The organism is Streptomyces paradoxus, assembly GCF_014202475.1.
GTDB classification, from domain to species: Bacteria; Actinomycetota; Actinomycetes; order Streptomycetales; family Streptomycetaceae; genus Streptomyces; species Streptomyces paradoxus.
Window position 1 is genome coordinate 115,344 of sequence record NZ_JACHGV010000012.1, and the last position, 86,675, is coordinate 202,018.

The window sequence follows — 86,675 nt, forward strand, 5'->3', positions numbered from 1 at the left end:
CCTCCCGGGCCCGGCGACGGCGGTCGCCCGTGCTCGCTCTCGGCGTACGCCGCCCGGGAACTTCACCGGGGCTTCGCACGCTTGCATACAGTGGCAGGACCGGCAGGAATCCGCGGTTGTGAAGACCGCTCCGCGATCGAAGGGACGTACATGCCCATGGGTCACACGGCCACAGCCCAGGCAGGCTCCGGGGGCCTGACAGCGACCGAGCACCGCCTGGCCAACGGCCTGCGCGTGGTGCTCTCCGAGGACCACCTGACCCCGGTCGCGGCGGTGTGCCTCTGGTACGACGTCGGCTCGCGCCACGAAGTCAAGGGGCGCACCGGCCTGGCTCACCTTTTCGAGCACTTGATGTTCCAGGGTTCCGCCCAGGTCAAGGGCAACGGCCACTTCGAGCTGGTCCAGGGCGCGGGCGGCTCGCTGAACGGCACGACCAGCTTCGAGCGGACCAACTACTTCGAGACCATGCCCGCCCACGAGCTGGAGCTCGCGCTCTGGCTGGAGGCCGACCGCATGGGCTCGCTGCTGGCCGCTCTCGACGACGAGTCGATGGAGAACCAGCGGGACGTCGTCAAGAACGAGCGCCGCCAGCGCTACGACAACGTTCCCTACGGCACCGCCTTCGAGAAGCTGACCGCCCTCGCCTACCCGGAGGGCCACCCCTACCACCACACCCCGATCGGCTCCATGGCCGACCTGGACGCGGCGACCCTGGAGGACGCGCGCGCGTTCTTCCGCACCTACTACGCGCCGAACAACGCCGTGCTCTCCGTGGTCGGCGACATCGACCCGGAGCAGACCCTCGCCTGGGTGGAGAAGTACTTCGGCTCCATCCCCGGTCACGACGGCAAGCCCGCCCCGCGCGACGGCTCGCTGCCGGAGACCATCGGCGAGCAGCTGCGCGAGGTCGTCGAGGAGGAGGTCCCGGCGCGCGCCCTGATGGCCGCCTACCGGCTGCCGCACGACGGCACGCGCGCGTGCGACGCGGCCGACCTGGCCCTCACTGTCCTCGGCGGCGGCGAGTCCTCCCGCCTCTACAACCGGCTGGTGCGGCGCGACCGTACGGCCGTGGCGGCCGGCTTCGGCCTGCTGCGGCTCGCCGGGGCGCCCTCCCTGGGCTGGCTGGACGTGAAGACGTCCGGTGACGTGGAGGTCCCGGTCATCGAGACCGCCATCGACGAGGAGCTCGCCCGGTTCGCCGAGGAGGGCCCCACGGCCGAGGAGATGGAGCGCGCCCAGGCCCAGCTGGAGCGCGAGTGGCTGGACCGGCTCGGCACGGTCGCCGGCCGCGCCGACGAACTGTGCCGGTACGCCGTGCTGTTCGGCGACCCGCAGCTCGCCCTGACCGCCGTCCAGCGTGTGCTGGAGATCACGGCGGAGGAGGTCCAGGAGGTCGCCAAGGCCCGCCTGCGGCCCGACAACCGCGCGGTGCTCGTCTATGAGCCGACCGCCCCCGAAGCCCCCGCCGACCAGGACGAGAACGAGGAGGCGGCCCGGTGACCGAGCTCGCCACGATGGACTTCCACCCCCGGCCGCAGTCGGGCGACGCCAAGCCCTGGGCCTTCCCCGCCCCCGAGCGCGGCACGCTCGACAACGGCCTGACGGTGCTGCGCTGCCACCGCCCCGGCCAGCAGGTCGTCGCCGTGGAGGTGCTGCTGGACGCCCCCCTGGACGCCGAGCCGGCCGGTCTCGACGGTGTGGCCACGATCATGGCCCGGGCCTTCTCCGAGGGCACCGACAAGCACTCCGCCGAGGAGTTCGCCGCCGAGCTGGAGCGCGCTGGCGCCACCCTCGACGCGCACGCCGACCACCCCGGCGTCCGGCTCAGCCTGGAGGTGCCGGCCTCCCGGCTCGCCAAGGGCCTGAACCTGATCGCCGACGCCCTCAGGGCGCCCGCGTTCGCCGACAGCGAGGTCGAGCGGCTGGTCAACAACCGCCTCGACGAGATCCCGCACGAACTGGCCAACCCCTCCCGCCGCGCCGCCAAGGAGCTCTCCAAGGAGCTGTTCCCGTCGGACGCCCGCATGTCGCGGCCCCGGCAGGGCACCGAGGAGACGGTCGCCGCGATCGACTCCGCGGCCGTCCGCGGCTTCTACGAGAAGCACGTCCGCCCCGCCACGGCCACCGCCGTGGTCGTCGGCGACCTCACCGGCATCGACCTCGACGCCCTGCTCGGGGACACCCTGGGCGCCTGGACGGGCTCCTCGGCCGAGCCGCGGCCCGTGCCGCCGGTGACCGCCGACGACACCGGACGGGTCGTCATCGTGGACCGCCCGGGTGCCGTCCAGACGCAGCTGCTGATCGGCCGGGTCGGCCCGGACCGGCACGACCGCGTGTGGCCCGCGCAGGTGCTCGGCACGTACTGCCTCGGCGGGACCCTCACCTCCCGCCTGGACCGCGTGCTGCGCGAGGAGAAGGGCTACACCTACGGCGTACGGGCGTTCGGCCAGGTCCTCAGGTCCGCCCCCGACGGCACGGGCGCCGCGATGCTCGCCATCAGCGGTTCCGTCGACACCCCCAACACCGGCCCCGCTCTGGAGGACCTCTGGACGGTGCTGCGCACCCTCGCCGCCGGGGGACTGACCGACGCCGAGCGGGACGTCGCCGTGCAGAACCTGGTCGGTGTGGCTCCGCTGAAGTACGAGACGGCCGCGGCGGTCGCGAGCACGCTGGCCGACCAGGTCGAGCAGCACCTGCCCGACGACTACCAGGCCACGCTGTACCGTCAGCTCGCCGCGACCGGCACCGTGGAGGCCACCGCGGCGGCCGTGAACGCCTTCCCCGTGGACCGTCTGGTGACCGTCCTCGTCGGCGACGCGGCGCAGATCAAGGCGCCCGTCGAGGCCCTGTGCATCGGCGAAGTCAGCGTCGTCGCCGCCGAGTAGCGGCAGGCGCGCGGAGGAGCCCTGGTTGTCTTCCAAGGCACCAGGGCTCCTTTATGCCCGAATTGGTACGGAGGTTGCCTGTCTGCCCTGTGGGATGCGCTACAAACACCTGGATTCGTTTGGGAATTGAAAGTGGCGCCGCTTAGCGTCGTCCGGGCTGTTCGTCAGGCAGTGCGCCGCACCCGCGGCACCGGACAGTCATCGCCGAGTCCCCGTACGGCGCGAGCCAGGGGAGCCGGGGACCCACCGCAGTCCCTGGGGTGAATCGGACGCCCGCGCGAGCCGCGAGGGAGTCCGTAGGAGACCTTCCTGCTCCGAACCCGTCAGCTAACCCGGTAGGCGAGAGGGAAGGAAAGGACCAGCCACCACATGGCGTTCACTCGCGCCACCGGGAAGCACCGTCGTCCCAGCAGGATCCAGCGCGGCACCGCCCGCGCGGCGGGCGTCGCGGCCCTCGCCACCACCGGCGTGATCGGCACCGTGGCGGCCCCCGCGGCCTTCGCCGCCGAGCCCAGCCCCGAGCAGACCGGCCTCACCCCGGTCGTCACCATGGGCGACACCGTGGCCCAGCAGATCGACGCCCAGGCCGTCGCGCAGCAGCAGGCCGCCGACGAGGCCGCCGCCAAGCAGAAGGCCGAGGAGGCCGCGCGCAAGCGGGCCGCCGAGATGGCCGAGAGGGCCAAGGAAGCGGCCGAGAAGGCCCGCGAGGCCAAGGAGCGCGCCGCCCGCGAGGCCGAGCGCAAGCGCCTCAACGCCTACGTGGCCCCGATCTCCGGCTCGTACGTCTCCACCAGCTACAAGGCCAGCAGCGGCCTGTGGTCCTCCGGCAGCCACACGGGTGTCGACTTCCACGCCGCCAGCGGCACCTCCGTCCACGCGGTCGGCGCGGGCACCGTCGTCGAGGCCGGCTGGGGCGGCTCGTACGGCAACCAGGTCGTGATCAAGATGAACGACGGGACGTACACCCAGTACGGCCACCTGTCCTCCACCGGCGTCTCGGTGGGCCAGCAGGTCACCCCCGGCCAGCAGATCGGCCTGTCCGGCGCGACCGGCAACGTCACCGGCCCGCACCTGCACTTCGAGGCCCGTACGAGCCCCGAGTACGGCTCGGACATCGACCCGGTCGCCTACCTCCGCTCGCACGGCGTGAACGTCTGACCGGACCCTCCGCGCTGTTCCCGAAGCCCCGGCTCCCCGAGCCGGGGCTTTCGCCGTTTACGGCGGCCGCCTGTCCAAAAAATATCCCCGGATTCCCGCTTGCCGTCGGAAATTCCGGCTCATTGCAATAGAGTCACGGAACGGGCGCCGCTCGCCGGCGTTTCACGGGGATTAAAGGGAGGTCGGTCATGCGTATTCCCGCGCACTCGGTGTGCACGGCCATCCGGGACGACATCGTCGCGGGTGTCCACGCACGCGGCAGCCGGCTCACCGAGGAACTTCTCGCGCGCCGCTACGGCGTCTCGCGGGTGCCCGTCCGGGAGGCACTGCGCACGCTGGAAGCCGAGGGTTTCGTGGTGACCCGCCGGCACGCGGGCGCCTGCGTCGCCGAACCCACCGAGCAGGAGGCCGGCGACCTGCTGGAGATGCGCCTGCTCCTGGAGCCGCTCGGTGCGGCCCGTGCGGCCCAGCGCCGCACCGAGGCGCATCTGAAGGTCCTGCGCGGCCTGGTCCGGCTGGGCCAGGAGCGGGCCCGCCGGGGCAACAGCGATGACCTGCGCTCCCTCGGCGGCTGGTTCCACGAAACACTCGCCCAGGCCTCCGGCAGCCCCGCACTGACCTCGATGCTCACCCAGCTCCGCCACAAGATCGCGTGGATGTACGCGGTGGACCCGCCGGCCAGCCCGGTGGAGTCCTGGACGGAGCACGGCGCGATCGTGGACGCGGTGGCGCGCGGGGACGGCGAGCGCGCGCGGGCGGTGACGGCGCTGCACGCCGAGCGCGCGACGGGCGCGCACCGCCTGCGTTTCGGCTCCGGCAGGGAGCCCGCCGACCGTGTGAGGAACTCGCAACATCCCGTAAACACGGCGAGCCTGCGGCATTAACACGGCGGCCGTATACAAAGAGCAGCCAATTCGTGAGGGCCTATTTACCCTGCCCGGAAACGGGGAATTCCAGAATTCCCGCCCCTGGTCGACAGAGAATGGCGAAGGGCTCGCCCGGTGAATTCGGACGAGCCCTCCGGTGTGCGCCGGATGATGGGCGCACGGGACATCAGACGGTCTCGGGCAGTTCCTCAAGACCCTCGGAGACCAGCTTGGCCAGCCGGTCCAGGGCGACGTCCGCGCCCTCGGCGTCGGAGGCGAGGACGATCTCCTCGCCACCCTGGGCGCCGAGGCCCAGGACGGCCAGCATCGAGGCCGCGTTGACGGGGTTGCCGTCAGCCTTGGCGATCGTCACCGGGACGCCTGCGGCCGTGGCGGCTCGGACGAAGATGGAGGCGGGGCGGGCGTGGAGACCCTCGGCCCAGCCGACGTTGACGCGGCGCTCAGCCATGTGTTGCTGCCCTTCGGTGTTCAGGGTTGTCTAGACCAGTTTCCCATATCGTGAAGCCCACCAGGAGCGGTCCTCGCGTTCCACTCCAGGGGTGCCGTCGGATCGCGGCCTCGACCCGACTGACGCCCTCCACAGACTGCCTCGCGCCGTTGTCAGGCGCTAGCCGTACTCTGGGGCCCATGCAGACCTCGCCGGACCGGCACGAGTATCCCGCCCACTGGGAAGCCGACGTGGTGCTGCGCGACGGGGGCACCGCGCGCATCCGGCCCATCACCGTTGATGACGCCGATCGCCTGGTCAGCTTCTACGAGCAGGTCTCCGACGAGTCGAAGTACTACCGCTTCTTCGCGCCGTACCCTCGCCTGTCCGCCAAGGACGTCCACCGCTTCACGCACCACGACTTTGTGGACCGGGTGGGACTCGCGGCCACGGTCGGCGGCGAGTTCATCGCCACCGTACGCTACGACCGGATCGGCGCGGACGGAACGCCCGCGTCCGCACCCGCCGACGAGGCCGAGGTCGCCTTCCTCGTGCAGGACGCCCATCAGGGCCGCGGGGTCGCCTCCGCCCTGCTGGAACACATCGGCGCCGTCGCCCGCGAGCGCGGCATCCGCCGCTTCGCCGCCGAGGTGCTGCCCGCGAACAACAAGATGATCAAGGTGTTCACGGACGCCGGCTACACCCAGAAGCGCAGCTTCGAGGACGGCGTGGTCCGTCTGGAGTTCGACCTGGAACCCACCGACCGCTCCCTCGCCGTGCAGTACGCGCGCGAGCACCGCGCCGAGGCGCGCTCCGTGCAGCGGCTGCTCGCCCCCGGTTCGGTCGCCGTCATCGGCGCCGGGCGCACGCCGGGCGGCGTAGGCCGCAGCGTCCTCGGCAACATCCGGGACGCCGGGTACAACGGCCGCCTCTACGCCGTGAACAAGGCCCTTCCCGAGGGGCAGAGGGAGCTCGACGGCGTGCCCGCGCACCGCTCGGTGCGGGACATCGACGGCCCGGTCGACCTCGCGGTCGTCGCCGTACCGGCCGAGCACGTTCCCGAGGTCGTCACCGAGTGCGGCGAGCACGGCGTGCAGGGGCTCGTCGTGGTCTCCGCCGGGTACGCCGAGAGCGGCCATGAGGGGCGCGAACGCCAGCGCGCCCTCGTGCGGCACGCGCGCACGTACGGCATGCGCATCATCGGCCCCAACGCCTTCGGCATCATCAACACCTCCCCGGAGGTACGGCTCAACGCCTCCCTCGCCCCCGAGGTGCCGCGCCCCGGCCGGATCGGCCTGTTCGCCCAGTCCGGCGCCATCGGCATCGCCCTGCTGTCCCGCCTGCACCGGCGCGGCGGCGGCGTGACGGGCGTGACCGGCGTCTCCACCTTCGTCTCCTCCGGCAACCGCGCCGACGTCTCCGGCAACGATGTCCTGCAGTACTGGTACGAGGATCCCGACACCGACGTCGTCCTCATGTACCTGGAGTCCATCGGCAATCCCCGCAAGTTCACCCGCCTCGCCCGCCGGACCGCCGCGGCCAAGCCCCTGGTCGTCGTCCAGGGCGCACGGCACGGCGCCGCACCCCAGGGGCACGCCGTACGGGCGACCCGCCTCCCGCACGCGACGGTGTCTGCGCTGCTGCGCCAGGCCGGCGTCATCCGCGTCGACACCATCACCGAGCTGGTGGACGCCGGGTTGCTGCTCGCCCGCCAGCCCCTGCCGCCCGGCCCCAGGGTGGCGATCCTGGGCAACTCGGAGTCGCTGGGCCTGCTCACGTACGACGCGTGCCTCGCCGAGGGCCTGCGGCCGCACCCCCCGCAGGACCTGACGACCGGCGCCTCCGCGGCGGACTTCCACGCCGCCCTGTCCCGCGCGCTCGCCGACGACCGGTGCGACGCCGTCGTCGTCACCGCCATACCGGCGGTGGGGGAGGGCTCGGTCGGTGACGCGGCCCTCGCGGAGGCCCTGCGCTCGGCCTCGGCGGCGGCCCCGGACAAGCCGGTCCTGGTGGTCCACGTGGAGCTCGGCGGTCTGGCGGAGGCCCTGTCGGCTGCGGCGAGCACGGCACCGCAGACCGGTTCGGGCAAAACTCCGCAAACAACTACCGATCCGGCATCGCCCGCCGAGTCGGGCGAGAAGTCGCAAGTCGTCGCCAGCTGGGCACCGGCCGAGGAGCGTATCCCCGTCGCAGAGCCCCCCGAAGGCGCCCACCTCATCCCCGCCTACCCCGCCGCCGAGCGTGCCGTCCGCGCCCTCGGACAGGCCGTCGCCTACGCGCAGTGGCGGCGCGAGGCCGCCGACCCCGGCAAGGTGCCCGAGTACGAGGACATCAACGAGAAGGGCGCCGCCGCGCTGATCGACGGCCTGCTCGCACGCGGGCAGGGACTCACCCTCGGCACGGACGAGACCTGCGACCTCCTCGGCCACTACGGCGTGCAGGTCCACCGCGCCCTGCCCGCCCCGACCCCCGACGCCGCCGCCGAAGCCGCCCGTACCCTCGGCTACCCCGTCGCCCTCAAGGCCACCGCCCCGCACCTCAGGCACCGCGCCGACCTGGGCGGCGTCCGTCTCGACCTTGCCGACGAGGAGCAACTGCGCCGGTCGTACGCGGAGTTGACCGAGCTGTTCGGCGCGCCGGAGGAGCTGCGGCCGGTGGTGCAGCGGATGGCACCGCGCGGTGTGGACGTCGTCGTCCGGGCCGTCATCGACCCCGCGGCCGGAGCCGTGCTCTCCTTCGGGCTCGCCGGGGCCGCCTCACAGCTGCTCGGGGACACGGCGCACCGGCTGATCCCGGTCACCGACCGGGAGGCGACCTCCCTGGTGCGCTCGATCCGCACCGCCCCTCTGCTGTTCGGCTGGCGCGGCTCCGCACCGGCGGACACCCGGGCCCTGGAGGAGCTGCTGCTGCGGGTGTCCCGGCTGGTCGACGACCACCCCGAGGTCGTAGCGGTCACCCTGGAGCCGGTCGTCGTCGCCTCGCACGGCCTGAGCGTCCTCGGCGCCTCCGTCCGCCTCGCGCCCCCGCCCGCCCGCGACGACCTCGGCCCGCGGACCCTCCCCGCCTACTGACAGGGGGCGACGTGTCCCTCGCAGTCAGTGGTCCCCCGTAGGATGGGCGTCATGGCCAAGACCAGTACGACGACCCAGGGGCTGCGGGCGGCGATCGAGCGCAGCGGCTACTACCCGGCCCTCGTGGCCGAGGCGGTGGAGGCCGCCGTGGGCGGTGAGCCCATGCGGTCGTACCTGGTCCACCAGGAGACGACGTTCGACCAGAACGAGGTGCGGCGGCACGTGACCGTGCTCGTCCTCACGGACAACCGCTTCATCGTCAGCCACACCGACGAGCAGGCCGCCGACAGCACCTCCCCGACGCCCTACGCCACGACGTCGACCGAGTCCGTGAAGATCGGCCGCATCTCGTCGATCGTGGTCAGCCGCGTCGTCGCAAACCCCGAGTCGTACAAGCCGGGCACCCTGCCCCGCGAGGTCGTCCTCACCATCGGCTGGGGCGCCGTCTCCCGCATCGACCTGGAGCCGGCCGCCTGCGGCGACCCCAACTGCGAGGCGGACCACGGCTACACCGGAAACTCGACGGCGGACGACCTCAGCCTGCGCGTCAGCGAGGCCGGGGACGGACCGGAGACCGTGCGTGAGGCGCTCGCGTTCGCGCAGGCCCTCTCCGAGGCGACCGCGGACACGACCCGCTGATGGCACAGCCCGAGACGGCCTGGGACTCCCACCCCGAACCGCTGACCGTCGCCTCCGCGCCCGTCCCCGAGTACGGCAGCGGATCGCTCGCCGACCTCCTGCCCACCCTGGCCGCCGGCCTGGGCGTCCCGGACATGAGCGCCGCGATCACCGAGCTGACCCCCGCCGACCGGAACTGCGTGTTCCTGATCGACGGCCTCGGCTGGGAGCAGCTGAGGGCGCACCCCGAGGACGCCCCCTTCATGACGTCCCTGCTCGCCACCTCCCGCGGTGGCACGGGGCGTCCGCTCACCGCCGGCTACCCGGCGACCACGGCGACCTCCCTCGCCTCCGTCGGCACCGGCCTGCCGCCCGGCGCGCACGGCCTGCCCGGCTACACCGTCCGCAACCCGGACACCGGCGAGCTGATGAACCAGCTGCGCTGGCAGCCGTGGACCCAGCCCGGCATCTGGCAGCCGTACCCCACGGTCTTCCAGCTGGCGCACGCGGCCGGGGTGCACGCCGCTCAGGTGTCGTCCCCGACCTTCCAGAACACCCCGCTGACCAGGGTCGCGCTCAGCGGCGGAACGTTCCTGGGGCGGCTGACCGGCGAGGACCGCATGGACCTGGCGGCCGAGCAACTGGCCGCGGGCGACCGCTCCCTGGTGTACACGTACTTCGCCGAGGTCGACGGCGCCGGTCACCGCTTCGGCGTCGACTCCGACGCCTGGCGCGGCCAGCTCATGTACGCCGACCGCCTGGTCCAGCGCCTGGCCGAGCAACTGCCGCCGCGCAGCGCCCTCTACATCACCGCCGACCACGGCATGATCGACGTGCCGTTCGACGAGCAGCACCGCATCGACTTCGACGAGGACTGGGAGCTGAGCGCCGGCGTCGCCCTGCTCGGCGGTGAAGGCCGCGCCCGCCACGTCTACGCGGTGCCCGGCGCGGCGGACGACGTCCTGACCTGCTGGCGCGAGGTGCTCGGCGAGCAGTTCTGGGTGGCCTCACGCGACGAGGCCATCGCGGCGGGCTGGTTCGGCCCGCAGATCGACGAACGGGTGTACGGCAGGATCGGTGACGTGGTCGCGGCCGCGCGGGACGACGTCCTCCTCATCGCCTCCGAGCGGGAGCCCAAGGAGTCGGCCATGGTCGGCAATCACGGTTCGATGACCCCCGCCGAGCAGCTGGTCCCCCTGCTCGAAGTACGCTCCTGACACAGCCCCACGCCGACCTCCACGCCGAAAGGTGCTCAACTCCACATGCCCGAGCTGGTGTTCTTCTGCGGAACCATGGACTGCGGGAAGTCGACGCTGGCTCTCCAGATCGAGCACAACCGTTCGGCGCGCGGCCTGCAGGGCATGATCTTCTCGCGCGACGACCGGGCCGGCGAGGGCAAGCTGTCCTCGCGCCTCGGCCTGGTGACGGACGCGGTGGAGGTCGGCGACGGGCAGGACCTCTACGGCTACCTCGTCGACCATCTCTCCCAGGGCGGCCGCGCCGACTACGTGATCGCCGACGAGGCGCAGTTCCTCGCACCGGAGCAGATAGACCAACTCGCGCGCGTGGTGGACGACCTGAGCCTCGACGTCTACGCCTTCGGCATCACGACCGACTTCCGCTCCAAGCTGTTCCCCGGCTCGCAGCGGCTGGTGGAGCTGGCCGACCGGGTCGAGGTGCTCCAGGTCGAGGCCCTGTGCTGGTGCGGAGCCCGCGCCACGCACAACGCCCGGACGATAGGCGGGGTGATGGTCGTCGAGGGCGCCCAGGTGGTCGTCGGCGACGTCACTCACTCCGCCGACGAGGTCGGGTACGAGGTGCTGTGCCGCCGTCACCACCGCCGCCGGATGACCGCGGCGACCTCCCACGCGGCGGCCCTGTCCCCGGACGTGCTGCCGGTGACGTCAGCCTGACCCGCGTCCGGCGCCGCGGCCGTCAGCCCCGCCGCTGCAGCAGCGCGAACCGCGCGCCTTCCGGATCCGCCACATGCGCCACCCGCCCGTGGGCGGTGTCGTGCACGGCCCTGAGGACCTGCCCGCCCAGGTGGACGACATGGTCCACGGCGTCGTCGGCGTCGGCGACCTGGAAGTACGTGACCCAGTGCGGCCCCCGGTCGCGGGGCAGCGCGTGCCCCACACCGTGGACGCCGGCGACGGGTTCGCCGCCGAGGTGCAGGGCCACATAGTCGAAGTCGGCGGAGACCACCGGCTCCTCCTCGTAGCCGAACACCGTCCGGTAGAACTTGGCGACGCTCGCCGACTCGAAGGTCAGCAGCTCGTTCCAGGCGGGCGTGCCGGGAACGCCCGAGACGGTGGTGCCCAGGTGCGCGGCGGCCTGCCAGATGCCGAAGACCGCGCCCGAGGGGTCGGAGCCGATCGCCAGGCGGCCCGCGTCGGCGGCGTCCAGCGGACCCACACCGATCGTCCCGCCGCGGCTGCGCACCGTCTCGGCCGTCAGATCCACGTTCTCCGAGGCGAAGTAGGGCGTCCACGCGATGGGCAGGTGGCGGTCCGGTGGCAGCCGGCCGAGGCCGGCCACCTCGCGCCCGTCGAGCAGCGCCCGCACGTACGGGCCGAGCTGCTGGGGGCCCGGCTGGAACTCCCAGCCGAACAGCGCACCGTAGAAGTCCTCGGTCGCGTCCAGGCCGTGCACCATCAGGCTCACCCAGCAGGGTGCGCCGGGCGCGTGCCGGGCTGGTGTGTCACCGTTCGGCCCGGCGGACCCCCGTGCGTCGGTCATCGTCACTCTCTTCTCGGCCTCGCGGTGGCCGTGCTCTCCGCAGCCTGGTGGGGCAGCCCTGTGGGGCGTCCCTTGTCCGGGGAGAATGCCCGATGTGCGGGCCTCGTCCCTCGCGGCGCGCTTGTCGGCAGGTGTCGTTCAGCTGTACAGCATGTGCTTGTTCCCGTACGCCGCGTGATCGCTCCGCTCCGGCCGAGCAGAGTAGCCGGACACGGACGGCTCGGCCACCCCCGTGCGCGAGGATGGGGAGCATGAACGCCATCATCTCCGCATCCGACCTCGCGAAGGACCTGGACAGCGACCCGCCGGTCCTGCTCGATGTCCGCTGGCAGCTCACCGCGGCCAAGGCGGCCGGCGAGCCGCCGTTCGACGGCCGCGCCGCGTACGAGGCAGGGCACCTGCCCGGGGCCGTCTACGTCGACCTGGACCGGGAGTTGGCCTCCGCGCCGGGCAAGGGCGGTCGGCATCCGCTGCCGGATCTCGCGCGCTTCGGTGCCGCGATGCGCGGGGCGGGCGTGTCGTCCGGCACACCGGTGGTCGTCTACGACGGCGGCCAGGGCTGGGCGGCGGCCCGGGCGTGGTGGCTGCTGCGCTGGACGGGTCACCCGGACGTGCGGGTCCTCGACGGCGGGTTGCCGTCCTGGGAGGGGCCGTTGGAGAAGTCCGTGCCGGCTCCCGCCGAGGGCGACTTCGTGCCCGAGCCGGGGGCGACGGGGCTGCTCGACGCGGATGCCGCCGCGGCTCTGGCGCGGTCGGGTGTGCTGCTGGACGCGCGGGCGGGGGAGCGGTACCGGGGCGAGGTGGAGCCGATCGACCCGGTGGCCGGGCACATCCCGGGCGCGGTGTCGGCGCCCACCACGGAGAACGTGGGGGCCGACGGGCGCTTCCTGCCCGCCGGGGAACTGCGGGCGCGGTTCGGGGCACTTGGCGTGCGGGAGGGTGCGCGGGTCGGCGTGTACTGCGGGTCGGGGGTCTCCGCCGCGCACGAGGTCCTGGCGCTGGCGGCCGCGGGCATTCCGGCCGAGCTGTACGTGGGGTCGTGGTCGGAGTGGTCCTCGGACCCGGACCGGCCGGTCGCCGTAGGGCCGGACCCGCAGTGACCTGACATGAGGTGAGGGCCGGGCCCGGAAGGCGCGGCCCTCGTCGTCCGACGGCGGCCCCGGTTACTCCTGCTTCTTGCGCCGCGTCCCGAAGACGATCTCGTCCCAGCTCGGGACGGCCGCTCTGCGGCCCGGGCGTACGCCGTCCGCCTCGGCCTGGCGGTCGGTGGCACCGATGAGCCGGTCGCGGTGGCTGCCCACGGACCGCGGCATGAGGACGTCGGCGTAGGCGGATCCGGCCGAGGCGGCGGGAGCCGGGGGCTCCTCCTCCTCGATCTCGGCGACGACGGGCTCCTCCTCGGGCTCCGCCGCCGGGGGCAGTTCCGGGACGACGAGGTCGCCCCGGAAGCTCGGCACCGCCTCCAGCAGGCTGGTCAGGGAATCCCGCTCGCCCGTCATCTCCTCGTCCGGCTCGGACGCCTGCGCGGGCAGGCTGGGCCGCTCGGGGCGGTCCAGCGGTCTGTCGCGCGGCAGCCGGGCGATCCGGGGGACGAACGGGAAGCTTGGCTCCGGGGCGGCCAGGTCGTCGGACTCGCCGATCAGGGAGCGCGCCTCGTCGTCGACGGCCTGGACGAGCCGCCGGGGCGGGTCGTACGTCCAGCTCGCGGAGTGGGGCTCTCCCGCGACGCGGTAGACCAGCAGGACTTCCCAGGTGCCGTCGTCGCGACGCCACGAGTCCCACTGGACGGTGTCCTTGTCGGCGCCGCGCAGCAGCAGCCGCTCCTGGACGGCCTCGCCCAGCGGGGGACCGGAGTTCTCGCCGGGGCGGCGGACCGGGGTCTTGCGGGCCCGCTCGGCCATGAAGGCACGCTCGGCGAGCACGGGGCCCTCGAAGCGGCGCACCCGGTCGACGGGGATGCCGGCCATCTGCGCGACCTCTTCCGCGGTCGCGCCCGCACGTATACGCGCCTGGATGTCGCGGGGGCGGAGGTGGCTCTCGACCTCGATCTCGATCTGGCCGAGGCGGGGACGGTCGCCGCGCACGGCGGCGCGCAGGCGTTCGTCGATCGGAAGCGTGTACTCCGTAGAGTCGGCAGCCTTCAGCACCAGCCGTGTGCCGTCATTCGAGACGGCCACGACACGCAGTTCGGGCATGGGGACCTCCCGGGTGGTGCCTGCCGACGTCACGTGCGTCGCTGCTTCCGCTAGTCGAGTGTGGCCTGCCCGGGTGCAGCCTGCCACAACCTTGCCGAGTTGCCCGGCGTGTCGGGCGCGGGCCCTGGATCGCCGTTATGGCACGGTTACCTATTCGCAACGCTAAGTGACGAACTTCATCACCCTGTGCAACTAGCCCCCTCCCGGCGGTCCTTAAGGCCCTGTACACCCAGATGGGAGACCGGACCCAGGGCTCGCAACAGTACTCCATTCGGGCCACGTGCGTGGATTGGCGCGCCGCCCAACTTCTGGCGAGGGGTGGGACTCGGAGGACCCTTTCCCCCGTTCGGCGATCTTGAACGTGGGGTACTTCACGTAATCACCTGAATCGGAACTAAGGGTTACGGAGAAGCCGCAGCGGATCGACGTGCTCAGGCGAGAGAGGCGACCCCACCCGAGCGCCGACGGGCGCGAAGACGCCGGGACACCACCCCCACTGCGTCGCCTACGCCCCCAGAACCCTCCGCAAGTAGTCGTTCTGGAACAGTCGATCGGGATCGAGCCGGTCCCGCAGCGCCGTGAACTCGCCGAAGCGCGGATACACCCGGGAGAAGTACTCGGCGTCCCGCGTGTGGACCTTGCCCCAGTGCGGGCGGCCCTCGTGGGCGGTGAAGATGCGCTCGGCCGAGGTGAAGTACCGCTGGTAGGGGGTGCCCTGGAACATGTGGACGGCGATGTACGCGCTGTCCCGGCCGGAGGCGGTGGACAGCGCGATGTCGTCGGCGGGGGCGGTGCGCACCTCGACGGGGAAGCTGACCCTGAGGCCGGAGCGGTCGACCATCGCCTTCAGCTCGCGCAGCGTCTCGACGACGGCCGCGCGCGGAACGGCGTACTCCATCTCCACGAAGCGCACCCGGCGCGGGGATGTGAAGACCTTGTAAGGGATGTCCGTGTAAGTCCGCGCGGACAGGGCCTTGCTGGAGATCTGGGCGATCGCGGGGATCGTGGCGGGCACCGCGCGGCCGACCCAGTTGGCCACCTGGAAGACGCCGTTGGAGAGGAACTCGTCCTCGAACCAGCTCTTGAGCTGCGGCACGGGCTTCTCCGGGCCCGCGCTGCGGTTGTTGCGCTTGGTGTTGGTGCTGCCGGTGTGCGGGAACCAGTAGAACTCGAAGTGCTCGTTCTCGGCCCAGAGTTCCTCGAAGTCGGAGAGGACCTTGTCGAACGGCATCGGCTCCTCGCGGGCCGTGAGCAGGAAGACCGGCTCGACGGCGAAGGTGATCGCGGTGACGATGCCCAGGGCGCCGAGGCCGATGCGGGCGGCGGCGAAGACCTCCGGGTTCTCCTTCTCGGAGCAGGTGAGGACGGAACCATCGGCGGTGACCAGCTCCAGGCCCTTGATCTGCGCGGCGATCGAGCCGGAGTCGCGGCCCGTGCCGTGCGTGCCGGTACTGGTGGCGCCGGAGACCGTCTGCTCCATGATGTCGCCCATGTTCGTGAGCGACAGACCCTCGCGGGCGAGAGCCATGCTGAGCCTCTTGAGCGGGGTGCCGGCCTCCACCGTGACCGTCATGTTCTCGCGGTCGACGTCGCGTATGCCGGTCAGCAGTTGAGGGCGGATCAACATGCCGTCCGTCGCGGCTATGGAGGTGAAGGAGTGCCCGGCGCCGACGGCCTTCACCTTCAGACCGTCCTCGGCGGCCCGCAGCACCGCGGCGGCCAGCTCATCGACCGAAGCAGGGGTGACCTCCCGCGCGGGACGGGCCGAGACGTTGCCGCCCCAGTTACGCCACGTGCCGTTCTTTCCGTTCGCTGTGCTGCTCAACGGAGCCTCCCCGACCCGGTGCCGGTCGCTTGAGCCGGCGGAACCCGAGGAAACCCACCGCGACCGCGACGGCCCCGGCCACCGCCGGAACCCCGTACCCGGCACGCGCCCCGGCCGCGTCGATCACCCAGCCGGCCGCGGAGGAGCCGAGTGCGACACCCGCCGCGAGCCCGGTGCTCACCCAGGTCATGCCCTCGGTGAGCTGCGCGCGTGGTACGTGCTCTTCGATGAGGGACATGGTCGTGATCATCGTCGGAGCGATGGACAGACCCGCAACGAACAGCGCCACGGCCAGAAACGGCAAGTTTCCGACCAGTAGGAGGGGGATCATACTCACGGCCATGGCACACACGCCCAGCAGCCACCGGCGTTCCGGCGGCCCGGCGAAGTGCAGCAGACCGTAGACCATGCCCGCCACACAGGAACCCGCCGCGTACACCGCGAGGACGACGCTGGCGGCTGCCTTGTGCCCCTGCTCCTCGGCGAAGGCCACGGTGACCACGTCGACCGCGCCGAAGATCGCTCCGGTCGCCACGAAGGTGGCCACCAGGACCTGAAGGCCCGGCGAGCGCATCGCCGTACCGCCGCCCCGCCGCTCGCGCGGGTGGGGTTCGGGCTCGGTGGCGCGCTGCGCGGTCAGCGAGAAGACGCCGGCCGCCAGGAAACAGGCGGCGAGCAGCGGACCGGCCTCCGGGAACCAGGCCGTGGACAGGCCGATGGAGATGATCGGCCCGAAGATGAAGCACACCTCGTCGATCACGGACTCGAAGGAATACGCGGTGTGCAGCTGCGGCGTCCCCCGGTACAGGGCGGCCCAGCGGGCCCGGATCATCGCGCCCACGCTCGGGACGCAGCCGATGCCCACGCACGCCGCGAACAGCACCCAGTCCGGCCACCCGTAGTGCGCCGCGCACAGCAGGAGGGCCGCCGCGGCCAGAGAGATCAGCGTCGCGGGGCGCAGCACGCGCCGCTGCCCGTACTGGTCGACCAGCCGCGACACCTGCGGTCCGGCCACCGCGGCGGACAGCGCGATGGTGGCCGACAGAGCGCCGGCCAGGCCGTACCTCCCGGTGAGCTGGGAGATCATCGTGACCACGCCGATGCCCATCATCGACAGCGGGATGCGACCGAGGAAACCCGCGACGGAGAAACCCTTGGAGCCGGGGGCTGCGAACAGGGCGCGGTAGGGGCTGGGCACGAGGTCTCCGAGGGCTCAGTAAGCTGCGAACGCAGTCGACACAGCTTACGCCTGGAATGCCCGGCCGAACCCGTTCGGCCCCGTCCGGATCCGGCCGCCGCGCGGGGGCCACCCGCCGTTTCCCGGCTGTCAGTGCCGGGTGGCAGGATCGACTCATGCCAGACGCGCGCGACGCCAGCCCCTACGACGCCCTGCTCCTGCTCTCGTTCGGCGGCCCGGAAGGCCCGGACGACGTGGTCCCGTTCCTGGAGAACGTGACGCGCGGGCGCGGCATCCCCAAGGAACGCCTCAAGGAAGTCGGGCAGCACTACTTCCTGTTCGGCGGGGTCAGCCCGATCAACGACCAGAACCGCGCCCTGCTGGACGCCCTGCGCAAGGACTTCGCCGGCCACGGCCTGGACCTGCCGGTCTACTGGGGCAACCGCAACTGGGCGCCGTACCTGACGGACACGCTGCGCGAGATGGTCCGCGACGGCCGCCGCCGCGTCCTGGTCCTCGCCACCAGCGCCTACGCCTCGTACTCGGGCTGCCGGCAGTACCGCGAGAACCTCGCCGACGCGCTCGCGGCTCTGGAGGCGGAAGGCCTGGAGCTGCCGAAGGTCGACAAGCTGCGGCACTACTTCAACCATCCCGGCTTCCTGGAGCCCATGATCGACGGGGTGCTCCAGTCCCTCGCCGAGCTTCCCGAGGACGTCCGGGACGGAGCGCACCTCGCCTTCTCGACGCACTCGATCCCGACGGCCTCCGCCGACACCTCCGGCCCCGTCGAGGAGCACGGCGACGGCGGCGCCTACGTGAAGCAGCACCTGGACGTGGCACAGCAGATCGCCGACGCCGTCCGGGAGCGCACCGGCGTCGACCACCCCTGGCAGCTCGTGTACCAGTCCCGCTCCGGCGCCCCGCACATCCCGTGGCTGGAGCCGGACATCTGCGACCACCTCGACGAGCGGCACGCGGCCGGCGTCCCGGCCGTCGTCATCGCCCCCATCGGCTTCGTCTCCGACCACATGGAGGTCCTGTACGACCTCGACACGGAGGCCAGGGCCAGGGCCGAGGAGCTCGGGCTGCCGATGCGGCGCTCGGCCACCGTCGGCGCCGATCCGAGGTTCGCCGCCGCGATCCGCGAACTGGTCCTGGAGCGCGCCGCCGCCGAGCGAGGGCAGGACGTCACGCCGTGCGCCCTGGGCGCCCTCGGGGCGAGCCACAACCTCTGTCCGGTCGGCTGCTGCCCGGCCCGCGCCCCCCGGCCCGCCGCCGCGGGCGCCGACAGCACCTACGCGTGAGGAGCCCCGTGACCGACCCCCTGCACACGGACCTGCTCGAACTCGCCCAGGAGGCCGCCCGCCGCGCCGGGGCGCTGCTGCGGGACGGACGCCCGGCCGACCTCGCCGTCGCAGCGACCAAGTCCAGCCCCATCGACGTCGTCACCGAGATGGACATCGCGGCGGAGAAGCTGATCACCGGCCTGATCGCCGAGCGCCGTCCGGACGACGGCGTCCTCGGCGAGGAGGGCGCCGCCACGGAGGGCACGAGCGGCGTCCGCTGGGTGATCGACCCGCTCGACGGCACGGTGAACTACCTGTACGGCCTGCCCACCTGGGCCGTCTCCATCGCCGCCGAGCAGGACGGCGAGACCGTCGTCGGCGTCGTCACGGCCCCGATGCGCGGCGAGACGTTCCACGCCGTGCGCGGCCGGGGTGCCTGGGCCACCGGCGCCTGGGACGGCGAGCGCGCGCTCGCCTGCCGCCCGGCGCCGCCCCTGGACCAGGCGCTGGTCTCCACGGGCTTCAACTACGTCGCCGACGTCCGGGCCCACCAGGCCGACGTTGCCCAGCGGCTGATCCCGTTGCTGCGCGACATCCGGCGGGGCGGCTCGGCCGCGGTCGACCTGTGCGACGTGGCCGCCGGACGCCTCGACGGCTACTACGAGCGCGGTCTGCACCCCTGGGACCTCGCGGCGGGGGACCTGATCGCCCGGGAGGCGGGCGCCCTGACCGGTGGACGCCCCGGAGAGCGCCCGTCGGGCGATCTGGCGGTGGCGGGGACCCCCGGCGTCTTCGAGCCCCTCCAGCGCCTCCTGGAGGACTTCGGAGCCTGGCACGACTGAGCGGGAGACAACGAAGCGGGCCCCGGCGCTGGATTCGCCGGGGCCCGCTTCGTACGGCCTGATCAGACGCTCGTCGCGACCTCCACACCGTGCTCGGCGGCGAGACGGCGCAGGTCGTCGAGCTCGCCCTGCTCCACATCGACGAGGAAGTCGTCGCCCTCGTCGCGAGCCCGGGACAGATCGGACTCGGTCGCCCTTATGCGCTGCAGAAGTCCTGCGGTGAATGCGTCCATGCTGCGCCCCCTCGTCCTGGGTCGTGGGTCGATGGCACGGGGGTGTGCCGTTCGGAAGGGACGATCACGCCGCATGTGGATGCCCAGCGCCGCTCGGCCGGGCGGCGACGGTGCCGGACACCCACGCCCGCCCTGCGGAAGCGGATTGATGCGCACCGCATGGTGGTGCGGCGCCAGCAGAGCGTGATCGTGGGATGTAAAGCCGTCCTCCCCAAGCTCCCTTCCGTGGAAACCTAACCGCAGGAGAAAATCTCGTATTCCCCCTCGGGTCACCGCCCTCTCACCCGCCTTACCTCCGACTTACGGCCGAAAAGGGCAGGATGGAGGGCAACACACCAAGACACCGTCGAAGACCCCTGCCCTCGTGCGCCCGGAGAAGGGCTACGCGGGTGGACATGAGGAAGGACCAGGAACGTGCGCGTACTCGTCGTCGAGGACGAGCAACTGCTCGCCGATGCGGTGGCCACCGGACTGCGCCGGGAGGCCATGGCCGTCGACGTCGTGTACGACGGCGCGGCCGCCCTGGAGCGCATCGGGGTCAACGACTACGACGTGGTCGTCCTCGACCGCGACCTGCCCCTCGTGCACGGAGACGACGTCTGCCGCAAGATCGTCGAACTGGGCATGCCCACGCGCGTACTGATGCTGACGGCCTCCGGCGACGTCAGCGACCGGGTCGAAGGGCTGGAGATCGGCGCCGACGACTACCTGCCCAAGCCGTTCGCGTTCAGTGAGCTCATCGCGCGCGTGCGCGCCCTCGGCCGGCGCACCAGCGTGCCCCTGCCGCCCGTCCTGGAGCGCGCCGGGATCAAGCTCGACCCCAACCGCCGCGAGGTCTTCCGCGACGGCAAGGAGGTCCAGCTCGCCCCCAAGGAGTTCGCCGTCCTGGAGGTGCTGATGCGCAGCGAGGGCGCCGTCGTCTCCGCGGAGCAGCTCCTGGAGAAGGCGTGGGACGAGAACACCGACCCGTTCACCAACGTCGTGCGCGTGACGGTCATGACCCTGCGCCGCAAGCTGGGCGAGCCGCCCGTCATCGTCACCGTCCCCGGCTCCGGCTACCGGATCTGATACCCCGTGGCTGCGACCCCCGCGCCTCCGCAGGCGCCCCCCAAGCCCACCTGGGACCCCAGAAGGCCCGTGCCGCCCTTCCCGTGGCTGCGCCCGACCATCCGCATAAGGCTCACGCTGCTCTACGGCGGCATGTTCCTGATCGCGGGCATCCTGCTGCTGTCGATCATCTACCTGCTGGCCGCCCAGGCCCTGAACGTGGGCAGCGAGCTGCCGTTCAAGATCGTCGAGGGCAAGGTCACCAGCGACATCTGCAACCTGCCCGACCAGGCCTCGCCCGCCGAGTTCAACAACGCCATGAACCACTGCGTCAACGAGCAGCGCCAGAACGCCCTGGACAACCTGCTCAGCCGCTCGCTGCTGGCCCTGCTGGGCCTGGCGGTCATCGCGTTCGCCTTCGGCTACGCCATGGCCGGCCGCGTCCTGTCGCCGCTCGGCCGGATCACCCGCACCGCCCGCGCGGTGGCCGGCTCCGACCTCTCCCGGCGGATCGAGCTGGACGGCCCGGACGACGAGCTGAAGGAGCTGGCGGACACCTTCGACGACATGCTGGAGCGCCTCCAGCGCGCCTTCACCGCCCAGCAGCGCTTCGTCGGCAACGCCTCGCACGAACTGAGAACGCCGCTGGCGATCAATCGCACGCTCCTCGAAGTGCACCTGTCCGACCCGGGTGCCCCCACCGAACTCCAGCAGCTCGGCAAGACGCTGCTGGCCACCAACGAGCGCAGCGAGCAGCTCGTGGAGGGCCTGCTGCTGCTCGCCCGCAGCGACAACCAGATCGTCGAGCGGGGGCCGGTCGACCTCGCCGAGGTCGCCGAGCAGGCCATCGACCAGGTGCGCGGGGAGGCCGCCGCCAAGGGCGTGAGCATCCGCGGCGAGCAGAAGCCCGCGGTCGTCCAGGGCAACGGCGTGCTGCTGGAGCGGATCGCGCTCAACCTGGTGCAGAACGCCGTGCGCTACAACGTGGCGGAGGACGGCTGGGTCGAGGTCACCACCGACGTCCAGCACGGCCAGGCAGTCCTGGTCGTCGCCAACACGGGCCCGGTCGTGCCGGCGTACGAGATCGACAACCTCTTCGAGCCGTTCCGGCGGCTGCGCACGGAGCGGACGGGCAGCGACAAGGGCGTGGGGCTCGGCCTGTCCATCGTCCGGTCCGTGGCCCGGGCGCACGGCGGGCACATCTACGCCCAGCCGCGTGAGGGGGGTGGACTCGTCATGCGCGTCACGCTGCCGATCTGAGATCATGTCGCCGATCCACTCGGCGGCACACGGGGATGTTCGCTTTGCGCGGAATTTCTGAGGCTTCACCGCGCGTGCACTGTGTGTGATCGATCACAGGGACGCCTTTCCGGCCATCTACTCTCCGTGATCATGCTCGTTGTCGGAAAGCCGGGATAATCCCGGTTTTCGGGGGTCTTGATCACGGGAAGTACACGGTGAGACGCCTTTGGCGTGCAGCATTCGGACCGTGTACGGTCCCCATCGCCATCCAAGCCGATCACTCTTGAGGAGTCCGGTTGGGTGTCGATTGAGTAACAGACCTTGATGTGAGGCAAAATCTCCGCCTCAGGTCGGGCACAAGTCCGGCCTCTCACGCGTTACGTGCGCTGGAGAGACACCGCAGACACCCAGAGGGGGAGAGCGACCATGGCAACCGATTACGACACTCCACGGAAGACCGACGACGACGTCGACTCGGACAGCCTCGAAGAGCTGAAGGCTCGGAGGAACGACAAGTCGGCCTCCGCCGTGGACGTCGACGAGTTCGAGGCGGCCGAAGGCCTCGAACTGCCCGGAGCCGACCTCTCGAACGAGGAACTGGCCGTCCGGGTGCTCCCGAAGCAGCAGGACGAGTTCACGTGCATGAGCTGCTTCCTGGTGCACCACCGCAGCCAGCTGGCCCGGGAGAAGAACGGTCAGCCGATCTGCCGCGACTGCGACTGAGGGCGGGTCGGCCGTGACCGGCTCGACCCCTCCCTGGAAGCGCCGCTTCTCCAAGCGGAAAGCGGACGAAGGGCCGTATGACGGCCCGCGGTACGGCGCGCGTGAAGACGAGCGAGGCTCATCCGGTACGGGGGCGGCCTCGCTCGAACCGGCAGTGGACCGGGGTGACCTCCCGGCGTCCGTGGACGTCCCCGCACCCGTCGCGAGACGGCGGGCGGGGGCGCTCCGGGAGCGGGCCAGGGAAGGCGCCCGCAAGGGCGGCGACCGGGCCCGTGCCGGACTTTCCTACCTGGCCGACCGCATCATCGAACTGGCCCCGCGCGTGCCCGTGCGGGACCTGGCGACGCTGCGCAGGCAGTTCCCGGGCCTCGGGCCCGAGGAGCTCGCCGACAAGCTCGTGGCGGGCGCCGCGAAGGCGACGGCCACGGTCGGAGCGGGTGTCGGCGCGGCCGCGATGCTCCCCGTGCCCCCGGCGATGCCGACGGAACTGGCCGCCGAGATCACCGGCGTCGCCGTGATCGAGCTGAAGCTGATCGCCGAACTCCACGAGGTCTACGGCGTGCGGCCGCCCGGCAATCTCAAGCAGCGCAGCACCGCGTATCTCGACTCGTGGTCGGGGGAGCGCGGAATCGACGCGACCAAGCCGTCCACGCTCAGCGTGGCGCTGAACAGCCGCATGAAGCGCGAACTGCGGCAACGGATCATGAAGCGCATGGTCCGCAGCATGCCGAACCTCATGCCGTTCCTGGTGGGCGCCGCCGTGGGCGCGGTCATGAACCGCGGCGAGACGAGGAAGCTCGCCGGCCGGATCCGCGGGGACCTGCGCAAGATCCAGGTGCCCTGGGAGGCCCTGGAGGCGCTCCCCGCCCTGGAACGCCCGGCGGACGCCCTGGAGATGGGCGAGATCACCAGCGACCCCCTGGGCCGTCACGAGGGCCACCGCGGCGACGGCCGGCACGGCGGCGACGGGCGCTGAGACCGGACGTCGATCAGCGGCCGGGTGATGTCCCGATCGGGTGTGCTACGCCGACTTCGCCGGCCGGAGCGCCTCCGCCAGGCGCTCCGGCTCGCGCGTGGACAGGTACAGGTACGGAGTCGGGTCCTGCGGGTCCGTGACCTCCACCCGAAGAGCCGTGGGGATGTACGCGCGCAGCAGGAGGAAGGCGCGCGGGTCGGCCTTGTAGGTGCGCCAGGCGCGGGCCTCCTCCGCGTCCAGCACCTCCGCCTCGCCCAGTGCCGCCAGCGGGATCTTCGCCTCTCCCGCGATCAGCGAGTCGCCGACGACGCGGATGCGGACCGATCCGTACGAGCTCGCGGCGACGGCCGCGACCGCGGTGCCCCCGGCCAGGCCGCCGAGCATCGGCAGCGTGCCGAACGGGAGCAGGATCAGGGCCATCGAGACGCCCACGAGGAACGAGATCAGCCACCAGGTCCGCGGGGCGGTGAGGCGTTCTTCGTACGGGGCGGCGGAGAGCTGCATGGGGCCAAGCTTGACACGGTGTCCGGAAGGGGCCGACGCGCGGGTAAGGTCTGCGGCTGTGAGTCGTACTTCCGCAGCTCTTCAGCCCCCGGCCGACGCCGTGCAGCCGGTGCGGCACCCGGACGCGCCCGCACCCGGTGAGCTCCTGGGCGCGCACTACGGCGCCTGTTTCGGCTGTGGCGAAGAGCAGCCGCACGGGCTGCACCTGGAGGCGCGGGCCGGCGAGGGCGTGTCGCTCACCGCCGAGTTCACCGTCCAGCCCGCCCACCAGGGCGCTCCGGGGCTCGCGCACGGTGGCGTGCTCACCTCCGCCCTGGACGAGACCCTCGGCTCGCTGAACTGGCTGCTCCGTACGATCGCGGTGACCGGGCGGCTGGAGACCGACTTCGAACGGCCCGTGCCCGTCGGCACCACGCTGTACCTGGAGGCGGAGGTGACGGCGGTGGCCGGGCGGAAGATCTACTCGACCGCGACCGGACGCGTCGGCGGCCCCGACGGGCCCGTCGCCGTCCGCGCGGACGCGCTCTTCATCGAGGTGAAGGTCGACCACTTCGTCGACCACGGCCGCCAGGAGGAGATCCAGGCGGCCATGAGCGACCCCGACCAGGTCCGGCGCGCCCGTGCCTTCGAGGTGAACCCGTGAGCACGGCCAGCCCCTTGCCGCCCGAGAGCCCCGCCGGCCCCATGAGCCCGGACCGCCCCATGACTCCCACGAGCCCCGTGAGCCGGCCGCCGCTGGACGTGCTGATCCGGCGCGTCGACCCCGACGTGCCGCTTCCGTCGTACGCGCAGCCCGGTGACGCGGGGGCCGATCTGCGCACCACCGAGGCGTGCCAACTGGGGCCGGGCGAGCGGGCCGTGCTCCCCACGGGGGTGTCTGTGGCGCTGCCGGAGGGGTACGCGGCCTTCGTGCACCCGCGATCCGGTCTGGCCGCCCGCTGCGGCGTCGCCCTGGTGAATGCCCCGGGGACGGTTGATGCCGGGTACCGTGGGGAGATCAAGGTGATCGTGGTGAATCTCGACCCGCGCGAGGCCGTGCGGTTCGAGCGCTTCGACCGGATTGCCCAACTGGTAGTCCAGCAGGTCGAGAGGGTCCGCTTCCAGGAGGTGGCGGAGCTTCCCGGCTCCGCGCGGGCCGACGGGGGCTTCGGGTCCACCGGAGGCCATGCGGCGGTGGACGGGACGAGCGGCACAAGCGGTCAGGCCGCCATCGGCGGTCAGGCGGGTGGGAATCGATACGCTTCGGTCGTATCCGACCGGGAAGGACAGTGACGTGTTCGGACGTCGCAAGAAGAGGGATGCCGCCGAGGACGCGGCCGGCGAGGCCGAGCAGGTCGTCGACGGTGTCGACACCGAGGCGGACGAGGAGCGCGAGCGCCTGAGGCTGGAGCCCGCGCCGCGCCCCGACGGGCCCTGGGACAGCTCCGAGGTGCGCGACCCGAGCGAAGGCCGGGTCGACCTGGGCGGTCTGTTCGTGCCGGGCGTCGACGGCATGGAGCTCAGGGTCGAGGTCGCGGGCGACGCGATCGTGGCGGCCACGGTCGTGCTGCGCGACAGCGCCATCCAGCTCCAGGGCTTCGCCGCACCCAAGCGCGAGGGCATCTGGGGCGAGGTGCGCGAGGAGATCGGCACCGGCATCACCCAGCAGGGCGGCATCGTCGACGAGGTCGAGGGGCCGCTGGGCTGGGAGCTGCGCGCTCAGGTGCCCGTACAGCTGCCGGACGGCACCGGCGGCTTCCAGGTCGTGCGGTTCGTCGGTGTGGACGGCCCCCGCTGGTTCCTGCGCGGGGTCATCTCGGGCCAGGGCGCGGTGCAGCCGCAGGCCGCCGGGCTGCTGGAGCAGATCTTCCGGGACACCGTCGTGGTCCGCGGTGAGGGCCCCATGGCGCCCCGCGACCCGATCGTCCTGAAGCTGCCGAACGACGCGCAGATGGTCCCCGAAGGGGTCCAGCAGGAGGAGGGCTCCCGTTTCGCCGGCGGAATGGGCCAGCTCCAGCGCGGACCGGAGATCACCGAGGTCCGCTGAACGCGTAGAGACACCAGGGCCGCACCCCGCCGGGGGCGCGGCCCTTTCTCGTGCGCGCAACCTTGACGGCGCATTGGTCTGTACCTACCTTCTCCGTTCAACGCGTCTGTTCATAAAGGCGCTTCACGTTCACATACGAGAACGGAAGGCCCCCCACGCATGCGCAGAACCGCTCTCCTCGCGGCCTCGGCCGCCCTCGTCGCCGGTGTCCTGGCCTGGCCCGCCGGCGCCGCCCCCAGTGCTCCCGGTACCTTCGTCCACCCCGGAGTCACCGTCTCCCGGAGCCAGTTGGACTTCGTCCGGTCCAAGGTCAACGCCGGCGCCCAGCCCTGGAAGGGCGCCTTCGACCAGATGACGGCGAGCAAGTACGCCGACCTGAACCGCACGCCCAGGCCCCGGGCGGTCGTCGAGTGCGGTTCGTACTCCAACCCCAACCACGGCTGCACGGACGAGCGCGAGGACGCCATCGCCGCGTACACCCATGCGCTCGCCTGGTACATCACCCGCGACGACCGGCACGCCCGCAAGGCGATCGAGCTGATGGACGCCTGGTCCGCCGTGATCCGCGACCACACCAACAGCAACGCGCCCCTGCAGACCGGCTGGGCCGGCTCCTCCTGGCCCCGGGCCGCCGAGATCATCAAGCACACCTACACCGGGAACTGGGCGAACTCCGGCCGCTTCGCCACCATGCTCCGCACCGTCTACCTGCCCGAGATCATCAACGGCTCTCACTCCAACGGGAACTGGGAGCTGTCGATGATGGAGGCCGCCGTCGGCATCTCCGTCTTCCTGGAGGACAAGGCGTCGTACGACAAGGCCATGGCGAAGTTCCGGACCCGGACGGCCGCCTACATCTACCTGGAGTCCGACGGGGCCCTGCCGAAGACCGTGCCGAGCCAGAACCTGAACACCCGCGAGAAGGTCGTCAAGTACTGGCAGGGGCAGTCGACCTTCGTCAACGGACTCAGCCAGGAGACCTGCCGCGACTTCACGCACACCGGCTACGGCCTCTCGGCCGTCTCGCACGTCGCCGAGACCAGCCGCATCCAGGGGCAGGACCTCTACGGCACCGACGTGGGCGAGCGGCTGCGGCACGGGCTCGGCTTCCACGCCAGGTACCAGCTCGGCGCCGGTGCCGAGGGCTGGCTGTGCGGCGGCTCGCTGAAGCTCGGGCTCGGGCCGGTCTCCGAGGTCGGGAACAACGCCCTGGCCAACCGTCTCGGGCACACCATGACGAACACCGGGACGCTGACCCTGCGGAACCGCCCCGCGGGCAGCAACAACCTCTTCGTCGCCTGGGAGACCCTCACCCACGGCGACAACCCCGCCTGACCCCCTGACCGGCCGGGCGCCGGGCGGGGACCCCGGCGCCCGGCCCCTCCGGCGGGCCGGTCGCGTCAGGGTTCCGTCAAAGTGCGCCCCGGAGGGTGCCCGGCGCACGGATGCCGCGCTTTCCGGCCGTAGGGTCGACGCTGCGCAGTCGGCAGACCACCGGAAGACAATGAGGCCATGGCACGCGGCAAGCTTCGGATCCACCTCGGTGCGGCACCGGGCGTCGGCAAGACGTACGCGATGCTGGCCGAGGCGCACCGCCGCGTCGAGCGGGGCACCGACTGCGTGGTGGCCTTCGTCGAGCACCACGGACGGCCCCGCACCGAAGTGCTGCTGCACGGCCTGGAGCAGGTGCCGCGCCGGGAACTGGAGTACCGCGGCGGCGTCTTCCCCGAGATGGACCTCGACGCCGTCCTCGCCCGCCGCCCCCAGGTCGCCCTGGTGGACGAACTCGCCCACACCAACGTCCCCGGCTCCCGCAACGCCAAGCGCTGGCAGGACGTGGAGGAGCTGCTCGCCGCCGGGATCGACGTGATCTCGACCGTCAACATCCAGCACCTGGAGTCCCTCGGCGACGTCGTCGAGTCGATCACCGGGGTGCGGCAGCAGGAGACCGTGCCGGACGAGGTGGTACGCCGGGCCGACCAGGTCGAGCTGGTCGACATGACGCCCCAGGCGCTGCGGCGTCGGATGGCGCACGGCAACATCTACCGGCCCGACAAGGTGGACGCCGCTCTGTCGAACCATTTCCGCCCCGGCAACCTGACCGCCTTGCGCGAGCTGGCGCTGCTGTGGGTGGCCGACCGGGCCGACGCCTACCTGACCCGGTACCGCAGCGAGCACCGCGTGTCGAGGATCTGGGGCTCGCGCGAGCGGATCGTCGTCGGTCTGACCGGCGGGCCCGAGGGCCGCACGCTCATCCGCCGGGGCGCCCGGCTGGCCGAGAAGGGCGCGGGCGGCGAGGTGCTGGCCGTCTACATAGCCCGCAGCGACGGCCTGACCTCGGCCTCGCCGAAGGAGCTGGCGCTGCAGCGGACCCTGGTCGAGGACCTTGGCGGAACGTTCCACCATGTCATCGGCGACGACATACCGGCCGCGCTGCTCGCCTTCGCCCGCGGCGTGAACGCCACCCAGCTCGTGCTGGGCTCCTCGCGCCGCAAGACCTGGCAGTACGTCTTCGGGCCCGGTGTCGGAGCGACGGTGGCCCGGGAGTCCGGACCCGACCTGGACGTGCACATCGTCACCCACGACGAGGTCGCCAGGGGCCGGGGGCTGCCGGTCGCCCGGGGCGCGCGGCTCGGGCGCTCCCGGCGGGTGTGGGGCTGGATCACCGGCGTCGCCGGACCACCGCTGCTCGCCGCGCTGCTCAGCGCCGTCGACCTCGGCCTGGCCAACGACATGCTGCTGTTCCTGGCGCTGACGGTGGCGGCGGCCCTGCTCGGCGGACTGCTGCCCGCCCTGGCCTCGGCGGCGGTGGGCTCCCTGCTGCTGAACTACTTCTACACACCGCCCCTGCACCGCTTGGCCATCGCGGACCCGAAGAACATCGTCGCCCTCGTGATCTTCGTCGCGGTCGGTGTGGCGGTCGCCTCCGTGGTCGACCTCGCCGCCCGCCGCACACATCAGGCGGCCCGGCTGCGGGCCGAGTCCGAGATCCTGTCCTTCCTCGCCGGCAACGTGCTGCGCGGCGAGACCGGGCTGGAGGACCTGCTGGAACGGGTCCGGGAGACCTTCGGCATGGAGTCGGCCGCCCTGCTGGAACGGGCGAGCGACGTCGAGCCGTGGACCTGCGCCGGCCGCGTCGGCCGGGGCCGCCCGGTCGACCGGCCCGACCAGGCGGACGTGGACATGCCCGTCGGCGACCGCATGGCCCTGGCGCTCACCGGCCGTGTGCTGCCCGCCGAGGACCGCCGGGTCCTGGCCGCCTTCGCCGCCCAGGCGGCCGTCGTCCTGGACCGCCGCCGGCTCCGGGAGGAAGCCGACCGGGCCCGCACGCTCGCCGAGGGCAACCGCATCCGCACGGCCCTGCTCGCCGCCGTCAGCCACGACCTGCGGACCCCCCTCGCCGGGATCAAGGCGGCGGTGACGTCCCTGCGCTCCGAGGACGTCGAGTGGTCCGAGGAGGACCGCGCCGAGCTCCTGGCGGGCATCGAGGAGGGCGCCGACCGGCTCGACCACCTCGTCGGCAACCTGCTCGACATGTCCCGGCTCCAGACCGGCACCGTCACCCCGCTGATCCGCGAGATCGACCTCGACGAGGTGGCGCCGATGGCGCTCGGCGGCGTGCCCGAGGGCAGCGCCCGCCTGGACGTGCCCGAGACGCTGCCCATGGTCGCCGTGGACCCCGGGCTGCTGGAGCGGGCGATGGCCAACCTCGTGGAGAACGCCGTCAAGTACAGTCCGCCCGGCGCGCCCGTGCTGGTCGCCGGCAGTGCGCTCGCCGACCGGGTCGAGGTGCGGATCGTCGACCGGGGGCCGGGCGTCCCCGACGAGGCCAAGGAGCGCATCTTCGAGCCCTTCCAGCGCCACGGCGACGCCCCGCGCGGCGCGGGCGTGGGACTGGGCCTCGCGGTGGCACGGGGCTTCGCCGAGGCCATGGGCGGCACCCTGGACGCCGAGGACACCCCCGGCGGCGGGCTCACCATGGTCCTCACCCTCCGCGCGGCGGGAACCCGCCCGGAGCCCCACTCCGCGGCAGAACCCGAAAGGCAGGCCTCATGACCCGCGTCCTGGTGGTCGACGACGAGCCGCAGATCGTGCGCGCACTCGTGATCAACCTCAAGGCACGCACCTACGAGGTCGACGCGGCCCACGACGGTGCCACCGCCCTCCGGCTCGCCGCGACCCGCCACCCCGACGTGGTCGTCCTCGACCTCGGGCTGCCCGACATGGACGGCGTCGAGGTGATCAGGGGCCTGCGCGGCTGGACCCGGGTGCCGATCCTGGTGCTGTCCGCCCGGCACACCTCCGACGAGAAGGTCGAGGCGCTGGACGCGGGCGCCGACGACTACGTCACCAAGCCCTTCGGCATGGACGAGCTGCTGGCCCGGCTGCGGGCCGCCGTACGCCGGGCCGAACCGGCCGGCGACGGTCCGGGCGACATGATCGTCGACACCGGCGAGTTCACCGTCGACCTGGCCGCGAAGAAGGTCAACCGGGCCGGCAAGGACGTACGCCTGACCCCCACGGAGTGGCACCTGCTGGAGGTCCTCGTGCGCAACAGCGGACGCCTGGTGGGGCAGAAGCAGCTGCTCCAGGAGGTGTGGGGGCCGTCGTACGGGACGGAGACGAACTATCTGCGCGTGTACATGGCGCAGTTGCGGCGGAAGCTGGAGGCGGACCCCTCGCACCCGAAGCACTTCGTCACCGAGCCGGGGATGGGCTATCGCTTCGAGAAGTGAGGGGTATCGCTTCGGGAATCAGGCTCCTCGCCCTTCGTCAGTACGCCCCGGTACGCTTCAGATATGAGTGCTGTCCCTCGTTCCGAAAAGCCGGCGGGCCGTTTCCGGCGCATGCTCGACCGGCTCTCCTCGTCGCAGGAGGACCTGGAGTCCGAGGAACTGCGCGAAGACAGCGAGACGGCCGGCTGCACCCGGATCGGAGACTGCCAGGACCGCCAGATAGTGACGGTTACTGGTACCTTGCGCACGGTCACCCTTCGGCCGCGTGCGGGAGTCCCGGCCCTGGAGGCCGAGCTGTTCGACGGCTCCGCCGCGCTGGACGTGGTCTGGCTCGGCAGGCGCTCCATCGTGGGGATAGAGCCGGGACGCAAGCTGATCGCGTCGGGCCGGATCTCGATGAGCCGGGGCCGCCGGGTGCTGTTCAATCCCAAGTACGAACTGAGACCCCTCGGACGGGAGTAGCCGGTGACGTCGCTCGACAAGCCGACCGAAGAGACATCTGCGGACGACGCCCGGGCGGTGACCGAGGCCGCCCTGTTCGAGGCGTTCGGCGGCGTGCGGGGCATGGTGGAGACGGTGCTGCCCGGCCTCCTCTTCGTCACCATCTACACGATCAACAAGGACCTGCACCTGTCGGCGATCGCGGCGCTGGCCGTGTCGCTGGTGCTGGTCGTGGTCCGGCTGGTGATGAAGGACACCGTCAAGCACGCCTTCAGCGGAGTCTTCGGCGTGGCCTTCGGTGTCGTCTTCGCGATGATGACCGGCAACGCCAAGGACTTCTACCTGCCCGGCATGCTCTACACGCTGGGCCTGGGCCTCGCCTACATCATCACCACCCTGTGCGGGGTGCCGCTGATCGGGCTGATCCTCGGCCCGGTCTTCAAGGAGAACCTCTCCTGGCGCACGCGCAACCCCGGCCGCAAGAAGGCCTACGCGAAGGCCAGCTACGCGTGGGGCGCGATCCTGCTCGCCAAGTGCGCGATCCTCTTCCCGCTGTACTGGTGGGCCGACACCACCCAGCTGGGCTGGGTCCTGGTCGCCCTGAAGATCCCGCCGTTCCTCCTCGCGGTGTACCTGACGTGGGTGTTCCTCGCGAAGGCGCCCGCGCCGATCGACGTGTTCGCCGAGATGGAGGCCGAGGAGAAGGCCGCCGAGGAACGCGAGCGGCAGGCCGCCGCCCGGTCCGCGGAGCAGTGAACCTCCGGCGCTGACGGAAACGGAAGGGGCGTCCCGAGCACTCGGGACGCCCCTTCCGCTTGTCCGGAGACCGCTCAGCTCGCCGTGGTCCGCCGCACCGACAGCAGGTCCTCCAGCTGCTCCTCACGGGCCTGCGCCGCAACGAAGAGGAGTTCGTCGCCGGCCTCCAGGGAGTCCTCCCGGGAGGGCGTCAGCACGCGGTTGCCGCGGATGATCGTCACCAGGGACGTGTCCTGCGGCCACTCGACGTCGCCGACCTGCGTGCCGGCCAGGGCCGACTCCTCCGGCAGGGTCAGCTCGACCAGGTTGGCGTCGCCGTGGCTGAAGCGGAGCAGGCGGACCAGGTCGCCCACGCTCACCGCCTCCTCGACCAGGGCCGACATCAGACGCGGGGTGGAGACGGCCACGTCCACGCCCCAGGACTCGTTGAACAACCACTCGTTCTTGGGATTGTTCACGCGGGCGACGACGCGCGGGACGCCGTACTCCGTCTTGGCGAGGAGCGAGACGACCAGGTTGACCTTGTCGTCGCCGGTCGCCGCGATCACGACGTTGCAGCGCTGGAGCGCCGCCTCGTCCAGGGACGTGATCTCACAGGCGTCGGCGAGCAGCCACTCGGCCTGCGGGACGCGCTCGACCGAGATGGCGGTCGGCGCCTTGTCGATCAGCAGGACCTCGTGGCCGTTCTCCAGCAGTTCGCCCGCGATCGAGCGGCCGACGGCGCCGGCTCCGGCAATGGCGACCCTCATCAGTGACCGCCCTCCTGTTCGGGACCCTTGGCGAACGCCGCCTCGACCTTGTCGACCTCGTCGGTGCGCATCATCACGTGCACCAGGTCGCCCTCCTGCAGCACCGTCTGCGAGGTGGGCAGGACCGCCTCGCCGAGCCGGGTCAGGAACGCGACGCGCACGCCCGTCTCCTCCTGGATGCGGCTGATCTTGTGGCCGACCCAGGCGGTGGAGGTGTGCACCTCGGCGAGCTGGACACCGCCGGTGGGGTCGCGCCACAGCGGCTCGGCGCCGGAGGGCAGCAGACGCCGCAGCATCTGGTCGGCCGTCCAGCGGACGGTCGCGACGGTGGGGATGCCCAGGCGCTGGTAGACCTCCGCGCGGCGGGGGTCGTAGATGCGGGCGGCGACGTTCTCGATGCCGAACATCTCGCGGGCCACACGAGCGGCGATGATGTTGGAGTTGTCACCGCTGGAGACGGCGGCGAAGGCGCCGGCCTCCTCGATGCCCGCCTCGCGCAGAGTGTCCTGGTCGAAGCCGACGCCCGTGACGCGGCGGCCGCCGAACCCCGAGCCCAGCCTGCGGAAGGCGGTGGGGTCCTGGTCGACCACGGCGACCGTGTGCCCCTGTTGCTCCAGGTTCTGGGCCAGCGCGGAACCCACCCTGCCGCAACCCATGATGACGATGTGCATGGCCTCACACCACGCTTCCCGCAGACCTTCCGGCCTGCGTCAGTGTTCTGCTCATGTCTCTCTCTCGGCTCGCCGGGCAGCACTTCGCGGCCTTCTGTGCGGGCCGCCAGGCACCATCATGCCGGGGAACGCCGGGAGTGATCCCCTTCGGTGCCCGCCCGCCCGGCCGATCGCCTGTGTCCAACGTATAGGCAAGGCCGCGGGAGCCCACCAGGGCCCTCGGGTGCGGCGGGGGGACCGAGGCCGGCCAGCTCACCGGGCCTCCTTGTGTTCGCCGGCCGCCTCGGGAGAGCGAGTCGACCATGAGCGCCCCGCCCACGAGGATGCCGAAGGCCACCCGGAGCGCCAGGGTGTAGCCCTGTACCGTCCCTGTGTCGGCGGCGTCCGTGCCGTTCCCGTGGTCCTCGAGGTACGACGTGGTGACACTCGTGGCGCTGCATTTCCCGTACTGCTAGGGCCGCGCCCCGGGCGACACGTCCTTGCGGCGGCTGATGCTGCGGAAGCTCGCCAGGGTCAGGATCCCGAGGGCGACGAGGGTGGCCGCGGCGCCGATCAACTGGGCGGGCGTGTGCATGGGACCTCCAGGGGCGGCGACGGGCGGGGCTCAGTCATATAGGCATGGGAAGCGGGTGACCTGCGGAATCCCCAGCCGCACAGGCCTCTGAATTCACTCGGAGAGCAGAGGGAACGCCGATGGGGGGTGGCGGGTGGGCGCCTCCGCAATCGAACGCCTACGATCCTCTGTTGTGTCCAAACTGACCGACGTGCCCAAACGGATCCTGATCGGGCGCGCACTGCGCAGCGACCGGCTGGGTGAAACGCTCCTGCCGAAGCGCATCGCACTCCCCGTCTTCGCATCCGACCCGCTGTCCTCCGTGGCGTACGCGCCGGGCGAGGTCCTGTTGGTCCTGTCGATCGCGGGCGTGACGGCGTACCACTTCAGCCCCTGGATCGCCGTCGCGGTCGTCGTGCTGATGTTCACCGTGGTGGCGTCGTACCGGCAGAACGTGCACGCCTACCCCAGCGGCGGCGGCGACTACGAGGTGGCGACCACCAACCTCGGCCCCAAGGCCGGCCTCACCGTCGCCAGCGCGCTGCTCGTCGACTACGTCCTCACCGTGGCCGTGTCGATCTCCTCCGGCATCGAGAACCTGGGCTCCGCGATCCCGTTCGTCGTCGAGCACAAAGTGCTGTGCGCGATCGGCGTGATCGTGCTGCTGACGCTGATGAACCTGCGCGGCGTGAAGGAGTCCGGCTCGCTGTTCGCGATCCCGACGTACGTCTTCGTCTTCGGCGTCTTCACCATGATCGCGTGGGGCGCCTTCCGCGGACTGGTCCTGGACGACACCATGCGGGCGCCGACGGCGGACTACGTCATCAAGCCCGAGCACCAGGGGCTGGCCGGCTTCGCCCTGGTCTTCCTGCTGCTGCGCGCCTTCTCCTCCGGCTGCGCCGCCCTCACCGGCGTCGAGGCGATCTCCAACGGCGTCCCGGCCTTCCGCAAGCCCAAGTCGAAGAACGCCGCGACCACCCTCGCCATGATGGGCCTGCTGGCCGTCACCATGTTCTGCGGCATCATCGCCCTGGCCGCCGCGACCGATGTCCGCATGGCCGAGAACCCGGCCAAGGATCTGGTCCACAACGGTGTTCCGCTCGGCCCGGACTACGTCCAGAACCCGGTGATCTCCCAGGTCGCCGAGGCCGTCTTCGGCAAGGGCAGCTTCCTGTTCATCGTCCTGGCCGCGGCCACCGCGCTGGTGCTGTTCCTCGCCGCCAACACCGCCTACAACGGCTTCCCGCTGCTCGGCTCGATCCTCGCCCAGGACCGCTACCTGCCCCGCCAGCTGCACACCCGCGGCGACCGGCTGGCCTTCTCCAACGGCATCGTGCTCCTCGCCGGCGCCGCCGGACTGCTCGTCGGCATCTACGGCGCCGACTCCACCCGCCTGATCCAGCTCTACATCGTCGGCGTGTTCGTGTCCTTCACGCTCAGCCAGACCGGCATGGTCCGGCACTGGAACCGCCACCTGGCCACCGAGAAGGACCAGGCCAAGCGCCGCCACATGATCCGCTCCCGCGCGATCAACGCCTTCGGTGCCTTCTTCACCGGCCTCGTGCTGGTCGTCGTCCTCCTCACCAAGTTCACGCACGGCGCCTGGGTCGCCCTGCTCGGAATGGTGATCTTCTACGCGACCATGACGGCCATCCGTAAGCACTACGACCGGGTCGCCGCCGAGATCGCCGCCCCCGAAGGCCCGAGCGACGACCTGGTACGGCCTTCCCGCGTCCACTCGGTGGTGCTGATCTCCAAGATCCACCGCCCCGCGCTGCGCGCCCTGGCCTACGCCAAGCTGATGCGCTCGGACACCCTGGAGGCCCTCAGCGTCAACGTCGACCCGGCGGAGACCAAGGCCCTGCGCGAGGAGTGGGAACGGCGCGGCATCGACGTACCGCTGAAGGTCCTGGACTCGCCCTACCGCGAGATCACGCGGCCGATCATCGAGTACGTCAAGAGCCTGCGCAAGGAGTCGCCGCGCGACGCGGTGTCCGTGATCATCCCCGAGTACGTCGTCGGCCACTGGTACGAGCATCTGCTGCACAACCAGAGCGCCCTGCGGCTGAAGGGCCGGCTGTTGTTCACGCCCGGGATCATGGTGACCTCGGTGCCGTACCAGCTGCAGTCCTCCGAGGCGGCCAAGCGGCGGGCCCGCAGGCAGCAGGACTGGAACGCGCCGGGCTCGGTGCGCCGGGGGCCGGCGCAGGTGCGGCCGAAGGAGTCCTCCGAGCCCAAGTCCTGACGGATTCCCGACGCGACGGCTCGTGTGAAACGGCCGGGCGGCAGCCACGTAGACTGGTGGGCTGTTGTCCGGCCGTTTCCGTTCGGCCCTTCCCCCTCACGCGTTTTGGAGTCACCCCACCATGCAGGCAGAACCGAGGAAGTCGCTGGTGGGGGAGGAGTACGAGGTCGAGGTCGGCCCCGTCGCCCACGGTGGTCACTGCATCGCCCGCACCTCCGAGGGCCAGGTGCTGTTCGTGCGGCACGCGCTGCCCGGTGAGCGGGTCGTGGCGCGGGTGACGGAGGGCGAGGAGGGCGCGCGGTTCCTGCGCGCCGACGCCGTGACCGTGCTCGACGCCTCCAAGGACCGGATCGACGAGCCCTGCCCGTTCGCCGGCCCCGGCCGCTGCGGCGGCTGCGACTGGCAGCACGCCAAGCCGGGCGCGCAGCGGCGCCTGAAGGCCGACGTCATCGCCGAACAGCTCCAGCACCTCGCCGGGCTCACCCCGGAGGAGGCCGGCTGGGACGGCACGGTGCTGCCCGCCGAGGGCGACAAGGTGCCCGCGGGGCAGGTTCCCGCCTGGCGCACCCGCGTCCAGTACGCCGTCACCGCCGACGGCCGGGCGGGCCTGCGCCGGCACCGCTCGCACGAGGTCGAGCCGATCGACCACTGCATGATCGCCGCGGAGGGCGTCAGCGAGCTGGGCATCGAGAAGCGGGTCTGGACGGGCATGGACTCCGTCGAGGCGATCGCGGCGACGGGCTCCCAGGACCGCCAGGTGATCCTCACCCCGAAGCCGGGCGCGCGCCTCCCGCTGGTCGAACTCGACCGACCGGTCTCCGTCCTGCGCGTGGACGAGCGCTCCGGCGGTGTCCACCGCGTCCACGGCCGCCCCTTCGTCCGCGAACGCGCCGACGGCCGCACGCACCGGGTCGGCAACGGCGGCTTCTGGCAGGTTCACCCGAAGGCGGCCGACACGCTGGTGACGGCCGTGATGCAGGGCCTGCTCCCGCGCAAGGGCGACATGGCCCTCGACCTCTACTGCGGCGTCGGCCTCTTCGCCGGCGCCCTCGCCGACCGCGTCGGCGACCAGGGCGCGGTGCTCGGCATCGAGTCCGGCAAGCGCGCGGTGGAGGACGCACGGCACAACCTCGCGGACTTCGAGCGCGTGCGGATCGAGCAGGGCAAGGTCGAGAGCGTGCTGCCGCGCACGGGTATCTCGGAGGTCGACCTGATCGTCCTGGACCCGCCGCGGGCGGGGGCGGGCCGGAAGACGGTTCAGCACCTGGCCTCGCTGGGCGCGCGGCGGATCGCGTATGTGGCGTGTGATCCGGCCGCGTTGGCGCGGGACTTGGGGTATTTCCGGGACGGTGGGTATCGGGTGCGGACGCTTCGGGCGTTCGATCTGTTTCCGATGACGCATCACGTGGAGTGCGTGGCTATTCTTGAGCCTGCCCAAAAAGGGCTGTGACCTGCGGTTTCACCAGGTTGCGCGAGACGCCCCCGACCGCCCCCTGGTGGCCGGGGAACCGACTGCGGGTGTGTGACCGCGGGAGTGCGCGCTTCCTCGCGGACACCACGGGAGCGGGCAGGGCGGACATCGTGGGGCTCAAACCCGCGAAGGGCGCCGTGACCGCGTCCAGCAGAGGCGACGGTACGTTCGACGACGACGAACGCGTTCTGCACCCGCCCACGCCCACCCCGAACCCGGCGGACCTGTGGACCCTCGCGGACATGACGGGCGACGGCAAGCCAGATGCCGTCCTGCTGTGCGCCGACGGTGTCCGGGTGTCCTCTCAGGACGGCAGCGGGATGTTCGCGCCAGCGGGCGGGTGGCTCGCCGAGAAGCATCCACGTTTCCTCGTCGACACCACCGGCGACGGACGCGCCGACATCGTCGGCTGCCACGACGACGGCGTGTGGATCTCGCTCCAGGACGAGGCCGGCACCTTCGCCGAACCGCTGTACGTCCTGGACGACTTCGGGACCGACCAGGGGTGGACCTCGGTCGAGGAGCACCCCCGGTTCCTCCTCCGTACCGTCAGGGACGGGCAGATGGACCTCATCGGGTTCGGCCCACAGGGCGTCGTCGTCTCGCGGGGACGCGGTGACGGCACGTTCGCGCCCTCGCAGCTCGTCCTGAACGACTTCGGGCACGCCCAGTGCTGGACGGGCGGCAAGCACCTCCGGTTCCTCACCGACGTCACCGGCGACGGCAACCCGGACATCGTCGGCTTCGGCGACGCAGGAGGCTGGGTGTCGCACAACCGCGGCGACGGCCGGTTCGACCAGGCTCAACTGGTGTGCCGGGGCTTCGGGTACGACGACGACGCAGGCGCCTGGCGAGTCGACCGCCACCCTCGCTTCCTCGCCGACATCACCGGCGACGGACGCGTCGACATCGTCGGCTTCGGCGGCCCAGGCGTGTACGTGGCCCGCAACCTCTTCCGCCGGTTCAGGACCCGATAGCCACCCGGCCCTGACCTGGCCCTTTGGGTGACTCCTCCAAGCCGACATGTTTCCGATGACGTCGCACGTGGAGTGCGCGGCGATTCTTGAGCCTGCCCAAGAAGGGCTGTGGCGCGGGCAGTCTCGGCGACCGATGCGCTCGGCGAGTCGCGGCCGCCCTTTGGCGACCCGGGACAACTCTCGGGGGTGGACGGCCGTATGAGTCGATGAGCTGACGAGCATGCCGTGAGCCAGGAAGGGCCGTGGGCTCATGGACATCGGCCCTCAGCGGCAGGTGAACGGCCTCACGGGCATCCAGTCGGCCCGGACGAACTCGCGGGGCGGGGCTCTGATCGCCCGGGATCGACGCCACCATCCGCGAGGAACGTGATGGACAGGCCGAAGGGAGCCACGCCGCTTGCGCTTGCGTCGAGAAACCGATCAGTTTACGGTGGTGAAACTGTTCGGTTTCCCGCCGTGAAGGCGAGCCTCGAGCCCGAATCCCCAGGAGTACGGATGACTGCCGCGCGCGACGCCGAGGGGCACCAGACGACCCCGGCCCCCAGGCTTCCGGCGAAGCTGGCCGCCCACCCCTCGGTACAGGCTGTACTCGCCCGGCGCAGAGCAGGTGACGCGGTGAACCCGCCGGCGGTGATCGACGCGGACTGGCTGCGCGAGTTGTGTCTGGCCGCCGGTGCGGACGACGCGGCGGCGGTCAGTCTGGACCACCCGGACCTGGTTGGCGAGCGTGAGTACGTACAGTCCGCGCTGCCCGGCACCCGCACCCTGATCGCGATGGCGGTCCGGATGAACCGCGACAACTGCCGCTCCCCGGCCCGCAGCGTGGCCAACCAGGAGTTCCACCAGGCCGACGAGCAGGCCAACCACGCCGCCCGCACGGTCACCCAGGCACTCCAGGACGCCGGCTACCGCGCGCTCAATCCGTCCGTCGGCTTCCCCCAGGAGATGGACCGCTTCCCCAGCGAGCGGATCTGGGTGGTGGCGCACAAGACGGTCGCGGTGGCCGCCGGGCTCGGCGTGATGGGCCTGCACCGCAACGTCATCCACCCGAGGTTCGGCAGCTTCGTCCTGCTGGTCACCGTCCTGGTGGACGCGGAGGTCAGCGCGTACGGGCAGGCGCTGGACTACAACCCCTGCATCGACTGCAAGTTGTGCGTCGCCGCCTGCCCGGTCGGCGCCATCGCCAAGGACGGCGCCTTCGACGCGCTGGCCTGCACGTCGCACAACTACCGCGAGTTCATGAGCGGGTTCACCGACTGGGCGCAGACGGTGGCCGACAGCGAGGACGCCGCCGACTACCGCTCCCGCGTCACCGACTCCGAGAGCGCCTCCATGTGGCAGAGCCTGAGCTCACCTCCCGGCTACAAGTCCGGCTACTGCCTGGCCGTCTGCCCCGCCGGCGAGGACGTCCTGGGCCCGTACCTGGACGACCGCAAGACGTTCATGGACACCGTGCTGCGACCGCTCCAGGGCAAGAAGGAAACCCTGTACGTCCTACCGGGCTCCCACGCGCAGGAGTACGCCCTGCGCCGCTTCCCCCACAAGCCCGTCAAGGAAGTCACCGGCGGCTGGCAGCCCCCGGCGAAACGCTCCACGTCCCCCGACCGAGAGACACGTACGTCATGACTGGCATTCCCCCCTTCCGCGTCCTGCGTGCCAAGCCGCTGTGGATAGCCAACGGCGTCATCACGGGCGTACTCGCGCTGTTGTTCGCCGTGTTCTACGTCGGCGCCAACGTCGATCCGGCCGACCACCTGACCAAACTGCCCGTCGGGCTGGTCGACGCCGACAAGGGAGCGGCCGTCGGCGGCGAGCAGGTCGACCTCGGGGCCCGGATCACAGAGTCGATCAAGAAGTCGACCGCGGGCGGGGACAGGATCGACTGGAAGGTGATGGACGAGAAGGAGATGAAGGAGGAACTCGGCAAGGGCAAGCTGTTCGGCGCGCTCGTCGTCCCGGCCGGCTTCACGTCCTCCGCCACCGCACTGACCGCCACCGAACCCACCGCAACCCCGGCCCGCCCGGCACTGACGGTGCTGACCAACCAGTCCGCCGGCAGCATCGGCTCCGGCCTGGCCCGGACGGCGACGACCCGGGCAGCCGAGAACGCCTCGCTCCAGCTGGGCAAGGAGCTGACCGCCCGGATCGGGGCCGCGCAGGCGAAGCTGCCGGCAGCGGCACGCGTCCTGCTCGCCGACCCGGCCGCCGTCACGGTCGAGGACGGCCACCCCCTCGACCCGCACAGCGGCCTGGGCCTGACCGCGTTCTACTACGCACTCACGCTCGTGGTCGTCGGCATGCTCTCCGCCAACGTCATCAGCGGCCAGGTCGACCACGCCCTCGGCTACACCCACAACGACATGGGACCGCTGCGCCTGCACCGCCCGCTGATCCGGACGACCCGGGTGCAGACCCTCGCCATCAGCGGCACCCTCATGACCGGCCTGTCCCTGCTGATGGGCACCCTGGTCATGGCCGGCGCGGTCGGCATCATGGGCATGGACGCCTCCCACCTGCCCCTGCTGTGGCTGTACTCGGTGTGCGCCATCGCTGTCACCGGGATCGGCGCGCTCACCCTCCTCGCGGTCTTCGGCACGCCAGGCATGCTGGTGGTCACGCTGGTCTTCATCGGGATGGCGGTACCCACGGCCGGCGCCACCACCCCCATCGAGGCACTGCCCGGCTTCTACCGCTTCCTCGCGGAGTTCGAGCCGCTGCGGCAGATCACCGGCGGCATCAGGTCGATCCTCTACTACGACGCCCAGGGCGACGCGGGTCTGACGCGGGGCTGGGTGATGATGGCGGCCGGACTTTCGGCAGCCGGCCTGTTCGGCTTCGGCGTACTGGGGTGGTACGACCGCAAGGGGCTGCACCGCATCCCGGCGGAGACGACGCCCGGCAAGACCGTGGTCCCGGCGTAGCGGCAGGTCACCAGGCCCCTGAAAACCGATCGGTTTTCATTTTGTCCGCTTCGGGTTAACCTCTCGGTATGACCACCGAAGTGAAGCCGAGTTCCAGGGAGCGGTTGCTGGAGGCGGCGGCCACGCTCACCTACCGGGACGGCGTCGGTATCGGCGTCGAAGCGCTGTGCAAGGCGGCGGGGGTGTCGAAGCGCTCCATGTACCAGCTGTTCGAGAGCAAGGACGAACTGCTGGCGGCGAGCCTGGAGCAGCGTACTTCCGCCTACGTGGCCATGCTCCTGCCGGCGACGGACGATGGCCGTTCACCCCGCGAGCGGATCCTGCACGTCTTCGAGCAGGTGGAATCACAGGCGAGCGCGCCCGAGTTCCACGGCTGCCCGTACCTGGCCGTGCAGATCGAACTCAAGGACCAGAGTCACCCCGCGAGCCGGGTCGCCCATCAGGTCAAGGCGAACCTGACCACCTTCTTCCGCGCCGAGGCCGAACAGGGCGGGGCGAGCGATCCCGGTCTGCTGGCCCGGCAGCTCAGCCTGGTCTTCGACGGCGCCAGTGCCCGCGCGGGAATCCAGGCCGACAGCCTGACCGGGCTCATCGCACCCACGGTGACCACTCTGCTCGACGCGGCAGGCGTGCGCTGACGCGTCGCCCGTCCAGAACAATGCTCACCGCCCGGCACTCGCGGGAAGCCCGATAGCCGTAAGCGTGTTGCCGAGCATGCCGCACGCGAAGAAGCTTGCCGTCTCGTCGGCATCGGCGCCCAGCGACAGGTGCACGGTTTCCCAGATCCTCATCCAGCCGGCCCGGACGACCTCGCCGATCAGGTCATCACCTTGCGCCTCGGCGGCCGCCACGGCGGCGTATCCCTGCATCTGCATCAGGAGCGTTTCGGGGCACGTCGACATCAGATGCGCGTAAGCGCCCGTCATGGCCCGCAGGGCCTGCCCGCCGCCCTCCATCCCGTCGTCCGCCCTCTCGAAAGCCAGGCGGGTGTCGTCCATGCTCCGCATCAAAGCGGCGACGAAGATCGCCTTCTTGTCCGGGAAGAGCCGGAAGAGATACGGCTGCGTGACGCCGACCCGCTTGGCGATCGCCGCGGTGGAGGTGCCGTGGTAGCCCGTACGCGCGAACTCGGCGATCGCCGCGCGAATGACGCTCTCACGCCTCTTCTGTGCACTCATCCTGTCCACGCCGTCACGCTCCCTGCTCGAGCTTGCATGCTGAAACCGATCGGTTTACTGTAATGGAAACCGATCGGTTTCAAGCGAGCGAGGGAGTTCATGATGACGACAGATCGGCCGGTGGCACTCGTGACGGGTGCGTCATCCGGCATCGGGAAGGAAACCGCGCTCGCCCTGGTCGCGGCCGGATTCACCGTGGCCGGCACCAGCCGTGACACCTCACGCGTCACCCCGCTCGACGGCGTGACGTTCCTCGGCCTCGACGTCGCCAGCGACGCCTCGGCCGCCGCAGCGGTCCAGGAGGTGAACGAGCGGTTCGGGCGGATCGACGTCCTGATCAACAACGCCGGTGTCGGCTCGATGGGTGCGGCCGAGGAGACCTCCGTCGAGCACGCCCGGTCCGTCTTCGACACCAACGTCTTCGGGGTCATGCGCATGGTGAACGAGGTCCTGCCGCACATGCGCGCCCAGCGACGCGGACGCATCATCAACATCTCGTCCGTGCTCGGGTTCCTGCCCCAGCCCTACATGGCCGCCTACGCCGCCTCCAAGCACGCGATCGAGGGCTACACCGAGTCCCTGGACCACGAGATCCGTGACCACGGCGTCCGGGCGCTCATCGTCCAACCCGCCTACACCAGGACCGGGTTCGAGGCCAACAGTGCGAAGCCCGACACCCCCCTGCACGCGTACGCGAAGCAGCGTCAGGCCGTCGACCGCGTCCTGGCGGAGGCCGTCAGGGACGGCGACGCCCCCGCCGTCGTCGCCCAGGCGGTCGTCACGGCAGCGACCGACCCGAAGCCGAAGCCGCGCTACACCGCAGGCCCCCTGGCCGCACGCGCACGCGTACTGCGCCGTCTCGCTCCCGCCGGGGTCTTCGACAAGCAGATCCGCAAGATGAACCGGCTGGCCGGCTGACGCGCGGGCGCTGCCTGGGGTGTCCGAACAGCCACCCGCCTCCACCGGACAGAGGACACCTTGATGCCTGAACAAGGGCACCGGGTACGGGCGTTCGTACGGGTCTCGCCGGGGCCGACGGCCCCAGTAGGCCCTCCGTCCGCGTCCGGAACTGATCGTTTCCGGTCAGGGTGGCGGTTCCGCGTCCGCCTGCGGGACGGTGGACATCGTTGATCCGGCCCCGCGGGCCGTCGCCCCTTGCCGTGCTGGAGCAGGTACTCGTCCAGGCGGAGCGTGCGCGGGTCGTAGTCGAAGATCAGGGCCGGGCCCGCCGCATGCCCGGAGGGGTAGTACTGCTTGAGCTGGACGACGCCGGGGTGCTTGAACCGCTGCAGCACCGCCGCCTCGCGTCGGGCCGCGTTCTCCACCGACCGCCGGATCGACGCCTCCGACCCGCGCTCGCTCAGATACACGCGGACCCGCGCCACCTCGGGCAGCTCGCTGTGGTGCGCCTTGTAGTCGGCCCAGGTCGGCCCCGAGTCGAAGGACTTGCGGTCCAGCTGGTACGGGCCGACCTTGTACTCGGCCTCGCTCTTGCGGATGCCGGTTCGGTCGAGCGCTGTCTTGATCTCACGGGAGTCGATGGCCGTGATCCGGCGCCGCTCGTCGCGCGGGGGCCGCTTCAGCATCGCGACCAGTTCGTCGACGGTGTACACGCCGTTCTGGTCGTGGGCGGGCAGGCGGACGCGCAGGCCGCCGTCGGTGAAGCAGACGGCCTCGCCGACCCACACCCGCCTGCCGTGCTGGCCGAGCAGCGAGGCCAGCTCCTTCGCCTTCTTGTTGACGAGGTGGAGCGGGTTGCCGTGCGGGCGGCGGTGACCGCCGGGGGTGGTCTGGACCCAGGTGCCGTTCTCACTGGTCACCGAGCCGTGCCAGTCCTTCAGCTCGATCATGTAGACGCCGCCGGGGGCGACGACCAGGAGGTCCACCTCGCGGACGTGACCGGTATTGGCGGTGAAGGTGAAGTTCGACCAGGCCCGCCAGGGATCGGCGTCCGGCAGCTTCTCCCGGATGGCTTCCAGGCCGCGGTGCTCATGGTCGAACTCGGACTCGGTGACCGTGGTCCACCGGCCTTCCCGCATGCGCCGTCCCCGCCTCTTGCACTCTGTCTCCAGTGGCCGTCCGCTCCTGGTCTCCCGGCCTTTCGTACCGTTCCACCGAGTCGCGGACCTGGTAAATCCTAGTGGTGGCCACCGACAACAGGTATGTCGTCGGCCGAGGCGGTGACGGGGCACCCGAGGCACGGGCCGCCAGGGCGTTCCTGGTCACCAAGGAGCATTTCGCCGTGCGCCGGGCCCTCACCGGCCCGCGCGACGGATGCGGATGGGTCCGCGGGCCTCTGCCTCCGCGACGGGCCGGGCGGCCTGGGTCACCTCGACCTCACCGGCCGCCACCAGCCGCCAGGCCGCTCGGCGGGCCGGTTCCATCAAAGCCCGCCAGCCTCCGTCGTCGCCTTCGTAGGCCTCGCGGGCGGCGTCGGACGGACAGATCGAGGAAGTGGCCGCACGTCGCTCCAGCAGGTCCATGATGACCTGTTCCAGCCGCTGAGTGAGCTGCCGATCGGTCTCCGCCACGCCATCCAGTGTGGCACCGTTCGCGGGGGTGCGAACGATCCCACAGAGCATCCCTTGAATCGGAGCGAGTGAGCGCTTTGACGCACCGCTTCTGATTCGCGTGGCCAACAGTCGCCCATGAAAAGGAGAGCAGTGGGCGGCATCGGCATGGGGGTGGCACGGCGGGTGACGCTACGCCGGGCAAAAGGGGGCCACGGGCCGGACGGGCCCGGGTGGCCGGGTCCGCGACCGCCGTCCGTTCCCCGTGCACCGAGTCCGGGCCCGCCACCGCCACCTCCAGCGCGGCGGGCAGCCCTCGTCGACATCGCGTTCTGATGCTCTCCGTGCAGGAGGCCGGCCGGGATGAGGCAGTGGACCTGACGGGAGTGGCACCCCATCGCCCTTCCCCGTGTCTCAAAAGTCCTCAGCAAGTGATCAGCGGGTTCTAGGCTCGGAATGCGTCATGTGATCGCGAAGGAGCCAGAACAGCAGTGACCGACAAGCGAGTTGTAGTCGTGACCGGTGGAGGGTCGGGCATAGGGGAAGCCACTGCCCGGCTTTTGCGCGAAGGAGGTCACCATGTGGTCGTCTCGGGCCGGCGGAGCGAGCCGTTGCGACGTCTCGAACAGGAGATCGGGGTGCTTGCGCACCCCTCCGACGTGAGGGACCCGGAGGCCGCCGACGGTCTCGTCCAGGCGGCCCTGGCCGCGTACGGGCGACTGGACGGACTCGTGCTCAACGCAGGCATCGGGCGCGGTGGGACCGTGGGCGACCTGTCGTTGGAGGACTGGGACGAGGTGATGCGCACCAACGTCACCGGCCCGCTGCTGCTCCTGCGCGCCGCGATCCCGCACCTGCTGGAGGCGAGAGGGGCCGTGGTCGCCGTCGCTTCGGTGTCCGCCCTGCGCAACGGTACGAGCAACGCCCCGTACGCCACGTCCAAGGCGGCCCTGCTCCAACTCTGCCGCTCGGTCGCCGTCGACTACGGGCGTCAGGGGGTGCGCGCCAACATCGTGTGTCCGAGCTGGGTGAGAAGCGAGATGGCCGACCGCCGCATGGCCCGCTTCGCCGCCGAGGCGGACCTGCGGGGTGAGGGTGTGGACGGCGCCTACGAGGAGGTGACCGGACTGCTTCCCCTGGGGCGTCCGGGTGAGCCGCGCGAGATCGCGGAGACCATCAGCTGGCTGCTGTCCCCGGCCGCGTCCTACGTGAACGGCGCCGTGCTCACCGTCGACGGCGGGGCGACGGCCCTGGATCCCGGGACGCTGGCATTCGACTTCCGTGTCGCGCCCCGTCACGACGAGGCGCCCGGCACTCCTCGGTAACGGCCCGGACCTACGACTGCCGTGCCGCCGCCTGTCACTCGCGGTGGGTCGGTGCCACCGCGTCGACGGGCTCGTCGTGCCAGGGCAGCGCGTCCGTCATCGACGGCCACATCCGGGCGATCCCCAGCAGGGTCGCGGGGCTGCCGTGCTCCACTCCGGGCAGGGGACGGGGGACGGACGGGGGCGCACCGACGAGCTTGGCCCGTCGGGCCTGGCCCAGCGTTCCGGCCAGTGCGGCGGCGGCGAGGCGATGCTCCGGCACCCCTGCCCGCCGGGCATGCCGGTGCGCCTCTTCATAGGCGCCGGGTTGGACGAATCGCTGCAGATCCAGGAGCGCGTCATAGGTCTCGATCGTCTGCCTGTGAGCCTGCAGCGCCAGCGGGGACCGCGGTCGCAGGACCTCCTGGAGCCTGGTCCGCTGCGGGCTGGAGAGCGCTACTTGGGGCACCGCCAGAACAAGATCGCGCCACAGCGGCCACAGACGCCAGGTGACACGCAGGGCGCTCCATGACCGGACGAGGGCGGTCGCGGTGGGGACGAGCAGCGATGCCGCCCTGATGCAGCCGTGGACGCCGATGATCAGGGACAGGTAGGGGAGCATGGCGGAGGTGCCGCCGTAGAGGTGCCAGAGGTAGCCGCACCAGAAGACGAGCGCGAGGACGCTCCCGGCGGCGAACAGCCGCAGCGACCAGACGAGATCGCGGTCCCCGGTACGCAGGCTGTACGACCAGCAGACCACGAGCGCGACGGCGTCACCGACCAGGTGGGCCACGATGAGGATCAGCCAGTAGGAGAACGCCGGGTCGGCCGGCCCCTGGACGGATGTGACACTCTCGCGCGGGTGGTCGCCCTGCAGCAGGTCCAGGGCGACCAACGCGCCCATCACCGTTGTCAGCCCCGCCGCCACGGTGAGACGCAGGCGACGCACCCGGGTGGAATCGACCATGAAGAGAAGGACCAGCCCGGCACTGAGGACGCCGATCAGGTTCCGGGTCAGGGCCACCGTGTGGAGTTCCACGCCGGCGTGCGTGAGCCGGCCGATGACCTCGGGCTGGAAGAGCGTGATGGCGATGGCCGCAGCCAGGACCGTGAGCCACAGTCCCCGCTGGTGCGGCTGGCGCAGCGCGGGCCGGGCACGCAAGACGAGGGCGAACCACATGGTGACGATGCTGAAGAGCCCCACCTGGGTCGCCAGCTCAGATGCCGACATCGTCCGTCACTCCCAGGAACGCGCCGAGGCGGCCGAGAGAGCCGGCCACCGGGCCGGTCTTCCCGGCGCTCTGTATGAGGCTGGCGATCATCTCGGCTTCTTGTTCCTCGGCGGTCGTGTAACTGGTCCGCGCCATCAGCCGCTTCACGAGATGGGGCTGCAGACCACTGAGGAGACGGTCCGTCAGCTCGTCGCCCGGGGCCGTGATGCCCCGATGGTGGTCGCACAGGACGTGGCCGATCTCGTGCAGGATGATGTGTTCCCGGTGGAGAGGCGCGGTCCGGGCTTCGTAGAAGACGTAGTCGGCGTCGTCGGTGCCCAGCCAGAGGCCACAGGCTCCGGCGATCGCTGCCTGCTCGGGCAGCTCCTTCAGAACGAGCGGCCGGCCTCTGAGTTCCTCCACCCGCTCACGGATCGCGTCGAAGGAAAGGGACCGGTGCACCCCGAGATCACGCAGGATCGCCGCACACTTCCGCTGTAACCTGGCGTATTCCCCCGTTCGTCTCACCTGCTGTCACCCCCGTCCCGGATGACAGAAACGCGAAAGTCGCTTGAGCGCTTGCATGAGCGGGCTTCGTCTCTCTTGCTCTCACTGGTCGTGGCTGCCCCGACTCTCCGCATGGTTTCACCGGCCGGGACGCTGGTGTCCTCCCGCGGAACCGGATTCGTTGGACATCGCGTTCACGAGTGCGAGAAGGGCGTCGAGCCCTGCCTCCGACAACCCGTCGGCGCGGAAGGCCAGCGTTCGTACCTTGCTGTTGCCCAGGGCGACGGCGAACTCCATCTGGCGCCTCACTCTCTCGGAGACTTCCTCGTCGGTGAAGTAGTCCGGCGTGACGCCGAAATGCTCCGCCAGCACCCTGAGGTGGTCGCGTGTCACGTTCCGCTTTCGCCCCGTCGTCAGCTCCCAGAGGTAGGTGGCCGAGAACGTCCGCCCCGTGCTCTGGCGGATCTCCTCCGCGATCTTGCTGTAGGGAGGACGGTTGCCCCGGTAGTAGGCGTTGACGATGTCCTCAAGCCGTCGAGCCAGGGATGACGGGCCTGTCGTGCCCTTGTCACCGTTGCTGCTGCTGGCCAAGTCTCCAACTCCCGGGCGCGATAACACGTCTGTGTCCAGCGGACAGGATAGGACACCCAACTTACGCAGTGGTTCGCCGCCTTGCACGAGCCGTCCTGCCGCTCGGCCGCCTTTGGCTCAAATCTTGCCCTGCGTCGTGCGCGAGTGGTGCGCGGGGCGGATGACAGTCCGAGGGGGGGCGCCGGAAGCCCCCAGCGGATCGGTTGACACCCTTTGATCCGCTGAGTACGGTCCCCGAGTGCTTGCGTCGCACAGGGGGAATCAGGGGGATGACATCCGTAGCGGAGCCGACGGGATCCGACCAGATCCGGAATCCGCGGACGCGGTGCCTACGCCGCACGCGCAACCGCACTCCGCCCGCACGGCGGATCCGGTGAAGCCGCACATCTCGGCGAGGCGGTACTCAGCCGGAGGGACTGACCGGCAACGGGCCAGGACGGCCTGGCCGTTCGCGGCCTCACGGTGTCCGCGGGTGCGTCTCCGCCAGGACCTCCGCCTCATGGGTGCGTCGGGTGCCCGCGGTGAACTCGCTCGTGTACGTCTCCTCGTCCAGCGCGGCACGCAGACGGGCCGCGATGCGCTCCACGTCCCCCCGCTCCGCCGGGGGGTGCGGGGCGCCGGCCCGTTCCCGGGTCGCCGCCGCCGTGCCGAGGAGGCGGGTCGCGCGGTGCGGGGCGTCTGCCAGGGAGTAGGCGCCCGCCAGGCCTTCGAGGGCCAGGGCGACCGAGCGGGGGTCCTTGGTCGCGGCGGCGGCCGCGAGGCCGTCCCGGTGGTACTCCAGCGCCCGCCCGGCGTCGCCGCGCTGCTCGGCGATGAACCCCAGCTCGGCCAGGACCAGCGCCAGTCCCGGGCCGTCGCCCCGGCGGCGGTTCCAGGCGAGCCAGGGCCGCAGCCACTCCTCGGCGGCATCGAGGCGGCCCTGGCGGCGGGCGCTCAGGGCGAGGCCCAGCGCGGCGAACTGCTCGGCCGGCTGGTTGCCCTGCCCCACCGCGATCCGCAGGGCACGCGTGTGCAGGTCGTCGGCCTCGTCGTAGCGCTGGGTGAGCAGGGCGATCCTGCCGAGACCCGACAGCTTCGTGGACATCTCCGGCCAGGTCTCCAGCGCCTGGGCGATGCGCAGGCTCTCCCGGTGCAGCCGGGCGGCGAGGTCGTAGTCGCCGTTGATCTCGGCGAGCCTGCCCAGCACGTCCGTCGTCTTCAGCCGGCCCCACAGGTCACCCAGTTCCGCGAAGTGGGCACGGGCCTCCTCGGCGTTGCCGCGCAGCGACTCCAGGTCCCCACGGGCCAGGGCGAAGCACGCGCGGGTGGTCAGCGCGGCGGCGGTGCCCCACGCGTCGCGCAGGGTGCGGAAGCGCACCAGGACCCGCTCGACCCGCTGCTCGCCCTTGACCAGCGCCCCGACCGTCCACTGCGCGTGCGCCAGGAACCACTGGGCCCTGGTCGACTCCAGGGTGGACTCCGGCGGGTACTCCTCCAGGGCGTCGCACTCCCGGTCGTGCTCACCGAGCAGCAGCCGGATGCCCGTGTACCAGAACTCCGCCTCCACGCGCTCCTCGGGCGCGGCCTCGCCCGGCGTGTCCAGGGCCGTCGCCAGCGCCCGGCGGGCCTCGCCCAGCCGGCCACGGACGTACCAGTACCAGGTCAGCGAGTTGACCAGGCGCAGCGCTTCCTGCGCTGCTCCGGCCCGGCCGGCCTCGGCCAGCGCGCGCTGAACATTGGCCGCCTCCAGGTCCAGGTACTGGAACCAGCGGGACTGCTCCCGCTCGTGCAGGTGCGGCCGGGCCCGCTCGGCGAGGTGGACGCAGTGGCGCAGGTGCCGGGCGGCGGTCTCGGCGTGCTCACCGGACTCCGCGAGCTTGTCACGCGCGTAGACCGCTACCGACTCCAGCAGCCGGTAGCGCGGGCCCTGCGGTCCCTCGGTGCGGACGGCCAGCGAGCGTTCCACGAGCAGGCTCAGCGCGTCGAGGACGTCGGCGGGGGACACCCCGCCACCGGAGCACACGTCCTCGGCGGCCCGCAGTCCGCACCCCTCGCTGAACACCGACAGCCTGCGCAGGACGGTTCGTTCACGGCCGTCGAGCAGGCCCCAGCTCCAGTCGAGTGTGGCCTGGAGCGTCCGGTGGCGTGAAGGGGCGTCCCGGTAGCCGCTGTTGAGCACCCTGAACCGGTCGTCGAGCCGGTCGTGCAGTTCCCTGATGCCCAGCGATCTCACGCGCGTGGCGGCCAGTTCCAGGGCGAGCGGGATGCCGTCGAGGCGCCGGCACACATCGGCGACCAGGGGGGCGGTGGTCGCGTCGAGCACGAACTCCGGGTCCGTCGCCCTGGTCCGGTCGACGAAGAGGCGTACGGCCCCGGCGCTCGTCAGGGCGTCGAGGTCCGGACCGTCCTCCGGCGGCAGCGACAGGGGCGCCACCGGATACACCGTCTCGTCACGGGTGCGCAGCGGTTCCTGGCTGGTCGTCAGGATGCGCAGCTGCGGGGCCCGGTGCAGCAGCGGGCCGGTCAGTTGCGCGACGGCCTCCACGACGTGCTCGCAGTTGTCCAGCACGAGCAGCAGCCGCCGGCCGGCCAGCGCGTTCGCCAGGCGGTCGGTGGGACCCTTGGCGTCGTCGTCGGAGGTGTTCTCCCGGATCCCCAGCGTCGCCATGACCTGCTCGGCCAGCGCCTCCGCGCCGGCGAACCGCTCCAGGCCCCCGGCGTCCGCGAGTTCCACCAGCCAGGTGCCGTCCCCGAACGCGCCCGACAGGCTCTCCGCCGTGGCCTGGGCGAGGCGGGTCTTGCCGACCCCGCCCGGCCCGGTGAGGGTCACCAGGCGGCGCTGTAAGAGCAGGGCCCGGATGGCCCGGACGTCCTGTTCGCGGCCCACCAGGGGCGAGGCCGACCCGGTCGGTCCCGGGCCCGCCGGCACCCCCGTGGCGGACGGCGCGGGCGGCTCCGGCCGGGCCAGGACCGGATCGTGGCGCAGGATGGCCTGCTGCAGGGCCTCCAGGGACGGCCCCGGAGTCAGCCCCAGCTCCTCGTCCAGCCTGCGCCGTAGATCGTTGAAGCAGTCGAGCGCGTCGGAGGAGCGCCCCGCCTGGTACAGCGCCCACATCAGCGCGCCCCGCAGGCCCTCGCGCAGCGGATGCTGCGCCACCAGCTCCGTCAGCTCGCCCACCAGCAGGCTGTGCTCGCCCAACTCCAGCCGCACGGCGGCGTGTTCCTCCACCGCCGTGAGCCGCTCCTCCTCCAGGCTCGCCGCCGTCGGCCGCACGGACGGCTGGTCCGCGAACTCGGCGAAGGCGGGGCCGCGCCACAGCGCCAGCGCCTCGGTGTAGAGGGCCGCCCGCGTCACCGGGTCCTCGCCGGACCGGGCCCGGGCGACCAGTTCACGGAACCGCCCGGCGTCGAGGGCTCCGGCCGGGACGTCCAGGACGTACCCGGGCGGCCGGTGCGCGATCAGTTCGCGGCCGCCCGCCTCCGCGTCCTCCAACGCGCGCCGCAGCTGGGAGACTTTGGCCTGGAGCGACGCCGTCGGCCGGGCCGTGAACGTCGAGCCGCCCCACAGGTCCTCGATGAGCCGCGCCGCCGGGACGACCTGCCCGTGGTGGGCGAGCAGATCGGCGAGGAGCATGCGCACCTTGACTTCGGGTACCCGCACGACACGACTCTCGTCCGTGCGCACCTCCAGCGGCCCCAGCACCCCGAATTCCATGATCTCAGCGTAACCGGCCGACGACCGGCGTGACCGGCGACGACAAGGGCTCGGCCACCGTTCAGAAGGGCGTTCCCGCAGCGTTTCCGAAGTCGTCCGAAGCGAATCCGAAGGGGCATATGCCAGGGTTCCCCGAGGAATGCGGTTTCGGCGGGGGCGCGGAGGGCGGGGGCAGGTGGCCGAGAATGAGCGACTGCGGCTGGCGATCATCATCGGCAGCATCAGGAAGGGCCGGTTCGGGCACGTCGCGGCGGAATGGCTGGCCTCCCGGGCCCGGCTGCGGCCCGACTTCGACGTCGACGTCATAGACCTCGCCACCGCCTGGCTGCCCGACGTGATGTCCGCCGACCCCTCGGCGCCCCGCCCCCAGGCCGTCAAGGACCTCGCGCCCTGGCTGGAGGCGGCCGACGCGTTCGTGGTGGTCACCCCCGAGCACAACCAGACGTTCCCGGCGTCCCTGAAGAACGCGATCGACTGGTACGACGAGGAGTGGCACGCCAAGCCCGTCGGATTCCTCTCCTACGGCGGCGCCTCCAGCGGACTGTGCGCGGTGGCGGCACTGCGCCAGGTCTTCGGCGAGGTCCACGCCGTCCCGGTGAACGAGACCGTGAGCTTCCACAACTACTGGGAGCGGCTCGGGCCCGACGGCACCCTGACCGCGTCCGACGACTGGCACGTGTCGGCCCGGCTGATGTTCGACCGCCTCAGCTGGTGGGCCGGTGTACTGCACCGGGCCCGGGCGGAGCACGGCTACCCCGCACCGCAGACGAACAGACAGGAGCGCAAAGCGCCATGGACGGCCAGTGGTTCCGACGTTTCGGCGAGCCCGAGCCCGACGCTCTCAGGCTGATCTGCTTCCCGCACGCCGGGGGCGCGGCCAGCGCGTACCAGCCGCTGTCCCGGCGGCTCCGGCCGCACGTCGAGGTGCGGGCCGTGCAGTACCCGGGCCGGCAGGACCGACGGCTGGAGACCCCGGTGGCGGACATCAGGGAACTCGCCGCCGTCGTCGCCGGGAAGCTGGAGGACGAGGAAACGGCTGCGCCCTTCGCGTTCTTCGGCCACAGCATGGGGGCGCTGGTGGCGTACGAAACCGCCCGGATCCTGGAGGAGCGCGGGGCCCCGGCTCCCGGCCGGCTCTTCCTGTCGGCCCGGGGAGCACCCGGGCCGCGGCGCAGCCCGCACGACGTGCTGCCGGACGACGAGGCGATCCTGGCCGCCGTCCGCCGGCTCGGCGGGACCGGCGTGGCCCTGTTCGACGACCCCGAGCTGGTGGCAATGGTGCTGCCCGCTCTGCGAGCCGACTACGCGGCCCTCGCCGCGTACTCCTGGACGCCCCGGGAACCGCTGCACACACCGGTCACCGTGCTGTGCGGCGACGCCGACCCGGTCGTCTCCGTCGAGGAGGCGGCCGGCTGGCGCGCGTTCACCCGCGCCGAGACCGAGGTGCGGGTCTTTCCGGGCGGTCACTTCTATGTGGACCAGCGGCTCGATGACGTGGCCGAGGTGGTACTGCGCGGCGTCCGCTCGGTGAGCGCCGCCCGGGCGGGCAACGGCGCCTGCCATGACCGAACACCGGTGTCCGACGTACGGGGGTAGGCGTGGAGTTCAAGGTTCTCGGGCCGCTCGAGGTGGTGAGCGGCGGGCGGAGTCTGCCGCTGGGCGGCGTAAAACAGCGGGCGGTGCTCGGACTGCTGCTCCTCCACGCGAACCAGGTGGTCGCCACCAGCCAGCTCCTCGACGCCCTGTGGCCCGAGGACGCGAGGCCGGTCACGGCACGCAAGATGGTGCAGAACGCCGTGTGGGGGCTGCGCGCCCTGCTGGAGAGCGGCGATGGCGAAGGACACGAGCCGCCCCGGCTGCTCACCCGGGCGCCGGGCTACATCCTGCGCGTCGACCCCGAGCAGCTCGACGCGACCCGCTTCGAACGCGCCGTCGCCGCGGGCCGGGCACGCCTGGACGCCCATGAGGCGGCCGAGGCCGCCGAGTTGCTGGGCGACGCCCTGGGGGAGTGGCGCGGCTCGGCCCTGTCTGATCTGGCCGAACAGGGAGTGGAGTGGGCCGAGTTGACCGCACTGCGGCAGCTGCGGCTGGACGCCATGGAGGACCGCTTCGAGGCGGAGCTGGCGTGCGGGCGGCACCACGCCGTGCTGGGTGAACTCACCTCGCTGGCCGAGGCCGAGCCCCTGCGGGAGCGCCTCTGCGGGCAGCTGATGCTCGCCCTGTACCGCTGCGGCCGTCAGGCGGAGGCCCTGAGCGTGTTCAGCAGGGTGCGGCAGGCCCTGGTCGAGGAGTACGGCCTGGAACCGTCCGCCGCCCTGCAGACGCTTCAGCACCGCATCCTGCGCCACGACCAGGCACTGGCCTGCCCCACGGAGGCCCGGGCGGAGCCGGGCACTTCCGGGGCGGGCGCGGCGCGGTGGCACGCGGTCGCGGAGGCAGACCCCGCGCTGGCACCGGTCCGGATCCCCGCGCACTCCGGGGCGGCCGGGGCCGGCGGGCCGGATGTCACGGCACCGGAACCCTCGCGTGCGCCCGCGCTCACGGGGGCCGGTGACCAGACGCGCACGCCGTTGACCGTCGGTGGCGGGCAGGCCGGTGACCGGCCGCGCATGCCGCTGTCCGCCGGTGGCGCGGAGGGTGCCGACCGGTCGGGTACGGGGTCGTCCTCCGGGAGCACCGAAGGCGGCGGCCGGCTGAGCGGGCGGGCCCCCTTCGGCACCGCGGACGGAGACGGCGGCCGGAGCCGGGCGTCCTCGTACGGTGTCGCGGCGGGGGGCGGCGGTTCGGGCGTGCCGTCCTCGTACGACCTCGCGGGCGGGGCCGGTCATGCGACCCCGGTCTCTTCGTACGGCGTCCCCGAGGGCGGCGGCCCCCCGCGCGCGGCGTCGATCGCCGGGGCCGCTCCGGGCGCGGGCGACGCGGCCTCGTACGGCGTCTTGGCGAGCGGTGAACGACCAGGCGGGACAACGGGCTTCGGCGTCGCCGAGGGGGGTGCGGTCGCCGAGCGGCGGGACGTGTGCGTGCTCGTGGTGTGCACCGAGTCCGCGGGGGACGCGGCGGCCATCGGGAGCGAGCAGCTGGACACCTCCCTCCACGACGCGGTCACCGTACTCACCGAGAGTGTCGAGAGCCGCTCCGGGACGGTCGTCGGCTCCATGGGCGGGCTGTGCGCCGCCCTGTTCGGGCTGCGGTCCGAGCGCCCCGAGGCATCGCTGAACGCGGTGCGCGCGGCCTTCGCGGCCCGTGACCGCCTGGCCTCACGGGCGGGCATGGTGATGCGTGCCGTGGTGATCTCCGGCAAGGCGATCGTGCGGCACGACCCGCACGACCCGAGCGCCGCCGTCTCGGTGGTGGGCACGCTGCTCGACAAGGCCCACGGGCTGCTCTCCGGCGTCCCGGAGGGCGAGTTGTACGTCAGCGAGGACGTGGCCGGTGACACCGGCGCGTGGGTGGGCTACGACGAGACCGTCCGCGCCGCCGACGGCGCCCTCGGCATCCGCAGGGCCCAGGCCCTGCACACGGAGGAACCCGCCGGGCCCGGCTCCCGTACCGGGGGCCGGCCCGAACTCGCCCTGCTGGAGAACCTGCTGGAGTACTCGCGCCACCACGACGTGCCCTCCCTGCTGACGGTGCTCGGCGATCACGGGGTCGGCAAGACCCAGCTGCTCACCCAGTTCGAGCGCCGCGTCATGGGCGACGCCGACGCGGTGCGGGTCCTGCGACCGCGCCTTCCGCAGGGCGGCCAGGACGCCGTCGCCGTCGCGGCCGCGCTGCTGGACGCCTGGGCGCCGCGGCACGGGGCGCGGCACGACTCGCCCGATCAGCGGCTCAGAGCCGTGGTCCGCTCCGCCGTCGACTCCGACGTGGACGCCGCGCGGCTGCTGCGCGTGCTGTGCCCCGCGCCCCCCTCCGGGCTGCCCGGGCGCGGGGCCGATCTGCTCGCCGCGTGGGGCGAGGTGATCGAGCACGAGGCTCACCACCGCCCGGTGGTCCTCTGCCTGGACGACCTGCACCTCGCCGACGACGTGGTGCTGGACTGGGCGGAGAGCCTGGGCGGCGCCGGCACCGGGGCGCTGCTGGTCGTCGCGTGCGGCCACTCCGACCTGCTGCGCCGCCGGCCCATCTGGGGCAGCGGCTGCGAGCACGCCGGCCGGCTGACCCTGTCGCGCCCGCGCGAACCGGCCGCCGCTCCGCGGCAGCGCCGCACGCTGCCCTTCGCGGACTGCCGCCCGCGCCGGCCGGAGGAACGGGCGAGGCCGTCCGGCCGGATCCACGCCGGGTTCCGGGGCAAGGGCGCCGAGCCGGTCGAGGCCCGTCCCGGGCGACGGGCCGTGTGACCGCCGGGCCGGCCGGGGTGCCGTCCCGGTGGAGGGCGGGGCTGTGGAGTGGCCGGCCGGGTGCCGCCTCGGCGGGGCCGCGTGATGACCGGGGCGAGGAGTCGCGAATGGGTTGCTCGTGGACGGCACTTGATGTGCTGTCCGCATGGACATCGCAGCCCCACGCACCCGCCGCTCCCCGCACCCGTCGCCCCGGGCCGGGCGGGCGTCCGCCCCCGGAGAGATGGACACCCCGCTGGCCGTCTTCGTCGGCACCCGGTTCGCCGCGGCCCTGAACGAAGGGCTGAGCCGGGCCGGCCGCCCCCGGGACGCCCGGCCCGCGCGGCCGGACGACTCCCAGCCCCTCGCCCGCCCGCCCGGGCGCACGGCGGCACCGCAGGACGCCCTGCTCGCCGGGCACGCCGGGGAGATACTCGTCCGCTTCGGCGCCGGGCTCAGGGCCGTCCCGGGCGTCACCGCGGGGGAACGGGCCCGGATGACCGCGTGGGCGCGGCGGGTGCTCGGCGTGGCGGGGCCCGCCGGTCCGGTGGGCGGGGGAGTGGCGGCCCCCTGGGCGGCACTGGCGGGCTCCCTGCTGGTCGAATCGGCCGCGGAGGTCCTGCCCGAGGACTCCGCGGACGGCACCCGGGCCCTGGGCGCCCTCGCCCGTGCCATACGCCTCACCGGCACGGGCGGGACGCGCTCAGGCGACCTCGGACTCCCGGACCGGCGGAAGCAGGGACTCCAGTAACCGGTCCAGGGCGTCGCCCGTCTCCGGGCTGAGGCTGAGGGTCACCGTGCGCGGATGCGCGGTGGCCCATCCCGGCCGCCGGTCCGGCAGCCGGGAGTCCGCGCCGACGACGATGAGCAGCGGCAGGCCCGCATGGGTCTGCGTCAGCCGCTCCACCATGTCCAGCAGCGCGTCGTCGGCGTGCTGGAGGTCGTCCCAGATCAGCACCAGCGGCTGCTCGCGCGCGGCCCGCGCCAGGAACGCCCCCCAGGCCCGGAGCATCTCGCCGGGCTTCTCCCGCTCGTGCGCCGCCCGCCGCGGTGACAGCAGCCGGGCCAGGGGCGCGTACACGTCCGCTCCGGCTGCCGGGTCACCGCCGAAACGGTTCAGCGTGGCCCGCAGCCGCGCCAGGGCGTAGGGCTCCGGGGTGCTGGGATCGATGCCGCAGTAGGCGGCCAGGATCTCCGCCGGCACCGACAGCGCGGAGGCGGTGTGCGGCGCCGGAACCGTGCCGGCCAGCACCCGTACGGGGCCGCCGTGACTCTCCTCGACCCGGCGCTGGAACTCCATCAGCAGGCGCGTCCTGGCCCGGCCGGACCCTTCGATGAGGGTGATCAGGTGCGCCGTCGAGCGCTGGCGGGAGTGCAGCAGGGTGTGCTGCATCAGCTCCAGCTCGCCGGCGTGGGCACCGCCGCCGGGCGGCGCCCACGCCAGGTCCGTGACGTCGTCGTGCAGGGCGTGCAGTTCCCACGGGGCGAGGGCCGACGCGCAGGCCCGCCGGAACGTCGCCGACCGCTCGGCCTGCCGGTGGGTCTCCTCGCAGACGTGGATCTCCCCGGCCTGCACCTGGGCCAGCATCGACCGGCAGGTGTCGACGAGCCTCCCGCCGCTCCACAGCGGCGGCGGGTCGTCCGAGGCCGTCCGGGGCAGCAGTGCCTCCCCGGACGCCACGGCCGCGTGCACGGTGAGGCCGCGCACGGCGGCCTGCGGCGGTGCGAGCGTGCCGGTGGGGACGCTGAGGCTGTCGCGGACGGCGGCCGCGGTGCGGACCGCGCGCTCGGCGCTGTCGGCCGGGTCGGTGCCTTCGGCGAACACGGAGAGCACCGTCGAACCGAGTACGGCCGTGACCCGGCCGCCGTGCAGTTCGGTCTTCTCCCGGGCGATCTGGGTCAGCGCGTCGACCACCCGGTCGCGGTCCTCGGCCAGCACCGCGCCCAGTTCCGCGCCGAGCCCGAAACGGAACATGACCACGCTCGCGGTACGGGACTCGCGGCGGCCGGGCGAGGAGCCCTCGGCGGTGGCCGCGGGGGCGGGCGGCCCGCTGCGTGCGGGCGGATCGGAGCATGCGGCCCGCATCGCGCGGGCGGCCGGCTCTGTGCCTGCGCCCGGCTCCGTGGGGGCGCTCGACACGGGGGGTGTGCCCGGCTCCGTTCGTGTGGTCGGGGCGGTGGGCGCGGTGGGCTCGGCCCGCACGCCGCGTGCGGCCGGACCCGGGGACGCCGTCGCTGTCGCCGCGGGCGCGGGGGTCCCGGCTGCCGGGGCCGCGGCGGGCGGGGACGGCGCGGGCCGGGGAACCGGGGCGATGCTCACCGGCTCCTGGCCGCCCGCCGCGCGAGGCGCTTCCAGCGTCGGGTCCTGCGTCAGGATCGCCTGCTGCAGCCGGTGCAGTTCGCGTCCCGGCTCCAGCCCGAGCCCCTCCACGAGCGCCGTGCGCACCCGGCCGAACACCGCCAGCGCCTCGGCCTGCCGTCCGCAGCGGTACAGAGCCACCATCAGCTGCCCCGAGGCACGTTCCCGCAGCGGCTCGGCGGCCACCAGGCTCTCCAGGTCGGGCAGGACCAGCTGGTGCCGGCCGCAGGCGAGGGCGGCCTCGAAGTGGTCCTCCATGACGTCGAGCCGGCGGTTCTGCAGGGCCGTCAGCTCCGGCCAGCAGACACCTTCCTCCACCAGGTCGGAGAGGACGGGCCCGCGCCACAGCGCCAGCGCCGCGCCGAGCGATCGGCGGGCCCGTTCCACCTCGCCCGCCGCCAGGGCTGCCCGGCCCGTCGTCACCCGCTGTTCGTACTCGAGCAGGTCGACGCGCTGCTGGGGCACACGCAGCAGATAGCCGGGAGCGCGGGTCAGCAGCTCCGGGCCCTGCTCGGTCCGCGGCGGCCGCGACAGGACACCGCGCAGCTTCCAGACGGCGTTCTGCAGGATCTTGCGCGCGGTCATGGGCGCGTTGTCGTCGGCCCACAGGGCGGACAGCAGCTGGCTGGTGGACACCACCTGGTTCGCCTGCAGCAGGAGATACGCCAGCACGGCACGCTGCCGGTGCCCGCCCAGGTCCACCAGGCTGCCCGGCGGTCCCCCCGCCGGCTCGACTTCCAGTGGCCCCAGTATGCGGAACTGCATGAACTCCCCCGTCTCGCTTGCTCCGGCGTGCTGCGTTTCCCGGGACCGGTGTGCCGCCTGACGGGATGTCAACGCGGTCCGCTGCCCGTACTGCTCCCGGCCGGGGCACCGGCCCGGTCACGGCCGGCGCCTCGCCGGAATGCCCTGGGGTCCGCCGGTGGGGGGAGGCGGCGGATCCAGGGGTGGATCAGCGGCCCGCGGCAGTGAGTTCGTCGCCGGCCTGCTTGCGCAACAGTGTGCACACGTCATGCAGTCCGGCGTACAACTGCCCGAGTTCGGCGTCTGTGACATGAATCGAGGGTTCGAAGCGCAACGTACCGACCGCGCTGGCCGTCGGGAACGTCCGCACCCGGTGCCGGCGCAGCAGATGGCCCGCCAGGAAGTAGCCGAAGAGGCCGCTGCGCGCGATCTGGCGCAACTCCGGAGAGGAGGCGTCGGACTGGTCGTGGAATTCCAGCCCCTGCATCAGCCCGTGTCCGCGCACGTCCGCCACCACGTCGGGGAATTCCGCCCGCAGCGCGTCGAGTTTCGCGCGCAGTGCCGCTCCGCGTTCCTCGGCCTGCCGGTAGGCCGCACCGCCGTCCCGCTCCAGCAGTTCGAGAACTTTCAGGGCGATGTGGGAGGAGAAGCTGTCCTTGGCAAAAGTTGAACTGTGCACGATTTCGAAATCCCGGCGGTATCGCTTCTCGCGCACCAGCATCACGGACGCCTTCGCGATGCCCCCGCCGAGCGTTTTGGCCAGGGTGTAGTAGTCACCGCGCAGGCCGATCCGGGAACTGGCGAGCAGCGCGCCGGTGCGGCCCATTCCGCTCTGGATCTCGTCGACGACGACAGGGCAGTCGATCCGGGCGCAGAACTCCTGGATCTCCCGGGCGAACTCGCGGGACAGGACACGGATTCCGCCCTCACCCTGGATGGGCTCGACGAGGAAGGCGCAGAACACGGGGAACTCGTGCTCCGTCACCGTGATCCTGCCGTTCTCGGCCGTCAGGCCGAGCAGGACCCGGCGTTCACGCGCGTGGACGGCGTCCAGGTCCTCGGGGCTGTCCTGCGGGACGAACCGCGCCTGCGCGGCGAGCGACTTGAAGGGCAGCCGGTAGCCCTCGTTGTGGGTGAGCTGCACACTGCCGGCGAGCTTGCCGTGGAAGCCGCCCTCCAGAGCGAGGAACAGCGGCGGGGACGCGACGGTCTCGTCGTTGCGGCGCCTGATCGCCGCCTCCAGCAGACGGACGGCCTCGGTGCCGTCGGCGGCGAGGGCGACCCCGAGACGGGCGGCGGCCTCCCCGTGGACGGTTGCGGACCCGTCGGCCACCGCGGCGCGGGCCGCGGCGAGTCCCGCCTCGACGGAGCCGAGCAGTTCGGACACGCGCATGCCCCGGTCCAGCTCCGCGTGTTTCACGGCGGCTTCCACCGCTTCCGCGCCACTGTTTCCGAAGATGGCGTAATAAGGCTCGTCATCGGCGAGTTCACGCGCGATGATGCGGTTCAGTTCGGCGGCCAGCCGGTTGGCGTACGGGTGGCGCGAGAACTGGGCGTGGATCGGTGTATGTTCGGCGAGCAGCTGCCGGGCGTGCTCGGTGATCTCGGGGTGGTGATGGCCGAGCAGCACCGAGCCGTAACCGCCGGCGAAGTCGGCCACCGGGAACTCGGCGCCGTCGTCGTCCCGTACGTACAGGGTGTTCCCCTCGGCCCGCACGTATTCCACCGCCAGTCCCGCGGTGTCGAGTACCTGGCGCAGATAGGGCTCGGCGAGTTCGCGTTCCGCGGCTGCGGCGGAGGTCTCAGTCATGTCCTCAGAATCCGATGACCGGGTAAACATCCGGTCATTGAAAGGTCATCGGTGACGCCCGGTCACAGAAGGCCCACCGGTTACCCGGGCATGAAGGAACCGCGAGACGCCGCGGCTACGTTGATTGCGCCGGCTGCCCCTTCCGTGCGGACGGCACAGACGTGTCCCGTGACCCATCGGAGAGTGGCATGAATTCCGCGTCCGCCGAACTCGATCACGCTGCCGTGCGTACCGGTCACCAGCCGGTCCGCCCGGACCGGTTGCGCGGGGTGATGTCCCGCTTCGCCACCGGTGTCACGGTCCTCACCGTGGGCGGGGAGCACCTGCACGCCATGACGGCGAACGCCTTCAGCTCGGTCTCCCTCGACCCTCCGTCCGTGCTGTGCAGCGTCGGCCACAGCGCGGTCATGCACGGTGCGCTCACCGGGGCGGGGCGCTTCGCCGTGAACATACTCGGCGCCCACCAGGAACCCCTCGCCCGGCACTTCGCCGACAAGAGCCGCACTCTGGGTGCCGCCCAGTTCGAGCGCGTCGACTGGCGTGCGGGCGAGCACACGGGGGCGCCGCTGCTCGACGACTCGGTGGCGTGGCTGGAGTGCGAGCTGACCGAGTCGCACGCGTTCGGTGACCACACCATCTTCATCGGCACCGTGCTGGCGGCCGGCGAGGGCGCGACCAGTGACGGGCTGCTCTTCGTCAACGGCCGCTTCGGGAAGCCGGCCACCGCCTCCTGACGGGCACGCCCGCCCGGTCCGGCGGACGCGGAAGGGCGGCACCACCCTCCGGTGGTGCCGCCCTTCCGCGTGTCAGGGCCTCCCGCCGCGAACGGGAGGCCGGCCGTCACAGGAAGTAGGTGCCCGGGTCCAAGCCCACCAGGACCCGCCCCTGGACCTCCAGGTTGGCGTCCCGCTGGACCAGGGCGTGCAGCGAGAAGCCCTGGATGTCGCGGTGGAACCGCTGCAGGGCGACCTCGCGCCGGATGACCGAGCCGCCGCTCGCCGCGTACAGCAGCTCCACGGCCTCCTTGGCGAGCTGCGCCGCGTACGCCGTCCGGCCGCGGATCACGGCCTTCTCCTCGTCGGTGGGCTGCTCGCCGGCGTCGGCCCGGGTCTGCAGGACCTCCAGGCACAGCTCCGCCAGGCCCTCGGCGGCGTCGATCTTGTTGGCGGCCGTGGCGACCTGGATCTGCGTGAGCGGGTGCAGCTTCTGGTCGGTCCAGTCGGTGTACGTGATCCCCCGGCCGGGCAGGCGCTCCAGGAACAGCTCGTACGCGCCGCGGGCGATGCCGGTGAACGCCGCTGTGACGCCGGACAGGACGTAGCCCAGCAGACCGTAATTGCGGCCGGTGGCGCCGGTGTTCTCGCGGTCGCCGGTCGCGCTGACCATGGCCTCCTCCAGGGAGACCACACGGTGCGCGGGCACGAACACGTCCGCGGCGGTGGTGGTGCAGCTGCCGGTGGCGGCTCCCGCGCTGACGTGCCAGTCGTCGGTCACCTCCAGCTCGGAGACCGGAACCAGCGCGACGAGCTCCTCGGTGGTCCCGTCGGGACGCTCCACCATCGCGGCGAGCAGGTCCCAGTCGGCGCCCAGGACACCGGAGTTGTAGCGCCACGTGCCGTTGAGGCGGTAGCCGCCGTCGACGGGGGCGAGGGTGCCGGTCGGGGCGAAGACGATGGACACCCGGGTACTGCCCCCGGCGAACACCTCCCGCTGCGCCCGCTCGGGGTAGAGCGAGGCGCACCAGGTGCTGGTGAGCCAGACCATGGTCAGCCAGCCGGTGGACGGGCAGCCGCGCGCGACCTCGGCGATGACCTTGAACTGGTCGGCCACGCCGAAGTCGAGCCCGCCGTGGGCGGCGGGCACCGCGGCGCGGAACACGCCCGCCTTCTCCAGCAGCTGGATGTTCTCGTCGGGGATCCATCGCCGTTCCTCCGCCTCCGCGCCGTTAGCGCGCAGGGTGGGGACGGCATCGCGTACGGCGTCCAGCACGGACGTCAGGGCTTCCTGGTCGGTCACTGTCTCTCCTCGGGCCATCGGGGTTTTCCGGCACGGCGGAGCCCCCCTGGTACGCCAGGGGGGCTCGCGGGGCTCACTGGTCGGCGACGAGACCGGTCGCGGCCACCGGGCGGTCGATGGCCATCAGCCAGCGGCCGTCCTCGGTCTTGCGGAGCACATCGGTGCAGACGCCCTCCAGCCGGACCGGCTCACCGTCCGGGCCGGTGCTGTCGATGGCGTACTCGACGCCGATCAGCGCCACGTCCCCGGCCACGTACGAGTGGGTGACGCGCGCCTCCAGGGTGGGCTTCGACGCCAGGAACTCCTTGAAGAACGCCAGCCGGGCGGCGCCCGTCAGGGGCTCGCCGGAGAAGTTCGATATCGAGTCGTCGAGGTAGAGGCGGTTGAACAGCTCGCCGTCACCCGAGTTGAAGACCTGGATGAAGATCTCGTTCTGGATGTCGGTGTCGGCGGTGAGGTCGGGCCGTTCCGGGTCGAACGGGACGGTGAAGGACGTGGCTGACGTGGCCGGCGTTGCTGACATGGGGATGCGGTTCCCTTCCGGGGGGTGGGTGGGTGATGCCTCGGTGGTCATTCCTCGCCCGCTGCCTGCCGGGCGGCACGCAGACCGGACTCGATGGCGCCGTCGATGTAGCCGCTCCAGCCGTTGGCTATGTCGCCGCTGGCGAAGGAGAGCCGCCCGCTGGTGTAGGTGACCTCCGGGTAGAGCGTGGTGAGCTGCCGCGGCTTGCGGAACGCCCAGCCGCCGCGCGCGTAGGGGTCGCGGCCCCAGTCGTGCGCCTTGACGCCGATGACGTCCAGGTTCACGCCGAGTTGCTGCACGGCCTTCTTCACCTGGGCGGTGTTGGTCGGGTCGAGCCGCGGATCGGTGCTGAAGGCGACGTAGAGCATGCCTTCGGAGGTCTCCTTGAACGGCAGCAGCATGGGGATCGGCGAGCCGCCCTCGGCGCCCTGGCCGTAGACCCGGCCGGCTCCCTTGCGGGCGTGGATCCACAGCTTGACCGCGTTCTTCACGGCAATGCCCTGGGTCGTCGCGGTGGTGAGCGCCGGGGGCAGCGACGGGCTGAACTTGACCGTGCCCAGCGCGTTGACCGGCATCGCGACCACGACCGCGGTGGCGCTGTAGCGGGTGCCGGAGGTGGTGGTGACGTACACCAGGGTTCCGGTGTCGTTCACCGAGGCGACCGGCGAGCTGAGCTTGATCGTCGGCTTGGCCTCGTTGACCATCGCCTGGAGCAGTGCCGTGGTGCCCTTGGCGATGCGCCAGCGCATGGTGTCGTTCCAGCCCGCGTTGGTGTGGCCGGCCAGGGCCCACCAGTGGGCGAACATCGTGAAGGCGCCGTCCGTGCTGGCACCGCCGGCGTAGACCGCCGTCTGCCCGTTGACGAGGAGTTCCTCCTCGGGCGTGAGGGCGAGCTGGGTCAGGCGGTCGCGCAGGGTCAGCTTGTCCAGGCTCTGCAGCAGGTCGGCCCGGTACAGGGGCTGGAACGGCTTCTCGAAGTACGTCCGCGTGCCGTCGAACATGCGCTCGAAGACGGTGCCCATCCGGCCGAACCCGTCCTCGGGCGTGAACTGCCGCGGGCCGTTCGGCGTCGGCAGCCACGTCGTCGAGATCGGCTCGTCCTCCTCCAGCGCCAGCTTGTAGCGCGTGAGTTCGGCGCCGAGGTAGGGCTGGGTCGGCTCGACCCAGGTCCCGCCGCGCTCGATCAGCTGGCCGCCGTAGGTGTCCGTCCAGGTGCGGCCGCCGATGCGGTCGCGGGCCTCCAGGACGAGCACCCGCTTGCCGCGGGCGCGCAGTTCGCGGGCCGCGGTGATGCCGGCGAAACCGGCGCCGATGACGATGACGTCCCAGTCCGCCGCGGCGCCGCCGGTGGCGGCGGAGGCCGCCGGGGCGACCGGGGCGAGGGCGGCTGTCGCGACGGCGGCCGCCCCGGCCGCCTTGAGCAGGGTGCGGCGCGTCGGCCGCCGCCCGCTGATGGGTCCGGATGTGTGCATGGTGCTGTGTGTCCCCCGTGTACTCGGTGCGGGCCCGCCGTGCGGAACCGGCATGTCACTCATGGGCCAAGGTGCTTTCGGTTCTGCGTGCCGCGGCGCTCGCGCCGGTCAGCTCGCCTGGCCGAACGGGTCGTCGATGGCGTAGCGCCACACGTTGTCCTCGCCCCGGGTCAGCACGTCCACCCCGACGCCGGCCAGGTGCTCGGTGGTGCCGTCGGCGCCGGTGATGTCGATCGTCCAGTCGACGATCATCAGCGCGGTCTCGCCGGTCACGAACACCTGCCGGGGCTTGGCCGCCATCCGCGGCCGGGCCTCGAGGAATTCCCGCTGGTACTTCCGGCGTTCGTCACCGGTGAGCGGCTTGCCCGGTTCCCAGACGGCGACCGCGTCGGCGGTGTAGAACTTCTCGACCGTCTCGAAGTCACCGGCGTTGACGGCCTCGACATAGCGGGCGGTGTGGTTTTCCAGTTCCGCGACGAGCTCGGACATGGCGGAAATCAACCTGCCTTCTTGGCTGGAGAGACGTTTGAGGGGAACGTTCAGGAGAAAGGAACGTTCCATGCGGGTGTCTGCACGAACAGTGCGGGTGCTCGTGCATTCCGTGGCCGACACTATTCGGGCCGGTTCAACGTTCCAGCCACGCTGCGGTAATGCCGTGGTCTCCGCCGGGCAGGGCGCGACATGACAGTGCCGCCGGGCGACTGCGTGGAGTCGCCCGGCGGCAGGTGGTCCGGTGAGCGGGGGAGTGCGGGGGCGGCCTCAGGCCTGGCGCACCCGGCCGTCCCAGCGCCAGGCGCCGCGCCGGGGCAGCCCGGGCAGCGTGCTGCGTCCCGTGCACCACAGCAGGGTGTCGGCGGGGGAGTGGCCGGTGGGCGCGTCGGGGAAGAGCCGCTCCACCACGGGCGCCGCCAGAGCGTCCGAGGGGGTGTACTCCACGCCTACCGCCTGCGCGATGTCCCGCCCGTGGACGACGAGCTCGAGCACGCCCATCGCCGCGAAGCCAGCCGCGTCGGAGTGCCCGTACGGGTGCCAGGCGCGGACCTCCGGCGGGGTGTCGCGGACGGTGCCGGCGAGCAGCGTGCCGGCGATCCGGATGCCCTCCAGGGCGGCCGGGACCGGGGCGTGGCCGTCGATCGAGGAGAACAGGGTGATGTAGCGGTCGGTGGGGCGGGCGATGAGCAGGCCGGCGTACCCCACGACCCCGAGCGCGATGTGCGACAGGGTTTCCCGACAGCTCCAGTCCAGATCACCCGCCTTTCCGCGCCAGTTCTGATCGGCTCCTTTTTCGAGTGCGGAGGTGGTGTCCTCGGCCGCAGTCCGTACGAGTTCGGGCCATGAAAGAGTCATGCTGGGATGTTCCCACACGGGCCGCCCCGAGCACCGTTCGACCATTTCCCGGTCAGCGTCGGGTAATTGCCGGGTAATTGTGCGTCAAGTGCCGCCTTCTTTTCGGAGGTGTGAGGGTGATGACCGGGCGATGGGTGTGCTCTTACTCATTTCTCCGAGCCCTTCAGTAAGGTTTCGAACTGCCGGGGAGCGTTGGGTTCTCGCGCCTCTCGACCGGCAGTAGGAATCACAATCGAGGAGCCGGAAATGGCCACGAACGACGACCTGGCAGCCGTACTGGAAGCCGTGGACAGCATCGTCCCGACCCTGCGCGAGAACGGCCGCGCCGCCGAGGACCGCGGCTGGCTGCTGGACGAGAGCATCGAACTCCTGGAGAAGGCCGGGGTGTTCCGCATGGCCGTGCCGCGCCGGTTCGGCGGGCTCGACCTGCCGCTGGCCGACCAGGCCCGGGTCATCACCGAGATCGGCCGCGGCTGCCCGGCCGCCGCCTGGGTGACGATGGTGTGGGTGACGAGCACCTGGACGGCGACGCTCTACCCCGACCGGGCCCAGGAGGAGGTCTTCGCGTCCGGCTCCGTCAAGATCTCCAGCGCGTTCGCCCCGACCGGCGTCGCCGTCCCCACCGAGGGCGGCTACCTCCTCAACGGCACCTGGAAGTTCAACACCGGCTGCAAGGGCGCCGACTGGGACTTCACCGCCGCGATGGTGCGCAACCCGGACGGCACCGAGGGCGAGATCATGGCCCTCGTCCCCATGTCCGACCTCAGGATCGTCGACGACTGGGACGTCTCGGCCGGCGCCGCCACCGGCAGTGCCACCGCCATCGCCGAGGACGTCTTCGTGCCGGCCCACCACGCCGTGTCCTTCGAGGAGGTCATGGTCAGCGCGACCGGCGACCGCTCCAACCTGGGCGCCACCGGCCGCAACTACGGCCTGCTCAGCTTCGTCATGGCGGAGTGCGCCGCCGTGTTCATCGGCATCGCCCGCGGCGCCTACGAACTGTTCCTGGAGCGCCTGCCCGGCCGCGGCATCACCTACACCGACTGGACCGACCAGAAGCTGCACCCGCTCACGCAGATCCAGGTCGCCACGGCCGCCAACAAGATCGACGCCGCCGAGGCGCTGTCGACCCGCTGGCTGACCCTCCTCCAGGAGCGCGCCGACGCAGGCGAGCAGCCCACCGACGCCGAGAAGGCCATCGTGCGCGGCCAGACCGGCTTCGCCGCCCAACTGGCCAAGGAAGCCGTGGAGATCCTGCACAACGCCAGCGGCGGCTCCGTCATCCGCCGCGACGTCCACCTGCAGCGCTTCCACCGCGACATCCAGGGCTTCTCGCTGCACGCCCTCGCCAACGCCGACGTCAACCTCGAACTCCAGGGCCGCGTCCTGGTCGGCCTGGAGCCCGGCACCGTCTTCCTCTGAGTCGACGCCCCGGACCCGCCTTTTCACCGGCGCGCCCCGCGTGCCGGACCGTACAGCACACCACTTTCGTACTGGAGGAACACATTCATGGGTGACAACCACACCTCGGTGTCGGTGCTCGGCCTCGGCCTGATGGGGCAGGCCCTGGCCGCCGCCTTCCTGAAGGCGGGCCACGCCACCACCGTGTGGAACCGTTCGGCGGACAAGGCCGACGGCCTCGTCAAGGACGGCGCGGTCCTCGCCGCGAACCCCGCCGACGCCGTCGCCGCGAGCGACCTCGTGGTCGTCTGCGTGTCGACGTACGACGTGGTGCACGACGTCATCGGCTCGCTCGGCGACGCCCTGCGCGGCAAGACCGTCGTCAACCTCACCACCGGCTCCTCCGAGCAGGCCCGGCAGACCGCCGAGTGGGCGGAGAAGAACGGCGCGCAGTACCTCGACGGCGCCATCATGATCACCCCGCCCGGCATCGGCGCCGAGACCTCCGTCCTCTTCTACGCCGGTGACCAGGCCGTCTTCGACGCCCACGAGCCCGTGCTGAAGCTCCTCGGCGGCGGCACCACCTACCTCGGCACCGACCACGGCAAGCCCGCCCTGTTCGACGTGTCGCTGCTCGGCCTGATGTGGGGCGCCCTCAACAGCTTCCTGCACGGCGTGGCCATCGTGGAGACCGGCGGCGTCAAGGCGCAGGAGTTCCTGCCGTGGGCGCACATGTGGCTCGACGCCATCAAGATGTTCACGGCCGACTACGCCGCGCAGATCGACGCCGGCGACGAGAAGTTCCCGGCCAACGACGCCACCCTGGAGACCCACCTGGGCGCGCTCAAGCACCTCGTCGAGGAGAGCGAGGCGCTCGGCGTCGACACCGAACTGCCCAAGTACTCCGAGGCGCTGATGGAGGGCATCATCGCCCAGGGCCACGCCAAGAACAGCTACGCCAGCGTCGTGAAGGCATACCGCCGCCCGAACCAGTGAGCACCGGGCCCGGTATTCGCTGCACCCCTTGACGAAGGGGCCGGTTCCGAATCCCCCGTCGGAACCGGCCCCTTCCCCGTGCCCGCACACCGGCGCACCAGAATCGGACGCGCATTTCACCGTTCGTTTCCGCCCGTCGATTCCGTGCGCTTTCCGTCCTGCAATTCCCGCTCTTCGCGAAAGGTGTGTTCCATGACCGAGAACGGCGACAGCACGACCCCTCGCGCCCACGGACGCGTCACCAGAAGAACACTGCTGAAGGCGGCGGGCGCCACCGCGCTCACCGCCGGCGCCGTCGCCGCGACGGCACCCTCGGCCGCGGCCGCCGACATGCCCTACGACGCCATCGTCGTCGGCGCCGGATACGCGGGCGGAACCGTCGCCCGGGAGCTGGGCGCCCGCGGCATGCGGGTCCTGGTCCTGGAGGCCCGCGGCCGGATCGGCGGCCGCATCGAGCCGGGCACGCTGGCCGGGCAGCACGTCGAACTGGGCGGCGGCTGGTTCGGCCCCGGCCAGGACCTCGTGGCCCGCGAACTGAAGCGCTACTCGCTGACCACCACCGAGGACGTGCACGCCACCCGCATGGTGATGCCCGGCCCGAACGGCTACGCCAGCCACTCCCCGCAGGAGGCCGGCGCCCGGCTGAACAGCCTGTTCGCGGACTTCTACGCCGGATCCGAGCAGTACTTCGAGCGGCCCTACGAGCCGCTGCACCGCAAGGACCTGCTGGCGTCCGTGGACCGTCTCTCCCTCGCCGACCGCATCGCCCAGCTCAAACTGAGCGGCGTCGACCACGACTGGGTGAGCGGCGCCACCTCGGTGTTCGCCGGCGGCAACAAGACCGGCTCCCTCACCGGCCTCGCGCAGTGGTACCAGCTCGCGGGCGGCACCTACGACAAGTTCCTCTCGGTGATGAGCCAGCTGCCCGAGGGCGGCATGATCTCCATCCTGGAGCGGATGCTGCGCGAGTCGGGTGCCACCGTCAGCCTCAACTCGCCGGTCACGGCGATCCGCGAGCGCGGCGGCCTCACCCAGGTCGAGGTCCGCGGCGGCCGGGTGTACCAGGCGCCGGTCGTCGTGCTCGCCACGCCCGTCAACATGTGGTCGACGCTCACCTTCGAGCCGGGCCTGCCCAAGGTGTACACCGACGCCGCCCGCGAGGGCCTCGGCGTCCCGCACGCCACCAAGCTGTGGCTGCGGGTGAAGGGCACCTCCGAGGCGGTCTCCGCCCAGGCCCCGGAGGGTGCCCCCATCCTGCTGCTCATCCCGCAGAAGCAGCTGCCCGACGGCCGCATCTTCGTGGCCTTCACCGGCCCCGCCCTCGACGTGTCCGACCCGCAGGCGGTGCGCGCCGCGGTCCGCGGGCTGCTGCCGGAGGCCAGGGTCGCCGAGTACCGGGCGAAGGAATGGCACAAGGACCCGTGGGCGCGCGGCGGCTGGGGCCTGCGCCGGCCGGGGCAGCTCCTGCGTCAGCTGCCGGACATCCAGCAGCCGTTCGGACGCATCGTCTTCGCGGGCGGTGACATAGCCAGCGGCTGGAACGGGGCCTTCGTCGAAGGCGCCCTGGAGTCCGGCTTCCGTGCCGCGGAACAGGCCGCGACCCTCGCGGGCTGACCGTCGGCAAGCGCCATGACCGCGCGGTGGAGAACGGGAAGTGCGGTTCCCGTCCACCGCCCGGTCATGGCGCCTTCTTCTTTTCCCGCTCCCTTTCGTCCGGGCCGAATTACCGGAGCGAGGACGGAGACTGAGGAGAGGGAGAGACCCCCCTGCCTACGATCGGGCCGAACATTCCCCCACTCAGCAGTCTTGCGGTAATTCGGCCGAAAGGGCAGTCGAGCGCGATGACGAATCAGCACCAGTCCGAATCGATCGGTACGCGCCGTGCACGGAGCGAGGACATCGCGGTCGTCGGCCTTTCCTGCCGCCTGCCCGGAGCGGGAAATCCGGAGGCCTTCTGGGAACTGCTCAGCACCGGCACCTCCGCCATCACCCCCGTCCCGGCGGACCGCCTGCGGCCCGCGTCCGGCGAGGCGGCACCCGACGGCACCGCACCCGGCCTGCGCCACGGCGGCTTCCTGGAGAGCGTCGACACCTTCGACGCCGGCTTCTTCGGCATAGCCCCGCGCGAGGCGCGCGTCATGGACCCGCAGCAGCGCCTCGTGCTCGAACTGGCCTGGGAGGCGCTGGAGAACGCCGGGATCGTCCCGGCCACCCTGCGCGGCAGCCGCACCGCCGTCTTCGTCGGCACCCTGCGCGACGACTACGCCGCCCTGCTCTACCAGCACGGCGCCCGGACCGTCACCCAGCACACCATGACCGGCGTCAACCGCGGGGTGATCGCCAACCGGGTCTCGTACCACCTCGGGCTGCGCGGCCCCAGCCTCACCGTCGACTCCGCCCAGTCCTCCTCGCTGGTCGCCGTGCACCTGGCGTGCGAGTCGCTGCGCGCCGGCGAGTCCGACGCCGCCATCGTCGCCGGCGTCAACCTCAACATCCTCGCCGAGGCCGCGGTGGCCGGGGAGCGCTTCGGCGGGCTCTCCCCCGACGGCACCACGTACACCTTCGACGCCCGCGCCAACGGCTTCGTACGCGGTGAGGGCGGCGGCGCCGTCGTCCTCAAGCCGCTGTCCCGGGCCCTCGCGGACGGCGACGACGTCCTCGGCGTGATCCACGCCAGCGCCGTCAACAACGACGGCACCACCCCCGGACTGACCGTGCCCGGGCAGGAGACCCAGGAGCGGGTCCTGCGCGAGGCGTACGAACGCGGCGGCCTCGACCCCGACGCCGTCCAGTACGTCGAACTGCACGGCACCGGCACGCCGGTCGGCGACCCCGTCGAGGCCGCCGCCCTGGGCGCGGTGCTGGGCACGGCCCGTTCCGGCGCCGGCCCGCTGCGGGTCGGGTCGGCGAAGACCAACGTGGGCCACCTGGAGGGCGCGGCGGGCATCGTCGGCCTGATCAAGACCCTGCTGGCCCTGCGCCACCGCCGCCTGCCCGCCAGCCTCAACTTCGACACCCCCAACCCGGCGATCCCGCTGGCCGAACTCGGCCTGGAGGTGCAGCGCGAGACCGGCGACTGGCCCGCCCCCCACCGGCCGCTGATCGCCGGTGTCTCCTCGTTCGGCATGGGCGGCACCAACGCCCACGTGGTGCTGGGCGAGGGGCCGGCCACCCCGTCACCGGAAGCGGCTCCCGAGGGGGACGGCGTCCTGCTGCCCTGGGTCGTCTCCGGACGCGGCGCCGCCGCCCTCGCCGCGCAGGCCGATCGGCTGCGCACCGCCGTGACCGCCGTCCCCGCGCCCCGCCCCGAGGACATCGGCCGCTCCCTGGCCACCACCCGCACCGTCTTCGACCACCGGGCCGTCGTCCTCGCCGACGACCGGGCCGGCATGGTCACCGGCCTGACCGCCCTTTCCAGGGGGCGGGCCGCGGCGCAGGTCGTCACGGGTGCCGTCCGCCCGGGCACGACGGCCTTCCTGTTCACCGGGCAGGGCGCCCAGCGCGCCGCCATGGGACGGGAACTGCGCGATGCCTTCCCGGCGTTCCGGGCCGCCTTCGACGAGGTGTGCCGGGCGTTCGCCCCGCTGCTCGACCGGCCCCTCGCTGAGGTGGTGGACTCCGGGGAGGGCCTGGACGACACCGCCTGGACCCAGCCCGCGCTGTTCGCCGTCGAGGTCGCCCTGTACCGCCTCGTCACCTCCTGGGGCGTCACCCCCGGCCACGTGGCCGGGCACTCCATCGGGGAGATCGCCGCCGCCCACGTCGCCGGCGTGCTGTCCCTCGACGACGCCGCCCGGCTCGTCGCCGCCCGGGGCCGCCTGATGCAGGAACTGCCGGCCGGCGGCGCCATGGTCGCCGTCGAGGCCACCGAGGACGAGGTGCTGCCCCTGCTCGCCGCGCAGGACGGGCCGGTCGCGGTCGCCGCCGTCAACGGGCCGCTCGCCGTGGTGATCTCCGGCGCGCACGACAGCGTCACCGACGTCGCGGAGCAGCTCGCCGCGCAGGGCCGCAGGACCCGCCGCCTCACGGTCAGCCACGCCTTCCACTCGCCGCTGATGGACCCGATGCTGGAGCCGTTCCGCGCCGTCGTGGAGGAGCTCACGTTCCACGAGCCGCGGATCCCCGCCGTGTCCACGGTCACCGGCACCGCCGTGGAACCGGGCCAGTGGACCTCGCCCGCCTACTGGGTCGAGCAGGTGCGGCGCCCGGTCCGCTTCCGCGACGCCGTACGCACCCTGGAGAACCTGGGCGCCGCCACCCTGCTGGAGCTCGGCCCCGACGGTGTCCTGACCGCGCTGGCCGCCGCGAGCGCCGGTGACACCGAGGCCACCGCCCCCGTCGCCACGCTCCGCGCCGGACGCGCCGAGGTCCGCTCCCTGCTCACCGGCGTCGCCGCCGCGTTCGTCCGCGGCACGCCCGTCGACTGGGCGGCCGTGCACGCCGGCGGCCCGGGCCGCCGCGTCCCGCTGCCCACCTACGCCTTCCAGCGCGAGCGCCACTGGATCGACGGCCCGGCCGCCCCCGCCGCGCAGGCACCCGCCCCGGCCCTGCCCGAAACCGCGGCCACCGCATCCCCGGTCGCCCCGGCCCCCGACGCCACCGCCCTGGTGCTGGAGCAGGTCGCCGCCGTCCTGGAGCACACCGACGCCGGCCGCGTCGACCAGCACGCCGCGTTCAGGGACCTCGGCTTCGACTCCCTGATGACGGTCGAGCTGCGCGACGCCCTCGCCACCGCCACCGGCCTCACCCTGCCCAGCGGCCTGCTGTTCGACCACCCCACCCCGGCCGCCCTCATCTCCCACCTCACCACCCTCCTCGCCGGCCCGGACCCCGCCGCCCTCACCGAGGACCGCCCGGCCGGCACATCCGACACGGCGCACGAACCCATCGCCATCGTCGGCATGGCCTGCCGCTACCCGGGCGGCGTCACCTCTCCCGAGGAGCTGTGGAACCTCGTCGCCGACGGCCGGGACGCCATCACCGGCTTCCCCGGCGACCGCGGCTGGGACGCGGACCTGTACGACGCCGACCCCACACACGGCGGTCACAGCACGGTCCGCGAGGGCGGCTTCCTGCACGACGCGGCCCTGTTCGACAACGAGTTCTTCGGGATCTCGCCCCGCGAGGCCCTCGCCATGGACCCCCAGCAGCGCCTCCTCCTGGAGACCGCCTGGGAGGCCGTCGAGCGGGCCGGCCTGGACGCCGCCGCCCTCAAGGGCAGCCGCACCGGCGTGTTCGTGGGCGCAACCACCCTCGACTACGGACCCCGGATGCACGAGGCCCCCGACACCGTCGAGGGGCACCTCCTCACGGGCACCACGCCCAGCGTCATGTCCGGCCGCATCGCCTACCAGCTCGGGCTCCTCGGCCCGGCCGTCACCGTCGACACGGCCTGCTCGTCCTCCCTGGTCGCCCTGCACATGGCGGTGCGCTCGCTGCGCACGGGCGAGACCAACCTGGCCATCGCGGGCGGCGCGACCGTCATGTCGTCGCCCGGCATGTTCGTGGAGTTCTCCCGCCAGCGCGGCCTGGCCGCCGACGGGCGCTCCAAGTCCTTCGCCGCGTCCGCCGACGGCACCTCCTGGGCCGAGGGGGTCGGCCTCCTGGTCGTCGAGCGCCTGTCGGACGCGATCCGCAACGGGCACCGGGTGCTGGCCGTCGTACGGGGCAGCGCCATCAACCAGGACGGCACGGGCAACGGCCTGACCGCCCCGGTCGGCCCCTCCCAGCAGCGCGTCATCCGCGACGCCCTGTCCGACGCCCGGCTCACTCCGGCCGAGGTGGACGCGGTGGAGGCGCACGGCACGGGCACGCGGCTGGGCGACCCGATCGAGGCCCAGGCCCTCCTGGCGACATACGGCCAGGACCGTGAACGTCCGCTGTTCCTGGGGTCGTTGAAGTCGAACATCGGCCACGCGCAGGCCGCCGCGGGCGTGGGCGGCGTCATCAAGATGGTGCAGGCCATGCGGCACGGTGTGCTGCCGCGGACGCTGCACGTGGACGAGCCGTCGCCGTTCGTCGAGTGGGACACGGGCGCGGTCGAGCTGCTGAGCGAGCAGCGCGAGTGGACCGCTCGTGACGGTGCACCGAGGCGGGCGGGTGTCTCCTCCTTCGGCATCAGCGGAACCAACGCCCATGTCGTGGTGGAGGAGTTCACCGCGCCCGAGGAGGCCGTCGCCGAGCGGCCGGAGCCGTCCGGGCCCGTTCCGTTCGTGCTGTCCGCCCGGGACGAGACGGCGCTGCGCGCCCAGGCCCAGCGCCTGCACGACTTCGTCACCGAGGGCGGCACGCACCCCACCGACCTGGGCGCGTCCCTCGCCGTCACCCGCACCGCCCTGCCGCAGCGCGCGGTGGTCACCGCCACGGACACCGGCACGCTCCTCGCCGGGCTCGCCGCCCTGGCCCGGGACGAGGAGACCGCCCAGGTCGTCACCGGCAGCGCCGCCGGGGCGGGCCGCACCGCCTTCCTGTTCACCGGCCAGGGCGCCCAGCACGCCGGCATGGGCCGCGAACTGTACGCCGCCTCCCCCGTGTTCGCGGCGGCCCTCGACGAGGTGTGCTCAGCCCTCGACGAACACCTCGAACTGCCCCTGCGCACCGTGATGTTCGCCGACGGCGACAGCGAGCCCGGCCGCCTGCTGCACCGCACCGCCTACACGCAGCCCGCCCTGTTCGCCGTCGAGGTCGCCCTGTTCCGCCTCCTCGCCCACCACGGCACCACACCGGACCTGCTCGCCGGGCACTCCATCGGCGAACTCGCCGCCGCACACGTCGCGGGCGTGCTGTCCCTCGCCGACGCGGCCCGGCTGGTCGCGGCCCGCGGCCGTCTCATGGAAGCGGCACGCGCGGGCGGCGCCATGATCGCCCTGGAGGCCACCGAGGCCGAGATCACCGCCGACCTGGAGAAGGCCGCGGGCCGGCTCGACCTCGCCGCCGTCAACGCCCCCGACTCCCTGGTGGTCTCGGGCGACGAGGACGCGGCGGAGGAACTGGCCGCGCTGTGGCGCTCCCGGGGCCGCCGCACCCGCCGGCTCCAGGTCAGCCACGCGTTCCACTCGTCGCACATGGACGACGTCCTGGACGAGTTCCGCGCCGTCGCCGAGAGCCTCACCTTCCACGCGCCGCGCATCCCGATCGTGTCCACGGTCACCGGCGAGCTCGCCACCCCGGACGAGCTGACCTCGCCCGCGTACTGGGTCCGGCAGATCCGCCGGCCCGTACGGTTCGTCGACGCCGCCCGGGCCCTGCACCGGCACGGCACCAGCGTGTTCGTCGAGACCGGCCCCGACGCCGTGCTCGCCCCGCTGACCCGTGCCGCGCTGGCCGACACCGACGCGGTCGTCGTCCCGCTGCTGCGGGCCGGGCGCCCCGAGGGCGAGACCTTCCTCGCCGGGATCGCCACGGCCTGGACGGGCGGCGCGCCGCTCGCCGCCGAGACCTTCCACCCCGGCGCCCGCCTCGTCGACCTGCCGACGTACCCCTTCCAGCGGGAGCGCTACTGGCTCACCCCCGAACGGCCGCTCGACGCCCGGGGGCTCGGCCTCGACCCCGCCGGGCACCCGCTCCTGCACGCCTCGATGGAACTGGCGGGCAGCGACGGGCTGGTGCTCACCGGCCGCCTCTCCGTCGCCGACCAGCCCTGGCTCGCCGACCACGCCATCAACGGCACCGTCCTCGTGCCCGCCACCGCTTTCCTGGAGCTGGCCCTGGCCGCGGCGGGCCGCTACGGCATCGACCAGGTCGGCGAACTGACCCTGGAGGCCCCGCTCGAACTGCCGGAGCAGGGCTCCGTCCGTGTCCAGGTCGCCGTCGGCGCACCGGACGCCTCCGGCAGCCGGCCCGTCGAGATCCACGCCTGCCCGGACGGCCGCCCGGACACCGGACAGTTGTGGACGCGACACGCCTCCGGCACCCTCGGCGGCACCCCGCCGACCGGGCCCGACCTCAGCCAGTGGCCGCCCACCGGTGCCGCCGAGGTGCCCCTGGGCGACGCGTACGAGCGCCTCACCGCGCTCGGCTACACCTACGGCCCGGCCTTCCAGGGCCTGACGCGCCTGTGGCACGCGACCGACGCGCTGTACGCCGAAGTCGCCCTGCCCGACGCCCATCGGGACGGCGCCGCCCGGTTCGGCCTGCATCCCGCCCTCTTCGACGCGCTGCTGCACCCCGTCGTGCTGCACGCCGCCGGGGACGACACCGCCGCGGACACCATCCGGCTGCCGTTCGCCTGGTCCGGCGCGTCCCTGCACGCCGCGGGCGCCGACACCCTGCGGGTGCGGATCGAGCCCGGCGGGTCCGGCACCTACTCGCTGCACGCCGCGGACACCGTCGGCGCACCCGTCGTGAGCGTCGAGTCCCTCGCCCTGCGCCCGGTCGCCAAGGACCGGCTCCGCTCCGGACCGCGCCCCCTCGACTCCCTGTACGCCGTCGAGTGGACGCCGGTCACGCCACCCGAGGGCGACGTCCCGCGCGTGGTGGAGGCCTTGGACCTCACGCAGGTGGACACCACGGCCGAGGTGGTCCTCGTACGTGCCCCCTCCGATGACGGAGACGGCGACGTTGCGGCCCTCGCCCACCACACGGCGGACGTCTTTCTGCGCCTCGTGCAGGACTTCCTCGCCGACGAGCGCCTGACCGGCGCGCGCCTCGCGGTGCTCACCCGGGGCGCCGTGGCCGCCGCCCCCGGGGACCTCGTCCCCGAGCCGGCCCAGGCCCCGCTGTGGGGCCTGCTGCGCAGCGTGCAGTCCGAGCATCCGGATCGTGTGGTCCTGATCGACGCAGATGCCGGCGCCTCCACCGATGACCGGCTCCTGGCCACCGCCCTCGCTTCGGGTGAGGCGCAGGTGGCGGTGCGGTCGGGCGGGTTGGTGGTGCCCAGGCTGCGTCGGGCGGTGCCGGATGAAGGCGACGCGGTTTCGTGGGGTGAGGGCCCTGTGCTGGTGACGGGCGGTACCGGTGGACTGGGCGCTGTGGTGGCCCGGCACCTCGTCCAGGTCCATGGGGTGCGTTCGCTGGTGCTGGTGAGCCGGCGTGGTGAGTCGGCTCCTGGTGCGGGGGAGTTGCGGTCGGAGCTGGAGGCGCTGGGCGCTGCGGTGACGGTCGCGGCGTGTGATGTGACCGATCGGTCTGCTCTGGCGGAGCTGCTGGCCGATGTGGGTGCCTTGTCGGGTGTGGTGCATACGGCGGGTGTGCTGGACGACGTGACGGTGGAGGGGCTGACCGCTGAGCGGTTGCACTCGGTGTTGCGTCCGAAGGTGGATGCGGCGTGGCATCTGCACGAGCTGACCCGGGACATGGATCTGAAGGCGTTCGTTCTGTACTCGTCGGTGTCGGGTCTTCTCGGTACGGCGGGGCAGGCGAACTACGCGGCCGGTAACGCGTTCCTGGACGCGCTGGCGGCGCATCGCCGGGCCGCCGGGCTGCCGGCGACCTCCCTCGCCTGGGGCCTCTGGGACGGCACCCACGGCATGGGCGGCACCCTCGGCGACGCCGACCTGGCCCGCTGGACCCGCCAGGGCATCAGGACCCTCACCCCCGAGCACGCCCTGGCCCTCTTCGACGCGGCCCTGGCAGGCGACGACGCGCTGCGTGTCCCCGTCGTCTTCGAACCGAGGGCCCTGCGCGCCGAGACCTCGCCCCTGCTGCGCGAGCTGGCCCCGGCGCCCCGCTCCCGGCGCACGGCCGCCCGCGCGGCCGACGCGGGCGGCGACGGCACCTCCTGGGCGGAGCGGATCGCCGCCCTGCCGCAGGAGCGGCGCCGCGAGACCGTCCTCGACCTCGTCCGCGGCATCGTGGCCGGAGTCCTCGGCCACACCGACCCGCAACGCCTGGACCCCAAGCGCGCCTTCAAGGAGAGCGGCTTCGACTCCCTCGCCGGCGTCGAGCTGCGCAACCGCCTGAACAGCGCCACCGGGCTGCGGCTGTCCGCGACCGTCGTCTTCGACCACCCCACGCCCGACGCGGTCGCCGACCACCTGCTCACCCGGATCGAGGACACCACCGCCCCGGCACCGGCGGCCCGCACCGTTCGGCCCGCCATCGCCCACGACGAGCCCATCGCGATCGTGGGCATGGCCTGCCGCTACCCGGGCGGCGTCGCCTCACCGGACGACCTCTGGCGGCTGGTCTCCGAAGGCGGCGACGCCATCACCGGGTTCCCCGGCAACCGGGGCTGGGACCTGGACGGCCTCTACGACCCGGACCCCGCCCACACCGGCACCTCCTACGTCCGGCACGGCGGTTTCCTGCACGACGCCGACCGTTTCGACCCGGCCTTCTTCGGCATCCCGCCCCGCGAGGCCACCGCCATGGACCCGCAGCACAGGCTGCTGCTGGAGACGGCCTGGGAGGCGTTCGAGCACGCGGGCATCGACCCCACCGGCCTGCACGGCTCGGACACCGGCGTGTTCACCGGCGCCATGTACGACGACTACGCGTCCCGCCTCGCGGCGAGCCCCGAGGAGTACGAGGGCTTCCTGCTCGCGGGCAACCTCTCCAGCGTCGTGTCGGGCCGGCTCTCCTACACCTACGGCTTCGAGGGCCCGGCCGTCACCGTCGACACGGCCTGCTCGTCCTCGCTGGTCGCGCTGCACCTGGCGGCGAACGCGCTGCGCAACGGCGAGTGCTCGCTCGCCCTTGCCGGCGGCGTGACCGTCATGGCCGGACCGCACGTCTTCGTGGAGTTCTCCCGCCAGCGCGGCCTGTCACCCGACGGCCGCTGCAAGTCCTTCGCCGCCGCGGCCGACGGCGTGGCCTGGTCGGAGGGCGTGGGCCTGCTGGTGGTCGAGCGGCTGTCGGACGCCCTGCGCAACGGGCACCAGGTGCTGGCGGTCGTCCGGGGCAGCGCGGTGAACCAGGACGGTGCCTCCAACGGTCTGACGGCGCCGAACGGCCCGTCGCAGGAGCGTGTCATCCGCCAGGCGCTGGCCTCGGCCGGCCTGTCCGCCGCCGAGGTGGACGCGGTGGAGGCGCACGGCACGGGCACCCGGCTGGGCGACCCGATCGAGGCCCAGGCCCTCCTGGCGACGTACGGCCAGGACCGTGAACAGCCCCTGCTGTTGGGCTCGTTGAAGTCGAACATCGGTCATGCGCAGGCCGCCGCGGGCGTGGGCGGTGTGATCAAGATGGTGCAGGCGATGCGGCACGGTGTGCTGCCGCGGACGCTGCACGTGGACGAGCCGTCGCCGTTCGTCGAGTGGGACACGGGCGCGGTCGAGCTGCTGACCGAGGCACGGGAGTGGACCGCGAGGGACGGTGTGCCGCGTCGTGCGGGCGTCTCCTCCTTCGGCATCAGCGGGACCAACGCCCATGTCGTGGTCGAGGAGTTCACCGCGCCCGAGGAGGCCGTCGCCGAGCGGCCGGAGCCGTCCGGGCCCGTCCCGTTCGTGCTGTCCGCCCGGGACGAGCAGGCGCTGCGCGCCCAGGCCCGGCGCCTGCACGACCACCTCGGCAGCCACCCCGAGCAGTCCCTCACCGACCTCGGCTGGTCCCTCGGCACCCGGCGGGCCCGGCACAGCCGCGGGGCCGTGGTGGTCGCCCGGCACCGAGCCGAACTGCTCGACGGACTCGCCGCGCTCGGCCGTGGCGAGACCACCCCGGCAGCCCTGCGCACCTCCTCGTCCACACGCGGCAAGACCGCCTTCCTGCTGACCGGGCAGGGCGCCCAGCGCCTCGGCATGGGCCGCGAACTGTACGCCGCCTCCCCGGTGTTCGCGGCGGCCCTCGACGAGGTGTGCGCCCACCTGGACCCCGAACTCATGCGCCCGCTGAAGTCGGTGCTCTTCGCCGCCGAGGACAGCGCGGACGCCGCCCTGCTCGACCAGACGGCGTTCACCCAGACCGCGCTGTTCGCCCTGGAGACCGCGCTGTTCCGCCTCGCCGAACACCACGGCCTCACCCCGGACTTCCTGCTCGGCCACTCCATCGGAGAGGTCACCGCCGCCCACCTCGCGGGCGTCCTCGACCTGCCCGACGCCTGCGTCCTCGTGGCGGAGCGCGGCCGGCTGATGCAGGCGGCACGGGAGGGCGGCGCCATGGCGGCCGTCGAAGCAGGAGAGGACGCGGTACGCGCCGCCCTCGCCCCCTACGGCGACCGGATGGCCGTCGCCGGTGTCAACGGGCCGCGTTCCACGGTCATCTCCGGCGACGCCGACGCCGTGGACGAGCTCGCCGCCCGGTTCAAGAAGGAGGGCTCCCGGGTCAAGCGCCTCCCCGTCAGCCACGCCTTCCACTCGCCGCACATGGACGAGATCCTGGACGAGTTCCGCGCGATCGCCGAGGACCTCACCTTCCACGAACCGCGCATCCCCGTCGTCTCCAACGTCACCGGCGAACTGGCCACGGCGGAGGACCTCGCCTCGCCCGACTACTGGGCGCGCCACATCCGTGAGGCCGTCCGCTTCCTCGACGGCGTCCGCCTCCTGGAGGCGGCGGGGGTCACCGAATGGCTGGAACTCGGCCCTGACGGGGTGCTGAGCGCCTTGGTCGCCGAGTCCCTGGAGCAGGCCTCCGGGGTCGTGACCCCGGCCCTGCGCAGGGGCCGCCCGGAGCCGGAGGTGTTCGCCGCAGCCCTGGGACAGCTCGCCGCACGCGGCGCCGACGTTCGCTGGGACACCGTCTTCCCCGGCGCGCACGGCACCGACCTGCCGCTCTACGCCTTCCAGCGGCAGCGCCACTGGCTCGACGCGCCCACCACCGTCACCGACGCCGCGGGCTTCGGACTCGCCCCGGCCGACCACCCGCTGCTCGGCGCCGCCGTCCAGCTGGCCGACCGTGACGAACACGTCCTCACCGGCCGCCTGGCCCGCGGCACGCACCCCTGGCTGACGGAGCACACCGTCGCCGGCACCGTGCTCGTGCCCGGCACCGGACTGCTCGAACTCGCCCTCCGCGCAGGCGAACGGCTCGGCGCCGCCACGGTCGGGGAACTCACCCTGGCGGCCCCCCTGGTGCTGCCCGAACGCGGCGGCGTGCACCTCCAGGTGTCCGTCGGCGCCGAGGACACCGACGCCACGCGCCCGGTGCGCATCCACGCCCGTCCCCACGGCGACCCCGCCCACGACGGGACCTGGACCCTGCACGCCTACGGCACCCTGAGCACCGGCACCGACGCCCCCACGGGCGAGACGCTCACCGTCTGGCCCCCCGCCGGAGCCCGGGAGATCGACCTCACCGGCGCCTACGAGCGCCTCGACGAGCAGGGCTACGCCTACGGGCCCGCGTTCCGCAACCTGCGCCGGCTGTGGGCCGCCGGCGACGACCTCTGCGCCGAGGTCGCCCTCGACGACGACCAGCGCACCGAGGCACGCCGATTCACCCTCCACCCGGCCCTGCTCGACGCCGCCCTGCACCCGCTGCTCCCCGGGGTCGCCGGTGACGAGGGCCGGCCGCTGCTGCCGTTCTCCTGGGCCGGAGTGAGCGCGAGGGCCACGGGCGCGTCCGTGCTGCGGGTCCGCCTCGCCGGAGCAGCGGCACCCGGGGCCCTGGACAGCGGCTCCACGACGGTCGCGCTCACGGTGGCCGACGGGTCGGGCGCACCGGTCGCCGAGGTGGCGGAGCTGACCCTGCGCCCCCTGTCCGCCCAGTCGCTGCGCGCCGCGGACGCCGGCTCCGCCGACGGCCTGCTCAGGGTCGAGTGGACCCGGCCGGCCACCACGGACGCCACGGCAGACCTCGCCACCTGGGCGGTTCTCGGCGCGCCGGACCTCGGCCTGCCGGACGGCTCCGTCCGCTCCTACGCCGACCTCGGCGAGCTGGCCCGGGCCGTCGAGTCGGGCGCACCCCTTCCCGCGATCGTCCTCGCTCCCCACTTCTCCGCGCCGGCCGGCGACACGCTGCCGGGCACCGCGCGGGAGGCGGCACACCAGGCGCTCGTCCAGGTGCAGGAGTGGCTCGCGGACGACCGGTTCGCGGACGCCCGCCTGGTGGTCGCCACCCGGGGTGCCGTGGCCACCGCGGCCGACGAGGACGTCACCGACCTGGCCCACGCCCCGCTGTGGGGCCTCCTGCGCACGGCACAGACGGAGAGCCCCGGCCGCGTCCAGCTCTTGGACCTCGACGCCACGGCCACACCCGCTCTCACAGCCGCCGTCGCTTCGGGTGAGGCGCAGGTGGCGGTGCGGTCGGGTGGGTTGGTGGTGCCCAGGCTGCGTCGGGCGGTGCCGGATGAAGGCGACGCGGTCGCCTGGAGTGATGGCCCGGTGCTGGTGACGGGCGGAACCGGTGGTCTGGGTGCCATTGCGGCCCGCCATCTCGTGACGGTTCACGGAGTCCGTTCGCTGGTGCTGGTGAGCCGGCGTGGTGAGTCGGCTCCCGGTGCGGGGGAGTTGCGGACGGAGCTGGAGGCGCTGGGCGCTGCGGTGACGGTCGCGGCTTGCGATGTGACGGACCGGTCGGCCGTGGCGGAGCTGCTGGCCGATGTGGGTGAGTTGTCGGGTGTGGTGCATACGGCGGGTGTGCTGGACGACGTGACGGTGGAGGGGCTGACCGCTGAGCGGTTGCACTCGGTGTTGCGTCCGAAGGTGGATGCGGCGTGGCATCTGCACGAGCTGACCCGGGACATGGATCTGAAGTCGTTCGTTCTCTATTCCTCTGTGTCCGGGCTTCTCGGTACGGCGGGGCAGGCGAACTACGCGGCCGGTAACGCGTTCCTGGACGCTTTGGCGGCGCATCGCCGGGCCGCCGGGCTGCCCGCGACCTCCCTCGCCTGGGGCCTCTGGGAGGAGACCAGCACCATCACCGGACACCTCGCCGAAGCGGACCTGCGCCGCCTGGCCCGCTCCGGCCTGCTGCCGCTGGCCACCGATGACGCGATGGCCCTCTTCGACGCGGCCCCGGCCACCGGCGAGAGCGTCCTCGCCGTCACCCGGCTCGACACCCGGGCGATCCGTGCCCTGGGCGACGGGGTACCGCCCCTCCTCGCCGGACTGGTCCGCGGGAACAGCGCCCGCCGCCCCGCGGCCGCGGGCGACGCCCCCGCCGGCCGCCCCGAGGGCCAGGGACTCGCCGAGCGGCTCGCCGCCCTGCCCGCCACCGAGCGGGAACGGGCCCTGGTGGACGTCGTCCGAGGCCGGGTGGCCGCCGTGCTCGGACACGCCGACCACACGGCGATCGACGCCGACCGGCCGGTCCAGGAACTCGGCTTCGACTCCCTGACCGCCGTCGAGCTGCGCAACCAGCTCGCCGCCGAGACGGGACTGCGGCTGCCGACCACCCTGGTCTTCGACCAGCCCACGCCGAGGGCGCTCGCCTCGTACCTGCGTGACCGGCTGACGGTCGAGGAGACCGCGCCGGACGAGCCGGTCCTCACGGAACTGGCCCGGCTGGAGGCCGCCATCGAGGCGGCCGCCACCGACGCCTCCGCCCACGGCCGGATCACCGCCCGCCTGCGGGAGCTCCTGGACGCGGCCGACAACGCGGCCGGGATCCCGGCCCGGGACCGGGACGACGACCCGGACGACGACCTGGACTCGGCCACCGACGACGAACTGTTCGCCCTCGTCGACGAGCTGAGCTGAGCCACCGCCACTTCGGCACCGATCACCACACGACACACGGGAGTTGACACACCATGGCGGGCGAGGACAAGCTCCGCGACTACCTGAAGAAGGCCGTCGCCGATGCCCGTGAGGCACGCCGGCAGCTGCGCGACCTCGAGGACAGGCAGCGCGAGCCGATCGCGATCGTGGGCATGGCCTGCCGCTATCCCGGCGGCGTGTCCTCGCCCGACGACCTGTGGCGCCTCGTGGCCGACGGCACCGACGCCGTCGGCGGCTTCCCCGGCAACCGGGGCTGGGACGTGGACGGCCTCTACGACCCGGACCCCGACCGCACGGGCACCTCGTACGCCCGGGAAGGCGGATTCCTCTACGAAGCCGACCGGTTCGACCCGGCCTTCTTCGGGATGTCGCCGCGCGAGGCCATGGCGATCGACCCGCAGCAGCGGCTGCTGCTGGAAACGGCCTGGGAGGCGTTCGAGCACGCGGGCATCGACGCCACCGCCCTGCGCGGGTCGGACACCGGCGTGTTCACCGGCCAGATGTACAACGACTACGGCTCGCGCCCCCACCTGCCGCCGGAGGACTTCGAGGGGTACCTGTTCAGCGGCAGTGCCGGCAGCATCGCCGTCGGCCGGCTCTCCTACACCTACGGCTTCGAGGGTCCGGCGGTCTCCGTCGACACGGCCTGCTCGTCCTCGCTGGTCGCCCTGCACCTGGCGGTGAACGCGCTGCGCAACGGCGAGTGCTCGCTCGCTCTGGCCGGCGGCGTCACGGTGATGTCGACCCCCGTGGCCTTCCTGGAGTTCTCCCGCCTGCGCGGTCTGTCGCCCGACGGCCGCTGCAAGTCCTTCGCGGCCGGGGCCGACGGTGTGGCGTGGGCGGAGGGGGCCGGTGTCCTCGTCGTGGAGCGGCTGTCGGACGCGGTGCGCAACGGTCACCGGGTGCTGGCGGTCGTGCGGGGCAGTGCGGTGAATCAGGACGGTGCGTCGAACGGTCTGACGGCGCCGAACGGGCCGTCGCAGGAGCGTGTCATCCGGCAGGCCCTGCAGAACGCCCGGCTGGCCCCGGCCGATGTGGACGCGGTGGAGGCGCACGGCACGGGCACGCGGCTGGGCGACCCGATCGAGGCCCAGGCCCTCCTGGCCACCTACGGCCAGGACCGCGAACAGCCACTGCTGCTCGGGTCGTTGAAGTCGAACATCGGGCACGCGCAGGCCGCCGCCGGTGTCGGTGGTGTGATCAAGATGGTGCAGGCCATGCGGCACGGTGTGCTGCCGCGGACACTGCACGTGGACGAACCATCGCCGTTCGTCGAGTGGGACACGGGCGCGGTCGAGCTGCTGACGGAAGCACGTGAGTGGCCGGCGCGTGAGGACGCGCCACGCCGCGCGGGTGTCTCCTCCTTCGGGTTCGGCGGCACCAACGCGCACGTGATCATCGAGGAGGCACCGGCCGCCCCGCCCGCCGAGACCACCCCCGTGCGCACCCTGCCCGCCCTGCCGTGGCTGCTGTCCGCACGCACCCCCGAGGCCCTCACCGACCAAGCCGAACGGCTCCACGCCTTCGCCTCGGCCCCCGGCGCCCCTGACCCTCTGGACATCGCCTACTCCCTGGCCACCACCCGCGCCGCCCTCCCGCATCGCGCAGCGGCCGTGGGCAGCGGGCCCGCCCAGCTCCTGGACTCCCTCCGGCACCTCACCCCGGTCACCCCCTCAGGCGGTGCTCTGGCGGTGGTGTTCTCGGGTCAGGGTGCTCAGCGGGCGGGGATGGGCCGGGAGTTGTATGGGGCGTTTCCGGTGTTCGCGGGGGCGTTGGACG

General features: G+C 72.4%; 62 protein-coding genes, 3 pseudogenes and 1 riboswitch. Of the genes and pseudogenes, 41 read left to right on the plus strand and 24 right to left on the minus strand.

Features of this window, described 5'->3' with window-relative positions; translation table 11 throughout:
• Positions 1-156 precede the first annotated feature (156 nt).
• The 4 genes from HNR57_RS31930 to HNR57_RS31945 all read left to right on the plus strand — a co-directional run bounded on the left by HNR57_RS31930 (position 157) and on the right by HNR57_RS31945 (position 4,927).
• Complete coding sequence (locus HNR57_RS31930; RefSeq protein ID WP_184565683.1) at positions 157-1,500, plus strand: M16 family metallopeptidase; 1,344 nt, start codon at positions 157-159, stop codon at positions 1,498-1,500.
• Positions 1,497-2,885: a M16 family metallopeptidase gene (locus tag HNR57_RS31935; RefSeq protein WP_184565558.1), complete on the plus strand. Its 1,389-nt coding sequence runs from the start codon at positions 1,497-1,499 to the stop codon at positions 2,883-2,885. The genes HNR57_RS31930 and HNR57_RS31935 overlap by 4 nt, the downstream gene beginning before the upstream one ends.
• Before the next feature lie 192 nt (positions 2,886-3,077).
• A riboswitch (cyclic di-AMP (ydaO/yuaA leader) is annotated at positions 3,078-3,242 on the plus strand.
• A 12-nt stretch (positions 3,243-3,254) separates the two neighbouring features.
• Positions 3,255-4,043 (plus strand): M23 family metallopeptidase, encoded by a 789-nt coding sequence (locus HNR57_RS31940; protein WP_184565560.1) that lies wholly within the window; start codon positions 3,255-3,257, stop codon positions 4,041-4,043.
• Between the two features lie 188 nt (positions 4,044-4,231).
• Complete coding sequence (locus tag HNR57_RS31945; RefSeq protein ID WP_184565562.1) at positions 4,232-4,927, plus strand: GntR family transcriptional regulator; 696 nt, start codon at positions 4,232-4,234, stop codon at positions 4,925-4,927.
• A gap of 169 nt (positions 4,928-5,096) precedes the next feature.
• On the opposite strand, the gene HNR57_RS31950 is transcribed toward HNR57_RS31945, so the two are convergent.
• Positions 5,097-5,378: an HPr family phosphocarrier protein gene (locus HNR57_RS31950; RefSeq protein ID WP_184565564.1), complete on the minus strand. Its 282-nt coding sequence runs from the start codon at positions 5,376-5,378 to the stop codon at positions 5,097-5,099.
• A gap of 179 nt (positions 5,379-5,557) precedes the next feature.
• On the opposite strand from HNR57_RS31950, the gene HNR57_RS31955 reads away from it, so the two are divergent.
• Genes HNR57_RS31955 through HNR57_RS31970 form a run of 4 tightly spaced genes read left to right on the plus strand, consistent with a single transcriptional unit; the run spans position 5,558 to position 10,959 of the window.
• Entirely contained in the window at positions 5,558-8,428 is a 2,871-nt protein-coding gene (locus HNR57_RS31955) for a bifunctional acetate--CoA ligase family protein/GNAT family N-acetyltransferase (protein WP_184565566.1), read from the plus strand.
• A gap of 51 nt (positions 8,429-8,479) precedes the next feature.
• Complete coding sequence (locus HNR57_RS31960; protein WP_181361612.1) at positions 8,480-9,067, plus strand: DUF5998 family protein; 588 nt, start codon at positions 8,480-8,482, stop codon at positions 9,065-9,067.
• Complete coding sequence (locus HNR57_RS31965; RefSeq protein ID WP_184565568.1) at positions 9,067-10,263, plus strand: alkaline phosphatase family protein; 1,197 nt, start codon at positions 9,067-9,069, stop codon at positions 10,261-10,263. The genes HNR57_RS31960 and HNR57_RS31965 overlap by 1 nt, the downstream gene beginning before the upstream one ends.
• A 45-nt stretch (positions 10,264-10,308) precedes the next feature.
• Positions 10,309-10,959 (plus strand): thymidine kinase, encoded by a 651-nt coding sequence (locus HNR57_RS31970; RefSeq protein WP_031108015.1) that lies wholly within the window; start codon positions 10,309-10,311, stop codon positions 10,957-10,959.
• A 22-nt stretch (positions 10,960-10,981) separates the two neighbouring features.
• Here the strand turns inward: HNR57_RS31970 and HNR57_RS31975 are convergent, their stop codons facing one another.
• Positions 10,982-11,785 carry a VOC family protein gene (locus tag HNR57_RS31975; RefSeq protein WP_184565570.1) on the minus strand — a complete coding sequence of 268 codons (804 nt, stop codon included), beginning with the start codon at positions 11,783-11,785 and terminating at the stop codon, positions 10,982-10,984.
• A 251-nt stretch (positions 11,786-12,036) separates the two neighbouring features.
• Between HNR57_RS31975 and HNR57_RS31980 the strand changes: the two genes are divergently transcribed.
• On the plus strand, positions 12,037-12,885 hold the full coding sequence (locus HNR57_RS31980; protein WP_184565572.1) for a sulfurtransferase: 849 nt from the start codon (positions 12,037-12,039) through the stop codon (positions 12,883-12,885).
• A 63-nt stretch (positions 12,886-12,948) separates the two neighbouring features.
• Here HNR57_RS31980 and sepH read toward each other — a convergent pair whose 3' ends face one another.
• The 3 genes from sepH to HNR57_RS31995 all read right to left on the minus strand — a co-directional run bounded on the left by sepH (position 12,949) and on the right by HNR57_RS31995 (position 17,003).
• A complete protein-coding gene (gene sepH / locus HNR57_RS31985) occupies positions 12,949-13,980 on the minus strand; it encodes a septation protein SepH (RefSeq protein WP_184565574.1) in 1,032 nt (343 codons plus the stop codon).
• A 505-nt stretch (positions 13,981-14,485) separates the two neighbouring features.
• Entirely contained in the window at positions 14,486-15,805 is a 1,320-nt protein-coding gene (locus HNR57_RS31990; protein WP_184565576.1) for a D-arabinono-1,4-lactone oxidase, read from the minus strand.
• On the minus strand, positions 15,765-17,003 hold the full coding sequence (locus tag HNR57_RS31995) for an MFS transporter (protein ID WP_184565578.1): 1,239 nt from the start codon (positions 17,001-17,003) through the stop codon (positions 15,765-15,767). The genes HNR57_RS31990 and HNR57_RS31995 overlap by 41 nt, the downstream gene beginning before the upstream one ends.
• Positions 17,004-17,158: 155 nt before the next feature.
• On the opposite strand from HNR57_RS31995, the gene HNR57_RS32000 reads away from it, so the two are divergent.
• Positions 17,159-18,286 (plus strand): ferrochelatase, encoded by a 1,128-nt coding sequence (locus HNR57_RS32000; RefSeq protein ID WP_184565580.1) that lies wholly within the window; start codon positions 17,159-17,161, stop codon positions 18,284-18,286.
• An 8-nt stretch (positions 18,287-18,294) separates the two neighbouring features.
• Entirely contained in the window at positions 18,295-19,110 is an 816-nt protein-coding gene (locus HNR57_RS32005) for an inositol monophosphatase family protein (protein WP_184565582.1), read from the plus strand.
• Positions 19,111-19,172: 62 nt separating this feature from the next.
• On the opposite strand, the gene HNR57_RS32010 is transcribed toward HNR57_RS32005, so the two are convergent.
• A complete protein-coding gene (locus HNR57_RS32010; RefSeq protein WP_184565584.1) occupies positions 19,173-19,343 on the minus strand; it encodes a hypothetical protein in 171 nt (56 codons plus the stop codon).
• A 414-nt stretch (positions 19,344-19,757) separates the two neighbouring features.
• On the opposite strand from HNR57_RS32010, the gene HNR57_RS32015 reads away from it, so the two are divergent.
• The 4 genes from HNR57_RS32015 to HNR57_RS32030 all read left to right on the plus strand — a co-directional run bounded on the left by HNR57_RS32015 (position 19,758) and on the right by HNR57_RS32030 (position 23,331).
• On the plus strand, positions 19,758-20,411 hold the full coding sequence (locus tag HNR57_RS32015) for a response regulator transcription factor (RefSeq protein ID WP_003993508.1): 654 nt from the start codon (positions 19,758-19,760) through the stop codon (positions 20,409-20,411).
• Between the two features lie 6 nt (positions 20,412-20,417).
• Positions 20,418-21,650, plus strand: a complete 1,233-nt coding sequence (locus tag HNR57_RS32020; protein ID WP_184565586.1) for a sensor histidine kinase — start codon at positions 20,418-20,420, stop codon at positions 21,648-21,650.
• 408 nt (positions 21,651-22,058) lie between these two features.
• Positions 22,059-22,355, plus strand: a complete 297-nt coding sequence (locus tag HNR57_RS32025) for a DUF4193 domain-containing protein (RefSeq protein ID WP_003993510.1) — start codon at positions 22,059-22,061, stop codon at positions 22,353-22,355.
• A gap of 13 nt (positions 22,356-22,368) precedes the next feature.
• A complete protein-coding gene (locus HNR57_RS32030) occupies positions 22,369-23,331 on the plus strand; it encodes a hypothetical protein (protein WP_184565588.1) in 963 nt (320 codons plus the stop codon).
• Positions 23,332-23,376: 45 nt separating this feature from the next.
• On the opposite strand, the gene HNR57_RS32035 is transcribed toward HNR57_RS32030, so the two are convergent.
• Complete coding sequence (locus HNR57_RS32035) at positions 23,377-23,835, minus strand: DUF3093 domain-containing protein (protein ID WP_184565590.1); 459 nt, start codon at positions 23,833-23,835, stop codon at positions 23,377-23,379.
• A 58-nt stretch (positions 23,836-23,893) separates the two neighbouring features.
• On the opposite strand from HNR57_RS32035, the gene HNR57_RS32040 reads away from it, so the two are divergent.
• The 8 genes from HNR57_RS32040 (at position 23,894) to HNR57_RS32075 (ending at position 31,794) form a co-directional block, all read left to right on the plus strand.
• The gene (locus HNR57_RS32040; RefSeq protein WP_184565592.1) at positions 23,894-24,478 is read left to right on the plus strand and encodes a PaaI family thioesterase; all 585 of its coding nucleotides are present in this window, start codon (positions 23,894-23,896) and stop codon (positions 24,476-24,478) included.
• 59 nt (positions 24,479-24,537) lie between these two features.
• The gene (gene dut / locus HNR57_RS32045; protein WP_184565685.1) at positions 24,538-25,107 is read left to right on the plus strand and encodes a dUTP diphosphatase; all 570 of its coding nucleotides are present in this window, start codon (positions 24,538-24,540) and stop codon (positions 25,105-25,107) included.
• 1 nt (position 25,108) lies between these two features.
• Positions 25,109-25,861, plus strand: coding sequence for a DUF3710 domain-containing protein (locus HNR57_RS32050; RefSeq protein ID WP_184565594.1), 753 nt, complete (start codon positions 25,109-25,111; stop codon positions 25,859-25,861).
• A gap of 159 nt (positions 25,862-26,020) precedes the next feature.
• Positions 26,021-27,196 (plus strand): alginate lyase family protein, encoded by a 1,176-nt coding sequence (locus HNR57_RS32055; RefSeq protein WP_184565596.1) that lies wholly within the window; start codon positions 26,021-26,023, stop codon positions 27,194-27,196.
• Positions 27,197-27,373: 177 nt separating this feature from the next.
• Complete coding sequence (locus HNR57_RS32060) at positions 27,374-29,917, plus strand: sensor histidine kinase (RefSeq protein ID WP_184565598.1); 2,544 nt, start codon at positions 27,374-27,376, stop codon at positions 29,915-29,917.
• Positions 29,914-30,597: a response regulator gene (locus HNR57_RS32065; RefSeq protein WP_184565599.1), complete on the plus strand. Its 684-nt coding sequence runs from the start codon at positions 29,914-29,916 to the stop codon at positions 30,595-30,597. The genes HNR57_RS32060 and HNR57_RS32065 overlap by 4 nt, the downstream gene beginning before the upstream one ends.
• Positions 30,598-30,660: 63 nt before the next feature.
• Positions 30,661-31,059 (plus strand): OB-fold nucleic acid binding domain-containing protein, encoded by a 399-nt coding sequence (locus HNR57_RS32070; protein ID WP_184565601.1) that lies wholly within the window; start codon positions 30,661-30,663, stop codon positions 31,057-31,059.
• A gap of 3 nt (positions 31,060-31,062) precedes the next feature.
• Positions 31,063-31,794 (plus strand): DUF3159 domain-containing protein, encoded by a 732-nt coding sequence (locus HNR57_RS32075; protein WP_161361303.1) that lies wholly within the window; start codon positions 31,063-31,065, stop codon positions 31,792-31,794.
• A 74-nt stretch (positions 31,795-31,868) separates the two neighbouring features.
• Here the strand turns inward: HNR57_RS32075 and HNR57_RS32080 are convergent, their stop codons facing one another.
• The 3 genes from HNR57_RS32080 to HNR57_RS40405 form a co-directional block, all read right to left on the minus strand.
• Positions 31,869-32,543 carry a potassium channel family protein gene (locus HNR57_RS32080; protein WP_033308363.1) on the minus strand — a complete coding sequence of 225 codons (675 nt, stop codon included), beginning with the start codon at positions 32,541-32,543 and terminating at the stop codon, positions 31,869-31,871.
• Positions 32,543-33,214, minus strand: coding sequence for a potassium channel family protein (locus HNR57_RS32085; RefSeq protein WP_062929554.1), 672 nt, complete (start codon positions 33,212-33,214; stop codon positions 32,543-32,545). Before HNR57_RS32085 ends, HNR57_RS32080 begins: the two co-directional genes overlap by 1 nt.
• Positions 33,215-33,665: 451 nt before the next feature.
• Positions 33,666-33,788 (minus strand): hypothetical protein, encoded by a 123-nt coding sequence (locus tag HNR57_RS40405; RefSeq protein WP_281403927.1) that lies wholly within the window; start codon positions 33,786-33,788, stop codon positions 33,666-33,668.
• A 172-nt stretch (positions 33,789-33,960) separates the two neighbouring features.
• Between HNR57_RS40405 and HNR57_RS32090 the strand changes: the two genes are divergently transcribed.
• The 6 genes and pseudogenes from HNR57_RS32090 to HNR57_RS32115 all read left to right on the plus strand — a co-directional run bounded on the left by HNR57_RS32090 (position 33,961) and on the right by HNR57_RS32115 (position 42,019).
• Complete coding sequence (locus HNR57_RS32090) at positions 33,961-36,012, plus strand: APC family permease (RefSeq protein ID WP_184565603.1); 2,052 nt, start codon at positions 33,961-33,963, stop codon at positions 36,010-36,012.
• A 121-nt stretch (positions 36,013-36,133) separates the two neighbouring features.
• The gene (locus tag HNR57_RS32095) at positions 36,134-37,462 is read left to right on the plus strand and encodes a class I SAM-dependent RNA methyltransferase (protein ID WP_184565605.1); all 1,329 of its coding nucleotides are present in this window, start codon (positions 36,134-36,136) and stop codon (positions 37,460-37,462) included.
• A gap of 86 nt (positions 37,463-37,548) precedes the next feature.
• Positions 37,549-38,460 (plus strand): annotated as a pseudogene (locus tag HNR57_RS32100) (FG-GAP repeat domain-containing protein); the annotation flags it as partial.
• A 495-nt stretch (positions 38,461-38,955) separates the two neighbouring features.
• Entirely contained in the window at positions 38,956-40,086 is a 1,131-nt protein-coding gene (locus HNR57_RS32105; protein ID WP_184565607.1) for a 4Fe-4S binding protein, read from the plus strand.
• Positions 40,083-41,381, plus strand: a complete 1,299-nt coding sequence (locus HNR57_RS32110) for an SNG1 family protein (RefSeq protein ID WP_184565609.1) — start codon at positions 40,083-40,085, stop codon at positions 41,379-41,381. The genes HNR57_RS32105 and HNR57_RS32110 overlap by 4 nt, the downstream gene beginning before the upstream one ends.
• A 68-nt stretch (positions 41,382-41,449) precedes the next feature.
• Positions 41,450-42,019: a TetR/AcrR family transcriptional regulator gene (locus HNR57_RS32115; protein ID WP_184565611.1), complete on the plus strand. Its 570-nt coding sequence runs from the start codon at positions 41,450-41,452 to the stop codon at positions 42,017-42,019.
• A gap of 24 nt (positions 42,020-42,043) precedes the next feature.
• On the opposite strand, the gene HNR57_RS32120 is transcribed toward HNR57_RS32115, so the two are convergent.
• On the minus strand, positions 42,044-42,568 hold the full coding sequence (locus tag HNR57_RS32120; protein ID WP_184565613.1) for a TetR/AcrR family transcriptional regulator: 525 nt from the start codon (positions 42,566-42,568) through the stop codon (positions 42,044-42,046).
• A 93-nt stretch (positions 42,569-42,661) separates the two neighbouring features.
• On the opposite strand from HNR57_RS32120, the gene HNR57_RS32125 reads away from it, so the two are divergent.
• Complete coding sequence (locus tag HNR57_RS32125; protein WP_184565687.1) at positions 42,662-43,477, plus strand: oxidoreductase; 816 nt, start codon at positions 42,662-42,664, stop codon at positions 43,475-43,477.
• Between the two features lie 236 nt (positions 43,478-43,713).
• On the opposite strand, the pseudogene HNR57_RS32130 reads toward HNR57_RS32125, so the two are convergent.
• Together HNR57_RS32130 and HNR57_RS32135 are read right to left on the minus strand one after the other, a co-directional pair.
• A pseudogene (locus HNR57_RS32130) lies at positions 43,714-44,598 on the minus strand (NERD domain-containing protein); the annotation flags it as partial.
• 216 nt (positions 44,599-44,814) lie between these two features.
• Positions 44,815-45,090 (minus strand): DUF3253 domain-containing protein, encoded by a 276-nt coding sequence (locus HNR57_RS32135; protein ID WP_184565615.1) that lies wholly within the window; start codon positions 45,088-45,090, stop codon positions 44,815-44,817.
• Positions 45,091-45,560: 470 nt separating this feature from the next.
• Here HNR57_RS32135 and HNR57_RS32140 point away from each other — a divergent pair, with 470 nt between their 5' ends.
• Positions 45,561-46,394, plus strand: a complete 834-nt coding sequence (locus HNR57_RS32140; protein WP_184565617.1) for an SDR family NAD(P)-dependent oxidoreductase — start codon at positions 45,561-45,563, stop codon at positions 46,392-46,394.
• Positions 46,395-46,428: 34 nt separating this feature from the next.
• Here the strand turns inward: HNR57_RS32140 and HNR57_RS32145 are convergent, their stop codons facing one another.
• The 4 genes from HNR57_RS32145 to HNR57_RS32160 form a co-directional block, all read right to left on the minus strand.
• Positions 46,429-47,604, minus strand: a complete 1,176-nt coding sequence (locus HNR57_RS32145; protein WP_184565619.1) for an MAB_1171c family putative transporter — start codon at positions 47,602-47,604, stop codon at positions 46,429-46,431.
• Complete coding sequence (locus tag HNR57_RS32150) at positions 47,591-48,046, minus strand: regulator component (protein WP_313675348.1); 456 nt, start codon at positions 48,044-48,046, stop codon at positions 47,591-47,593. Before HNR57_RS32150 ends, HNR57_RS32145 begins: the two co-directional genes overlap by 14 nt.
• A gap of 183 nt (positions 48,047-48,229) precedes the next feature.
• Positions 48,230-48,682 carry a hypothetical protein gene (locus tag HNR57_RS32155; RefSeq protein ID WP_184565623.1) on the minus strand — a complete coding sequence of 151 codons (453 nt, stop codon included), beginning with the start codon at positions 48,680-48,682 and terminating at the stop codon, positions 48,230-48,232.
• A 457-nt stretch (positions 48,683-49,139) separates the two neighbouring features.
• A complete protein-coding gene (locus tag HNR57_RS32160; RefSeq protein WP_184565625.1) occupies positions 49,140-52,376 on the minus strand; it encodes an AfsR/SARP family transcriptional regulator in 3,237 nt (1,078 codons plus the stop codon).
• A gap of 175 nt (positions 52,377-52,551) precedes the next feature.
• On the opposite strand from HNR57_RS32160, the gene HNR57_RS32165 reads away from it, so the two are divergent.
• From HNR57_RS32165 to HNR57_RS32180, 4 genes are all read left to right on the plus strand, one after another.
• Positions 52,552-53,226 carry an NADPH-dependent FMN reductase gene (locus HNR57_RS32165; protein ID WP_184565627.1) on the plus strand — a complete coding sequence of 225 codons (675 nt, stop codon included), beginning with the start codon at positions 52,552-52,554 and terminating at the stop codon, positions 53,224-53,226.
• Entirely contained in the window at positions 53,169-53,972 is an 804-nt protein-coding gene (locus HNR57_RS32170; protein ID WP_184565629.1) for a thioesterase II family protein, read from the plus strand. Before HNR57_RS32165 ends, HNR57_RS32170 begins: the two co-directional genes overlap by 58 nt.
• A gap of 2 nt (positions 53,973-53,974) precedes the next feature.
• Positions 53,975-56,713, plus strand: a complete 2,739-nt coding sequence (locus HNR57_RS32175) for a BTAD domain-containing putative transcriptional regulator (RefSeq protein WP_184565631.1) — start codon at positions 53,975-53,977, stop codon at positions 56,711-56,713.
• Positions 56,714-56,858: 145 nt separating this feature from the next.
• Entirely contained in the window at positions 56,859-57,443 is a 585-nt protein-coding gene (locus HNR57_RS32180) for a hypothetical protein (RefSeq protein ID WP_184565633.1), read from the plus strand.
• On the opposite strand, the gene HNR57_RS39870 is transcribed toward HNR57_RS32180, so the two are convergent.
• Both HNR57_RS39870 and HNR57_RS32190 read right to left on the minus strand, forming a co-directional pair.
• Positions 57,396-59,816, minus strand: coding sequence for an ATP-binding protein (locus HNR57_RS39870; protein ID WP_184565635.1), 2,421 nt, complete (start codon positions 59,814-59,816; stop codon positions 57,396-57,398). The genes HNR57_RS32180 and HNR57_RS39870 overlap by 48 nt on opposite strands.
• Before the next feature lie 187 nt (positions 59,817-60,003).
• A complete protein-coding gene (locus HNR57_RS32190) occupies positions 60,004-61,605 on the minus strand; it encodes an aspartate aminotransferase family protein (RefSeq protein WP_184565637.1) in 1,602 nt (533 codons plus the stop codon).
• Between the two features lie 188 nt (positions 61,606-61,793).
• Between HNR57_RS32190 and HNR57_RS32195 the strand changes: the two genes are divergently transcribed.
• Positions 61,794-62,339: a flavin reductase family protein gene (locus tag HNR57_RS32195; protein WP_184565639.1), complete on the plus strand. Its 546-nt coding sequence runs from the start codon at positions 61,794-61,796 to the stop codon at positions 62,337-62,339.
• A gap of 106 nt (positions 62,340-62,445) precedes the next feature.
• Here HNR57_RS32195 and HNR57_RS32200 read toward each other — a convergent pair whose 3' ends face one another.
• The 5 genes from HNR57_RS32200 to HNR57_RS32220 all read right to left on the minus strand — a co-directional run bounded on the left by HNR57_RS32200 (position 62,446) and on the right by HNR57_RS32220 (position 66,963).
• Positions 62,446-63,639, minus strand: a complete 1,194-nt coding sequence (locus tag HNR57_RS32200; protein WP_221343297.1) for an acyl-CoA dehydrogenase family protein — start codon at positions 63,637-63,639, stop codon at positions 62,446-62,448.
• A gap of 55 nt (positions 63,640-63,694) precedes the next feature.
• Positions 63,695-64,144, minus strand: a complete 450-nt coding sequence (locus HNR57_RS32205; protein WP_184565643.1) for a YybH family protein — start codon at positions 64,142-64,144, stop codon at positions 63,695-63,697.
• A gap of 47 nt (positions 64,145-64,191) precedes the next feature.
• A complete protein-coding gene (locus HNR57_RS32210) occupies positions 64,192-65,616 on the minus strand; it encodes a flavin monoamine oxidase family protein (RefSeq protein ID WP_246555144.1) in 1,425 nt (474 codons plus the stop codon).
• 108 nt (positions 65,617-65,724) lie between these two features.
• Positions 65,725-66,105, minus strand: coding sequence for a YybH family protein (locus tag HNR57_RS32215; RefSeq protein WP_184565647.1), 381 nt, complete (start codon positions 66,103-66,105; stop codon positions 65,725-65,727).
• A gap of 270 nt (positions 66,106-66,375) precedes the next feature.
• Positions 66,376-66,963 (minus strand): maleylpyruvate isomerase N-terminal domain-containing protein, encoded by a 588-nt coding sequence (locus HNR57_RS32220; protein WP_184565649.1) that lies wholly within the window; start codon positions 66,961-66,963, stop codon positions 66,376-66,378.
• Between the two features lie 246 nt (positions 66,964-67,209).
• On the opposite strand from HNR57_RS32220, the gene HNR57_RS32225 reads away from it, so the two are divergent.
• From HNR57_RS32225 to HNR57_RS32245, 5 genes and pseudogenes are all read left to right on the plus strand, one after another.
• Positions 67,210-68,385 (plus strand): acyl-CoA dehydrogenase family protein, encoded by a 1,176-nt coding sequence (locus HNR57_RS32225; protein WP_184565651.1) that lies wholly within the window; start codon positions 67,210-67,212, stop codon positions 68,383-68,385.
• An 87-nt stretch (positions 68,386-68,472) separates the two neighbouring features.
• Positions 68,473-69,360, plus strand: coding sequence for an NAD(P)-dependent oxidoreductase (locus HNR57_RS32230; protein WP_184565653.1), 888 nt, complete (start codon positions 68,473-68,475; stop codon positions 69,358-69,360).
• A gap of 192 nt (positions 69,361-69,552) precedes the next feature.
• Positions 69,553-70,974: a flavin monoamine oxidase family protein gene (locus HNR57_RS32235; RefSeq protein ID WP_184565655.1), complete on the plus strand. Its 1,422-nt coding sequence runs from the start codon at positions 69,553-69,555 to the stop codon at positions 70,972-70,974.
• Between the two features lie 227 nt (positions 70,975-71,201).
• Positions 71,202-84,875 (plus strand): type I polyketide synthase, encoded by a 13,674-nt coding sequence (locus HNR57_RS32240; protein ID WP_184565663.1) that lies wholly within the window; start codon positions 71,202-71,204, stop codon positions 84,873-84,875.
• Positions 84,876-84,937: 62 nt separating this feature from the next.
• Positions 84,938-86,675, plus strand: a pseudogene (locus tag HNR57_RS32245) (type I polyketide synthase); the annotation flags it as partial.

What these genes read in the sequence shown, in the direction of transcription:
- HNR57_RS32190 (WP_184565637.1), bottom strand. Translation starts at nt 61,605, where the DNA reads ATGACTGAGACCTCCGCCGCAGCCGCGGAACGCGAACTCGCCGAGCCC.
- HNR57_RS31960 (WP_181361612.1), top strand. Translation starts at nt 8,480, where the DNA reads ATGGCCAAGACCAGTACGACGACCCAGGGGCTGCGGGCGGCGATCGAG.
- HNR57_RS31930 (WP_184565683.1), top strand. Translation starts at nt 157, where the DNA reads ATGGGTCACACGGCCACAGCCCAGGCAGGCTCCGGGGGCCTGACAGCG.
- HNR57_RS32060 (WP_184565598.1), top strand. Translation starts at nt 27,374, where the DNA reads ATGGCACGCGGCAAGCTTCGGATCCACCTCGGTGCGGCACCGGGCGTC.
- HNR57_RS32200 (WP_221343297.1), bottom strand. Translation starts at nt 63,639, where the DNA reads ATGGCCCGAGGAGAGACAGTGACCGACCAGGAAGCCCTGACGTCCGTG.
- HNR57_RS31950 (WP_184565564.1), bottom strand. Translation starts at nt 5,378, where the DNA reads ATGGCTGAGCGCCGCGTCAACGTCGGCTGGGCCGAGGGTCTCCACGCC.
- HNR57_RS31965 (WP_184565568.1), top strand. Translation starts at nt 9,067, where the DNA reads ATGGCACAGCCCGAGACGGCCTGGGACTCCCACCCCGAACCGCTGACC.
- HNR57_RS31940 (WP_184565560.1), top strand. Translation starts at nt 3,255, where the DNA reads ATGGCGTTCACTCGCGCCACCGGGAAGCACCGTCGTCCCAGCAGGATC.
- HNR57_RS39870 (WP_184565635.1), bottom strand. Translation starts at nt 59,816, where the DNA reads ATGCAGTTCCGCATACTGGGGCCACTGGAAGTCGAGCCGGCGGGGGGA.
- HNR57_RS32095 (WP_184565605.1), top strand. Translation starts at nt 36,134, where the DNA reads ATGCAGGCAGAACCGAGGAAGTCGCTGGTGGGGGAGGAGTACGAGGTC.
- HNR57_RS32080 (WP_033308363.1), bottom strand. Translation starts at nt 32,543, where the DNA reads ATGAGGGTCGCCATTGCCGGAGCCGGCGCCGTCGGCCGCTCGATCGCG.
- HNR57_RS32010 (WP_184565584.1), bottom strand. Translation starts at nt 19,343, where the DNA reads ATGGACGCATTCACCGCAGGACTTCTGCAGCGCATAAGGGCGACCGAG.
- HNR57_RS31955 (WP_184565566.1), top strand. Translation starts at nt 5,558, where the DNA reads ATGCAGACCTCGCCGGACCGGCACGAGTATCCCGCCCACTGGGAAGCC.
- HNR57_RS32125 (WP_184565687.1), top strand. Translation starts at nt 42,662, where the DNA reads ATGACGACAGATCGGCCGGTGGCACTCGTGACGGGTGCGTCATCCGGC.
- HNR57_RS32115 (WP_184565611.1), top strand. Translation starts at nt 41,450, where the DNA reads ATGACCACCGAAGTGAAGCCGAGTTCCAGGGAGCGGTTGCTGGAGGCG.
- HNR57_RS32145 (WP_184565619.1), bottom strand. Translation starts at nt 47,604, where the DNA reads ATGTCGGCATCTGAGCTGGCGACCCAGGTGGGGCTCTTCAGCATCGTC.
- HNR57_RS32240 (WP_184565663.1), top strand. Translation starts at nt 71,202, where the DNA reads ATGACGAATCAGCACCAGTCCGAATCGATCGGTACGCGCCGTGCACGG.
- HNR57_RS32160 (WP_184565625.1), bottom strand. Translation starts at nt 52,376, where the DNA reads ATGGAATTCGGGGTGCTGGGGCCGCTGGAGGTGCGCACGGACGAGAGT.
- HNR57_RS31980 (WP_184565572.1), top strand. Translation starts at nt 12,037, where the DNA reads ATGAACGCCATCATCTCCGCATCCGACCTCGCGAAGGACCTGGACAGC.
- HNR57_RS32230 (WP_184565653.1), top strand. Translation starts at nt 68,473, where the DNA reads ATGGGTGACAACCACACCTCGGTGTCGGTGCTCGGCCTCGGCCTGATG.
- HNR57_RS32220 (WP_184565649.1), bottom strand. Translation starts at nt 66,963, where the DNA reads ATGACTCTTTCATGGCCCGAACTCGTACGGACTGCGGCCGAGGACACC.
- HNR57_RS32110 (WP_184565609.1), top strand. Translation starts at nt 40,083, where the DNA reads ATGACTGGCATTCCCCCCTTCCGCGTCCTGCGTGCCAAGCCGCTGTGG.
- HNR57_RS32180 (WP_184565633.1), top strand. Translation starts at nt 56,859, where the DNA reads ATGGACATCGCAGCCCCACGCACCCGCCGCTCCCCGCACCCGTCGCCC.
- HNR57_RS32035 (WP_184565590.1), bottom strand. Translation starts at nt 23,835, where the DNA reads ATGCAGCTCTCCGCCGCCCCGTACGAAGAACGCCTCACCGCCCCGCGG.
- HNR57_RS32000 (WP_184565580.1), top strand. Translation starts at nt 17,159, where the DNA reads ATGCCAGACGCGCGCGACGCCAGCCCCTACGACGCCCTGCTCCTGCTC.
- HNR57_RS32215 (WP_184565647.1), bottom strand. Translation starts at nt 66,105, where the DNA reads ATGTCCGAGCTCGTCGCGGAACTGGAAAACCACACCGCCCGCTATGTC.
- HNR57_RS31970 (WP_031108015.1), top strand. Translation starts at nt 10,309, where the DNA reads ATGCCCGAGCTGGTGTTCTTCTGCGGAACCATGGACTGCGGGAAGTCG.
- HNR57_RS31975 (WP_184565570.1), bottom strand. Translation starts at nt 11,785, where the DNA reads ATGACCGACGCACGGGGGTCCGCCGGGCCGAACGGTGACACACCAGCC.
- HNR57_RS32195 (WP_184565639.1), top strand. Translation starts at nt 61,794, where the DNA reads ATGAATTCCGCGTCCGCCGAACTCGATCACGCTGCCGTGCGTACCGGT.
- HNR57_RS32105 (WP_184565607.1), top strand. Translation starts at nt 38,956, where the DNA reads ATGACTGCCGCGCGCGACGCCGAGGGGCACCAGACGACCCCGGCCCCC.
- HNR57_RS32085 (WP_062929554.1), bottom strand. Translation starts at nt 33,214, where the DNA reads ATGCACATCGTCATCATGGGTTGCGGCAGGGTGGGTTCCGCGCTGGCC.
- sepH (WP_184565574.1), bottom strand. Translation starts at nt 13,980, where the DNA reads ATGCCCGAACTGCGTGTCGTGGCCGTCTCGAATGACGGCACACGGCTG.
- HNR57_RS32170 (WP_184565629.1), top strand. Translation starts at nt 53,169, where the DNA reads ATGGACGGCCAGTGGTTCCGACGTTTCGGCGAGCCCGAGCCCGACGCT.
- dut (WP_184565685.1), top strand. Translation starts at nt 24,538, where the DNA reads ATGACTCCCACGAGCCCCGTGAGCCGGCCGCCGCTGGACGTGCTGATC.
- HNR57_RS31945 (WP_184565562.1), top strand. Translation starts at nt 4,232, where the DNA reads ATGCGTATTCCCGCGCACTCGGTGTGCACGGCCATCCGGGACGACATC.
- HNR57_RS32070 (WP_184565601.1), top strand. Translation starts at nt 30,661, where the DNA reads ATGAGTGCTGTCCCTCGTTCCGAAAAGCCGGCGGGCCGTTTCCGGCGC.
- HNR57_RS32225 (WP_184565651.1), top strand. Translation starts at nt 67,210, where the DNA reads ATGGCCACGAACGACGACCTGGCAGCCGTACTGGAAGCCGTGGACAGC.
- HNR57_RS32210 (WP_246555144.1), bottom strand. Translation starts at nt 65,616, where the DNA reads ATGCACACATCCGGACCCATCAGCGGGCGGCGGCCGACGCGCCGCACC.
- HNR57_RS32065 (WP_184565599.1), top strand. Translation starts at nt 29,914, where the DNA reads ATGACCCGCGTCCTGGTGGTCGACGACGAGCCGCAGATCGTGCGCGCA.
- HNR57_RS32205 (WP_184565643.1), bottom strand. Translation starts at nt 64,144, where the DNA reads ATGTCAGCAACGCCGGCCACGTCAGCCACGTCCTTCACCGTCCCGTTC.
- HNR57_RS40405 (WP_281403927.1), bottom strand. Translation starts at nt 33,788, where the DNA reads ATGCACACGCCCGCCCAGTTGATCGGCGCCGCGGCCACCCTCGTCGCC.
- HNR57_RS32025 (WP_003993510.1), top strand. Translation starts at nt 22,059, where the DNA reads ATGGCAACCGATTACGACACTCCACGGAAGACCGACGACGACGTCGAC.
- HNR57_RS32055 (WP_184565596.1), top strand. Translation starts at nt 26,021, where the DNA reads ATGCGCAGAACCGCTCTCCTCGCGGCCTCGGCCGCCCTCGTCGCCGGT.
- HNR57_RS32235 (WP_184565655.1), top strand. Translation starts at nt 69,553, where the DNA reads ATGACCGAGAACGGCGACAGCACGACCCCTCGCGCCCACGGACGCGTC.